General features: G+C 56.8%; 114 protein-coding genes, 1 other RNA gene and 2 pseudogenes (2 of these 117 running past the window's edge). 38 read left to right on the forward strand and 79 right to left on the reverse strand.

What is annotated here, in order from left to right:
- The 9 genes from ABEH87_RS11525 to ABEH87_RS11565 all read right to left on the reverse strand — a co-directional run.
- Positions 1-790, reverse strand: the 5' portion of a protein-coding gene (locus ABEH87_RS11525) for a contractile injection system protein, VgrG/Pvc8 family (protein WP_346576513.1). Its footprint begins 281 nt before the window's first position; the window shows 790 of its 1,071 coding nt (coding positions 1-790); it begins with the start codon at positions 788-790; the stop codon falls past the left edge of the window.
- A complete protein-coding gene (locus ABEH87_RS11530) occupies positions 787-1,260 on the reverse strand; it encodes a phage tail protein (protein ID WP_346576514.1) in 474 nt (157 codons plus the stop codon). The genes ABEH87_RS11525 and ABEH87_RS11530 overlap by 4 nt, the downstream gene beginning before the upstream one ends.
- Positions 1,261-1,266: 6 nt before the next feature.
- Positions 1,267-2,730, reverse strand: coding sequence for a phage tail tape measure protein (locus ABEH87_RS11535; protein WP_346576515.1), 1,464 nt, complete (start codon positions 2,728-2,730; stop codon positions 1,267-1,269).
- A 2-nt stretch (positions 2,731-2,732) separates the two neighbouring features.
- Positions 2,733-2,855 carry a GpE family phage tail protein gene (locus tag ABEH87_RS11540; protein ID WP_346576516.1) on the reverse strand — a complete coding sequence of 41 codons (123 nt, stop codon included), beginning with the start codon at positions 2,853-2,855 and terminating at the stop codon, positions 2,733-2,735.
- Positions 2,856-2,869: 14 nt separating this feature from the next.
- Positions 2,870-3,166 (reverse strand): phage tail assembly protein, encoded by a 297-nt coding sequence (locus ABEH87_RS11545; RefSeq protein ID WP_346576517.1) that lies wholly within the window; start codon positions 3,164-3,166, stop codon positions 2,870-2,872.
- 76 nt (positions 3,167-3,242) lie between these two features.
- Positions 3,243-3,752, reverse strand: a complete 510-nt coding sequence (locus tag ABEH87_RS11550; RefSeq protein ID WP_346576518.1) for a phage major tail tube protein — start codon at positions 3,750-3,752, stop codon at positions 3,243-3,245.
- A gap of 12 nt (positions 3,753-3,764) precedes the next feature.
- The gene (locus ABEH87_RS11555; RefSeq protein ID WP_346576696.1) at positions 3,765-4,934 is read right to left on the reverse strand and encodes a phage tail sheath protein; all 1,170 of its coding nucleotides are present in this window, start codon (positions 4,932-4,934) and stop codon (positions 3,765-3,767) included.
- A gap of 366 nt (positions 4,935-5,300) precedes the next feature.
- The gene (locus ABEH87_RS11560) at positions 5,301-5,759 is read right to left on the reverse strand and encodes a tail fiber assembly protein (protein ID WP_346576519.1); all 459 of its coding nucleotides are present in this window, start codon (positions 5,757-5,759) and stop codon (positions 5,301-5,303) included.
- 5 nt (positions 5,760-5,764) lie between these two features.
- A complete protein-coding gene (locus ABEH87_RS11565; RefSeq protein ID WP_346576520.1) occupies positions 5,765-6,346 on the reverse strand; it encodes a recombinase family protein in 582 nt (193 codons plus the stop codon).
- 50 nt (positions 6,347-6,396) lie between these two features.
- On the opposite strand from ABEH87_RS11565, the gene ABEH87_RS11570 reads away from it, so the two are divergent.
- Together ABEH87_RS11570 and ABEH87_RS11575 are read left to right on the forward strand one after the other, a co-directional pair.
- Complete coding sequence (locus ABEH87_RS11570; RefSeq protein WP_346576521.1) at positions 6,397-6,984, forward strand: hypothetical protein; 588 nt, start codon at positions 6,397-6,399, stop codon at positions 6,982-6,984.
- Positions 6,985-7,200, forward strand: coding sequence for a hypothetical protein (locus tag ABEH87_RS11575; RefSeq protein WP_346576522.1), 216 nt, complete (start codon positions 6,985-6,987; stop codon positions 7,198-7,200).
- Here ABEH87_RS11575 and ABEH87_RS11580 read toward each other — a convergent pair.
- From ABEH87_RS11580 to ABEH87_RS11630, 11 genes and pseudogenes are all read right to left on the reverse strand, one after another.
- Positions 7,172-7,615 (reverse strand): tail fiber assembly protein, encoded by a 444-nt coding sequence (locus tag ABEH87_RS11580; RefSeq protein WP_346576523.1) that lies wholly within the window; start codon positions 7,613-7,615, stop codon positions 7,172-7,174. The two genes, ABEH87_RS11575 and ABEH87_RS11580, sit on opposite strands and share 29 nt — an antisense overlap.
- 1 nt (position 7,616) lies before the next feature.
- Positions 7,617-8,753: a phage tail protein gene (locus tag ABEH87_RS11585; protein ID WP_346576524.1), complete on the reverse strand. Its 1,137-nt coding sequence runs from the start codon at positions 8,751-8,753 to the stop codon at positions 7,617-7,619.
- The gene (locus ABEH87_RS11590) at positions 8,750-9,358 is read right to left on the reverse strand and encodes a phage tail protein I (protein ID WP_346576525.1); all 609 of its coding nucleotides are present in this window, start codon (positions 9,356-9,358) and stop codon (positions 8,750-8,752) included. The genes ABEH87_RS11585 and ABEH87_RS11590 overlap by 4 nt, the downstream gene beginning before the upstream one ends.
- Entirely contained in the window at positions 9,351-10,259 is a 909-nt protein-coding gene (locus ABEH87_RS11595) for a baseplate J/gp47 family protein (RefSeq protein WP_346576526.1), read from the reverse strand. The genes ABEH87_RS11590 and ABEH87_RS11595 overlap by 8 nt, the downstream gene beginning before the upstream one ends.
- 2 nt (positions 10,260-10,261) lie before the next feature.
- Entirely contained in the window at positions 10,262-10,609 is a 348-nt protein-coding gene (locus ABEH87_RS11600) for a GPW/gp25 family protein (RefSeq protein WP_346576697.1), read from the reverse strand.
- Positions 10,609-11,199 (reverse strand): phage baseplate assembly protein V, encoded by a 591-nt coding sequence (locus ABEH87_RS11605; RefSeq protein WP_346576527.1) that lies wholly within the window; start codon positions 11,197-11,199, stop codon positions 10,609-10,611. Before ABEH87_RS11605 ends, ABEH87_RS11600 begins: the two co-directional genes overlap by 1 nt.
- A 13-nt stretch (positions 11,200-11,212) precedes the next feature.
- Positions 11,213-11,677, reverse strand: a complete 465-nt coding sequence (locus tag ABEH87_RS11610; RefSeq protein ID WP_346576528.1) for a phage tail protein — start codon at positions 11,675-11,677, stop codon at positions 11,213-11,215.
- A pseudogene (gene lysC, locus ABEH87_RS11615) lies at positions 11,661-11,924 on the reverse strand (Rz1-like lysis system protein LysC); the annotation flags it as partial. The gene ABEH87_RS11610 and the pseudogene lysC, both read right to left, overlap by 17 nt.
- A gap of 273 nt (positions 11,925-12,197) precedes the next feature.
- Positions 12,198-12,707, reverse strand: coding sequence for a lysozyme (locus ABEH87_RS11620; RefSeq protein ID WP_346576529.1), 510 nt, complete (start codon positions 12,705-12,707; stop codon positions 12,198-12,200).
- Positions 12,708-12,778: 71 nt separating this feature from the next.
- Positions 12,779-12,982, reverse strand: coding sequence for a tail protein X (locus ABEH87_RS11625; protein WP_346576530.1), 204 nt, complete (start codon positions 12,980-12,982; stop codon positions 12,779-12,781).
- 335 nt (positions 12,983-13,317) lie between these two features.
- Positions 13,318-13,494, reverse strand: a pseudogene (locus ABEH87_RS11630) (DinI family protein); the annotation flags it as partial.
- 473 nt (positions 13,495-13,967) lie between these two features.
- Between ABEH87_RS11630 and ABEH87_RS11635 the strand changes: the two are divergent.
- Positions 13,968-14,582 carry a phage repressor protein CI gene (locus ABEH87_RS11635; RefSeq protein ID WP_346576531.1) on the forward strand — a complete coding sequence of 205 codons (615 nt, stop codon included), beginning with the start codon at positions 13,968-13,970 and terminating at the stop codon, positions 14,580-14,582.
- Positions 14,583-14,631: 49 nt separating this feature from the next.
- Here ABEH87_RS11635 and ABEH87_RS11640 read toward each other — a convergent pair whose 3' ends face one another.
- The 6 genes from ABEH87_RS11640 to idnD form a co-directional block, all read right to left on the reverse strand.
- Complete coding sequence (locus tag ABEH87_RS11640; RefSeq protein ID WP_346576532.1) at positions 14,632-16,116, reverse strand: SulP family inorganic anion transporter; 1,485 nt, start codon at positions 16,114-16,116, stop codon at positions 14,632-14,634.
- Positions 16,113-16,739 (reverse strand): carbonic anhydrase, encoded by a 627-nt coding sequence (locus tag ABEH87_RS11645; RefSeq protein WP_346576533.1) that lies wholly within the window; start codon positions 16,737-16,739, stop codon positions 16,113-16,115. The genes ABEH87_RS11640 and ABEH87_RS11645 overlap by 4 nt, the downstream gene beginning before the upstream one ends.
- Before the next feature lie 445 nt (positions 16,740-17,184).
- Entirely contained in the window at positions 17,185-18,180 is a 996-nt protein-coding gene (locus tag ABEH87_RS11650; RefSeq protein ID WP_346576534.1) for a LacI family DNA-binding transcriptional regulator, read from the reverse strand.
- Positions 18,181-18,296: 116 nt separating this feature from the next.
- The gene (locus ABEH87_RS11655; RefSeq protein ID WP_346576535.1) at positions 18,297-19,616 is read right to left on the reverse strand and encodes a gluconate:H+ symporter; all 1,320 of its coding nucleotides are present in this window, start codon (positions 19,614-19,616) and stop codon (positions 18,297-18,299) included.
- A 56-nt stretch (positions 19,617-19,672) separates the two neighbouring features.
- Entirely contained in the window at positions 19,673-20,437 is a 765-nt protein-coding gene (idnO, locus tag ABEH87_RS11660) for a gluconate 5-dehydrogenase (protein ID WP_346576536.1), read from the reverse strand.
- 9 nt (positions 20,438-20,446) lie between these two features.
- Positions 20,447-21,478 carry an L-idonate 5-dehydrogenase gene (gene idnD, locus ABEH87_RS11665; protein ID WP_346576537.1) on the reverse strand — a complete coding sequence of 344 codons (1,032 nt, stop codon included), beginning with the start codon at positions 21,476-21,478 and terminating at the stop codon, positions 20,447-20,449.
- A gap of 243 nt (positions 21,479-21,721) precedes the next feature.
- Here idnD and ABEH87_RS11670 point away from each other — a divergent pair, with 243 nt between their 5' ends.
- A complete protein-coding gene (locus ABEH87_RS11670; RefSeq protein ID WP_346576538.1) occupies positions 21,722-23,719 on the forward strand; it encodes an NADPH-dependent 2,4-dienoyl-CoA reductase in 1,998 nt (665 codons plus the stop codon).
- A 36-nt stretch (positions 23,720-23,755) separates the two neighbouring features.
- On the opposite strand, the gene ABEH87_RS11675 is transcribed toward ABEH87_RS11670, so the two are convergent.
- The gene (locus tag ABEH87_RS11675) at positions 23,756-24,106 is read right to left on the reverse strand and encodes a winged helix-turn-helix transcriptional regulator (RefSeq protein ID WP_346576539.1); all 351 of its coding nucleotides are present in this window, start codon (positions 24,104-24,106) and stop codon (positions 23,756-23,758) included.
- A 4-nt stretch (positions 24,107-24,110) separates the two neighbouring features.
- Positions 24,111-24,392 carry a hypothetical protein gene (locus ABEH87_RS11680; protein WP_346576540.1) on the reverse strand — a complete coding sequence of 94 codons (282 nt, stop codon included), beginning with the start codon at positions 24,390-24,392 and terminating at the stop codon, positions 24,111-24,113.
- Between the two features lie 127 nt (positions 24,393-24,519).
- Between ABEH87_RS11680 and ABEH87_RS11685 the strand changes: the two genes are divergently transcribed.
- Complete coding sequence (locus ABEH87_RS11685) at positions 24,520-25,233, forward strand: polyphenol oxidase family protein (RefSeq protein ID WP_346576541.1); 714 nt, start codon at positions 24,520-24,522, stop codon at positions 25,231-25,233.
- 140 nt (positions 25,234-25,373) lie between these two features.
- On the opposite strand, the gene rlmG is transcribed toward ABEH87_RS11685, so the two are convergent.
- Positions 25,374-26,501 carry a 23S rRNA (guanine(1835)-N(2))-methyltransferase RlmG gene (rlmG, locus tag ABEH87_RS11690; protein WP_346576542.1) on the reverse strand — a complete coding sequence of 376 codons (1,128 nt, stop codon included), beginning with the start codon at positions 26,499-26,501 and terminating at the stop codon, positions 25,374-25,376.
- An 82-nt stretch (positions 26,502-26,583) separates the two neighbouring features.
- On the opposite strand from rlmG, the gene ABEH87_RS11695 reads away from it, so the two are divergent.
- Positions 26,584-27,087 (forward strand): M48 family metallopeptidase, encoded by a 504-nt coding sequence (locus ABEH87_RS11695; RefSeq protein WP_346576543.1) that lies wholly within the window; start codon positions 26,584-26,586, stop codon positions 27,085-27,087.
- Between the two features lie 16 nt (positions 27,088-27,103).
- Here ABEH87_RS11695 and ABEH87_RS11700 read toward each other — a convergent pair whose 3' ends face one another.
- The 7 genes from ABEH87_RS11700 to ABEH87_RS11730 all read right to left on the reverse strand — a co-directional run bounded on the left by ABEH87_RS11700 (position 27,104) and on the right by ABEH87_RS11730 (position 34,744).
- A complete protein-coding gene (locus ABEH87_RS11700; protein WP_346576544.1) occupies positions 27,104-28,045 on the reverse strand; it encodes a YgcG family protein in 942 nt (313 codons plus the stop codon).
- Between the two features lie 9 nt (positions 28,046-28,054).
- Entirely contained in the window at positions 28,055-28,669 is a 615-nt protein-coding gene (locus ABEH87_RS11705; protein ID WP_346576545.1) for a LemA family protein, read from the reverse strand.
- A 174-nt stretch (positions 28,670-28,843) separates the two neighbouring features.
- A complete protein-coding gene (locus ABEH87_RS11710; RefSeq protein ID WP_346576546.1) occupies positions 28,844-29,431 on the reverse strand; it encodes a hypothetical protein in 588 nt (195 codons plus the stop codon).
- A gap of 51 nt (positions 29,432-29,482) precedes the next feature.
- Positions 29,483-30,187 carry a fimbria/pilus chaperone family protein gene (locus ABEH87_RS11715; protein WP_346576547.1) on the reverse strand — a complete coding sequence of 235 codons (705 nt, stop codon included), beginning with the start codon at positions 30,185-30,187 and terminating at the stop codon, positions 29,483-29,485.
- Positions 30,188-30,495: 308 nt separating this feature from the next.
- Positions 30,496-31,185, reverse strand: a complete 690-nt coding sequence (locus ABEH87_RS11720; RefSeq protein WP_346576548.1) for a DUF1120 domain-containing protein — start codon at positions 31,183-31,185, stop codon at positions 30,496-30,498.
- Positions 31,186-31,378: 193 nt separating this feature from the next.
- Positions 31,379-33,781 carry a fimbria/pilus outer membrane usher protein gene (locus ABEH87_RS11725; RefSeq protein WP_346576549.1) on the reverse strand — a complete coding sequence of 801 codons (2,403 nt, stop codon included), beginning with the start codon at positions 33,779-33,781 and terminating at the stop codon, positions 31,379-31,381.
- A 258-nt stretch (positions 33,782-34,039) separates the two neighbouring features.
- Complete coding sequence (locus tag ABEH87_RS11730; protein ID WP_346576550.1) at positions 34,040-34,744, reverse strand: DUF1120 domain-containing protein; 705 nt, start codon at positions 34,742-34,744, stop codon at positions 34,040-34,042.
- Positions 34,745-34,803: 59 nt separating this feature from the next.
- Here ABEH87_RS11730 and ABEH87_RS11735 point away from each other — a divergent pair, with 59 nt between their 5' ends.
- Positions 34,804-34,932: a hypothetical protein gene (locus ABEH87_RS11735; protein WP_346576551.1), complete on the forward strand. Its 129-nt coding sequence runs from the start codon at positions 34,804-34,806 to the stop codon at positions 34,930-34,932.
- A 75-nt stretch (positions 34,933-35,007) separates the two neighbouring features.
- On the opposite strand, the gene ABEH87_RS11740 is transcribed toward ABEH87_RS11735, so the two are convergent.
- From ABEH87_RS11740 to ABEH87_RS11755, 4 genes are all read right to left on the reverse strand, one after another.
- The gene (locus tag ABEH87_RS11740) at positions 35,008-35,712 is read right to left on the reverse strand and encodes a DUF1120 domain-containing protein (protein ID WP_346576552.1); all 705 of its coding nucleotides are present in this window, start codon (positions 35,710-35,712) and stop codon (positions 35,008-35,010) included.
- 261 nt (positions 35,713-35,973) lie between these two features.
- Entirely contained in the window at positions 35,974-36,288 is a 315-nt protein-coding gene (locus tag ABEH87_RS11745; protein ID WP_346576553.1) for a hypothetical protein, read from the reverse strand.
- Positions 36,289-36,433: 145 nt separating this feature from the next.
- Positions 36,434-37,138, reverse strand: coding sequence for a DUF1120 domain-containing protein (locus tag ABEH87_RS11750; protein ID WP_346576554.1), 705 nt, complete (start codon positions 37,136-37,138; stop codon positions 36,434-36,436).
- Between the two features lie 148 nt (positions 37,139-37,286).
- On the reverse strand, positions 37,287-40,385 hold the full coding sequence (locus ABEH87_RS11755) for an autotransporter outer membrane beta-barrel domain-containing protein (protein ID WP_346576555.1): 3,099 nt from the start codon (positions 40,383-40,385) through the stop codon (positions 37,287-37,289).
- A gap of 376 nt (positions 40,386-40,761) precedes the next feature.
- On the opposite strand from ABEH87_RS11755, the gene ABEH87_RS11760 reads away from it, so the two are divergent.
- The 3 genes from ABEH87_RS11760 (at position 40,762) to ABEH87_RS11770 (ending at position 45,767) form a co-directional block, all read left to right on the forward strand.
- Positions 40,762-41,385, forward strand: a complete 624-nt coding sequence (locus ABEH87_RS11760; RefSeq protein ID WP_346576556.1) for a response regulator — start codon at positions 40,762-40,764, stop codon at positions 41,383-41,385.
- 4 nt (positions 41,386-41,389) lie between these two features.
- Positions 41,390-44,998 (forward strand): transporter substrate-binding domain-containing protein, encoded by a 3,609-nt coding sequence (locus tag ABEH87_RS11765; protein ID WP_346576557.1) that lies wholly within the window; start codon positions 41,390-41,392, stop codon positions 44,996-44,998.
- Positions 44,999-45,152: 154 nt separating this feature from the next.
- On the forward strand, positions 45,153-45,767 hold the full coding sequence (locus tag ABEH87_RS11770; protein WP_346576558.1) for a LuxR C-terminal-related transcriptional regulator: 615 nt from the start codon (positions 45,153-45,155) through the stop codon (positions 45,765-45,767).
- Between the two features lie 23 nt (positions 45,768-45,790).
- Here the strand turns inward: ABEH87_RS11770 and ABEH87_RS11775 are convergent, their stop codons facing one another.
- Entirely contained in the window at positions 45,791-47,491 is a 1,701-nt protein-coding gene (locus ABEH87_RS11775) for a chloride channel protein (protein ID WP_346576559.1), read from the reverse strand.
- A gap of 133 nt (positions 47,492-47,624) precedes the next feature.
- Here ABEH87_RS11775 and ABEH87_RS11780 point away from each other — a divergent pair, with 133 nt between their 5' ends.
- From ABEH87_RS11780 to sstT, 3 genes are all read left to right on the forward strand, one after another.
- Positions 47,625-48,611 carry a Gfo/Idh/MocA family oxidoreductase gene (locus tag ABEH87_RS11780; RefSeq protein ID WP_346576560.1) on the forward strand — a complete coding sequence of 329 codons (987 nt, stop codon included), beginning with the start codon at positions 47,625-47,627 and terminating at the stop codon, positions 48,609-48,611.
- 251 nt (positions 48,612-48,862) lie between these two features.
- The gene (locus tag ABEH87_RS11785) at positions 48,863-49,825 is read left to right on the forward strand and encodes a TerC family protein (RefSeq protein ID WP_346576561.1); all 963 of its coding nucleotides are present in this window, start codon (positions 48,863-48,865) and stop codon (positions 49,823-49,825) included.
- Between the two features lie 177 nt (positions 49,826-50,002).
- Complete coding sequence (gene sstT, locus ABEH87_RS11790; protein ID WP_346576562.1) at positions 50,003-51,241, forward strand: serine/threonine transporter SstT; 1,239 nt, start codon at positions 50,003-50,005, stop codon at positions 51,239-51,241.
- A gap of 68 nt (positions 51,242-51,309) precedes the next feature.
- Here the strand turns inward: sstT and ABEH87_RS11795 are convergent, their stop codons facing one another.
- The 3 genes from ABEH87_RS11795 to uxaC are packed head-to-tail and all read right to left on the reverse strand — an operon-like array spanning position 51,310 to position 55,691.
- Positions 51,310-52,800, reverse strand: a complete 1,491-nt coding sequence (locus tag ABEH87_RS11795; RefSeq protein WP_346576563.1) for an altronate dehydratase family protein — start codon at positions 52,798-52,800, stop codon at positions 51,310-51,312.
- Positions 52,784-54,259, reverse strand: coding sequence for a tagaturonate reductase (locus ABEH87_RS11800; RefSeq protein WP_346576564.1), 1,476 nt, complete (start codon positions 54,257-54,259; stop codon positions 52,784-52,786). Before ABEH87_RS11800 ends, ABEH87_RS11795 begins: the two co-directional genes overlap by 17 nt.
- Before the next feature lie 22 nt (positions 54,260-54,281).
- A complete protein-coding gene (gene uxaC, locus ABEH87_RS11805) occupies positions 54,282-55,691 on the reverse strand; it encodes a glucuronate isomerase (protein WP_346576565.1) in 1,410 nt (469 codons plus the stop codon).
- Between the two features lie 370 nt (positions 55,692-56,061).
- Here uxaC and ABEH87_RS11810 point away from each other — a divergent pair, with 370 nt between their 5' ends.
- The 11 genes from ABEH87_RS11810 (at position 56,062) to ABEH87_RS11860 (ending at position 63,446) form a co-directional block, all read left to right on the forward strand.
- On the forward strand, positions 56,062-57,375 hold the full coding sequence (locus ABEH87_RS11810) for an MFS transporter (protein WP_346576566.1): 1,314 nt from the start codon (positions 56,062-56,064) through the stop codon (positions 57,373-57,375).
- A gap of 170 nt (positions 57,376-57,545) precedes the next feature.
- The gene (gene exuR, locus ABEH87_RS11815; protein WP_346576567.1) at positions 57,546-58,322 is read left to right on the forward strand and encodes a transcriptional regulator ExuR; all 777 of its coding nucleotides are present in this window, start codon (positions 57,546-57,548) and stop codon (positions 58,320-58,322) included.
- Between the two features lie 316 nt (positions 58,323-58,638).
- Complete coding sequence (locus tag ABEH87_RS11820) at positions 58,639-59,313, forward strand: DedA family protein (protein WP_346576568.1); 675 nt, start codon at positions 58,639-58,641, stop codon at positions 59,311-59,313.
- Positions 59,313-59,702 (forward strand): EnvZ/OmpR regulon moderator MzrA, encoded by a 390-nt coding sequence (gene mzrA, locus ABEH87_RS11825; protein ID WP_346576698.1) that lies wholly within the window; start codon positions 59,313-59,315, stop codon positions 59,700-59,702. The genes ABEH87_RS11820 and mzrA overlap by 1 nt, the downstream gene beginning before the upstream one ends.
- Before the next feature lie 392 nt (positions 59,703-60,094).
- Positions 60,095-60,466, forward strand: a complete 372-nt coding sequence (locus ABEH87_RS11830; RefSeq protein WP_346576569.1) for a DUF1090 domain-containing protein — start codon at positions 60,095-60,097, stop codon at positions 60,464-60,466.
- A 45-nt stretch (positions 60,467-60,511) separates the two neighbouring features.
- Positions 60,512-60,817: a YqjD family protein gene (locus ABEH87_RS11835; protein WP_346576570.1), complete on the forward strand. Its 306-nt coding sequence runs from the start codon at positions 60,512-60,514 to the stop codon at positions 60,815-60,817.
- 1 nt (position 60,818) lies between these two features.
- Positions 60,819-61,211 carry a phage holin family protein gene (locus ABEH87_RS11840; protein WP_346576571.1) on the forward strand — a complete coding sequence of 131 codons (393 nt, stop codon included), beginning with the start codon at positions 60,819-60,821 and terminating at the stop codon, positions 61,209-61,211.
- Positions 61,212-61,493 (forward strand): YqjK-like family protein, encoded by a 282-nt coding sequence (locus ABEH87_RS11845; protein ID WP_346576572.1) that lies wholly within the window; start codon positions 61,212-61,214, stop codon positions 61,491-61,493. It begins immediately after the preceding gene.
- 224 nt (positions 61,494-61,717) lie between these two features.
- Positions 61,718-62,107 (forward strand): DoxX family protein, encoded by a 390-nt coding sequence (locus ABEH87_RS11850; protein ID WP_346576573.1) that lies wholly within the window; start codon positions 61,718-61,720, stop codon positions 62,105-62,107.
- 77 nt (positions 62,108-62,184) lie between these two features.
- Positions 62,185-63,171 (forward strand): glutathione S-transferase family protein, encoded by a 987-nt coding sequence (locus tag ABEH87_RS11855; RefSeq protein WP_346576574.1) that lies wholly within the window; start codon positions 62,185-62,187, stop codon positions 63,169-63,171.
- Positions 63,172-63,311: 140 nt separating this feature from the next.
- Positions 63,312-63,446: a hypothetical protein gene (locus ABEH87_RS11860; protein WP_346576575.1), complete on the forward strand. Its 135-nt coding sequence runs from the start codon at positions 63,312-63,314 to the stop codon at positions 63,444-63,446.
- A gap of 22 nt (positions 63,447-63,468) precedes the next feature.
- Here the strand turns inward: ABEH87_RS11860 and ABEH87_RS11865 are convergent, their stop codons facing one another.
- On the reverse strand, positions 63,469-64,371 hold the full coding sequence (locus ABEH87_RS11865; RefSeq protein ID WP_346576576.1) for a LysR family transcriptional regulator: 903 nt from the start codon (positions 64,369-64,371) through the stop codon (positions 63,469-63,471).
- Between the two features lie 126 nt (positions 64,372-64,497).
- Between ABEH87_RS11865 and ABEH87_RS11870 the strand changes: the two genes are divergently transcribed.
- The gene (locus ABEH87_RS11870; RefSeq protein WP_346576577.1) at positions 64,498-65,202 is read left to right on the forward strand and encodes a pirin family protein; all 705 of its coding nucleotides are present in this window, start codon (positions 64,498-64,500) and stop codon (positions 65,200-65,202) included.
- A 4-nt stretch (positions 65,203-65,206) separates the two neighbouring features.
- Here ABEH87_RS11870 and ABEH87_RS11875 read toward each other — a convergent pair whose 3' ends face one another.
- The 3 genes from ABEH87_RS11875 to rsmI form a co-directional block, all read right to left on the reverse strand.
- Entirely contained in the window at positions 65,207-66,328 is a 1,122-nt protein-coding gene (locus ABEH87_RS11875; RefSeq protein ID WP_346576578.1) for a cupin domain-containing protein, read from the reverse strand.
- A gap of 187 nt (positions 66,329-66,515) precedes the next feature.
- Positions 66,516-66,895, reverse strand: an RNA gene (gene rnpB, locus ABEH87_RS11880) — RNase P RNA component class A.
- 32 nt (positions 66,896-66,927) lie between these two features.
- Positions 66,928-67,791 carry a 16S rRNA (cytidine(1402)-2'-O)-methyltransferase gene (gene rsmI, locus ABEH87_RS11885; RefSeq protein WP_346576579.1) on the reverse strand — a complete coding sequence of 288 codons (864 nt, stop codon included), beginning with the start codon at positions 67,789-67,791 and terminating at the stop codon, positions 66,928-66,930.
- 62 nt (positions 67,792-67,853) lie between these two features.
- Between rsmI and ABEH87_RS11890 the strand changes: the two genes are divergently transcribed.
- Genes ABEH87_RS11890 through dolP form a run of 4 tightly spaced genes read left to right on the forward strand, consistent with a single transcriptional unit; the run spans position 67,854 to position 71,437 of the window.
- On the forward strand, positions 67,854-69,875 hold the full coding sequence (locus tag ABEH87_RS11890; protein WP_346576580.1) for a penicillin-binding protein activator: 2,022 nt from the start codon (positions 67,854-67,856) through the stop codon (positions 69,873-69,875).
- Positions 69,833-70,225, forward strand: coding sequence for a YraN family protein (locus ABEH87_RS11895; protein WP_346576581.1), 393 nt, complete (start codon positions 69,833-69,835; stop codon positions 70,223-70,225). Before ABEH87_RS11890 ends, ABEH87_RS11895 begins: the two co-directional genes overlap by 43 nt.
- 38 nt (positions 70,226-70,263) lie before the next feature.
- Complete coding sequence (gene diaA / locus ABEH87_RS11900; protein WP_346576582.1) at positions 70,264-70,854, forward strand: DnaA initiator-associating protein DiaA; 591 nt, start codon at positions 70,264-70,266, stop codon at positions 70,852-70,854.
- 10 nt (positions 70,855-70,864) lie between these two features.
- The gene (gene dolP / locus ABEH87_RS11905) at positions 70,865-71,437 is read left to right on the forward strand and encodes a division/outer membrane stress-associated lipid-binding lipoprotein (RefSeq protein WP_346576583.1); all 573 of its coding nucleotides are present in this window, start codon (positions 70,865-70,867) and stop codon (positions 71,435-71,437) included.
- Between the two features lie 119 nt (positions 71,438-71,556).
- On the opposite strand, the gene tssD is transcribed toward dolP, so the two are convergent.
- The 14 genes from tssD to pmbA all read right to left on the reverse strand — a co-directional run bounded on the left by tssD (position 71,557) and on the right by pmbA (position 82,899).
- Positions 71,557-72,039: a type VI secretion system tube protein TssD gene (gene tssD, locus ABEH87_RS11910; protein ID WP_346576584.1), complete on the reverse strand. Its 483-nt coding sequence runs from the start codon at positions 72,037-72,039 to the stop codon at positions 71,557-71,559.
- A 1-nt stretch (position 72,040) separates the two neighbouring features.
- Positions 72,041-72,574, reverse strand: a complete 534-nt coding sequence (locus ABEH87_RS11915; protein ID WP_346576585.1) for a hypothetical protein — start codon at positions 72,572-72,574, stop codon at positions 72,041-72,043.
- Entirely contained in the window at positions 72,571-72,936 is a 366-nt protein-coding gene (locus tag ABEH87_RS11920) for a tlde1 domain-containing protein (RefSeq protein ID WP_346576586.1), read from the reverse strand. The genes ABEH87_RS11915 and ABEH87_RS11920 overlap by 4 nt, the downstream gene beginning before the upstream one ends.
- Positions 72,937-73,211: 275 nt before the next feature.
- Positions 73,212-75,122 (reverse strand): PRD domain-containing protein, encoded by a 1,911-nt coding sequence (locus ABEH87_RS11925; RefSeq protein WP_346576587.1) that lies wholly within the window; start codon positions 75,120-75,122, stop codon positions 73,212-73,214.
- A gap of 99 nt (positions 75,123-75,221) precedes the next feature.
- On the reverse strand, positions 75,222-75,962 hold the full coding sequence (locus tag ABEH87_RS11930; protein WP_346576588.1) for a KDGP aldolase family protein: 741 nt from the start codon (positions 75,960-75,962) through the stop codon (positions 75,222-75,224).
- Positions 75,963-75,964: 2 nt separating this feature from the next.
- Positions 75,965-77,095, reverse strand: coding sequence for a DgaE family pyridoxal phosphate-dependent ammonia lyase (locus ABEH87_RS11935; protein WP_346576589.1), 1,131 nt, complete (start codon positions 77,093-77,095; stop codon positions 75,965-75,967).
- Positions 77,079-78,212 (reverse strand): amidohydrolase/deacetylase family metallohydrolase, encoded by a 1,134-nt coding sequence (locus ABEH87_RS11940; protein ID WP_346576590.1) that lies wholly within the window; start codon positions 78,210-78,212, stop codon positions 77,079-77,081. The genes ABEH87_RS11935 and ABEH87_RS11940 overlap by 17 nt, the downstream gene beginning before the upstream one ends.
- A gap of 45 nt (positions 78,213-78,257) precedes the next feature.
- Entirely contained in the window at positions 78,258-78,902 is a 645-nt protein-coding gene (locus ABEH87_RS11945; protein ID WP_346576591.1) for a DUF4310 family protein, read from the reverse strand.
- A gap of 13 nt (positions 78,903-78,915) precedes the next feature.
- The gene (locus tag ABEH87_RS11950) at positions 78,916-79,692 is read right to left on the reverse strand and encodes a DUF4311 domain-containing protein (RefSeq protein WP_346576592.1); all 777 of its coding nucleotides are present in this window, start codon (positions 79,690-79,692) and stop codon (positions 78,916-78,918) included.
- A gap of 36 nt (positions 79,693-79,728) precedes the next feature.
- Positions 79,729-80,025 carry a DUF4312 family protein gene (locus tag ABEH87_RS11955; protein ID WP_346576593.1) on the reverse strand — a complete coding sequence of 99 codons (297 nt, stop codon included), beginning with the start codon at positions 80,023-80,025 and terminating at the stop codon, positions 79,729-79,731.
- The gene (locus tag ABEH87_RS11960) at positions 80,025-80,384 is read right to left on the reverse strand and encodes an SFCGS family glycine-rich protein (RefSeq protein WP_346576594.1); all 360 of its coding nucleotides are present in this window, start codon (positions 80,382-80,384) and stop codon (positions 80,025-80,027) included. The genes ABEH87_RS11955 and ABEH87_RS11960 overlap by 1 nt, the downstream gene beginning before the upstream one ends.
- Positions 80,385-80,434: 50 nt before the next feature.
- Entirely contained in the window at positions 80,435-80,773 is a 339-nt protein-coding gene (locus tag ABEH87_RS11965) for a glycine dehydrogenase (RefSeq protein ID WP_346576595.1), read from the reverse strand.
- A gap of 303 nt (positions 80,774-81,076) precedes the next feature.
- Positions 81,077-81,463: a cytochrome b562 gene (gene cybC / locus ABEH87_RS11970; protein ID WP_346576596.1), complete on the reverse strand. Its 387-nt coding sequence runs from the start codon at positions 81,461-81,463 to the stop codon at positions 81,077-81,079.
- A gap of 95 nt (positions 81,464-81,558) precedes the next feature.
- Entirely contained in the window at positions 81,559-82,899 is a 1,341-nt protein-coding gene (pmbA, locus tag ABEH87_RS11975) for a metalloprotease PmbA (RefSeq protein WP_346576597.1), read from the reverse strand.
- A 275-nt stretch (positions 82,900-83,174) separates the two neighbouring features.
- Between pmbA and yjgA the strand changes: the two genes are divergently transcribed.
- Positions 83,175-83,720, forward strand: a complete 546-nt coding sequence (gene yjgA, locus ABEH87_RS11980) for a ribosome biogenesis factor YjgA (protein WP_346576598.1) — start codon at positions 83,175-83,177, stop codon at positions 83,718-83,720.
- Positions 83,721-83,805: 85 nt separating this feature from the next.
- On the opposite strand, the gene mpl is transcribed toward yjgA, so the two are convergent.
- Positions 83,806-85,158 (reverse strand): UDP-N-acetylmuramate:L-alanyl-gamma-D-glutamyl-meso-diaminopimelate ligase, encoded by a 1,353-nt coding sequence (mpl, locus tag ABEH87_RS11985; RefSeq protein ID WP_346576599.1) that lies wholly within the window; start codon positions 85,156-85,158, stop codon positions 83,806-83,808.
- 167 nt (positions 85,159-85,325) lie between these two features.
- Here mpl and fbp point away from each other — a divergent pair, with 167 nt between their 5' ends.
- Positions 85,326-86,324, forward strand: coding sequence for a class 1 fructose-bisphosphatase (gene fbp, locus ABEH87_RS11990; RefSeq protein ID WP_346576600.1), 999 nt, complete (start codon positions 85,326-85,328; stop codon positions 86,322-86,324).
- A gap of 102 nt (positions 86,325-86,426) precedes the next feature.
- Here the strand turns inward: fbp and ABEH87_RS11995 are convergent, their stop codons facing one another.
- On the reverse strand, positions 86,427-87,992 hold the full coding sequence (locus ABEH87_RS11995; RefSeq protein WP_346576601.1) for a methyl-accepting chemotaxis protein: 1,566 nt from the start codon (positions 87,990-87,992) through the stop codon (positions 86,427-86,429).
- Between the two features lie 411 nt (positions 87,993-88,403).
- On the opposite strand from ABEH87_RS11995, the gene ppa reads away from it, so the two are divergent.
- Positions 88,404-88,934 (forward strand): inorganic diphosphatase, encoded by a 531-nt coding sequence (ppa, locus tag ABEH87_RS12000; RefSeq protein WP_062745619.1) that lies wholly within the window; start codon positions 88,404-88,406, stop codon positions 88,932-88,934.
- 102 nt (positions 88,935-89,036) lie between these two features.
- Here the strand turns inward: ppa and ABEH87_RS12005 are convergent, their stop codons facing one another.
- Genes ABEH87_RS12005 through ABEH87_RS12015 form a run of 3 tightly spaced genes read right to left on the reverse strand, consistent with a single transcriptional unit; the run spans position 89,037 to position 94,869 of the window.
- A complete protein-coding gene (locus ABEH87_RS12005) occupies positions 89,037-89,381 on the reverse strand; it encodes a gamma-glutamylcyclotransferase (RefSeq protein ID WP_346576602.1) in 345 nt (114 codons plus the stop codon).
- A gap of 2 nt (positions 89,382-89,383) precedes the next feature.
- Complete coding sequence (locus tag ABEH87_RS12010; protein WP_346576603.1) at positions 89,384-93,157, reverse strand: translocation/assembly module TamB domain-containing protein; 3,774 nt, start codon at positions 93,155-93,157, stop codon at positions 89,384-89,386.
- A complete protein-coding gene (locus ABEH87_RS12015; protein ID WP_346576699.1) occupies positions 93,154-94,869 on the reverse strand; it encodes an autotransporter assembly complex family protein in 1,716 nt (571 codons plus the stop codon). Before ABEH87_RS12015 ends, ABEH87_RS12010 begins: the two co-directional genes overlap by 4 nt.
- Positions 94,870-95,451: 582 nt before the next feature.
- On the opposite strand from ABEH87_RS12015, the gene ABEH87_RS12020 reads away from it, so the two are divergent.
- Positions 95,452-96,786, forward strand: coding sequence for a hemolysin family protein (locus ABEH87_RS12020; RefSeq protein WP_346576604.1), 1,335 nt, complete (start codon positions 95,452-95,454; stop codon positions 96,784-96,786).
- A 70-nt stretch (positions 96,787-96,856) separates the two neighbouring features.
- On the opposite strand, the gene ABEH87_RS12025 is transcribed toward ABEH87_RS12020, so the two are convergent.
- Complete coding sequence (locus ABEH87_RS12025) at positions 96,857-97,063, reverse strand: DUF1107 domain-containing protein (protein WP_062745632.1); 207 nt, start codon at positions 97,061-97,063, stop codon at positions 96,857-96,859.
- A 317-nt stretch (positions 97,064-97,380) separates the two neighbouring features.
- Between ABEH87_RS12025 and ABEH87_RS12030 the strand changes: the two genes are divergently transcribed.
- Positions 97,381-97,938, forward strand: a complete 558-nt coding sequence (locus tag ABEH87_RS12030; RefSeq protein ID WP_346576605.1) for a YtfJ family protein — start codon at positions 97,381-97,383, stop codon at positions 97,936-97,938.
- 49 nt (positions 97,939-97,987) lie between these two features.
- Here ABEH87_RS12030 and cysQ read toward each other — a convergent pair whose 3' ends face one another.
- Positions 97,988-98,734 (reverse strand): 3'(2'),5'-bisphosphate nucleotidase CysQ, encoded by a 747-nt coding sequence (gene cysQ / locus ABEH87_RS12035; protein ID WP_346576606.1) that lies wholly within the window; start codon positions 98,732-98,734, stop codon positions 97,988-97,990.
- Between the two features lie 343 nt (positions 98,735-99,077).
- On the opposite strand from cysQ, the gene ABEH87_RS12040 reads away from it, so the two are divergent.
- Positions 99,078-101,012: a bifunctional 2',3'-cyclic-nucleotide 2'-phosphodiesterase/3'-nucleotidase gene (locus tag ABEH87_RS12040; RefSeq protein ID WP_346576607.1), complete on the forward strand. Its 1,935-nt coding sequence runs from the start codon at positions 99,078-99,080 to the stop codon at positions 101,010-101,012.
- Between the two features lie 46 nt (positions 101,013-101,058).
- Here ABEH87_RS12040 and fklB read toward each other — a convergent pair whose 3' ends face one another.
- Entirely contained in the window at positions 101,059-101,679 is a 621-nt protein-coding gene (gene fklB, locus ABEH87_RS12045) for an FKBP-type peptidyl-prolyl cis-trans isomerase (RefSeq protein ID WP_133842544.1), read from the reverse strand.
- Positions 101,680-102,028: 349 nt separating this feature from the next.
- Between fklB and ABEH87_RS12050 the strand changes: the two genes are divergently transcribed.
- The gene (locus ABEH87_RS12050; RefSeq protein WP_346576608.1) at positions 102,029-102,574 is read left to right on the forward strand and encodes a LysM-like peptidoglycan-binding domain-containing protein; all 546 of its coding nucleotides are present in this window, start codon (positions 102,029-102,031) and stop codon (positions 102,572-102,574) included.
- Positions 102,575-102,628: 54 nt separating this feature from the next.
- On the opposite strand, the gene rplI is transcribed toward ABEH87_RS12050, so the two are convergent.
- The 5 genes from rplI to yjfP form a co-directional block, all read right to left on the reverse strand.
- Positions 102,629-103,081 (reverse strand): 50S ribosomal protein L9, encoded by a 453-nt coding sequence (rplI, locus tag ABEH87_RS12055; protein WP_346576609.1) that lies wholly within the window; start codon positions 103,079-103,081, stop codon positions 102,629-102,631.
- Positions 103,082-103,120: 39 nt separating this feature from the next.
- Entirely contained in the window at positions 103,121-103,348 is a 228-nt protein-coding gene (gene rpsR / locus ABEH87_RS12060; protein WP_002210155.1) for a 30S ribosomal protein S18, read from the reverse strand.
- A 4-nt stretch (positions 103,349-103,352) separates the two neighbouring features.
- Positions 103,353-103,670 carry a primosomal replication protein N gene (gene priB / locus ABEH87_RS12065; RefSeq protein ID WP_346576700.1) on the reverse strand — a complete coding sequence of 106 codons (318 nt, stop codon included), beginning with the start codon at positions 103,668-103,670 and terminating at the stop codon, positions 103,353-103,355.
- A 6-nt stretch (positions 103,671-103,676) separates the two neighbouring features.
- The gene (gene rpsF, locus ABEH87_RS12070; RefSeq protein ID WP_034891402.1) at positions 103,677-104,072 is read right to left on the reverse strand and encodes a 30S ribosomal protein S6; all 396 of its coding nucleotides are present in this window, start codon (positions 104,070-104,072) and stop codon (positions 103,677-103,679) included.
- Positions 104,073-104,338: 266 nt separating this feature from the next.
- Positions 104,339-105,088 (reverse strand): esterase, encoded by a 750-nt coding sequence (gene yjfP, locus ABEH87_RS12075; protein ID WP_346576610.1) that lies wholly within the window; start codon positions 105,086-105,088, stop codon positions 104,339-104,341.
- A 199-nt stretch (positions 105,089-105,287) separates the two neighbouring features.
- Between yjfP and ABEH87_RS12080 the strand changes: the two genes are divergently transcribed.
- Both ABEH87_RS12080 and bsmA read left to right on the forward strand, forming a co-directional pair.
- On the forward strand, positions 105,288-107,225 hold the full coding sequence (locus tag ABEH87_RS12080; protein WP_346576611.1) for a Cache 3/Cache 2 fusion domain-containing protein: 1,938 nt from the start codon (positions 105,288-105,290) through the stop codon (positions 107,223-107,225).
- 43 nt (positions 107,226-107,268) lie between these two features.
- Entirely contained in the window at positions 107,269-107,577 is a 309-nt protein-coding gene (gene bsmA, locus ABEH87_RS12085) for a biofilm peroxide resistance protein BsmA (protein WP_346576612.1), read from the forward strand.
- A 58-nt stretch (positions 107,578-107,635) separates the two neighbouring features.
- On the opposite strand, the gene rlmB is transcribed toward bsmA, so the two are convergent.
- The 4 genes from rlmB to ABEH87_RS12105 all read right to left on the reverse strand — a co-directional run.
- Positions 107,636-108,373, reverse strand: a complete 738-nt coding sequence (gene rlmB, locus ABEH87_RS12090; RefSeq protein ID WP_062745656.1) for a 23S rRNA (guanosine(2251)-2'-O)-methyltransferase RlmB — start codon at positions 108,371-108,373, stop codon at positions 107,636-107,638.
- 302 nt (positions 108,374-108,675) lie between these two features.
- Positions 108,676-111,120, reverse strand: a complete 2,445-nt coding sequence (gene rnr, locus ABEH87_RS12095) for a ribonuclease R (protein WP_346576613.1) — start codon at positions 111,118-111,120, stop codon at positions 108,676-108,678.
- A gap of 16 nt (positions 111,121-111,136) precedes the next feature.
- Positions 111,137-111,580: a nitric oxide-sensing transcriptional repressor NsrR gene (gene nsrR, locus ABEH87_RS12100; RefSeq protein ID WP_346576614.1), complete on the reverse strand. Its 444-nt coding sequence runs from the start codon at positions 111,578-111,580 to the stop codon at positions 111,137-111,139.
- A 186-nt stretch (positions 111,581-111,766) separates the two neighbouring features.
- Positions 111,767-112,461 carry the 3' portion of an adenylosuccinate synthase gene (locus tag ABEH87_RS12105; RefSeq protein WP_346576615.1) on the reverse strand. The gene runs 604 nt beyond the window's last position, so 695 of the gene's 1,299 nt are visible here — the last part of the coding sequence; its start codon lies beyond the right edge, outside the window; its stop codon occupies positions 111,767-111,769.

Consider the following 112,461-nt stretch of genomic DNA (forward strand, 5'->3'; position numbering starts at 1 on the left):
TCGGCAGCACCAGATAACGCGTTTCTGCTGTCTCAAGCATCTCGCCGTGCCCGCCGCCGCCGGCCTTACAGGTCACCCATCCGCTGCTGGCTTTGTCCAGCCGCAGCCAGCGGGCGCGGGTGCCGCTGTAGATCGAATCCCGTTTGTAGTCGAATGCATGCGAGTCACCTTCCTGCCGCTGGATCAACAGTTCGGGCAGCGGCTCGCCGCTGGCGGTGGTGTTATTGCCCGGTTTAATCAGCATCAGTTTGCCAAATTTGACCTGTGCAACCTGGCCAGTGCGCTCTGCCAGCCGCGAGAAAAATTGCAGATCGCTTTCATTAGTCTGATCGATATGGTCGATAGCGATCGCCGCAATATCCTTCAGCAGTGCGGCTTCCAGCCCGTTGCGCCCGGCAATACGCTGCACAATCTCCCCCAGCGTGGTCTGGTCATAGGAGTCGGTACGGTTTTCTTTTAGTGAACCGCCCAGGTCAGCGCTGAACCCGCTCAGGGTCAGCTTATCCGTCGCTCCCTCATGCCTGATTCCGGTGATGGTGAATTCCCCTTTATGAAAAAGCACGGAACCCTGCCAGCCGATATACACCCGCAGGATATTGCCCCGCTGCGGCATAATGATTTTTCCATCACTGTCGTCAAGCGTCAGCGAAAAGGTATCCAGCTCCATACCGCGATTATCGGTCACCGTCAGACTCAGCAGGCGTGGTCGGAAATTACTGGTGATGTCGCGGTTATCCAGTTCAATCAGATAATCCGGCCCCATCTGTTTGCCGATATCCACGCCGCTCATGGCAGGTCCTCCATCAGCTGACCGGCCTGCTGCATGACTTTACCGGCTGTCTGCACGGCCTGCTGTTTCAGATCGCCAAACATCGCCACCAGCGACTCATCGACCCGCTTAAGCTTCAGCGTAAAGTTGATGGTCCGTGCCGTCCCACTGGCGAGGAAATCACTATGCACACCGTTAACACTTTCAATAACAAACATCCCGTAGGGCTGCCCTTCACCGCTGAGTAACGGCCAGGCCCTGCCCCCTGAGGCCATCTCTTTCAGCGCCGACAGCGCGGCGTTTCCGCCGGTGATTTCCGGGTGCAGCTCCCCCACCAGCGTGATGTTTTCATCGCCGATTCCCAGAAACTGCTGAGTCGGGCGCGCACCGACGCGACTGCCCGCCCCCCAGCGATAGGCGCTTTCCTGCGTCATGCTCTGGAACGGCAGGGTACGGCGTTTAAACACAAACATGCCCAAAATCATCATCATGACCGGTTAACTCCATACGCTGCTGCGTTGTTTAAGTTCAGCAGCGAGGCGCTCCTGCTGCCTGTTACGCTCAATCATCGCCAGCACGTCCGCATCGCTCATGCCGGAGTGGGTGTTGATCACGTAGCTGCTGTTAAAGGTGTTCTGCTGGCTGTTGGTGCTCCCCGAGGTCACGGGTTTATAGCTGCCGCCGGGGGCAGCAGTATACGGTGTGTCGAGCGAACGATAACCTGCCCCTCCCGGCACCGGCAACGATCGTTGTTCTGACCATTCACCCGGTAAGGACTCAGCCGCATCAGCGGATTTTTTGTCGATAAGTCCGAGCTTTTCCAGCAGCCCGCTGATCATGCCGCCCAAACTACGTAAAATCGTCATGGGCAAACTCAGTCCTTTCACCAGCGCCTGGCCAACAAAGTTGCCAAGGTTACCCAGTTGCTCCAGCTTCTCAGCGGTCATGGCAATTGGCGAAAAAAACGATTTAATCTTGTCAAATGCCAGGGCTATCAGGGCGCTAACTTCATCGAAAATAGGCTTTAAAGGTTTAAACGCTTCAAATAGCGGAGCAAGCGCGACTTTAACCCCGTCAATGACCCCGCTGAAAAATGCGCTGAGCGGCTCCCAGTACTGGTAAATCAGCGCGGCCGCTGCGACCACAGCCGCGACGGCAATACCGACCGGTAGCGTAATGGCACCCAGCGCCGCTGCTATCGCCCCCCCGGCAAAAGTAAAGACGCTGCTCAGGACCCCGGCTCCCGCCATCAGCAGATTGAGCCCGCTGAGCACCGGAACGACCACAGAACCGATGCCACCCAGTGCGGCAATCAGCAATCCACCGCAGGCCACCAGTTGGGTGATCCCCCCCGCCAGCGCAGGATTATCCTGTATCCAGCGGTCAATGCTGCTTATCAGCCCGGTGGCCGTCTGCGTCAGCGAACGCAACATGCCGTCCAGCTGCGAAAACACAGTGAGGCTGATGGCATCAATCGCCACGTTAAGCTGGCCGATATCACCGGCCAGATTGTCAGCCGCTGGTGCCAGCGAGTGCCCTTGCCGCGCGTAGCCTGGTTCGTCAGGAGCCGTGGCCGTGGCCTGCTTATAGCCAGGCCTCAGCAGTTTCGCGCCAGAAGTCACCACGCTCATCGCCTGGCTGCTGACGTTACTCACTTTCTCTGCCACCCCCTGCCCGGCCTGATAGCGCTGTGCGGTTCTACCCAGACGATTCTTCAGAGTCTGTCGACGCTCGCTGGCCTCGCTGCGGGCAATCTGTTGCATCCGCTCCTGACTCAGCTTCAGCCCCTCTTTACGCTTGCGCTGGCTGAGCTCACTGGTTTGCGTGGCCGCCTTCAGCGCAATGCGCTGCTGAACCATCGCGTCACCGAGATCGCGGGTCTTACCCGGTAGTTCATCAATAATCAGACTGGCCCGGATGACCGCCTTACGCAGACCGTCCAGACCGAGGTTAATACTCATCGCTACTCTCCACTCTGCGTGCCGCTGCGCACGATCGCCTTATGCCGCCAGTCGATCAGCTCTGTCAGCGACATCGGGTTCATTTCTGATGGCGGCCAGTGAAAAACGGTGGCGATGTCGGCCATCAGATCGTCAACCGTCAGGCCGTCGGGCCAGCGGACGTTTCCGGCTTCGCGGATAAAAAACCGATCACCCTGCCACCGAGTTCGATCAGATCGACCGGGTCCAGATTCAGGCACTCTGATTTCGTCAGGTTTGGCAGTGTGATACGTGGCAGTACGGTGATCAGCGCCTCCACATCCGATCCGGCCAGGTCCACCAGCCGCGTGCCGCGCAGCGCGCCGGCGTTCGGTTTGGTCACTTCAACGCTGTTGATGATGGTCTCGCCGCGCACGATTGGCGCGATCAGCTGAACCAGGTTTTCTTGCTGTTGCATGGACGTTCCTTATTGAAAACGGGAATGCGGGTCGGGCATGCCCGACCCCTTCGTGTTAACCGTGACCCATTACGGCTTACGCCAGGCCGATGTTTTTGCGGTGCTCAGCCAGCCGGTCAACGCCGCCGACGATCTCGACCATGTTGACGGTGTCGATCTCGATCAGCGCTTTACCGTTCCAGGTCAGCTTGTAGTAAGTGCATTTGGTGGTGATTTTGGTTTCACTCTCTTCACCCTGCTTGCTCTCACCGAAGTCGAACTGCTGATGCTTACCGCGTAGCTCGACTTCCACCGCGATGGTTTCATCGGTGTCGTCACGCTGGTACGAGCCCATAAAGCGCAGCGGTACGGTTGCCCCGCCCCACTGGCTGAAAATGCGATCGTCCAGCCCGGCAATGGTCCACTCCAGATCGAGCGCATCGTCTTCCAGACCGTTATCGATATGCGCCACGCCGTTCATGCCGCCGCCGCGATACGGGTCAAGCTTGCGCGCCAGTTTCGGCAGCGTTAGCGAAGTCACCACTCCCTGATAGCTGTTGGCATCGTTAAATAAATTCAGGTATTTCAGTTTCTTTGGCATTGCCATGAGTGTTTCTCCTTAGCTGTTCACAGAAGCGGCGAAGTTCGCCAGGTAGCTGTCAGTAATGCGCTGACGCAGAGTCATATCTTCCAGCGGCGGGACCGGCGTGTAGTCGTAGTCAATAAACAGCTTGCCCGCTTTGAGGGTTTCCTGAGTGTTGGCGCTTTCGTCGTACCAGCAGTTCGCCCCCAGCAGATACCCGGCGTTGATCAGCTCGCGGAACTTGGCGTTGATCCCGGCGATAATGTCGCGGACCAGCGTCGGAGACAGCGGCTTATCGTTAGCCCACATATGCGCATCGGCCATGGTATCGGCCAGTACCTGCGCCGAGCGGGTGTAGTTTTCAAAGGCAAACAGCGGATCATCGCTACAGGTGCGGTTGCCCCAGAAGCGGAAACCGTCTTTGCGAATCAGCGTGGTGACACAGGCCTCATTCAGCAGGTCGGCATCGGTCCCGGTCTGTTGCAGGTCCCAGAATACCGAGGCAGAGACGCCGGTTACGCCGTTAACGCCGACGTTAGACAGGGTTTTATGCCAGCCGCTGTCGTTGTCGATTTTGGCGCGCAGACCGAGCGCACGGGCGGTGGCGTAAGCGCTGTCCGCAGCGCTGGTGGTGGTGTTCCAGGCAACAAAGTCCGGCCAGATCACCATCAGTTCACGCTGGCTGAAGTTTTCACGGTACTTAATCGCATCACTCACGGTTTTGCAGCCGTAAGCCGAGATATAACCGAAGGCGCGCAGCTGCTGGCAGACCGTTGCCAGAGCGGTGGCGACCTCAAGCGAGTCCAGCCCCGGTACGCCGAGAATGCGCGGCTTCACGCCGAGGTCGGTCTGCGCGCTGAGCAGCGCTTTCATCCCGGTATAGCGGCCGTTTTCGTCGCTGCCGCCGATAATGTTGCTGGTGGTCTCCGCCGCGTCTTTGCCTTCCGCTACGCGCACCACTACCGTCACAGGCTTGCTCTGGTCGGCAATGGCACGCAGCGACTGCGCCAGCGTTCCTTTGGTACCGGCTTTACCCAGTGCGGCCAGCACATCGGTAATCAGTACCGCAGTATTCAGCGGGAAGGTGGTGGCATCGGCATCTTCTGCCGTACAGATCATGCCGACAATAGAAGTGGAAACCGTCGAAATGCTGCGGGTTCCGTCATTGACTTCAACGACGCGAACGCCGTGGTGATAATTAGCCATCATTAATACTCCGTGGTTGGGGTGAGGTAATGATGACAAGAATTTAATGGGAGAGCTTGCGATTGGCGTTGTGGGAATGAGGGTACAACCGCGACGGGGAAATAATGATAAAATCATTACGCTTTCTGTAGCAGTATTGAGTTAAATATCTTATACGCGGTGTAAAAAATAAAATCAGGAGAGAATAAAAAGGATTAAATAAAGTGCCGTAATTAATTTCGATGCAAAATCGACAGTTTACTCTGGAAAATGGCATTGCAACCTGCCGTTGCAATCAACAATAAAAAAGCCAGTCTGTTTCACAGACTGGCTTATATAAAATCATGAAAGCAATATCTTCGACTACCTCAGAAAATATTAACCGTTTTATACCTCCGGCTTTGCCGGCCAGTTAATATCAGGAACCGTCGAAACATCAACGGATTTAACCAAATTTTTATAACCCATCCATGCTGACAGTTTTGCTTTATTTTTTTCGCTGATATCGCTCAACATCAGTTCAACCCGCCAGTCAGAGGTTGTTTCATCCACCTCCGCAAGCAGACGTTGTCGCTTTTTCTCTGCATCTGCAATGTCAGACTTGCGCTTCACTGCTAAATCAGTCACCCATTTCTTACCATCCCATTTATCGTAGGGTGACGCAGGTGCTTCCAACGTTGTGCCTTCAGGATAATCACCCAATGCTGTTATTTTAAGTGGTTGCATTGTTTCTATACTAAATACCGTTTTATCTCTGTGATCGGTAATATACTTGATGCGCCGCGCGATAAATGCGCCCATGTCCGTGAGAGAAATGGCATCGCTGCGGCGTTTCAATATTTGCAAAAGAATTACAATCCTAGTGCGCGATCCTCTCTCTGACCATCCACCGGAAAGTATCGATAAAGCGTCGATAATCCCACACCGTAGATAATGGCCAACTGCTGGCGAGTATGCCCCTTAGCCAATAGTCGTCCAATCTGCTCTCGCTCATGCGCTTTTAATGCGTTGGGTCTTCCGCCTATACGCCCGTGTGCTCTGGCTGCTGCCAGACCGGCCAGCGTCCGCTCGACGATTAGCTCGCGTTCCATCTCCGCCAGTGCCGACATCACGTGGAAAAAGAAGCGCCCCATGGCAGTGCTGGTATCAATACTGTCTGTTAAGGAGCGGAAGTGGGCACCACGATCATGCAACTCTGATATCAGGGCTATCAGGTTCTTCACGCTGCGTCCCAGCCTGTCCAGTTTCCACACGACCAGGGTGTCTCCGCTATTAACGCACTTTAAAGCGCGTTTGAGTCCGGGACGGCTGGCAACTTTTCCGCTCATGCGGTCTTCAAAAATGCGGTCACAGTTTGCGCTTGTGAGCGCGTTACGCTGTAAATCGCTGTTCTGGTCGATTGTTGATACACGGATATAACCAAACACGGCCATCAATTTTCCTCCTCTACATCATGGATGGGAGGATTTTTGCAGATTTCGCTATGTGTAACTACTTTTCCAAAAACCTTGGTTTGGGAGAAGCAGCGAAACGGAATGTTACAACAACGGATACCCCGGACCCGGATGAAGTATTGGATGTCGCCCACGGCGATGGCAGATATTTATGGAAAGGTACGAATGGCTCTGATATCCCAAGCAAAACGATTTTCAGGCAAAATCTTGGGATCGGTTCAGCTGCGTCGCTCGATATTGGTACAGAATCGGGGAATGTTCCAAGTATTGCGATAGCTGATGCAAGGTACCTAAACAAAAACACAGCCGATTCGCTTTATCTGACACAATCAACAACTGACTCTTCAGGGTACTCTATTTTCAGGACACCACTGGCGAATGGTAAAATATTGATCAAGCAGAGCGGGATAATGAATATTACGCCTGGATTGCAGAATATCATCAACCTGCCATTGGCTTTATCGGAGGTAATCACTTCTGCGCATATCTCCATTGTTGATGCTGAACCTGCCCCTGACAGGCCAATCGGTATATCACCTCAGTCATTAAATCTTATTTATGTACGAAACTGGAGTTCAAATGCAATGAAGGTTCGCTGGACAGTGGAGGGTATTTAAATGACGACATATTCATTCAGTGCAGAAAAATGTTTTTTTCTATTGAACGCCAGTCGTGAAAACTACGAACGTAATGGAAACTGGCCTGCTGATGCAACAGAAATCAGTGATGATTTAGCACAAGAGTATCTGACGATACCACCTACAGATAAACAACTCTGTTCTGTAGATGGTATGCCAGCCTGGACTACGCCTCCGGGGGAACAGGCCAGTTAACATGCTCAGGGTCGGTTGTCACATCAGCCGACTTAACCTCATTTTTATAGGCTAGCCACGCCGACAGCTTACCTTTGTTGGTGTCGCTGATTTCCCCCAGCATCAACTCAGTTCGCCAGTCGGCCATGATTGCATCTGCATGTGCCAATAGGCGCTGTCGCCTCTGTTCTGCTGTGGCAATCAGTTCTTCCCGTGTAGGTGAAGGAATATCAACCCATGCAGGCCTGCCGGATATTAAACCGAGACATTTTCCTGTTGGTGGTGTTTGTTTCCAGTACCGGACCAGTTCATCACCCGTCAGGCCGATTAAATCTGCGGGCAACTCATTACCATAGCTGCCGTCGTCAATCATATTTTGCGGATAGAACGCCTGAACTGACGGACTAAACTGCACAATCTGTTGTTCTGCTTTCATTTTAGTTACCTATCGCAATGACCAGGCCTTTAGCGGCTTCTGGTAAAATTGATGACGTGTATACCCTACGGGCGTACGCGATTATTTGTGTCAGTGACGAATTTTCTAAATCAACACCCCAGGCGGAAATAGAATTAGCTCCCCAAACGTTCGCCCCCGCTTCAACTGCACCGGCAAATAACAGCTTATTTGGGAATGGAACTGGCAGTTGAGCGAAAAGAATTCCGTTTGCTGATGCAGTCCCTCTCACCCACTGAAAAATCAGGCCACCAGGAACATCGGGAATACGAATATAGTCATTCTCTGAGAGAGAACGCTTAGAGAAAATACTCATTATCGCCGCAACAGAAGGAGTCAGTGTTGCACTGGTGCCTGCGGCCATCTCGGCGTTAGTAGCCAGCTTGACAATACCTTTCGCCGCTGTCGTGGCATCAACAACACCAATCTCGTTAAGCGTCGGCTTGTTATTTGGACTCCATACGCGCTGAGGCGTGGTGCCTGGTGCAGTGTCCCAGACCCCCCCTTTAACGGTCAGATTACCTGATAGCTTTGCATCTTCCCCTAAACCAAGGTTTTTTAGAAAATCCGCCACATTCTGGATATCAGCCCCATTTTTGGCTTTATCCATTTTCCCACTGAGTTCCGTCAGCAGGCTGCTTTTCACTTCAATCACCTTATCATCAACGTACTTACGCGTGGCTAACACCACGGAAGGGTCAATTTTTAATGTCACCGCATCCGCGCTATTAACAATAAGGATCATTCTTACCGTTTGAGTCCGGCCGCTGCCTTCCTGTAGCTGGGGTTTATATGTCTCGGCGCAGTTGGCAACGGCAATCAATGCATCATCGGCATCAAAAAGACCTATTTCACGGATCCAGAACCCACCCTCACCTTCAGGAATAATTTGTTCCGCGATAATCTGGCTGCCATTTACCGCATCCACACTCAGCGAATTCAGTGCAGCACGCCGTTTTTCACCAATCAGACTGGTTTGCGTCGCCGTCGGGGACGGTAAAGTCCCGCCCCCGTCACCTACCGCCATCTGGGTTATTTGTAGCTTACTCCCCAATGCTGCGGCATTCGCCAACTTGGCAGCGCCTACGTGAGTTAAAATGGCATAATATTTAGTTGTCATATATTCACTCTCAGGTTGTCAATTACATGTATTGCTGCGCCGGTATAACCCAGACCGCGAGCGGTAATAATTTCCGGTGTATAGGGATAAACGGTCAGTTCATCTCCGCTGTAACAGGCCGCCGCTACCGGCAGCCTGCCGTTAACATCCAGTTGAATAGCCAGACCAATCAAATGACGGGAGCAGGGCTTCGCATCGCTGATTAATCGCTCTAACTCGTTATACATCTCCTCGGTAATACCGTTTTCCACCACGCCGATATCCAGACGGAAGGTGCCGGGCGGCTCGCCGGTCTGCCACCACTCATGAATGTTGATCAGATAGCCCAGCGGCTCGACCACGCGGCGAATGGCGGCGATGGTGCCTTTACGGCGATGAATAAACTGCGAAGAAGCGACCACCGAACGCCTGGTCTCCTCCGGCCAGGTCTGATCCCAGCGGTCAACGGACCAGGCCCAGGCAAGATAGGGCAACAGCTCAACCGGGCAGGTTTGCGGATCCCACAGGGTACGCAGCGGCACAGGCAGTTTTTGCAGGCTGGCACAGGCAGTGGCGGCAGCCACTTCCAGCACGGAGGAGCCGACGGGCAGCAGGCGATCACTCATCGGAGCCTCCGACCCGGATCTGCGTGCCGGTGCACCAGCCCGCCTGGGTTTTATCCAGCACCACATCCTGTGCCGGCTGAGCCAGCGTCACCCGCTGTACACCTTCCACATGCAGCGCGGCGAACAGCGCCGACTGGCGAATATCGCGCCCCAGGCGGGACTGCGCGGTCACAAAGGCCGCCAGCCGTGCCTCTGCTGCCGCGCGGATCGGTTCCGCCTCCGGGCCGGGATAGAGCCAGATCGTCGCATCGACGCTGTACTCAACAATACTGGCCGACTGTACCCTGACAAGGTCCGCCACCGGACGCACGTCCTCATCGTTCAGCGCCGCATTGACGATGGCCAGCAGGTCCGGAGCGGCCTCACCGTGCCCTTCGCGTGACAGGACGGTGATCACCACTTCTGCCGGAGCCGGACTGATCGCACTGACGTCCGCTACCCGCCCGTCGGCGCTGCGCGCATGATATTCGTAGGCGCCCGCCGGGCCTGCCACGCTCAGCCCTTCAAAAGCCTGAGCAATACGCAGGCGGAAGTCGTCATCGCTTTCCATCACTGCGGCGGTCGGCGGCAGCGCGCGGCGGTCTGCCGGAACCCGCACCAGACGGGTGACGCCGTTGTTCACCCCCAGTTGATCGAGGTCGCTGCCGCTGGCAAAGGCCACCATGGTGGCTTTTGCCGCTTCGTTAATGCGCTGGCGCAGGATCAGCTCACGGTAGGCGTTCTCCTGCAGCAGCTTGACGATCGGCTCTGACTCAAGTTCAAGGGTGCGGGTTATCGCCTCCTGCTGTTCAGCGGGATACAGCGATATCAGTCTGGTTTTGCGCTGCTGTAGCAGGGCTTCAAAATCCAGCGCCTCAACAACTTTCGGCGCCGGGAGCTGACTTAAATTAATCGTGGCCATAATCATTCACTCACTGGGATAGAAAGGGTAAAGGGCACCTGGCTAAGGCTGCCCTGGAGATCGATCACCATGCCGCCATCAAATCCGGGCTGATAGCGGATGCTGTCCAGCGCGATACGTGGCTCCCACTGCAGCAGCGCCAGATAGCAGGCCGACATAATTTGCAGGCGCAGCGTCTCGTTCTGCGGCCGGTCGATAAGCATCGACAGCAGCGAACCATAGGAGCGACGCATCACCCGGCTCCCCTGTGGGGTCAGCAAAATATCGCGTACCGACTGACGGATATGGGCCAGATCGCTCAGCGCGGTTCCCCCGTCGCGCTGCATGCCGAGCCAGGTTTCTGTCGTCATCATTGCGGCCCCGCTGTCTGGCTGTTGCCGCTGGAGACGCCCGCATGTACGTGGCTGTGCGCCACAATCCCGTTAGATGAAAAGCGGCCGCCGCTGTGACTGACATCCCCTTTCAGACTGCCGCCGTCGGTGAGCTCGAAGGTTTTAGCTTTCAACTGCCGGGTACACTCCACCAGCGGCGCATCAAGGGTGATTTTTACCGCAGCCTGAATGCTGGCCGACTGGATACCGCTGGCCGTCAGCGCCCCGTTTTCCGGTTCATAGCTCAGCTGCGCACCGTCGGGAAATGCCCAGTGCACCGCATGCTGAGAGGCGGAAGGTGCCGGGAAGGCATCCGAAAAAATCCCCGGCAGCACAAAGGCGGTGTTCAGCTCGCCGCTCAGCGCCAGCAGCAGTACCTGCTCGCCCTTTGACGGCGCATGCCAGCTGCGCACCTGGCCCGCGCTTCCGCTCAGCCACGGTAACCAGGCAGTGAGGTTCCCCTCGCTCTGTACCCGGCACAGCCCGCGCGCGGTATCCACATCGCTGACCGTGCCGATACGCAGCAGGTTGTGCAGCTGGCGTCGGGTCTCGACAACAAATTCATTCATAACGCTCTCCTCTTTATCCTGAGATGGCGGGCCATTCACTGACCAGCTGTTGGTTGATGTAGAGCCGCCACGGGCGGGAAACGGCCTCCGGCTCAGGGGGTTCCGGCAGATGGGTGACGTGAAGTGCGCCGTCGTCTTCACTGACCAGCACGCGTTCGGTCAGCGCGATGGCAACGGTAAAATCGCCGTTCGCGCTGTGGCTGAACACTATGCCGCTCTCGCGTTTCTGCGCGGTGGTCATCAGGTCTGGCTGGTTTTCCCGCAGCCACAGCAGCAGAGAGACCACCAGCACATCACTGTCATCTCCGGCCTCGCTGAGGGTAATGCGCAGCGGATACTGATACTCAAAACTCAGAGACGTGGCCGGGGTGCAGACCACCCTTCCCTGTTCCAGCGCGATCGTCAGCCGTTCCGGGCGATCCCGGAGTTGCGGAACGCGGGCCAGCAACATCTCGCGCAGCTGTGTGGGTTTTAACATCGTGTTGCTCCTGACACTGTTTAATGGTTTCGACTTGCAGGCCGCACGTCAGCAGCGCCTGCTCCAGCTGGCGGATCGCGGTCAGCAGATCCCCCTGCGTCACCGGCTGGCTTGCCGGTATCCTGCAGCTGCTGACGACGGGACAGCCACGCCAGATAATCGTCGGGGCTGGCGAAGGCGGGGTGCTGCTGCAGGCGGATAATCCCGTCAGGCAGAGCAGCATCGCTCCAGTTCTGTAAAGTCTCATCGCTGTGTATAACCCTCTGATCGTTAAGCTGCTGGTTCATGGTCAGTTCACCGGCCCTGAGCAGTGACTGCCGCAGTGCCCGTTCGGCTTCGGCCTGTCGGCCCTGCTCTGCCTGTAGCTGGCCGATCGTCTCTTCACGCTGTTCCACCCCGGCACTGAGTAGCGCATTCGCCCGCTGCAGCGCGGTGCGTTCACCCTCAAGGTGCGCCAGATAACGACTCTCTGCGACCAGCGCCATCAGCAGCGTCAGCAGCAGAGTGATCAGCAGGCGGTTCATGGCACCCCCTTCAGGCACAGAGCGCGTTCGGCGGCTCTGCGCGTCTCAAGCCCTTTAGTGCGAACGCCTGCCACATACACCCAGCGCATCAGCTGATCGCAGGCGTCATGCCACTGCTGCTGATTAATCAGCCGGGCATAGCTGGAACCACAGACCGCACCGACGCCGACGTTAAAGGCGAAGGAAACCGTGGCGTCATACACCCCCTGCGGCATCGTCACCGGCATACAGCGGGCAATGCCGCTCTCCACCCGCTGCACGTCATCAATCAGGTTGATCGCCACCTGGCGTTCATTCACCTCCGTGTCTGGCTTCACGCCGCGGGTATGCCCGATACCGCTGGTCCAGACGCCGGCGCTGCACTGATACGGCGAGGTGCGGCAGCCTTCGGCATTGGCCAGCAGCAACAGCCCTTCGCTGGAGATACGCAGTCTGGAAAAGGATGGAAGTGAAATAGCCATGGCCAGCACCACCAGCACCGCACACTGCTTAACCGGTATATTCATGAGAATTCCTGTTTATTTTCAGTCAATTAAAACCACTACCATCCGCATATCGTGATCAGGCACTGTTCCGGTTAGCTCCACAGGTTGAGCGTTTCATGGGTGGCTGACAGCGACAGCACCGGCAGCTCTACCGGATAGCCATGAGGCAGTCGCGCTCCCTGCTCTGCCAGCCCGTTATTGGCGGCATAAACCTGTTCCAGCACCTGCTGCGTGCGGCCGTAGTGGCGAAAGCAGATCTCATCGACGCTGTCGTCCTGCAGGGCATAAATTTTCATGTTTCACTCTCCCGTTACGGATATTGCGATAATCGAAAAGGCCCAGAGAGTTGTGGTGACGTCGCCGCAATCTCGCTCTGCCGGGTAACCACAGTCAGTGTGCGTTTTCGCTCCAGCGGTCTCAATTTGCGGCTGTTGTAGGGGAAATGTGACAACGTGAACCCATCAGACAGGGTGAATGGCGGGCAGAGAGGGCAAAAAAAAACCCCCAGGAGGGGGCTTTCGCAGAACTTTGCACAGAGGGGGTTTAGAATCCTTTCCGGGTGCACAAAGGCCTGGATAGATGGCGACGTCAGGCGACCAGCAGAGCCGGTAAAACCTTATCGCTCGGGGTTAGGGGGGGAAAAGACCACCGAGAACTGAGCGTTTTTAAGCTCCATTCCGCTGGCAATATCCGCGATCAAGTGCAGTGCTATCTCACGGTCCCTCTCCCGGCAAACCCCTTCAGAGGTTAATCTTGCTATCAGTTCCACGCGTTCCAGAATCACTTTTTCGGCTAATTCTTTGTCCACAACTCCCCCTCCATTTTACTGTACGCATATACAGTACCATAGCATTTACCAATAAGAAAAGTATTTTAACCCTATCAGTAACAATGCTTATCACCATGATAAATATCATATTAATCCATAAAGCAGATAAGTCCTTCCCGTTACCATTAGCGGGATCAGTACCCGGCATACGGGGCAGAACGCAGGGGCTGACCGTGTAACGAGTCGGGGCTACACATTGAATTCGTTAATGTGACTGACGGTCGCAGGCGGGTGGCTGATGTGTCAGAAGACGGCAAAATACGCTCACTGACTTATTCACTAAAGATGAATAACCCCGGATGCATGATGAGATATGCAGGTATACTGGTTGTAATAGCCCCCATCATCGGGCAAAATCTTAGGTCTTCGTCCCGGCCACCGCCCTGATATTCCCAAAAAACTACAATGAAAATTGTACATTCACTAAAAGTGAAATAGCAAGGAGTTTTAGATTGAGCCTACAAATCGACTTCCAGAGTGGGGCAAAAGAGGTACTGGATCGGGTTCTCCAGGCTTACGGATTTACCACTAAACTGGCGCTGGCTGAACACCTTGGTATTGCCAGCAGTAGCCTTGCTAACCGCTACTCGCGCGGCTATTTTCCTTCCGATATTGTGATTCGCTGCATGGCAGATACGCAGGTCTCGCTGCAGTGGCTGGCAACCGGCGAGGGCGCAGGCCCCGCAGACGCCCCGCAGGAAAACCCGTCAGCGCTGTCACAAAATGTGAATTTACTCTCGCTTGCGCGTCAGCGGCTTGATGGTGGAAAACTGACCGTGCTGGCTGACATTGCGCTGGAGGCGGCCTTTTTTGACACCCTGCCCGTCCCCCTTATTCAGCCACTGATGGTGATTGACGGCAGCCAGCAGTTTATTGCCGAGCAGACCTTCGGTGAGATCCTCGACGGTGACTGGCTGGTATCGCTGGAAGGACAGGTCAGTATCCGCAGTCTGACGCGCATTCCGCCCGGACGCGTGCGGGTAGCCAACGCTCAGCAGCAGTTTGAGTGCGGGCTGAATGAGATCACTCCGCTGGCTCACATTGTGCTTGCCTGCCGCCCGGTGTAGCAGACGCAACGCAGAACCAGGCCACATCCAGTGGCCTGGTCAATACTTTTCAGGTCGGAGCCAGCTTGACCGGCCACTGATTCAGCTTGATCCCTCGTTTCTTTGCGCCCTCTCCGAAGTCCTGAAGCAGGGCTTTGACGTCCGGATCGATATATTCCGCATTATCATGATCGACGATCACCACGCTGTTCTCCGGGATCTCTGCCAGCAGTCCCTTCAGACGCGGATTATGCATAAAGGTCAGATTCTGCTGGAAGCGCAGAACATAGTGGTCGTCATAGCGCGTCAGCAGCATGGCGTTGCGGTGGCTTTTATAGATGCTGAACAGGATCTGGGTCGCCAGACCAATGCCGATCCCGGCCAGCATGCCGAAAATCAGAATGCCGCCAACCGTTGCGAGGAACGGCACCGACTGCGGAACGCCCTGGCGGATCTGCGAGACAAACAGAGCCGGCGTGGCCAGTTTGTAGCCGGTGTACAGCAGCACCGCTGCCAGACTGGCCAGCGGAATGGCGTTCAGCACCCCGCTAAACCACAGCCCGCATACCAGCAGCAGTACCCCGTGGATCAGGATCGACAGTTTGCTCTGCGCACCCGCACTGACGTTCACCGAACTGCGCACAATCACCGCGGTGATCGGCAGGCCCCCAAGAAAGCCGGAGAGCGCATTCCCGATCCCCTGCGCCCGCATCTCTTTATCCGGGGAAGGTGCCGGATGCTGCGGGCGCAGTTTTTTCAGCGCTTCCTGGCTGAGCAGCGTTTCCAGGCTGGCCACAATCGCCAGCGTCACGGCAACCACGTAAACCGCCGGGTTCTGCCACGCCAGCCAGTCCGGCCGCTCCAGTTCACCGGTCAGGGCGGTAATGCTGTCAAATGAAGGCAGCGAAATTCGCGGCAGGTTCGCCGCGATATCAGGAAAATAGCGCCCGCCGAGTACCGTCGCCAGACAGCCCAGCAGGACCGCCATCAGCGGGCCTGGCATCCAGCCCAGCCAGCGGTTACGTTTCACCGCCGGAGTGGTCCATAGCCACAGTACCAGCAGTCCGGCACAGGCCACGCTGACGGCCGGCAGAGAGATATTGATCGACCCGCCGCTAAGCAGTGACGCCAGATCGCTTTCGCCCGCTGCGCCGAGAGCGACCGGGATTTGCTGAATAATCAGCAGGATGCCGATCGCTGCCAGCATGCCTTTGATCACGCTTCCCGGCACCAGAGAGATAAAACGCCCGGCCCGCAGCGCCCCCATCAGGAACTGCAGCACACCGGCGATCATCAGCGCCAGCAGCAGCGCAGAAAACGATCCAAGGGTTTCAATCGCGCCGGTGACGATAGTCACCAGCCCGGCCGCCGGACCGCTGACGGCAAACTTCGACGGGCTGAAGGTGGTGACCACCAGCCCCCCCACCACGCCGGTGAGCAGCCCGACGAAAGGCGGCAGCCCGCTGGCCTGGGCAATCCCCAGACAAAGCGGCAGCGCCACCAGAAACACCACCAGCCCGGCGGGAATATCCTGACGCAACGTGTTCAGATTCATACGCAGCCCTCTTCGTTCTGTTGCTGGATCAACTCCTTCAGATGCCCGCTGTGCAGATCGTACACGCAGCCGAAGAGATCCAGCGCCACCCCTTCACGCCAGGCTTTGACTACCGGTCCGGTATTGACCAGCTGGCTGAACTGCGCCAGCACGTTGGCCTCTACCAGGCGGTTCAGATGCGCGCCCTGTTCTTCTTCAGCGCTGAGCGGAGCAAGCGCAGGCGACAGCGCGTGACGCAGCTGGGTGATACGCCGTGCCAGCGCGGAGTTTTCATCCCCCAGAGGAATGTCCGGCAGCGTCAGTGCCGCCTGAACGCCGCCGCAGCCGTAGTGGCCGCAGAGAACGATGCGGGAAACCTTCAGATATTCAATCGCATACTGCAATACGCTCATAAAGTTGTCGTCATCGCTGACCACCATATTGGCAATATTCCGATGGACAAACAGCTCACCGGGGTGTGCGCCGGTCAGCACCTCGGCCGGGACGCGGCTGTCAGAACAGCCAATCCATAAAGAGTGGGGCTGCTGCCCGTCCACATTTTGCCGGAAATAGTGCGGATCACGTTGGCGTCGCTGTAATGCCCAACTGCGGTTTTTCGCTAACAGGGGTTTTAGGGTCGTCAAAATAGACTCTCTCTTCCGGGAAAACTAAGAAATAAGTTCTAACATCTTAGTTAACCCAAAGTGATTAAGATTAATCTTAACTGACAGTAAATAATCTATTTGTAAGGTTAATTAAATTTACTTTATTTACGGCGAATATTTGGGCACGAGGAAAGGGATAAGAAAAACTTATTACCCCTAAAGATACAGTGAATAAATTTATCGTAAAATCCTTTAAAATCATATATTTAAATTAAATAAATTAATTATAAAAGCAGCGCGGTAATTAAAGATTCGCGTCTCCATTTGGTATCGATATCTCATTAAACAGGCACTCACAAAGACACGTTAATTATCGCCACACCGACAATTTCATTATCTCACTGCTGCCACTGGATTAATTATATCGTTTCCGGAGTTATCAGTTAATGTCAGCAGACAATACAATATTTAAACTAATTTACATTCAGATGGTTTCACCCATAAAGATTTGATAACTGAGATCCACTGAATCAGCGGAGAACCGGCTGTCACCAATTTTTTTCAGCAGCAGCTCCGCCGCCGTGTAACCGATGGCGTAGCGCGGGGTAATGACGCTGGCCATCGTCGGGTACATCTCACGGCTGATATCCAGCCCGTGAAACCCGGCAATGGCAATCCGACCCGGTACGGCAATGCCGTGGCGCTGACAGTGCAGCAGTGCGCCCAGCGACAGATCGTCATTGGTACAGAATATCGCATCCAGATCGGGGAACTGCTCCAGCGCGCTGGCCAGCATCGCCGCCCCCAGCTTCTGCGAAGAGATCGCTTTCGGATTAACGCGCTGGCCCACGCCGCCGCGCTCCTCCATCGCCTGACAGTAGCCGCGATAGCGGAATTCATCGCGCCGGTCATCCTGTGAACCAAAGTAGATCACCCGCCTGCGGCCCTGATCGAGCAGCGTGCGCGTCATATCGTACCCGGCGCTGAAGTTGTTAAACCCCACCTGCATATCCAGGCAGGTGCCCTGGGTGTCCATGACTTCGACAATCGGGATCTGCGCCGCCCGCAGGTACTTCACCGCACGCAGGGTGTGATCCTTTTCGCTGAGGATAATGCCGTCAATATTGTAGGAGAGCAGATTGATGATCTGCTCCTCCTCCGTCTGTTTGTCATAGTTATAGTTGGCGATCAGCGTCTGATAGCGCCCTTCCTGAGTGGCCGCCTCAATCCCGCTGAGGAGATCGGCAAAGATCTGGTTTTTGAACGAGGGGATCAGCACGCCCAGGGTGTAGCTCTTCGAATTGAGCAGCATCTCCGGGGCACGGTTAGGAATGTAGTTAATTTCTTCAATAATCTGCGCGATCTTCGCCCCGGTTTCCGGCGACACGCGGTCAGGCGTACGCAGATAGCGACTGACGGTCATTTTGGTCACGCCCGCCAGCGTGGCGATGTCCTGCAGGGAGATTCGGTGCGCGCGCATCAGGATTCCGTTATTCAATGTGAAAAGGGGCGACCAGAAAAGCGGTCGCCCCTACAGAAGAATTTGCATAATAGGTAGGGGCGGACCCTCTTTTTCGGTCCGCCCGCAGCGTTAGATTAATGAATAATCGCGTTCAGAATCAATACGCCAGCCAGGCCGAGGAAGGAAATCAGCGTTTCCATAACCGTCCAGGTTTTCAGCGTCTCAATGACGCTCAGGTTAAAGTAACCTTTAAACAGCCAGAAGCCCGGATCGTTCACGTGGGAAGCAATTACGCTGCCGGAACCGACCGCCAGTACCATCAGTGCCGGGTCGGCGTGAGTGATGGCGATAATCGGCGTCACAATCCCCGCCGTGGTAATCGCCGCCACAGTCGCCGAGCCGAGAGCGATACGCAGCATCGCGGCGACCGTCCAGCACATCAGTAGTGGAGAGAGCGAAGAGCCTTTCATCATGTTGGCGATGTAGTCACCCACGCCGCTGTCCACCAGCACCTGCTTAAAGGCACCGCCGCCGGCAATGATAAAGACGATCATGGCGATAGCCGCGATGGAGGAACCGCACATCTCCATCACTTCTTCCATTTTACGGCCGTTGCGCAGGCCGAGAGTAAACACCGCAATCACCACCGAGATAAACAGGGCGACCGCCGGGTTACCGACAAACTCGAAGAACTGGCGCAGCACGTTCTCTTTCGGCGTGGTCAGCTCAAACACCGCTGCCACCGCCATCAGGATCACCGGGATCACCGCAGCGAAGATGCTGGTCCAGAAGCCCGGCATTTCGTGGTCTTCAAAGATTTTCGGGTTATACAGCCCTTCCGGCGGCGATTTTTCAAAACCTTTGAGGAATTTTGAGAAGATCGGACCGGCGATAATCACCGTCGGAATGGTGATGATCATGCCGTACAGCAGCGTGGTGCCGAGGTTGGCTCCGAAGATGGTGGCAATGGCGGTCGGGCCTGGATGCGGCGGCAGGAAGCAGTGCGTCACAGACAGCGCGGCCACCATCGGCAGGCCGACGTACAGCATCGGCATGCCGGAGGCCGCCACAACGGTAAATACCAGCGGCAGCAGCAGCACAAAGCCAATTTCGTAGAACATCGCCAGACCAACAATCAGTCCGGTGACCATCAGCGCCCACTGCACGCGCTGTTTACCAAAGGAGGCAATCAGCGTGGTCGCGACGCGCTGCGCGGCCCCGGTATCTGACACCAGCTTACCGAGCATCGCCCCGAAGCCTAATATCAGCGCGAGGCTGCCGAGCGTACCGCCCACCCCTTTCTGAATCGAGGCGATGACCGCCAGCGGCGTCATCCCTTCCGCCATGCCGACCACGGCAGAGACAAATATCAATGCGATAAAGCCGTTGACCTTGAAAACGATCATCAGCACCAGCAGCAGGATTACGCCAATAGCTATTATTGTAATGGGCATAAAGCACTTCCTATAAAAGTAGAGGTACAGGTGAATTCAGTAATAAGTTGTAGCCGCTATACTGCGACGCGCATGCCACCATCCACGAAAAGTAAGTGGCCGTTCACAAAATCAGAGGCTTTCGACGCCAGGAATACCGCCGCCCCGATCAACTCCTCCGGGTTACCCCAGCGCGCCGCCGGGGTGCGCTTGCACAGCCATGAGGTGAAGGCTTCGTCATCCGCCAGTGCCTGGGTCATTTCCGTTTTGAAATAGCCCGGCGCAATGCCGTTGACCTGAATATTGTGGCGCGCCAGCTCAACGCACATTCCGCGCGTTAGCATGGTCACCGCCCCTTTCGACGCGGCGTAAGGGGTAATGGTGTCGCGGCCCAGTTCGCTCTGCATCGAACCGATATTGATGATTTTTCCTTTCTGGCGCGTCACCATCTGGCGGGCTACGGCCTGCGAGACAAGGAACACCGCCGTCTGGTTGACCGCAATGACATCGTTCCAGTCCTGCTCCGGGAATTCGAGGAACGGACGGCGGCGCTGAATACCGGCGTTATTGACCAGCACGTCAATCGGGCCGATTTCGCTCTCGATTTTAGCTACTGCGGCATTCACTTCAGCAGACTGAGTGACGTTAAAGGCCACCGCGTGCGCCTTAAAGCCCTGCGCTGTCAGTTCAGCGGCGGCTTTATCCGCGCCCTGCTGCGTGGTGGCATTGATAATCACTTCTGCCCCGGCTTCGGCCAGGCCTTTCGCCATCAGAAAACCGATGCCGCGCCCGGAGCCGGTGATCAGTACACGTTTATTGTCGAGCGAGAAAAGCGTCGTCATGAATATCCCTTAAAAAGTCAGCTGCACTTTGGCGGCTCTGGTCTTATCACCGGCAAACTGCAGTGCCGCATCAATATTCTGGTAGTCGTATTCCCCGCTGAACAGCGGCAGCGGGTTGACGGTGCCGTTACCCAGCCACTCCACGGCGGTGTTAAATTCGCGGGTGAAGCGGAAAGAACCGACCAGGTTGATCTCTTTGGCAATCAGCATCATGATCGGGAAGCCGGGCACGTCGCCCCCCATTCCCACCTGCACCAGCGTCCCTCTGGCGCGCGTTACTTCCAGGCAGCGCGTCAGTGAAGACGGATGGCCGGAAGCTTCAAACGCCACGTCGAAATAACCTTTCTCCGCCAGGTACGGGGTGAAATCGCCGTGAGCGGCGTGGAGGGTGTGGGTGGCGCCCATCGCCACGGCCATCTCCAGCGAGCGCTCGCTGACGTCGGCACAGACCACTTCTGCCGCCCCTTTCGCCTTCGCGGCGGCGGCGATCAGGCAGCCAATCGGACCGACGCCGGAGATAAACACTTTTTTGCCCTGCAAATCCCCGCCCTGATTGGCGGCATGAATACACACCGCCAGCGGCTCTGCAAACACCATCACTTTGTCGTCGGCGGCGTTGTCGTAAGGAATGCACTGGCTGCTGTCGACCACTTTGTACTGCGTGAAGCCACCGTCCACGTGCGGGGTGTACATGGCGCTGCCAAAGAAACGCATGGTGGTGCACTGGTTATCTTCGTCGGCCAGACAGTATTTGCAGGTTCCACACGGCTTCGACGGGTTAACCGCCACTTTCTGGCCCTCTTTTAGCGCCGGGTTATCGCTTTTAACTACCTGTCCGATCACTTCATGACCGAGGATCATCGGCATTTTCACCGCAAAACTGCCGACTTTGCCGTGCTGGTAGTAGTGCAGATCGGAACCGCAGATACCGCCGCGCGTAATGCGCACCAGCGTGCCTTCGCCCTGATAGTTAACCTGCTGGCTGATGACTTCAACCTGTTCTTTACCGTTAATCATGCAGGATTGCGTGATAGTGCTCATGACGTACCTCTAAATGCGTATCAGTTCAGGTGCCTATCAAATCGATATTTAACTTGCAAAACTGTGAATCAGATCACCAAAATTCATGTTACTAAACCAATGTTACGCATAACGTGAAGCAGGTAGCTCTTTCCGGGGCACCTGAATCAGTGGCACGCATCACAAAGCGAATAACTGTACTTTCATCGCGGTCATTTGGCCGCTACAGTTAAACTCATCCGACCACTTCAGGAATCGCTGACGATGAGCGTGTCACTGTTTACCCCCCTGGACCTGGGTTTCACCCAGCTTAAAAACCGTTTTCTGATGGGATCGATGCACACCGGGCTGGAAGAACACCCGGATGGCCCAGCCCGCCTCGCCGCCTTCTACGCGGAACGCGCCCGCGCCGGAGTGGCGCTGATTGTCACCGGTGGGATTGCGCCCTCCCCGGAAGGCGTGGTCAGCAAGGGGGCATCAGTGCTGAATGATGAAGCGCAGCTACCGCACCATCGCCAGGTCACCGACGCGGTGCATCAGGCGGGCGGCAAAATCGCCCTGCAAATTCTGCACGCCGGGCGCTACAGCTATCAGCCTGCGCTGGTCGCGCCTTCCGCTCTCCAGGCCCCGATTAACCCGTTTACTCCGCGTGCGTTAAGCCATGATGACATTGAGCAGCTGATTGCCGATTACGCCCGCTGTGCTCATCTTGCGCAGCAGGCGGGGTATGACGGCGTGGAGATTATGGCGTCGGAAGGCTATCTGATTAACCAGTTCCTGGTGGCGCACACCAACCAGCGCGACGACGAATGGGGCGGCGATGAACCCCGCCGCCAGCGGTTTGCGCTGGCGATCCTGCGGGCGGTGCGCGCCGCCGTTGGCGCGGAGTTTATTATTATCTTCCGCCTGTCGATGCTTGACCTGGTGGAACAGGGCAGCACGCACGAACAGACCATCCGCCTCGCCCAGGCGGTGGAACAGGCAGGTGCAACGCTGATCAATACCGGCATCGGCTGGCATGAGGCGCGTATTCCCACTATCGCCACCGCCGTGCCGCGTGCCGCTTTCGCCTGGGTCACCCGGGCGTTAAAGCAGCATGTCAGCATTCCGCTGATCGCCACCAACCGCATTAACGATTCCGACGTGGCCCAGCGCGTGCTGGACGAAGGCTGCGCCGACATGGTGTCGATGGCGCGCCCGTTCCTCGCCGATGCGGAGTTCGTGCTGAAAGCGCAGCAGGGGCGCAGCGATGAGATCAATACCTGCATCGGCTGTAATCAGGCCTGCCTCGATCAGATCTTCGTCGGCAAGCTGACCTCCTGCCTGGTCAACCCGCGCGCCTGCCATGAGACCAAGCTGGTGATGACGCCCGCGCAGCAGATTAAAAACATTGCGGTGGTCGGTGCCGGGCCAGCCGGGCTGGCGTTTGCTGTTAACGCCGCCCAGCGCGGCCATAAGGTGACGCTGTTTGATGCCCGGCCGGAGACGGGGGGCCAGTTCAACATCGCCCGTCAGATCCCCGGTAAAGAGGAGTTCAGTGAAACGCTGCGCTATTACCGCCGTCAGCTGGAGCTGCATCAGGTGACGCTGCGGCTGAACCACCGTGCCGACGCGGAGGATTTAATTCATTTTGATGAAGTAGTGCTGGCCACCGGCATTGTGCCGCGCACGCCGTCGATTCCCGGTATCGATCATCCTTCGGTGCTGAGTTATTTACAGGTGATCCGCGATAAACATCCCGTCGGTCAGCGCGTGGCGATTATCGGGGCGGGCGGCATTGGTTTTGATACCGCGGAATATCTGGTGGCCGCCCGTCAGGATATCAGTACGTTCTGCCGGGAATGGGGCATCGATCGCACCCTCGCCCAGCCGGGCGGTCTGCTGAAGCCTGAAAGACCGCACGGTGCGCGCCAGCTGTGGCTGTTACAGCGCAGGCCCGGTAAACCCGGTGCCGGGCTGGCAAAAACCACCGGCTGGATCCATCGCGCCAGCCTGCAGATGCACGGCGTACAGATGTGGGGCAGCGTTGAGTATCTGCGAATTGATGATGAGGGGCTGCATATTCTGCGCGACGGCGAACCGCAGCTGCTGGCGGTAGATAACGTGGTGATCTGCGCCGGACAGGAACCGGATCGCCGTCTGGCTGACGCCCTGGCAGCGCACGGGATAAGGGCGCATATTATCGGCGGCGCAGACAGGGCAGAAGAGCTGGATGCCAGACGGGCAATTGCCCAGGGCACAAAGCTGGCGCTGGGGATTTGATGAAAACCGACGGATGGACCGGAGAAAAGGTCCGTCCTACGCGACGGCCCGCCGCAGTGAGAAATCAAAACGTATTTCATCAAACGGAAACTGGATCCCGTCGGGGCCATGTTCAATCACGCCGTGGCTAAGCAGCTTCTTCACGTCAGTATGTACGCCTTTAATATCTCTGCCGACGCGTCGTGCGACTTCTCTGACCGACAGATTACCAGCCCCCGTCATGGCGTTAAGGATGTTCATGCATTTTGGCGTCAGCACTTTATGCAGTAGATCCCAACTGGTGAAAGAGAGGAAATCACCGCGCGCCTTCCCATCGCCGCTGATTGCTGCCAGCGTCTGGCGCTGCGTCTCTTCAACAGTACAAACATCGATAATTAGTGTTTTCATGGCATTACCTCTTGAAGTTATTCACATCATTCCAGAAAGCAGAGAGCAGGACGCACTGCCCATCGACAACACAGGCCAGACGATATTTGTAACCATGCTGGCTAGCTGGAACAGGAGGAGCGACCTCCCAGACAACAATTTCAACAACCGCGTTATCATCAATAAATTGACGTATTCTGATTAGCTGCTTTGCGACCATCGGGATATCCTTTCCGCTTTCAGGCGTTGTAAACAATACCAACACACCTGTTCGTTGTAAAACATTCCAACGCATATTTGTGAGCATTTCACATCTTGCGGGCGGACCGAAAAAGAGGGTCCGCCCCTACAACAGTCTGCTGTCATCTTGTCGCCATGGTTTCCGCCCGCGTTTCTGGTAGCATCGAAGCCTTTCCCGCTTCGAGGAATTCACTATGTCTTGCGCTTATTACTCTCCGCAGCTCTCGCGTCTCGACTGGCTGGATCACGCGTTTATGCCCGCAGGCGAACGCCCCCCCGCCGGGACGCTTTATAATCAGCAGCGCCACAGCGCAAGAGTGATCGCCGACGTTGATGCCCTGCCGATCAAAAGCCAGGAGGCCGACGGTCTGATTGGCACCGGCAGCAGCGCGGTAGCCGTGTATACCGCAGACTGCCTGCCGATCCTGATTGCCGATACGCGCCAGCATCTGGTGGCGGCCGTTCACGGGGGATTAAAGGGGGTGCTGGGCGGCGTGCTGATCAATGCGATCGGGGCGCTGTGCGCGCGCGGCGCCACGCCGGACAGCCTGATTATCGCCATTGGCCCGGCCATCGGTCCGTGCTGCTACGAGCTGGGTAACGAGACGATCGCGCAGGCGAGACAGGACGATCCGCATCAGCTGGCGGCGCTGATGTCATGGTCTGAACAGCAGGATAGTCATCCGCTGGCGCAGCGCGCGCAGGCAAAGGGCACCACGGGTGGCGTATGGTTTGATTTGCCGCTGCTGGCAGCGCGGATTGCACAGCGTGAGGGGGTACCGGAAGCGCAGATTGAACAGGCGAATATCTGTACCTACTGCATGGCGGAGGAGCAGGCGAGCTATCGCCGTAACAGCCATTTTCAGCAGGGTTATCAACAGCGCTTTTCGTGGATTACCAGGCGATGACGCCAGCAATATAGGCAGGGGTCGCCCCGGCTGTAGGGGCCGATCTTTTTTTTTCGATCGGCCAGGCTGTAGGGGCCGATCTTTTTTTCCGATCGGCCAGGCTGTAGGGGCCGATCTTTTTTTCCGATCGGCCCTGTGGGTTAAGGCATTTTCACCGAACGCAGCACCACGAACTTCTGGTTGCTGGCTACGGTGGTGCAGTTACCGAACAGCTTCTTCATTTTGTGGTAGTTGTCGAGATGACGGTTACCCACGATACGCAGCTCTCCACCGTCCTGCAGGCAGCGGCGCGCATCGCGCAGCATTTGCCACGCGATATGGTCTGTCACCGCGCTCTGCTGGTGGAACGGCGGGTTACACAGCACCGCGTGCAGGCGGTCCGACGGGTAACCGGCCAGCGCATTGTTAACGCGGAACTCGCAGCGCGCCATATCCTGCGGACGGTTGGCTTCAATGTTCATGCGGCTGGAGGCAACGGCCATATACGACTCATCGAGGAAGTGGACCTGTGCCAGCGGGTTCTGCTGCAACGCCGTCAGGCCAATCACACCGTTACCGCAGCCGAGGTCAACAATCTCCCCTTCCAGGTCGGACGGCAGATGCTGTAAAAAGAAGCGAGCCCCGACGTCCAGCCCGGTGCGGGAAAAGACGTTGGCATGGTTCTGGATCTGATAGTCGGTGCCGTCCAGCGTCCAGGTAGCAATCACTTCGCTCTCTGCCAGCGGCGGCGCGGTGAAGGTGCCGTAAATCAGGCGCGCTTTCTTCCAGGCCAGCGAGGTGGTGGTCGGGCCGAGGATTTTTTCAAACAGCTGCAACGTCGAGGTGTGAATATCTTTGGCTTTACCACAGGCGATAATCTGGGTTTGTGGCGTGACGACAGCGCGCAGCGCGCGCAGCTGCTGCTCCAGCAGGGCGAGAGTTTTAGGAACTTTAATCAGCACCCGCGCCGGGGAAGCCGGTAACGGTGCCAGGCTGTCGAGCAGCTTAACGTCAGCTTCATCCATCCCGTTGTGCGCCAGGTTCTGCCGCGTTGCCTGCTGATTCAGCCAGGAGTCGCTGATGCTCCAGACATCCTCACCCGCCAGCGCACAGCCCAGCGCGCCGAAGGTGTCGTTAAAAATCAGGGTCGGGCCGTTAACCGGTGCGTCATCAAGATGCCGCAGAAGATATTCATCGGCTGCATCCCAAGCCTGCAACGGGCTTTCTTCGCGCATTTGTGGAAATCGATGCAGCGTCAGCGTGCGGTTGCTCAGTTCGAGTTGGCTCATGGGATCACCTTAGTGGTAAAATTTCCGCGTTTTATCCCCTAAAACGGGCGCGCAGTAAACGTTTTTCTTATCCGGAGTTCAAATGTCGTCGCTGATTTACCTGCAAGGTTACCCCGAATCGCTGCTGTCACAGGTGCGCACGCTGATTGAACAGCAGCGCCTGACGGAGGTGATTAATAAGCGTTATCCCTCCACGCACAGCATCACCAGCGATAAAGCGCTGTATGACTATGCGCTTGATTTAAAGAATCAGGCGCTGCGCAACGCGCCGCCGCTGAACAAGGTGATTTACGACAGCAAAATTAAAGTCATGAAGCATGCGCTGGGGCTGCATACCGCCATTTCCCGCGTGCAGGGCGGCAAGCTAAAAGCCAAAGCAGAAATCCGCGTGGCGACCATTTTCAAACAGGCACCGGAAGCGTTCCTGCGTATGATTGTGGTACACGAGCTGGCGCATATCAAAGAGAAGGACCACAACAAGGCGTTTTACCAGCTCTGCTGCCATATGGAGCCGCAGTATCACCAGCTGGAGTTCGATACGCGCCTGTGGCTGACCGCACAGGCGCTGGAGGGGCGTGAAGGGTAAGCCGGTTACCGCCGGGTTACCATTTACCGGAAGCCCCGCCGCCGCCGCTGCGGCCGCCGCCCCCGCTGAACCCGCCGCCGCTGCTGTCAGAATCAGAATCACGACTGCTGTAGGAGCGGTCATCTGAGCTGTCGTCAGAGCGTTCGCGCGTGCCGCCCCCGCCGCCGAACAGCGAACCGATGATGGAGGCAATCACTAACTGCATCATCAGACTGCCGCCAAACAGCAGGCCGATGTTATCGCTGCTCACGCCCGCAATGCCTGAAGAGAGCAGCGTATTCACCAGCGACACCACGGTAACGATAGCGCTGACAATCAGCGCTCTCAGGAACGCGTTGCGGCGCAGGAAGAAGAACGGCAGAACCATCATGCCCAGCAGCCAGAGGCCGATGCTGCCCGCAGAAAGCGAAATGGAGTCAGCGGATGATGACCGCACCGGCGCGGCGGCCGGGCGCGGCGCGACGGCCGGAGCATCCCCTTCCACCGCCACGCCAAGCTGGCGGGAGATGGCCTGCACGCCGGCCACCAGCCCTTCACCATACGCGCCCTGCTTAAAATGCGGAATGATGCTGCCGTTGATCGCCTGGCTGGCCTGCACGTCGGTAAAATCGCCCTCCAGCCCGTAACCGACCTCAATTCGCACGGTGCGATCGGTCTTTGCCATCACCAGCAGCAGGCCATCGTCGCGGGCTTTGTCACCGAGTTTCCAGGCGTCAAACACGCGGGTGGCGTACTGCTCAATGCTGTCATCGCCGGTGGTTTCCACCGCCAGCACCGCCAGCTGATGGCCGGTTTTTTTCTCCAGCGCCATAATCTGCCGGGTCATTTGCTGCACTTCGCTGGCGCTCAGCACGCCCGCATTATCGGTCACGCGCTGCTGCAGCGTCGGTACAGCGACCGTCGCGGCCACGCTGGTAAAGGACAGACAAAACAGCAGGACAGGAGTGAAATATCGCATGGCGGTCCCTTATTTCGCGCTGGCAGGCTGAGAGAAATCAACCTGAGGCGCGGTTGAGATCTGCTTCACGTTCTCCGGCTGGAAATTTTCTTTACGCTGATAGCCCATCACTCTGGCGGTCAGCGAACCGGGGAACTGGCGGATCAGCAGGTTGTAGTCCTGCACGGCGCGCACATAGCGCTGGCGGGCAACGGTGATGCGGTTCTCCGTCCCTTCCAGCTGCACCATCAGATTGTTGAACATCCTGTCGGCTTTCAAATCCGGGTAGCGTTCGCTGATCACCAGCAGGCGCGACATGGCGCTGCTCAGCTCCGACTGCGACTGCTGAAACGCCTGCATTGTCTGCGCATCCTGCGGGGCATTTTGTACCTGAGTCAGGCTGCCGATTTTGGCGCGGGCATCCGCAATACTCTTAAAGACTTCAGCTTCATGGCTGGCACTTGCCTTCGCGGTCGAGACCAGGTTGGGGATCAGATCGGCACGGCGTTGATACTGGTTCAGCACCTCAGACCATTCAGCGGAGACGGCTTCGTCGCGCTGCTGGATAGCGTTATAGTCACAGCCGGAAAGCCAGAACATCACCGGCAGCAGCAGCAGCCAGCGAAAACGCGCAGGGAATGACATTATTTCGTCCTTAAAACAGTGAGTTTGCGAAACGCTATTATACCGATCCCCGGTGTCAGCCAAAGTGTTATCCCAACGCAGCGCGGATGCGCGGCCACAAAAAAAAGAGAAAAAAAACCCCGCACGTCGCGGGGAAAGGTCGGTTATCGCGCTCGATAACACAGTTCAAGTACTTCAATCGGACAGGTTTATGGAAAATCTACTTTCAAGATTCTGTCTTTGCGCCACGCGGGCATCGGTTTCGCGCAGCACCGGTTCCGTTTCCAGCTGCAGGGTCAGGCTTTTGCCTTTGATTGCTGCGCCCCCCTGGCTGACCACGCTCAGCGTTGCATTGGCTTTCAGCGCCAGTTCGCCCGGCTGTTCAGCGCGGCCCGTGGTCTGCATTTTAATCTGCACTGGCTGGCCATCTAACCGGGCCTCTTTCACCACCACCCGCAGCTCGCCGTTCTGACCATAACGAAAACCGCCGCTGATGGTGCTGTCGCCGCTGACCATCAGCGTCATCGTCCGGGAAAAGGGACAGGTTACGCTGACGTTGACGGTGCGCTTGCCGAGGGAGATACGATCGCCGCCTTCTGCGGCGGGCTGCAGCTGCCAGCGCGACAGGGAACCAAAATCAGCCTGGCTCCCTCCGGCACTCACGGTGCAGCGGCTATCGGTGGGGATCGACAGCGGCATATCAGACAGGTTGCCGGGCATCGATGGGGGCGCCGCATAAACAGCAGCATTGATTAGAAGCAGTAACAGGATAAATTTTTTCATCGCGGTATCCTGCTGCCGCCAGCGTTTGCAGGCGGCAGCGTCAGGAGAGGATTAGTTCAGGGCTGCGTCGTAACTCTGCACCGTAAAGCCCCAGGTGGTGGCCGGAGAAATACGCACCTGCTTGCTACCGCTAACGGACTTATTCTTGTCATTGCTCAGCGTGATGGTCTGCCCCGGCAGCACATAGCTGTTGGCCATGTTCCACTGACCGTTATCCGGCAACGTCTGCACGCTGGAGCCCATGCGCACCACGTAAGGCGATGGATTGGTGACCACCAGCTTACCGCCCTGCGTTGACCACTTCAGCTGCTTCCACGGCGCTTCATCGCGTGCCAGGCCCGCAGGACGGATCAGCACCGGCAGGTTCTGGCGCACGGTCATGCGCACTTCGTTTTTGCCTTTCTCTTTCGGCGGTACGCCTTCGAAAATCACCCGCTTCAGGCGTTCGGTCTTCAGCGGCGTTTTGCTGGTCAGGATAAAACGCACGCGCTGCGATTTCCCGGCTTCGACACGGGCGGCTGGCGGCGTAATCGTCAGCAGGGATTCGTTATCTTCTTTGATATTTTCCAGCGACGTCATCAGCAGCACCGGAAAGCCATCGCTGTTTTTTACGTTGATGGCACCTTCGCCATCGGACTCTTCCACGATAACCACCGAGGTTTCCGGGATCATGCCGGTCGCCAGCGCCAGGGAAGAAAACAGGGACAGAGAGAGCGCGCCTGCGGCCAGTAAAGAGGGGGTTTTGTTCAGTTTCATGTTAGGTTCTCGACGTGTTTATGAATCAATTAAGGTTTCGGGTGCCTGGGTCTTTCTGCCCGGCTTATCCTCCGCTTTGGAGGTGACAGCGTCCTTGCTGTCAGGTGTTGAACTATTCCCTTTCGACCCATCCCTGTGCCGATGAAGAGAGTTTGACAGGTTGAGAGCGTCGGCAATATGAGAGCGGCGGCTTACAGCTGAAGGCCTGGGATGGGAATTTGTAGGCTGAGGACTACGCATAATTTTCAGGCGATGGAAATGCAAAAAGCGCCCGAATTTGGGCGCTATATTGAGGCAGGGCTTCAGGATTACAGGTAATACATTTCCAGCGTGCTTAAGCCGTCAAGGTGTACCGGCTGAGTCAGATCCAGCGCGGAGCCTTTATTGATGTAAGCCTGTACCGACAGCTGGCCGGAGAACACGGTGAAGGCTACCGGGACTTTGCTGCCCGCGGCCCCCCAGCTCACTACACGGCTCCAGGTTGCGTCATACAGCATGCCGCCAGCAGCGGAGATTGCCCAGCTGGTGCCAGTCACAGGTTTCACCAGCGTGCTGACCGGCACGCCATCGGCGGTCGCGGTGGCGCCAATAATGCGAATACCATAGCCGCCCACTTTGCTGGCTCCCTGCTTACCCAGGCCCACGGCTACGGTGCCGGCACTGCCAAACAGTGCCACCGGTGAAACAGCCCCACCCTCGGCATTTTCGGTTACGCCTGCCAGCGAGCCTTTACGCCCGTTAATCGCACGTATCGCCACCTTCGCCGGTGCATCACACTGGATGGTGAAGTCGATCATTTTTTCCGGCAGCACGGTATAAGCCGTTTTGCTGATGGAGTCGGCTTTGATGGTGCCGTAATCCACCACGGTGCCGCCTGGCAGCGTTGGAACACAGGCCGCAGGGACAATCGTGCCAATAACCCTGACGTCTACGCTGTCAGCGGCAAAGGCAGATGTAGCAGAAGCGGCCAGCAACAGAGCGATAACTGTTTTTTTCATGTTATAACAATTCCTTAGAGCATTTTTTACCACCACCCCTCAACGTGAGGCGGTGAATATTCTGGCGCGAGCCGCACTATGGCTGACACTACCTGAGCTGATTATTATCCAGTGGGGCGCGCAGGGATATCAGAGTCCCTGCCCAGAAGTGCAGGCCTCACCTCTGATTTTGTCAGCATTGGCCCACAGCCGATTAGCGGCACACTGCGCTGGCCTCTTCATACAGGCCCGGGTTGGCGGGTTTTTCCGCCAGCTTAAGGGTAAAGCGGCAGTCGCTCTGCCCCTGGCGTTCGATGCTGAACGGCTGGCCGTCGGCGGCGTCGTTAATAAACACCGCGCTTTTATCCGTCACCACGGAGACAAAACTGTTATCTGCGCCGAACACGCTGGCGCCCTGCTGCAGAGGTTTCCCTGCCGCGTCCTTCACGTCGATCAGCACGCGGCGGGTACGCACCACGCTAAAGTCGATATAGCTGACGGAGCCGCGCGCCGCTTCGGTTTCATACAGGGCGTTATTGATATCAACGTTTTTCCCCAGGCTGCGGGTATCCACCTGCACCGAGGATTTGCTGTAGCTGGTGATGCGTGGGATCACCGCGTAGCCGCGCCCGTCGGTCCAGGTGGGTCCGGCCGGGGTTTCAACCCGCACGCCCTTCTCTTCGCCGATTTTGGCAATGCCGAATGTATCGCCGACCTTATACGGCGACAGCGTTACGCCGTGGTTGTGCACCACCGCCGCACCGCTGGCGCGCCCTGACCAGCTGGTATAGCCGTCGCTGTCGCGGCTGACGCCGGCGCTCAGCTGGCTGACCGGCGTCACCATGTCGAAGTTGCCGGTGGTCGAAGTCCGCTTGCTGCCGTTGTCATGCTCAGTAGAGAGACTGTAATTGCGATCCTGACTCAGACGCTCGCTGTAGCGCACCCCGGCGCGGTTGCCATTCTTACTGCCGTTGACCCAGCTGCTGATGCTGCGATCGCCCAGCGGCACGCTCAGGGTGAGGTAGAAACGGTCTTCCGAGCCGTAATATCCCCCGCTGCTGCGCTCCAGGCTGGCACCCACATAGGTGCGGCCAAAGGCTTTGCTCCAGCCACCGCGCACGTAGCTGATATTACCGCTGCCGAAAGTCTGCGCCTGCGAGTATGAGAAGTTAAAACTGCCGACGTTCTGCCCGGACCATCCCAGGCCGAGGCCATACTGGCTGCTGCTGCGATTGATATCCTGCGGCTCGCGCGAGACGGCATCGCTCAGTTCGCGGTAGCCGCTGCTCTGTTTCGAGACGTTAAAGCTGGTGCTGAGGCGCTCGGTCAGGTTATGGCTCAGGCTGGAGGAGAGCGACACCCCCTGATTACCGTGCTCGCTGTCACGAGCTGCCGTCGCCTGCACATTCAGCAGGGTGTCATTAAACGGCTGAATATCGGTGCCGATTGCGCCAGCCTGATACGGTGACGACGCCAGGATGCCGCTGTTAAGCATCCAGCCCGGCGTCAGCTGCCAGCCCTTTGCTGCCGTGGCCAGCAGCGGCGACTGCGCGCTGCCCTGCTGGTCAAGCTGCCCGGCACCAAAAGTGAACCCCGGCGCGATGCGGTTGCCGTTCAGCAGGAAGGCCGCAGCCGGCACGGTAAACTGGCGTTTCTCACCGCCGGTGCCGGTGACCGTGACTTCCAGGTCGCTACGGGTATTCAGCAGCTGAAAGCCCTGTAAGGAAAAGGGGCCGGAAGGCACGGTGGTGCTGTGTACCAGCACGCCGGACTGGCGCACTTCCACCACCGACTGGCTGTCGGCAATGCCTTCCACCAGGCCAATACCGCGCCCGCCGCCCTGCAATGCCTGCTCCGGGAACATCTGGAAACCCAGCACCTGGCCTGCACCAAACAGCGAGTTACCGAGGCCAATCTGCCCGACCTGCAATACGCGCTTTGACTCCTTAAAGGTGCGCTGCGCGTAGGCGTTCTGATGTTGCAGGGTGTCGCTATTGTTGAAGTGCGTCAGCGACTGGCGGCTGCGGAAGATCCAGTCACCGGCGTTAAAGCCCGCTTCGCTGTTGACCTGGTAGAAATTCAGGCTGCTGCCGCTGCCGGTTGAGGTCAGATACTGCGCATCGTAATTGAGCAGCCCGGCAACGCCGCCGTGGCTCCACTCGGTGTTCTGGCTGGCGTCCATATTGATGGCTTCGGCCGGGAGCACCAGCGTGATGCTCTCATCTTCCGGGCTAAGCTGCAGTTCGGTCTGCGGCCACAGCGCCTTCAGGTCATAGCAGTCGGCGGCCTTGCCCGGTGTATTCAGCCCGGCGGCGCGCATAAAGGCCGCATCCGCACACAGTTGCCCCTGCTGGTCGAACTGCACTTTCACCTTACCGCGCCCCTTGCCGTTGACCGTCAGCGCGACCGTGGTTTCGCCAGTATTAAAGCGCGGTGCCTTTTTAAAGGTTTCCGCAATGCGCGGGTCAATCCCGCGGGACTTCAACGCTTCAAGGTCAAACTCGGTCTCTTCGGCCGCCATCAAAGGTGGCAGTGCACCGAGATGTCCCAGCACCAGCAGGCTGATAAGCGAAAAGCGGAACAGCGTGTGCTTAGGCAGTGAACGTGACAGTTTCATTATTTCGACTCGACGTGTAAGTGCAATTAAATTAATGGGTTAAGCCTGAATCTGTTGTTCAGGTTTTGAGCCAGAGCAGGCCAAATGCCTTGCGCTGTCCGATGAAATAAGTCTGACAGGACTACGGAATATTCTGAATGAGAGGGGGGGCGGTCTGCTGAAGGCCAGGGATGAAGATCTGTAGGGTGCGGACTACAGCAAGGTTCAAGACAAAAAAAACCGCTCCCGAAGGAGCGGCTGTTCAGTCACGGGCGGCAATTACATGTAGTACAGGGTGATGGTGGTCAGGCCATCGAGGTGAACCGGCTTGCTCAGGTCCAGCTCGGAACCTTTGTTGATATAAGCCTGCACGCCCAGCTGACCGCTCAGTGCGGTAAAGGCTACTGGCGTGGTGGTACCGGTTGCAGCCCAGGAGGTCATGCGCTGGTTGGCCGGTGAGTAAACGATACCTGCGTAAGCATCTTTGGTCCAGATGATGGCAGTATTTTGCGCATTGGTATCAGCACGCAGACTATCCACTGCCGAACCGTCTGCGGTTACAGTAGAACTGTCAATACGCACGCCGTAGCCACCAATTTTCGCCGCACCGTCCATCCCCAGACCTGCAGCAGCCACATAGTCCAAACCAAACAGCTGAACAGGTGCAGTGCCTGCGCTGTAGGCGGATTCAACCGCGCCAGCTAATGAGCCCGCACGGCCATTGGCCACGGTCAGCCCCACTTTTGCCGGTGCATCACAGGTGATTGAGAAGGCAATCTGCTTCTCTGGCAGCACGGTGTAGTCGGTCGCGCTGATGGTGTCGGCTTTAATGGTGCCGTAATCCACCACGCCGCCGCCGGTCAGGGCCGGAGTACAGGCCGCAGGCACGATAGTGCCGATAACGCGCACATCAACGCTGTCGGCAGCAAAAGCAGACGCGGTAGTGGCCAGCAGGGCCAGGGCAACAACAGTTTTCTTCATCATGTCAGGTATTCCAATAGTTAAGTTTGAGTTCATGCTGACGGCCAGTCGAGGAACAATCGTTGCCGCTGGTGTTAACCCTTCCGGCATTTTCTGTCTCGCTGCTCAGTGAAATCATTGTGGCAGGACGACGGAATATTCTGAATGAGAGCGCAGCCGGTCTGATGAAGGCCAGGGATGAAGATCTGTAGGGCGCGGACTACAGCCCTATTCCAGGCAAAAAAAACCGCTCCCGAAGGAGCGGCTGATTCTGTAATACCGGGAAATTACATGTAGTACAGGGTGATGGTAGTCAGGCCATCGAGATGCACCGGCTTGCTCAAGTCCAGCTCGGAACCTTTGTTGATATAAGCCTGCACGCCCAGCTGGCCACTCAGTGTGGTAAAGGCTACTGGCGTGGTAGTACCGGTTGCAGCCCAGGTAGTCAGGCGCTGATAGTTTGGAGAATAAACGATCCCTGAGTAGCTATCTTTAACCCATGGTGAGTCAGCATAGCCTGCGTTGCGGTCGGCGCGCAGACTGTCAACCGCCACTCCGTCAGCAGTCACCGTGCTGCTGTCAATACGCACGCCGTAGCCACCAACTTGCGATGTACCTTCCATACCCAAACCCACAGCGCCAACGGCTGACAGACCAAACAGGTTAACCGGGCTACGACCCGCTCCGTTAGCTGTCTCAGGGACGCCTGCCAGTGAGCCTGTGCGGCCATTGCTGGCGATCAGCGCCACTTTGGCCGGTGCATCACAGGTAATCGCAAAGCTGACCTGCTTCTCTGGCAGCACGGTGTAGTCGGTCGCGCTGATGGTGTCGGCTTTAATGGTGCCGTAATCCACCACGCCGCCGCCGGTCAGGGCCGGAGTACAGGCCGCAGGCACGATAGTGCCGATAACGCGCACATCAACGCTGTCGGCAGCAAAAGCAGACGCGGTAGTGGCCAGCAGGGCCAGGGCAACAACAGTTTTCTTCATCATGTCAGGTATTCCAATAGTTAAGTTTGAGTTCATGCTGACGGCCAGTCGAGGAACAATCGTTGCCGCTGGTGTTAACCCTTCCGGCATTTTCTGTCTCGCTGCTCAGTGAAATCATTGTGGCAGGACGACGGAATGTTCTGAATGAGAGCGGGGCTATGGGGATGAAGGCCGGGGATGTGTATTTGTAGGCGTCAGCCTACAGGTCAGGAGTGAGGGCAGGCCCAGAGGCTGCCCCTCTTTTTCGGTCAGCCCGACAGGCTATCAGAGATAGTAAATTTCCAGCTCGCTTGCACCGCCCGATGCGATGCTGCGCTTCAGGGTGGCATTTGGGGAATGGTGCAGCTGCGGGGTAGCGATCGGCCTGGTGCTACCGGTTTCCATCCAGCGGATATTGACCGCGCGCGGCTTCATACAGTTTATCGCCAGATCCGGCATTTGCGGCTGCCCGGTGACCTCTGGCGAACAGGCGACCGGCATAATGACCCCGGTGACGCGCAGCGCAACGCTATCCGCTGCGATGGCAGAATGAGCACACAGCAGCGTCGCGGCCAGCAGTGAAAAATGGGACAGTTTCATGGCGTTCTCCTGAGGGAAGCAAAAAGTTGCTCTCAGGATCTATCGACCATTTTTTGCCATAACTAAAGGACTACAGGCAAAAAAAATCCCGCCGGAGCGGGAAAAATGACACCTACAGACACTCTTTTTCTTTTAAAGGCATTGCTTACAGATAGTTAACTTCCAGCGTGGTCAGGCCGTCGAGGTGAATCGGTTTTGAGACATCCATTTCTGAAACCTTATTCAGGAAGCCCTGCACGCGCAGCTGGCCGCTTAAGGCGGTAAAAGCGACGGGGGTCAGTTGTCCGGACAGCGCCCAGCTAATTGGCGGGGCCTGATTAACCGTGATAGGGAACAGCGTACCGTCAGAGACCGACCAAACGCTTGGGTTATTAGTAAACGTCTGACGGATAGGCGATATCGCCACGCCGTCTGCTTTAAAGCTGCTGTTGTCCAGCGCCATCGCATAGCCACCAATCGCTTTGCTGCCGTCCAGCCCGAGACCCGCAACCCCCAATGGGAACGATTTGCCCAGCAGAGAGATACCCATCGGTGCAACGGCAAATCCGTAGCTGCCATCCTGGCTGTCCGGCGCGGTATTCGGGCGGCCATTAATGGCACGCAGGGACACTTTGGTTGGCGCTTCGCAGGTGATCGCAAATGCCACCGCTTTCTCGTTCAACACGGTATAGCTGGTTTGATTGAGCGAGCTGGCTTTGATCGTGCCATAGTCGACGACGGCGCCAGACGGGAAGGAGGGAGTGCAGGCGGCCGGAACGATGGTGCCGACAACGCGGACATCGACACTGTCTGCGGCCAGAGCCCCGTGGCTCAATGCCAGCAGGGTAACAGCGGTGATTGAAGTTTTCATTACAGATTCCAGAAGTTAAGGGTTAAGCAAATAAGCGGGAAATTCAGCTGCGGCCATTATCTGCCGCAGCGCCTTTACCCTCCATCGGATTAGCAGGCCATACCTGTAGTCCACGTCCCGCATTTTGTAGGACGCAGCGGGTAATGGCTTACCAGCTCCAGCGCACGCCGAGGCTGCCCCCCCAAGGCTGCTCGCTGTTAGCGCCTTTTGCATGGGTCGCTTCGCTGTAAACCTGCACATCACGGTGTATCTGCGCGGCGATACCCGCCCCCACCTCACCACGCAGGCCGGAGCGGTTGTTGCGGAACGCATGGCCGTTGAGATTGACATCATCCCCTGAGGCAAATTCGTTAATGACCGCCAGCTGTAACCAGGGTTGCAGTGTGACGCCGTTTGCCAGCGTCAGGGAACGCCCGGCTACCGTCTTCAGCTCGCCCTGTTTTGACGACATCTGACCATTTTTCACCTGCATGCCGTTATCCATCTGCCAGTTCTGGCCTTTGATCCAGGTTGTCGCAACCAGCGCCGAGGGCTCGATAAACCAGCCGTCGTTCAGCGCGATGTGGCGGCCTGCTTCCAGCGACAGCGTGAAGCCCGGCGTACTGAAACCGCCTTTGCTCTGCTCGCCGCCGCTCATGGTCACACGGTTGCTGACGTTAAAATTGTTGGCTTTCGCCACGGCATCCACAAACCAGCCATCGTTCAGCAGCCAGGTGTTATAGGCACCGATAAAGTAACTGTCGATTTTGCCGCTGCCGCTGACGCTGTACTGCACGTTGTGATGGCTGACGCCGGTGAACAGGCCGAACAGCGAGGTGCTCTCCCCCACTTCGCGCGCGCTATCCACGCCAATCATTACGCCGCTCTGTTGCAGCCTGGCATCTGTTCCCCGGCTGCCGTCCTGATGTGTCTGGCCGCCCAGCGTGCGCAGCCAGACGCCGCCCTGCTGCTGCCCGCTGCGGATTTCACCAGCGCGGGTTCGCTGAGTGCTCAATTCGGCGTCTGCCGCCACCGGCAACACATTCGACAGCGCCAGCACGCTGCGGGATGACGCCGTCAGTGCAGGGTTAACCGGGACGGCCGTCACTGGCGCGACGACGGGCACCACTCCCGGACCGGTCCCTGGCGCCGGCGGTGGAAGCGGACCGCTGATATCCGGGCTTGAGATATCCGGGTCAGCACCAGCTGATTTCGCCGCCAGCACCCAGTCATCGCCGCGCTGCTGCATTTCATACTGGTAGACGCCCGCATCCACGACACCGCTGGTCAGGGAGAAAGATGCGCTGCCGCCTGCGGTATGCACCAGCGGCAGAATGCCGCTGCTGTCAGCCGGTTCGCGCCCGCTGTCGCGCACGCTTATCTGATGCGCACCGCTGGCATCACCGGAAATAGCGATCAGATCGCCCTGCAGGCCGGCAATATCCGTGTTCATCACGAAGAGCCCACTGCCGTTCAGGGCGCTGAGGTTAAGGGTGTGGAAACCTGCGCCGTCGCGGACAAAGTTGACCGTGCCGCTGTGGCTTAATGTCCCGGTAACCGAATTCCCGGTCAGGTTCCAGACGCTGTCGTCCAGCGTCAGAGTTTGCAGATTCTGTACCGCACCGGTCAGCGTCGATCCCTCACTCATGGCCAGCGTCACCTGGTCGCCGGCCGCAATAGTGATATCACCGTTGAGCGTGACCTGGCGATCGGCCGTGACGGCCAACTGGCTGCCGCCGGACGATTGCAGGACCGTCCCGCTGCCGCCCGTCACCACAGTGCCGTTACTCAACGCCAGCTGCCCCTGCGCCCCCGCGACCTGGATGCCGCTGGCACGCTGGCTGATAAGTGCCGTATTGTCGAGGCTGACTGAACTGGCATCACCGGCGCTGTTGCCGTTGATGTACAACCCTGCCGCGTTGCCCTGAGTCGTCAGCGTGCTGTTGCTGATGGCCAGCTCGCCGGAACGTGCCCAGAGGGCAAAACCATTGTCACCGGTGGTGGTCACGGTCAGCCGATCGCCAGTAATGGTCGAAGCCGGATAGGCCAGCAGCCCCGCCGCCAGTTCTCCTGCGGTTGTGATAGTGCTGTTGCTGATATTGACCCGTCCCCCCATCGCGGCAAATACGCCCATGCCGGAGCTGCCGGAGGTGGTGACGGTGACGCCATCGGCATCCACCTGGCTCTGGGTGTAGATGCCGTAGCTGCCGCTGCCGCTGGTCTCCAGCTCGCTGTGGGTGATAGTCGCAGGACCGTACTGCGCATTCAGCGCCGTGGCCGCACTGCCGCTGGTGACCAGCTGCGAATCGGCGATCTGTGCGTGCGAATGGGCCTCCGCGATCCATACTGCGTCCGCAGCGTATCCGCTGGTGGTCACGCTGCTCTGGTTCAGGATGGCGCTGGCATTTTTATTGACGTTGACGCCGATACCGGTCTGCGTCGTCAGCTGACTGTTGTTCAGCGTGATATCCCCGTTCAGCAGGTAGACGGCATCACCGCTTTCCGTAGCAAGGGTGCTGTTGCTGAGCGTCACCACGCCACGGCTGTTTTCCGGGTTGTAGATCTCCACGCCACGGTGCTGGTCCAGCGCATTCAGCGTCACGCGGTCACCGTTCAGCTGCGCATTGCCCACTTCAATCGCCGCCTGCGTTCCGGTGCCCTGCATCAGCACGCTGACATCATTAAGCGCCGCGTCTACGTGCGTTGCAAAGACACCGCTGCCAAGGGCGATGCCGCTGGCACTGCTACCGTTAGTGACCAGGCTGATGTTATCTGCCTGCAACGTGCCGCCGCGCATATCAATCCCCACGCTCTGGCTGCCGTTAGTGACCAGCGCCAGATCGGCCAGGGTCAGATGGCTGTCACCGCGCACGGCGACAGCGCTGCTGTTAACCCCGTTGGTGGCGATCAGCCCGCCGCGCAGCGTGGCCAGGCCTGCGGTGATATCCAACCCGCTGGCCTGTAAGCCACTGGTACTAAGCGTGGCGCCAGCCAGCACCATTTCGCCGCCGTCAAGGATGCGCGCGGCGAACAGGTTATTCCCTGAGGTACGGAAAGTAAGGGGGACGCTGGTCTGTAACAGGCTGCCTGCGCCGCTGGCCAGCAGCGGATAATCCCCTGCAAGGCTGGAGGTATAGCCACTGGTCACCAGCAGGGTCGAGCCGTCGGTCACGCTGTTACCGGCCCGTGCAGCGGGAGAAAGCGCAGCGGATGCCAGCGCCAGCAGGCAGCATTGAGATAATAGCGAAGGTCTGAATATTTGATTCATTGCGTGTTCCTGAGCAGACGCGTTATAGCAAATAAAATGAATTGCCCCCCTGACGCAAAGAATAGAAAGACCTTTGCTGAAGGCGGAAATTAATAACGCCAAACCTGAAAATCTGAAATTGAATAATTAAAAAACAACCAGTTAAATCCATAACCAATTGATTAAAAACACATAGATTCCAGATATTAGGACCAAAGAAAAACAATTAACATCAGACATGAACAGCAATTAAGCAGGCCTTTTTACTTATTTTGTCATCCTTTTCTTCACGGACTACAGCGGATAAGATAATTCTGTGATTTCTTATTAATTCACTTTTACAGTCTGTAATTATTATGACAATATCCGGGAAAGCATTTATTCAAGAGGCGTTGTCATGGCTAACATTTTGATGATTGACGATCATCCCGTCGCACGTCTGGCGATCAGGATGCTGTTAGAAAAAGATCAGCACACCGTGGTGGGCGAAGCGGATGACGGCCTGAAGGCACTGCAAATGGTGCGGCAGCTGGAACCCGATATGGTGATTGTCGATCTGGATATTCCTTCGCTCAGCGGGATTGAAGTGATTGAAAAGCTGCGCGCTACCGGTTTCAAAGGCGGCCTGCTGGTGCTGACCTCGCGCGATGACGAGCATTACCTCAGCCGCTGTATGAGCATTGGTGCCGACGGTTTTGTCAGCAAGCGTAATAATCTTGAAGAGCTGAGCGATGCCGTCAAAGCGGTGATGCGCGGCTACGGCTACTTCCCGCTGAAACGTAAAAATGGCGACAATATCCCCCACCCGGAGCAGGAAACCGAATCGCTAAAATCGCTTTCCAGTCGTGAACTCCAGGTCCTGCGCTATCTGGCTCAGGGGATGAAGGTGATCGATATTGCGCTACGCATGCATATCAGTAATAAAACGGTGAGTACCTATAAAACCAGGGTGATGACTAAACTGGAGCTGGAATCTAATCTGGCACTGATTGATTTTGCCCGGCGCAACCACCTGGACTGACTCTGTGAAAAAACGTGTCCTGCTACTGCTTGTGTTGCTCTGTCCACTGCTGATGGCGCGGGCAGAAGACGCGCCTGAAGTGCTGTCCATTATCAGCCGCGAAAATTATAACCCACGCAGCTTCAACATCAGCGATGAGGACTGGCGCTGGCTGGGGGAAAAACGCGAAGTGAAAATCGGGGTCTGGGATCCCGAAACGCCACCGTTTGATATGTTTACCGAAAACGGTAAGTTTGAAGGGATCACCGCCGACTACAGTCTGCTGGTGGCGCAATATCTGGGAATACGCTCGCAGGTTTTACGTTTCTCCAGCCGCGAGCAGGCATTGCAGGCACTGAAAGATCACGAGGTCGATCTGGTGACCGACCCCACCGGGAACCCGCTGCCCAGCCATACCACTCTGGTAGGCAGCCAGAGTTTTCTGGCGGATAACCCTACGCTGATGCGGCGGATTAACGATCGTCGTTATGACTGGAAGCAGGTGAAGAACCTGCACCTGGCCGTGTCACACCACTACCTTGATATCGACTGGCTTAGCCAGCACTTTCCCGATGCCAATATCCAGCGTTTTGATAACGATGAAGATGCGCTGGCATCACTGGCTTTCGGCAACAGTGATTATTACCTCGGCAATCTGACCACTGCCAGTTATCTGGTGGGGCGCAACTATAATAACCTGCTGGCGATACAGGAGATTTTCCCGGTGCGTCAGCCGGGTACCCGTTTTCTGATGCGCGCCTCGGACACCCAACTGGTGAATGCCGTCAATAGCGTGCTGAGAGCGATCCCGCCCACGCAAAATCAGGTTATCTATCAGCAGTGGAGTGAAGGCTCTGACATGCTGCCCATCGTCAACCGGCTGAGCTTTAATGAGCGCGAAAAGCGCTGGCTGAAGGAAAACCCGACGATTCCGGTGGTGGTAAATTCACTGTATGCCCCGTTTACCATGGTCGATCAGCAGGGTAATTTTTACGGTATCAGCGCGGATTTACTGCGCCTTATTCGTCTGCGGACCGGCATCAATTTCACCCCGGTGATGGCGGAGTCCGTCAATGAGATGTTCAGCGACGTGCAGGAAGGCAAAGGCCAGTTTATTGCCGCCATCAGCTACAGCGAGGTGCGCGATAACGCGCTGCGCTTTACCCGCTCGTACTTCTCCTCTCCGTTTGTGCTGGTGGTCCGGCAGTCTCAGAGCCTGCCAATGGCGCTGAACAAAAGTACGCGCATAGCGATTACCGAAAACAATATGCTGATCCCCGAACTGAGAAAAGAGTATCCGGGCATCAACCTCGTCACCGTGGCCAATGCCAGCATCGCGATGCAGCTGGTGAATGAAGGGAAAGTGGACGGTGCCGTGCATACGCTGGTGGGCGGTGGATATATGATCGACCGCTATTTCCGCAATGGCTTAAAAATTGCGAGGACGCTGGGCAGTGAATCATCGCAGATTTCCTTTGCCGTACGCCCCGACCAGCCGGAGCTGCTCAGCATCCTGAATAAAGCCCTGGCCGATATTTCCCCACGGTCGATGACCCGCGTGATCAATAAATGGCAGACCACACCGGATGTGCAGCTGGATACCTGGGCGGTTTACCGCACCCAGTTCTGGCTGCTGGGCGGCCTGACGCTGGCGATTGGCATGACCTCTCTCATCTGGATCTACTATCTGCGCCGCCAGATTTCCGCGCGTCGCCGGGCACAGCTGAGCCTGCAATCCCAGCTGCAGTTCAGCGATACGCTGCTGAACAGCGTGCAGGTCCCGGTGTATGTCGTCGATCGCGAAGGCGGTCTGGTGTTGTTTAACCAGTCATGGCAGGAATTTTTCACAGGTGATGAAGTCAGCAGTGCGCGCGGCACCGTGGCGGATGATAACAATCCGCTGAATGTCATCTGGCGTGAGATTAAAGATGAAGTACAGCGAAGCAACACGGATCCGCAGCCACAGCCCAGAGCTTTCCAGCTGTTTAACGGTGAAAGCCAGCGCAGCGTTATCCACAACGCCGTTCGCTACCTCGACGATTCCCAGCAAACAGCGGGACTGATTTGCAGCTGGATCGACGTCACGGAACATCAGCGTCTGACCACCGATCTGTCGCTGGCTCGCGAGCGCGCGGAGCAGGCAAACCGGGCGAAGAGTACCTTCCTTGCCACCATGAGCCATGAAATTCGTACCCCAGTCAGCGCCATCATCGGTCTGCTGGAGCTGGCGGTCAGTGCCCCAGGACGTAAAACCGAAGACGACGAACCGGTCAAAGTAGCGTGGGAATCGGCCCGCTCATTAATGGGCCTGATTGGCGATATTCTGGATATGGCGCGCATTGAGTCCGGCCGCCTTGAGCTGGCCCCGGAATGGGTACGCACGACGGAGCTGGCACCGCCGGTGGTGCGCGTGTTTGAAGGGCTGGCGCGGCAAAAGAGCCTGCGCCTGAGCTGTACGCTGCCGCCGGTGATGCCTTTTGAAGTGTTTATCGATGCCCTGCGTTTCCGCCAGATCCTGTCTAACCTGGTCAGCAACGCGATTAAATTTACCGAAAAAGGCCAGGTGGCCGTCGATATTGATATCACCCAGTTGAACAACGATGAAGTCAGGCTGAGCGTCTCGGTGAAAGACAGTGGCAAAGGCATTGCCCCTGACGAACAGGGGAATATCTTCAGTCCATGGGTGCAGGCAGAGGATGGAAAGCGCCAGAGTGGCTCAGGCCTCGGCTTAGCCATCTGTTCACAGCTGGTGCAGATGATGAGCGGCAATATCTCCCTGCAAAGCGAAGCGGGCAGAGGCACGGAAGTGACCTTTACTCTGGCGGTGGCGACCCGCAGTTCACGGCCGGAAGAGGTCGCCGCGAAAGCCCTGCCTGCGGCGGCAGATGTACCGCCGCTGCGCATCCTGGCGGTGGATGACCACCCGGCAAACCGCATGCTGCTGCGCCGCCAGCTGGCCCGACTAGGCCACCAGGTCACCGAAGCCAGCGACGGCGAAGAGGCCTGGGAAATCTGGCAGAAACAGTCGTTCGATCTGCTCATCACCGACTGCAGTATGCCGGGGATGGACGGTCTGGAGCTGACCCAGCTGATCCGCAGCCATCAGACCCAGCCGCTGATGATCGTCGGTCTGACGGCCAACGCCTGGCCGGAAGAACGTGCCCGCTGCCAGCAGGCAGGCATGGATGACTGCCTGTTCAAACCGCTGCATCTGCCGCAGTTACAGGCGATGCTCGGTGAGGTCGCCCTGCGGCTGGCAAAAGATAAACCCGCGCCCAGCGAGCTGGAGCAGATGCTCAGCTTCAGCGGGCTGAATAATCTGACCCATGGCGATGAAGAGCTACTACACTCCCTGCTCAGCGTTACGCTGACCACCCAGCGCCAGGATATGCTTGAAGCGGCCGAGCTGCTGGAGCTGGAAGACTGGCCGGAGATGGCGAAGTGTATTCACCGTATGTCGGGTGCCTGCCAGATTATCAGCGCGAATAAAGCTGAAGCACTGTGCCGCAGGCTGGAGGATGTCTGCCGTCAGGAAGAGGTCTCTGCGGAAGAGGCCGACGCGCTGTGGCAGGAGACGGAAAGCGAGCTGAAGATCCTTAACAACGCTATTGAGCGCTTCCTCAGCAAAGAATAATGAAGGGCAGCGTCAGGCTGCCCTTTTACCGAAAGAAAAATACTGCTTTGTCATCCTGTCAGAAAATTCCCACACAACTATGGAATTAGGCTGATAGACAATAAACCGGGCTGAGAGTGTAATAAGATTAATCTAATCACACGGTCAACTCATTATGTTTCATATCGCCATGCTCGATAGCAATGCCTTTTGCATTAAAGGACTTGAGGAATATTATTCTGCTCGCAATATCCGTACGATTGGCTGCACCTCATTAGTTCAGCTGGAAGAAGCGTTAAGAAATCACCGTATTAATGTGCTGATGTGTGAGCTGTCAACCGATGAAGATAATCTGTTTTCCTGCATTGATTATTTTAAAGCGCTTAAACGCCGCCGCCCCATGCTGCAAATGGTCATCTACACCCATCTGCGCGACCCGGCGCTGATCGCCTATGTGCGTAAGACCTTACCTTACTGTACCGTGCTGTTCAAAAATGAAAGCATGGTCAATCTTGCACTGTGTATGATCCCACCCGGATTTAATTACGAAGCAAAGCAACCGGAAATCAATGACGACCAGCGCGATATTTTAACCCCACGGGAATTTTATTTACTGCGTTTTCTGTCAGAAGGGAAATGTCATAAGGATATTTCGCAAAAACTTCCGCTCAGTATTAAAACCATCAGTTATTATAAATTGAAAATCATGGAAAAGCTCAAATGCAGAACGGTAGCCGATTTTCAAAGGAAAATGCAAAGTTTCGGCGTCTATTATCACTCCCAGGGCTGACCCTGTTTCTGTCAGCCCCGGGCTCAGATAAAATCTTTCGCCTGCTGGATTAAGCTGGTTTTCGTCAGCGCCCCAAGGTATTTACGTTCCCGTGGGTTATTCAGTACCGGCAGGCGCTCCAGCGTCACGCGTGCGAACGCCTCCCAGCCCTGTTTAATCGTCTGATTCTCGTACACCGTCGGGAAGTCAGCGTCCATCACGCAGCTGACCGGTGAGGTCAGCGTGATCTCTTTATCCAGCACTTTGTGCGAGATATCGTGAATCGACACGGCTCCGAGGAACGCCCCCTGCTCGCTGATAACGTAAACAAACCGTTCGCGCTTCAGGGAGCTGACCGCCAGCGCTTTACCTACCGAGTCCTGCGGCGTCAGGGCGGCCCCGGAGACAATAAACTGCGAGATGATACCGTTATCAAAATCAAATTTAGCATCTGAGCGGCTGAAGTGGCTGGTCATGACCGAATAGGTGCTGCTGGAGTGCAGGCGGTAGACGGTCATGGAGGCCAGCACGCAGGCGATCATCGCCGGAAACAGCAGGCTGCTGTTCAGCGTCATCTCCAGCACCATCAACATCGCCATCAGCGGAGCCTGACTGACCGAAGCCAGCACCGCGCCCATGCCGACGGCGGCAAAAACCTCCGCATCGCCAACCGGCAGCCCGACGGCGGATGCCAGCAGCGCCGCCATCTCCCCCATCAGAGCCCCTATCAGCAGCGCCGGGGTAAACAGCCCGCCCACCGCGCTGGAGCCGACGGAAATCGCCGTCGCCAGCATTTTCAGCAGCAGTAAGGCCAGCAGCGCCCACAGCAGGAAATCCCCCGCCATAATGCGCACAATCACTTCATAGCCGTTGCCGAGGATCTGGGTGCTGCCCGTCGCCAGCGTGCCTACCAGCAGCCCGCCCAGGCCGAGGCGCAGCGGCAGGCTGCTGATAACGGCAAAGCAGCGCTTGCTCTGACCAATCAGCCAGATCATGCCCCAGCCCAGCAGCCCCGCCAGCAGGCCAATGACGACAGTCAGCGCGATGCTGCCCGGCGTCAGGTCAAACTGACTTTGAGAAAACGGGTACATGGCGGAGCGGTGGCCGAGCGACCACATGGTTAACACCGCCACGCCGGAAGCAATAATCAGCGGGATCAGACGCTGCATGGCCGAGATGCCAAAGGCAATTTCCGCGACAAAAATCGCCGACGCCAGCGGCGCGTGATACACCGATGACAGCCCTGCGGCGGCGGCCATCGCCACCACGTCGCTGTTTTTGAGCGGCAGCGAGGTAAACCACCAGCGCCCCATCAGGCTGCCCGCTAAAGCCGACAGCTGCACCATCGGCCCCTCGCGCCCGATGGACGCCCCGCTGCTGATGCTGGCCAGCGACGACAGGCTGCGAAACAGCGACGTGCGGGTAGGAACGGCGTCCAGCTGCGCGTTAATCACTTCCAGATAATCCGTGCGTACCGTCTGTTTCTGCTCAATAGCCGTGGCATAGCGCAGCAGAAAACCGGCGATCAGCCCGCCTGCACCCACAATCAGCGGCCAGCAGTACCAGGGGTAAACCTGCATCGCGCGGGTGATATCGGTCTGCCCGCTGAACAGCAGGCCATCAATCAGATTAATGGCCTCGCGAAAGCCCAGCGTCACCAGTGACGCCACCAGCCCGACCGGAATAGCGACCAGAATGCTGGTCCAGTTAAGTGCATGTTTACTCTGCGGGCTGCGAACGCTCATCAGCTTCCCTCGGGATGATTTTCTGTATGGTGCGAGAGGATAAACGAAAAATCAAATCACACCTTTTTGTCATTGCCACACTTCACACAGATGGTAATCTGCTTTTTCGTCCACTCAGCCACACAGGAACGCTATGATTCGCTTCGCCGTCGTTGGAACCAACTGGATCACCCGTCAGTTTGTCGATGCTGCCCATGAAACCGGAAAAATGAAGCTGAGCGCCGTGTATTCGCGTTCGCTGGAGCAGGCAAAGACCTTTGCCAGTGATTATCCGGTGGATCTGCTGTTTGACTCTCTGGAGCAGATGGCCCAGTCAGACGCCATTGATGCGGTGTACATTGCCAGTCCCAACGCCCTGCACTGCCCGCAGTCACTGCTGTTCCTGCGCCACCGCAAGCATGTGATCTGTGAAAAACCGCTGGCCTCTAACCTGCGCGAAGTTGAAGCGATGATCGCCTGTGCCGCCGAGCATCAGGTGGTGCTGTTTGAAGCATTCAAAACCGCCAGCCTGCCGAACTTCCTGGCGCTGCAACAGGCGTTACCCAAAGTCGGCCCGCTGCGTAAAGCCTTTATTAACTACTGCCAGTACTCTTCACGCTATCAGCGCTACCTCGACGGTGAGAACCCTAACACCTTCAATCCCGCCTGGTCTAACGGCTCGATTATGGATATTGGCTACTACTGCCTGGGGACGGCCGTGAATCTGTGGGGTGAACCGGCAAGTATCACCGCCAGCGCCAGCCTGCTGGCAAGCGGCGTGGACGGCCACGGCACGGTGATCCTCAACTACGGTGATTTCGACGTCACCTTACAGCACTCAAAAGTCAGCCAGTCGACGCTGCCGAGTGAGATTCAGGGGGAGGACGGTTCGCTGGTGGTTGAGCACGTCTCCGAATGCCAGCGCGTCAGCTTTGTGCCGCGCGGCGGTAAGGCGCAGGACCTCACCCAGCCGCAGCACATCAATACCATGCTGTATGAAGCCGAGGTGTTCGTCCGTTTGATTGAAAATCATCAGATTGATCATCCGGGGCTGGAGACGTCACGCATTACCGCGAAAGTGCTGACCGAGATCCGCCGTCAGACCGGAGTAGTGTTCCCGGCCGACAGCGTGGCTGTGTAAATATTTCTAAATATTACTGAAGAAGATTGACCTTCGGCGGCTGCCCGCCTATCTTTTGCCTCAGCAAAGGGGAGTAACTTCTTCGTCAGTTAATCGTCAATACGACATCCACATGATGTCCGGTTACTGAGCAACCAAATCCTGGTTGTAAGTGAGACCTTGCCGGGAGGCGAGGTTTGCTTACAGCGACAATAATAATGTGGCTGGCGTCTTCCGACGTTGGCCATTTTTTATTTGCACGGGATACTCTTATGAACACTGTCGGCACACCGTTACTCTGGGGCAGCTTCGCTGTCGTCGTCGTGATTATGCTGGCGATTGACCTGCTGTTGCAGGGCCGTCGCGGCTCGCACACCATGACCATGAAGCAGGCGGCAGCCTGGTCGCTGGTCTGGGTCACGCTCTCTCTGTTATTTAACGCGGCCTTCTGGTGGTATCTCAACGACACCGTGGGGCGCGAAGTCGCGGATACCCAGGCGCTGGCGTTCCTCACCGGTTACCTGATTGAAAAAGCGCTGGCAGTCGATAACGTCTTCGTCTGGCTGATGCTGTTCAGCTACTTTGCCGTCCCGGCTGCGTTGCAGCGCCGGGTGCTGATTTACGGCGTGCTGGGCGCGATTGTGCTGCGTACCATCATGATCTTTGCCGGAAGCTGGCTGGTGACCCAGTTTAGCTGGCTGCTGTACATCTTCGGCGCCTTCCTGCTGTTTACCGGTATCAAGATGGCGCTGGCGAAGGAAGATGACAGTGCCATCGGTGATAAGCCGCTGGTGCGCTGGCTGCGCAGCCATATGCGTATGACGGACAAAATCGAAGGCGAGAAGTTCTTTGTACGCAAAAACGGCGTGCTGTTTGCCACGCCGCTGCTGCTGGTGCTGATTATGGTCGAACTGAGCGACGTGATTTTCGCTGTCGACAGTATTCCGGCGATCTTCGCGGTCACCACCGACCCGTTTATCGTGCTGACCTCTAACCTGTTCGCCATCCTCGGCCTGCGTGCCATGTACTTCCTGCTGGCGAATGTGGCGGAACGTTTCACCATGCTGAAATATGGCCTGTCGGTGATCCTGGTGTTTATCGGGGTGAAAATGTTGATTGTCGACTTCTTCCATATCCCGATTGCCATTTCCCTGGGCATCGTCGGCGGTATTCTGGCGCTGACGCTGATTATCAATGCGGTGGTCAATTACCGCAACGACCGTAAGGTTTCTTAACGGCGCAGACCAGCCATTTCTGTCAGGGCCGATCCTCTTTTTCGATCGGCCCTCTGGCACGGGGTGACCGGAAAAAAAGGTCGCCCCCTACTTTTTCCCTTCCCCTGCCCGAACATTTCCTTATACTCCCCCTCGCAAACACCCCAGACACATCGATAACCATAGCGACTTTAATATATGCGTACAGAAAACAGTGGTCGCGGGCTGATTCAACGCCTGCTGCAGGGTAGCCTGGTCACCCAAATTATGATCGGACTGGTGGCAGGTATTGCCCTGGCCTGGTTCTCAAAAAGCAATGCCCTCGCCGTCGGCCTGCTCGGAGAGCTGTTCGTCAGCGCGCTGAAAGCCGTGGCACCGCTGCTGGTTCTGGTGCTGGTGATCGCCTCGATTGCCAACCATCAGCAGGGGCAGAAAACCAATATCCGCCCGATCATCATGCTTTACCTGCTCAGCACCTTCTGCGCCGCCATCGTTGCCGTGGTGGCCAGCCATCTGCTGCCGCAGAATCTGACCTTGCAGAGCGCCAGCACTGACATTGTGCCACCGTCCGGGATTCTGGAAGTGCTGCGCGGCCTGCTGATGAGCATGGTGACCAACCCGGTTGAAGCGGTGATGAAAGCCAACTATATCGGTATTCTGGTGTGGGCCATCGGCCTTGGTTTTGCCTTCCGCCACAGCAGCGACAGCACCCGCACCTTCCTCAATGATGCCTCCGACGCCGTCACGCATCTGGTGCGTATGGTCATCCGCTTCGCGCCGATCGGCATTTTTGGCCTGGTCGGGTCGATTCTGGCCTCTACCGGCTTTGATGCATTGTGGGACTATGCCAGCCTGCTGGTGCTGCTGATCGGCTGTATGCTCCTGATGGCGCTGGTGTTTAACCCGCTGCTGGTGTGGTGGCAGATCCGCCGTAATCCGTATCCGCTGGTGTTTACCTGCCTGCGCGAAAGCGGCGTCACCGCCTTCTTTACCCGCAGCTCTGCCGCCAATATTCCGGTGAATATGGCGCTGGCTAAAAAACTCGGTCTGGATGAAGACACCTATTCGGTTTCCATTCCGATTGGGGCCAATATCAGCATGGCAGGGGCGTCTATCACCATTACCGTCCTGACGCTGGCGGCGGTCAACACCCTGGGGATCCACGTTGATATCCCGACCGCTATTCTGCTGAGCCTGGTCGCTTCAATCTGCGCCTGCGGCGCTTCCGGTGTGGCAGGGGGGTCCCTGCTGCTGATCCCGGTAGCCTGCAATATGTTCGGTATTCCGAATGAGGTCGCAATGCAGGTAGTCGCGGTGGGCTTTATTATTGGCGTCCTGCAGGATTCGGCAGAAACCGCGCTGAACTCGTCGGCGGATATCCTGTTTACCGCCGCAGCCTGTATGGCGGAAGATCGCCGCACCGTGCAAAAGGCGTAACCCGCAGCGGGCTGACCGAAAAAGAAGGTCAGCCCCTGCGCCCCTGGCGATGATTTCCGCCAACAGAATTACAATGTAACCCCGCTTTTAAATATCGCCAGCTCCCTGAAATCATTCACTTCGTTACGCGTCTGTCGCCCGTTGGCAATCGCCACAATGGTATCGACAAACTGCGCCAGCAGCACAAGCATCTCCACGCCGTGGATCAGCTGACCGGCATCAAAATCAATCCAGTGCGGTTTTTTCGCCGCCAGCTCGCTGTTGGTGGCGATTTTTACCGTCGGCACAAAACCGCCGTAGGGAGTGCCGCGTCCGGTGCTGAACAGCACCATATGGCAGCCCGCCCCCGCCAGTGCGCTGGTCGCCACCGCATCATTACCCGGTGCGCTCAGCAGATTTAACCCCGGCTGCACCAGCCGCTGCCCGTACTTCAGCACATCCACCACCTGGCTCTGTCCGGCCTTCTGGGTGCAGCCCAGCGACTTCTCCTCCAGCGTGGTAATCCCCCCCGCTTTGTTGCCCGGCGACGGGTTTTCATAAATCGGCTGGTTGTGGGCAATGAAATACTGTTTGAAGTCGTTGACCATGCTGACCGTTTTAGCAAACGTCGCCTCATCCCGGCAGCGGCTCATCAGAATGCGCTCCGCGCCGAACATTTCCGGCACTTCCGTCAGCACCGTGGTGCCGCCGTTGGCGATCGTCTGGTCGGAGAAACGCCCCAGCAGTGGATTGGCGGTAATCCCCGACAGGCCGTCCGAGCCGCCGCACTCCAGGCCGAACTTCAGCTCGCTGAGCCGCCCCGGCTGGCGACGGTCGTGGCGCATCACGTCATACAGCTGATGCAGTAAAGCCAGACCGGCTTCCACTTCATCATCCTGCTGCTGGCACACCATAAACTTAACCCGTGCGTCGTCAACCTCGCCCAGCGTTGCGCGGAACACGTCCACCTGGTTGTTTTCGCACCCCAGCCCAATCACCAGCACCGCGCCGGCGTTGGGATGGCGCACCATATTTTGCAGCATGGTGCGGGTGTTGACGTGATCCTGCCCCAGCTGCGAACAGCCGAAGGGGTGGCTGAACAGATGGACGCCGTCAATATCGGGCGCGTCTGCCGTCTCCTTGAGGAAACGTTGCAGGATCTGGCGGGCAATGCCGTTGACACAGCCCACGGTCGGCAGGATCCACAGCTCATTACGGATGCCCACGTCGCCGTTACTGCGGCGGTAAATCTCTACCTCGCGGTCGGCCGCCTGCGGCGGCAGCGTGGCAAAATCCGGCTGATACTGGTACTCATCCAGGTCGCTGAGGTTGGTGCGCGCATTGTTGGAATGAATAATTTCTCCGGCGGCAACCGGCTGGGTAGCATGACCAATCGGCAGGCCGTATTTCATCACCTGCGCATTAACCGCCAGAGGTTGCAGGGCAAATTTGTGCCCGCGCCCCACCGCCTGCGTCAGCACCAGGGAGTGCCCCGCCACGCTGACGTGCTCCCCCTCTTCCAGGTCACGCAGGGCCACCGCCACGTTGTCCAGGCTGTGAATTTTAATGATACTTTGCATGGTTACCGTCCGGGTTCAACTGCGCCAGCGCGGCACGCATGCCGAGCGTTATCATCTGTTGTAGCTGCGCCGTAACGCACTCTGCCAGCCCGCTAAGCTGCGTCAGGTCCTGTCCCCAGTGCGCCGTGTCGCTCAGCACCTCATCCACCAGATGGCGCAGAGTAATGGCGTGAGCGTCAGCCTGCGGCCACAGCGTGGCAAAGCGTGAAAGCCAGTGCGCATCGTCCTGGAGCGGATAGCGCTTACCGCCCCATTCGCCCCGGTAGTAAGCCAGCAGCGCCGCCAGGGCAAAACTCAGCTGAGACGGCGGCGTTCCGCGTCGGGAATGCTGCCACAGCAGCGCAGGCAGCAGGCGGGTGCGGAACTTCGTCATGCCGTTGAGGGCGATACTGCTCAGCTGGTGGCGGATAAACGGGTTGCGAAAACGGGTAAGCACCGCATCCGCAAAGGCGTTCAGCTCCTCCTGCGGCTGGGCCAGCGTCGGGATAATCTCGCCACGCAGCGTGCTGTCGATATATCCGGCAATCGCCGGATCGCCCATCGCGTCCCCTACCGACTCCAGTCCGGCGAGAAACGCCACCGGCACCATGGCGGTGTGCGCGCCGTTGAGGATCGCCACTTTGCGCTCTTTATAGGGTTTGATGTCATCCACCAGGGTGATATTCAGATCCAGCTGGTCAAGCCGCAGCGCCTGCTTTAACGATTCCGGCCCTTGGATCACCAACTGGTAATACACTTCTCCGGCCACGAGGTAGTCATCGCGGTAGCCCAGTTCGGCTTGCAGCGCGTCGGCGTCATCGGGATAACCGGTCACAATGCGGTCCACCAGCGTGGAACAGAAGGTGTTGTGCTGCTCCACCCACTGCATAAAGGCGGCGGGCAGCTGCCAGTGCTGCGCGGTTTGCTGCACCCGCGCACGCAGCGCGTCGCCGTTATCGTCGATCAGCTCACAGGGCAGCATCACCCAGCCTTTGTCTGCCGCACCGTTAAAATGCTGCCAGCGCGCCAGCAGCAGGCGGGTCAGTTTGGCCGGGAAGCTGACCGGGGGCGCAGATTCCAGCGTATCCGCCGGATCACAGTAGATGCCCGCTTCGGTGGTGTTAGACACCACAAAACGCAGCTGCGGGTCAGTCGCCAGCGCCATAAACGCCTGAAAATCCTCAGCGGGCTGAATTTCGCGGTTCACCGCGCGGATCAGTCGGGGCTCACTGACCACCTCGCCCTGCGGATTGATCCCGCGAATGACGGTGGTATACAGCCCGTCCTGACTGTTCAGGCTGCGGCTGTTGCGGCTGCTGCGCGGCCTCACCACCACCACCCCTGCCGCCAGGTCGGTGTGCTGATTAAGCAGGTCGACCTGCCAGTCGATAAAGGCGCGCAGAAAATTGCCCTCACCAAACTGGATGATGCGTTCCGGGTAGTGTGGCCCGGGAAATTCGTTTCTGTTCAGCTTGCGCATGCCTTCTCCTCTGCGACGGGGACTACAGCTCAATGGCAAAGTAGTCGCGCGCATTGTTAAAGCAGATGTTCTGCACCATCCCCCCCAGCAGAGCGATATCGCCGGGGGCTTCGCCTTTTTCCACCCAGCGGCCAATCATCTGGCACAGCAGGCGGCGGAAGTATTCGTGGCGGGTGTAAGAGAGGAAGCTGCGGCTGTCGGTCAGCATGCCGACAAAGCGGCTCAGCAGCCCCATCTGCGCCAGCTGGGTCATCTGCCGCTCCATGCCATCTTTCTGGTCGTTAAACCACCAGGCCGAGCCAAACTGCATCTTGCCCGGCTCGCCTTCCCCCTGGAAGTTCCCGGCCATTGTCGCCAGCACTTCGTTATCGCGCGGGTTCAGGCAGTAGAGGATAGTTTTTGGCAGCGCATTGTCGCGGTTCTGCGCATCCAGCAGTTTCGACAGCGGTTCGGCCAGCGGGCGGTCGTTTATCGAGTCAAACCCGACGTCCGGCCCCAGCAGCTGTAGCTGACGGCGGTTGTTATTGCGCAGCGCACCGATGTGGTACTGCTGCACCCAGCCGCGACGGGCATATTCCGCCCCAAGCCACACCAGCACGGCGGTTTTGAACTGCGCGATTTCGTTTTCCTGCGGGATCTGGCCGGCCAGGCGACGCGCCAGAATAGCGTCCAGCGTGGCGTCGTCTGCTTCGCCGTACAGCACCACGTCCAGCGCATGATCGGAGACTTTGCAACCGTGGGCAGCAAAGTGGTCCAGCCGCACGTTGAGCGCACGGCGCAGGTCATCAAAGCGGGTGATAGCCACATCTGCCACCGCCGACAGCGTTTGCAGGTAGTCGGTAAACCCTTCCGCTTCAATGTTGAAGGCTTTGTCCGGTCGCCAGCTTGGCAGCACTCTGGTGGTAAAGCTGCGGTCCTCAGCCAGCGCACGGTGATGGCGCAAATCGTCTACCGGGTCGTCGGTAGTGCCGACCATTTTCACCTTCATCTGCTGCATGATGCCGCGCGCGCTGAACGCGTCCTCTGCCAGCAGCGCGTTGCACTGGTTCCAGATGGTATCGGCGGTGGCGGGCGACAGCAGCGTGTCGGTGATGCCAAACGGGCGACGCAGCTCAAGATGCGTCCAGTGATACAGCGGATTACCGATGGTGTCCGGCACCGTGCGCGCCCAGGCGTCGAACTTCGCCCGGTCGCTGGCATCCCCGGTACACAGCGCTTCCGGCACGCCGTTCGCACGCATCGCCCGCCACTTGTAGTGGTCGCCCTTCAGCCAGATGTCATACAGATTATTGAAACGGTAGTTTTCCGCGATTTGCTGCGGCGGCAAATGGCAGTGATAGTCGAAGATCGGCTGGTCGGCGGCGTAATCGTGGTAAAGCCGACGGGCAAACTCACTGTCCAGTAAAAAGTCTTCACTCATAAAGCGTGACATACGATGTCTCCTGCTGGGTCTGATGCCAGTAAAGTTATCATACCAATTATGGCTAGCGCTGAATTAATAGTGAGAATACGATCACAAAAACACCACTATTTATCCGTGATTAAATCTTCCAGCCGTTGCATCAGGTGCTATCCGCCTGTCTTTTAAGCCCTTTTATTATCCCCTGTCAAAAAAATGGTTTTTGTGATGGCTCTCAACTTTTAAATCTGTATGACAAGTTATCGTGACGGCGTTCGAGAATGAGCAGGCAAGGTTGTCGTCAACAGACAGTGCGGGTGCTGAAATGCAGCAGGCCGTCCCGCCCCATACAGGTGCGCGTTAATCACGTGACATCAATAATAATTACGGGAAGAGGTTTTAGATGCGTAAAATTAAAGGGTTACGCTGGTATATGATCGGCCTGGTGACCATCGGTACGATTCTCGGTTACCTGACGCGTAACGCCATCGCCGTAGCGGCTCCTACGCTGGAAACAGAGCTGCATATCACCACGCAACAGTATTCCTATATTGTGGCGGCCTACTCGGCCTGCTACACCATTATGCAGCCGGTGGCGGGCTATATTCTGGACGTGCTGGGCACCAAAATCGGCTATGCCCTGTTCGCCATATTGTGGGCGGTGTTCTGCGCCGCTACCGCGCTGGCCGGAAGCTGGGGCGGGCTGGCAATTGCCCGCGGCGCGGTGGGCGCAGCCGAAGCGGCGATGATCCCGGCCGGGTTGAAAGCCAGCAGCGAATGGTTCCCGGCGAAAGAACGCTCGATTGCCGTGGGCTATTTTAACGTCGGTTCCTCTATCGGCGCGATGCTGGCCCCGCCGCTGGTGGTGTGGGCTATCGTCGCCCACAGCTGGCAGCTGGCCTTCATCATCACCGGCGTCCTGAGCCTGGTCTGGGCCCTGTGCTGGCTGGTATTCTATAAGCATCCGAAGGATCAGAAAAAACTCGATCCTGAAGAGCGCGAATACATCCTTTCCGGTCAGGAGGCTCAGCATCAGACGCACAATGGCAGGAAGATGTCTGCCTGGCAGATTGTGCGCAACCGTCAGTTCTGGGGGATTGCCCTGCCGCGCTTTCTGGCCGAACCCGCCTGGGGCACCTTTAACGCCTGGATCCCGCTGTTTATGTTCAAGGCTTACGGTTTTAATCTGAAAGAGATTGCGATGTTCGCCTGGATGCCGATGCTGTTTGCCGACCTCGGCTGCATTGTCGGTGGCTATCTGCCGCCGTTCTTCCAGCGCGTGTTTGGCGTTAACCTGATTGTCTCGCGCAAGCTGGTGGTGACCATGGGCGCGCTGCTGATGATTGGTCCCGGCACTATTGGGCTGTTTACCAGCCCGTATGCGGCAATTGCCCTGCTGTGTGTCGGTGGTTTTGCCCACCAGGCGCTGTCCGGGTCGCTGATCACGCTCTCTTCTGACGTCTTCGGTCGCAATGAAGTGGCTACCGCGAACGGACTGACCGGAATGGCCGCCTGGACTGCCAGCACCATGTTTGCTCTGGTGGTCGGCGCGCTGGCGGATACTATGGGCTTCAGCCCGCTGTTCGCGGCGCTGGCGGTGTTTGATCTGCTAGGCGCGGTCGCCATCTGGACGCTGTTGAAAAACAAACCGATTTCAGAGCTTGAGCAGGAGAAAAAGGCGAAGCGAGTGGGGGGGATGACGCAGCACTCAGCGTAATTCCGCCTGCGCCCCTGACGTATTCTCACCGTACTGGCCGACCTTTTGTTTCGGTCGGCCAGTACAGCTATCACCACAAGTACAGTTTTGCGGGAGGGTCGACCCGCCACAGTGAAAAGTGGTATAACAAATTCCATTCTCAGTGTGACCTTTTGGGGAGAGTCTGGAGTATGGAATTAACCGAGTCGCGCCGTCTGTATCAACAGCTGGCTGCCGGGCTGAAGCGACGCCTTGAGCAGGGAGTTTATCAGGTGGGCGAAAAACTGCCCGCAGAGCGTTTCATCGCCGAAGAGATGGGGGTCAGCCGCACCGTCGTCCGTGAAGCGATTATCATGCTGGAAGTCGAAGGCTATGTTGAAGTGCGCAAAGGTTCTGGCATCCACGTCATCTCCCAGGTTCAGCAAAATCGGGTCACCACCAGCAGCCAGCTGGAATTTGCCAATTTCGGCCCCTTTGAGCTGCTTCAGGCGCGCCAGCTGATTGAAAGTAATGTGGCAGAATTTGCCGCCACGCAGGTTACACGCCAGGATATCGTGCAACTGATCGACATTCAGGCACAGGCACGTAAAGAAGATCGCTTCCGCGATTCCGAATGGGATATGAAGTTCCACGTGCAGATCGCCCTGGCGACGCAAAACAGCGCGCTGGCCGCGATTGTCGAAAAAATGTGGTTACACCGCCTGCACAACCCCTACTGGCTGAAACTGCATGAACACATTGACGACAAGTCGATTGAAAGCTGGTGTGAAGACCACGACAACATCCTTAAAGCCCTGATGCGTAAAGACCCGGCAGCCAGTAAAATGGCCATGTGGCAGCACCTGGAGAACACCCGGCTGATGCTGTTTAATGCCACGACGGATGACTTCGAACTGAACGTTGACCGCTACATGTTTGCTGAAAATCCGGTCGTCATGCCAGATACGGTGGCTAACGGCGAAAAATAGCATTCTTCATTCAGGCTGCGCTATCCTGTTGAGTCAAAATACCTTCAGTAATGTCAGCCTGTGTAAAACTCCTTCCAGACAGCGTCTTCCAACGGTAAAACATCGTTGGGCCGGTGTTTCTTCCTGTCCAGGCTTGCATAATTTTGTTACAGTTAACTGCCCTTTTTACCCTTTTCTCTGCGGGTAGAAATGAGTGGACATATTCACCAGCCATGCTGTTCCGCCGCCCGTTTTCTGGCAATTAGCACCGATATAACGATGAATTAAGTGTGCAAATCATCATGAAACGAGCCAACTACGACGTTCAGGATTACTAATGGATATTTTTAAGTCTCTGGTGCACGCACTCTGGCAACAGGATTATGCCACCCTCTCTGACCCGACGCTGGTATGGGCGATCTATTTTGTTCTGTTTATGATTTTGTTTCTGGAAAACGGTCTGCTTCCGGCGGCCTTTTTGCCCGGAGACAGCCTGCTGATTCTGGTTGGCGTGTTAATCGCTAAAGGTACGATGAATTTCGCCCTGACGGTTTGCGTGCTGACCACCGCTGCCAGCCTCGGCTGCTGGGTCAGCTATATCCAGGGACGATGGCTGGGAAATACCGCCACGGTGCAGAAATGGCTGTCCCACTTACCCGCACAGTATCATCAGCGTGCTCATCAGATGTTTCACCGTCACGGGCTATCAGCGCTGCTGGTGGGCCGTTTTATCGCCTTTGTCCGTACGCTGCTGCCCACTATCGCCGGGCTTTCCGGTCTGAGTAACGCGCGTTTTCAGTTCTTTAACTGGATGAGCGCTCTGCTCTGGGTGCTGATTTTAACGGTGATGGGATACGCGCTCGGCAAAACGCCGATATTCCTCAAATATGAAGACCAGCTGATGTTCTGCCTGATGCTATTGCCACTGTTTTTACTGGTATTTGGTCTGTGCGGGTCGCTGTACGTTCTGTGGCGCAAGAAACAATCAACCAGTGAGAAAGGAAACTCATGATGTTAGCTTTTAGGAAACTACCGACGCGGGTACTGCGGCTGCTGCCGCTGATGTCGATGATCGCCCTCGCCCTGCTGGCTGCGGTGCTGATACCCACGCTGTTTCGCAGTGAAAACGCGTTGCAGATCCGGGCATCGCGCCAGGGGATCAGCCTGCCGGATGGCTTTTATGTCTATCAGAATCTGAATGCCCAGGGGATTCAGATTAAAAGCATCACCCCGGAACAGAATGCACTGGTTATCAGATTTGACTCAGTGGAACAGAGCGACGCCGCCGAGAAAGTGCTGCGCAAGCTGCTGCCCTACGGGTTTGATATTGCGCGCCAGGATAACCATGCTTCCGGCAGTTGGATCAATCGCATCAGCCTGCGCCCACAGTCCGTTGGCTGATTACCGCCCCCTTTCACGGGCATGGGGGCAACCCCTGAGGTATCGCCACAAAAATCGACTGGAATGTTATCGCGGGACAATCATCCCGGCCCGACCGGAACAGAAGGTCGGGCCCTACAATAGGATCGTATCGGGGATTACATAAGGGTCGACCTTTTTTTGCGGTCGGCCCGACCGGAACAGAAGGCCGGGCCCTACAATCGAATGTTATCGGACGTTTAACGATGGAAAATTTCTTAGACACCTCAGGGGCTACCCCATAAGAATGCTCTCTGTTTTTGAGGTTTTGCGATTTTCTGTCTATGCTTCATAAGCACTAAAACGCGGTCCCCCTGTTTCAGGACAACGATATCTTTATTTCTGATATCTCGCAAAGGAAGGTCACAATCACGATGAAATATCACATTATTCTGGGCGTCAGCCTGCTTACCCTGGCAACCTTTGCTCAGGCAGATACCCTCTGCCGGCAGAAAGAGCAGTCTATTCAGCACGAAATCGATATGGCACGCCAGCACGACAATCAACGTCGCGTGAACGGGCTGGAGCGGGCATTAACGGAAACCCGCGCCAGCTGTAGCGATGCCGCGCTGAAACAGGCTCATCAGGAAAAAATTAAGCAGCACGAGAAAAAAGTGGCCGAGCGTGAACAGGAACTGAAGCAGGAAAAAGCGGAAGGCGACGACCGCGAAAAGATTGCAAAACGCGAAAAGAAACTGGCTGAAGCCCAACATGAGCTGAAGGAAGTGCAGGCTGCGCCTTATTAAGGTCAGACTGCCAACGTCATTAAAACTAAATTTAAGGAGTTTTCAATGTCTAAAGATACTACATCAGAGCATCTGCGCGCCGAACTGAAAAACCTGGCGGATACGCTGGAAGAAGTGTTAACCACCTCCGGTGAGAAGTCGAAATCCGAGCTGGATAAACTGCGCAGCAAAGCCCAGAGCGCACTGAAAGATACCCGTGCCCGCCTGGGAGATTCTGGCGACCGTATCGCTCAGACCACTCGCGAAGCAGCAGAACGTACCGATGTGTATGTGCGCGATAATCCGTGGACCAGCGTAGGTATTGGCGCCGCAGTTGGCGTAGTCCTGGGCGTGCTGCTGACCCGTCGTTAATATGGCAGACCATCAGCAAGGCCACGGCCCCGGCAAAGGGGTCATAAATATCGGGCAGCGTATTGTTACCACCCTCGTTGGCATGGTGGAGACACGTGTGCGCCTGGCGGTGGTGGAGCTGGAAGCTGAAAAAGCCAATCTGATTCAGATGCTGATGATGGTTGGCCTGACCATGCTGTTTACTGCCTTTGGTTTGATGAGCCTGATGGTGATGATCGTCTGGGCGGTCGATGCACAATACCGGCTGATGGCTATCGCCATTACCACCGGTGTGCTTTTCGGACTGGCGCTGATCTTCGGACTGTGGACACTGGCTAAATCGCGCCGCTCAACGCTTCTCAGCGCCACCCGCAAGGAGCTGTCGGAAGACCGCAAGCTGCTGGAGGATGACTGAATGAGCCGCGAACGCGATGCACGTAAAGCCGAACTGTTACGCGAAATCCAGCAGCAGCGGCTGGATTTAAGCGCCGGGCGTAAAGCCTGGTTAGACAGTACGGCACGCTACGATCACGGCTGGCTGACGCTGTTGAGCGCGAAGCGCTGGCTGGCCGTCGGTAGCGGAGTGATGGCTATCTGGTCTGTCCGTAATCCGCGTTTCCTCAGCCGCTGGGCCCGCCGTGGTCTGGGTGCATGGAGCACCTGGCGTATGGTGCGTAACTACCTGCCGCGCCGCTGATCTCCTGCCCTGTACGGCCATACCTCTGGTATGGCCGTTCTTTTGTGCCAGTCACTTCCCCAGTTTTCTTGAATAAGTGCGACAGATTATCTCGCTTACAATCCTTTCCTTCCCCGACTATTATCTCCAGCAACGAACGGCACTGAGCGGATAACACGCGTCAGGCCTGAGTAAAATCCGGTCCGGCCGCTTGCCCGACCACTCATTCTTGTTAGGGGTAAATCATGAAAAAATTAGAAGATACCGGTATTGTTCTGGCACGTATCCTGATGGCCGTTCTTTTTGTTGTTGCCGGATGGGGTAAGTTGACCAACTATGAAGGCACCCAGCAGTTTATGGCTTCAATGGGCATTCCGGCGCTCTTCGTCCCCCTGACCGTGCTGCTGGAGTTCGGCGGCGGTCTGGCCATTATGTTCGGCTTCCTGACCCGTACTACCGCACTGATTACCGCTATCTTTACCGTGCTGACCGCCATTCTGGCGCACAGTAACTTTGCTGTAGATGGTTCAACCATGTTCCTGAAAAACATCAGCATTGCCGGTGGTTTCCTGCTGCTGGCCATTACTGGACCGGGCGCACTGAGCATTGACCGCCTGCTGGGTAAGAAGTGGTAACTCTTCTATACTGATACCAGTGAGGGGGCGGGGATCATATCCTCGCCCCTTTTTACTTTAAGCAAAGGAGAAGCATTATGGGACAACTGATTGAAGGCGTCTGGCACGATCAGTGGTATGACACCAAAGCCACAGGCGGCCGTTTTAAACGTTCTGAGTCTGCTTTTCGCAACTGGGTGACCGCCGATGGCGAAGCGGGTCTGAGCGGCAAAGCCGGTTTTCGCGCTGAGGCTGACCGTTACCATCTGTATGTTTCTCTCGCCTGTCCGTGGGCACACCGCACGCTGATTATGCGCCAGCTAAAAGGGCTGGAAGATCTGATCTCCGTATCGGTAGTCCACCCGCTGATGCTGGAAAACGGCTGGACCTTTGATGAAGATTTCCCTGCTGCTACCGGCGACAGCCTGTATCAGAACGAATATCTTTACCAACTCTATCTGCATGCAGACCCGCACTACACCGGCCGCGTGACGGTTCCGGTACTGTGGGACAAACAGCAGCACACTATCGTCAGTAATGAGTCTGCCGATATTATTCGTATGCTGAACAGCGCCTTTGACGGCGTGGGCGCGCGGGCCGGGGATTACTACCCGCAGGATTTGCACGCGGAGATCGATGAGCTGAACGGCTGGATCTACGATACGGTGAATAACGGCGTGTATAAGTCAGGCTTTGCCACCAGCCAGCCCGCTTATGATGAGGCGGTGAACGCGCTGTTCACCTCCCTGGACCGCCTGGAGACCCTGCTGGGACAGCATCGCTATCTGGCGGGAGAACGGATGACGGAAGCAGACATCCGTCTGTGGACCACGCTGGTACGCTTCGATCCGGTCTATGTGACCCACTTCAAGTGCGATCGTCACCGCATCAGTGACTATCTGAACCTGAACGGTTTTCTGCGCGATCTCTGGCAGACACCGGGTCTGGCTTCTACGGTCAACCTCGACCATATTCGCCATCACTACTACTGTAGCCATAAGACCATCAATCCCAGCGGCGTGATCTCTCTCGGCCCCGCTTATGACTGGGATGAACCGCACGGGCGCGATCGCCACTTCGGATAGCGCTAAGCATTCCGGGCGATTTTCCTGCCGCCCGGCATGTTCTTCACCCTTTCTTGATCTGGCACAAATTCCCCCCTCTGGCGCTTACGTATCTTTACTGACGTAAACACCTAAAACGAAATCAATACGGGAATGGAGCCATGATCAAACCTATCGCTATCTGCCTTGCCGTCGTTCTGCTCTGCTATGTGGCTTTTGTCGGCCATTACTACTATCAGACTTTTTCAACCTTCAACAGCATTGAACATTCTCAGGAAATGAACAGCGTTCAGTAGCCTGTTGCTGATGCTGCGGGGGTTAGCTCTGGCGTTTTGCCAGCAGTTTAGGGATCTCCCGCAGGCACCAGGCTTTAGCCTCCCCCATACTGTCGCGCCGCCAGGCCATGATAATGTCCACCTCCCTGGTGTATTCCGGGCTGACAACGCGCAGTCTTCCCTCGGTGATATCCTTCTCGACCATTGAATAAGGCATCGTTCCGATCCCCAGACCCGCCAGCAGAGCACGGTGCTTATCCTCAATGGTACTGACCGTCAGGCGCTGCTGTTTGTCGAGCAGGGTCACCGTCAGAACCGGCCGTTCACGCGCGGTATCGGCAACGGCAATACCGCGATACTTCACACGCGTGGTTTCCGACAGCGGCTCCGGCTCCTGATGGATAGGATGCTCCGGGCTGGCCACATAGACGCTCATCAGCGTGTAGAGCTTGCGGGTATTAATTTCCGACGAAGCGCGGAAATGCAGATCCGGGGCAATGACAATATCCGCGCGCCCCTGTTCCAGACGCTCCCAGGCCCCGGCCAGCACTTCCGTCATCAGCGAGACCTGAGTGTTGGCTTTATCTGCCAGCTTTTCAACCAGCGGGAACAGCAGCTCGGTGGATACCAGCGCTTCAGTGGCAATCGTCAGGTGCGTTTCCCACCCGCGCGCCAGCGCTTCCGCGTCGGTGGTCAGCTTATCAGCCGCTTCCAGCAGCACTCGCCCACGCTCCAGCAGCATCCGGCCGACGTTAGTGAATTTGGTGCGGTGGCCGGAACGGTCAAACAGCACGACATCCAACTCTTCTTCCAGCTTCTGCATTGTATAACTCAGAGCGGAGGGCACTCTGCCTAACTCATCCGCTGCGGCGGCAAAGCTTCCGCGACGATCGATAGCATCCATTACCCGCAGCGCTTCCAGCGTCAGAGCGCGATCTTTAGCCATAGTAATTCTCTGTCAGGAAATTTGAATATTGCCAGCAGATTAACTGGCTAACAATCCGGCGTCCAGAAACTTACCATATCAGGATAATAAACGGTCGGGAGAAGTCCGGCCGATAAGGAGGAAAGTATGATTACCAGTCGAACCGCAGAGCAGTGTGGCAAAGCCGATTATGGCTGGCTGCAGGCGCGCTATACCTTCTCCTTTGGTCACTATTTTGATCCTGAACTGCTGGGCTACGCGTCATTGCGCGTGCTGAATCAGGAGGTGCTGGCACCGGGGGCTTCATTCCAGCCCAGAACCTATCCCAAGGTCGATGTACTGAACCTGATTTTGAAGGGCGTGGCGGAGTATCGCGACAGCGAAGGTCACCACGTCACGGCGCATGCCGGAGAAGCGTTGCTGCTGGCGACGCAGGCGGGCGTCAGCTATTCCGAGCATAACATGAGTAAAGAGAGCAGCCTGACGCGTATGCAGCTCTGGCTGGATGCCTGCCCGCAGCGGGAAAACAGCGCGGTGCAGCGTATGCCGGTATCCGACTGTCAGCGTCACACGCTGCTCGCCTCTCCGGACGGCAGCGACGGCAGTCTGCAACTGCGTCAGCAGGTCTGGGTGCATCAGGTGGTGCTGGCGCCGGGTGAAAGTTTCAGCCTGCCTCTGCACGGCTCGCGCGCTTACTTACAGTCGATCCACGGCTCGCTGAAGGCGGCGACCCATTCGCAGCAGCAGGAGGCCCTGACCTGCGGCGACGGGGCCTTCCTGCGCGAGGAAGAGAGCGTGACGCTGACGGCGGATACCCCGCTGCGCGCGCTGGTCATTGATTTGCCGGTGTAGCCGGTCAGTCGTCGAAGAACCAGTAACCCTGATTGATCAGCGCGGTTAGCTCCGCGACAAAAGCCGGGTTGTGCAGCGCCGCGCCCAGCTGGTTTTTCCCGATAAGGGTGTAACGACAGAGTACCTCAGCGGCGCTGGCATCGACCGTGTCCAGCCGTTCGCTGTTGATAAAGAAACTGTCGCCAACCTGCAGCATCCGCAACCCGCTCAGCCGGGTCAGCACTTCCCCACCCGTCAGGGCTTCGGCCACCTCACCGGCTGTATAAGGCGGCTCTGCGGGAGCAATATCCAGCTCGTGGCGTGGCGTGGTGGCGAAACGCCCGAACCACTGCTTAAAATCTTCCGGCTGGCTGATGACGTCGATCATCATCGTGCGCAGGCGATCCAACTCATATTCTTCCACCCGCCCCGGGTGTTCCCGGCAGGTTAAATCCGCATCGCTGTAGTGCTCACCACCGAGATCGTTTTCCAGCGCGTAGTCGGCAAAGCTGCTGATAAGATCGCGGCCGTTGGGTCCACGGAAGCCGACAGAGTAGTTGAGCGCGCTTTCAAAGGTGAAGCCATCGTGCGGGAATCCCGGCGGGATATAGAGAATATCCCCAGGCGCCAGCTCCTGATCGACGATCGGCGTGAAAGGTTCCACATGCAGCAGCGCGGGATGCGGACAAAACTGCTTCAGCGGGAGCTTATCGCCCACGCGCCAGCGGCGGCGGCCCATCCCCTGGATAATGAAGACATCGTACTGATCGATATGCGGGCCGACACCGCCGCCGGGGACGGAATAGGAGATCATCAGATCGTCCAGACGCCAGTCCGGCAGCGCGCGGAACGGGCGTACCAGTTCGGCGGAGGGCGCGTGCCAGTGGTTAACCGCCTGTGCCAGCAGCGACCAGCCGGTTTCCCCCAGGTCGTCAAAATGTTCAAAGGGCCCGTTGCTGGCCTGCCACTGGCCGTTGTGGTGGCTGACAAGGCGGCTGTCTACCTCCGGCTCCATCGCCAGCCCTGCCAGCTCATCCGGCGTAATAGGGTCGATGAAGTCCGGCAGCGCATTTTTTAAAACGACAGGGTGTTTTTGCCAGTATTTTTCTAAAAATTCGGGCCAGTTAAGATTGAGTTGATAAGCCATGGGTTCGCACCAGTGAGAAGACAAACGGCCCTGATTATAAAGAGGCGGGTCACCGGGCGGCTTTGTCATGCATCAAGGGTGGGGCGGTATCATGAAAAGTGTCGTGGACAGTCATTCATCCTGCCTTCAGGCAACATAACAAAACGGCCCACACAGTTTTTGCTGTGTGGGCCGTTCTATTGAATGAGTTCGAAGCTGACCGGTAAGCCGGGTTCTGTCGTGGACAGTCATTCATCTAGGCCAGCAATCGCTCACTGGCTCAAGCAGCCTACCCGGGTTCAGTACGGGCCGTACCTGGTGAACCCCTATTTGGCCTTGCTCCGGGTGGAGTTTACCGTGCCACGAACTGTTGCCAGCCGCGCGGTGCGCTCTTACCGCACCCTTTCACCCTTACCTGATCCCACTTGCGTGGGCCATCGGCGGTTTGCTCTCTGTTGCACTAGTCGTGGGCTTGCGCCCCCCAGGCGTTACCTGGCACCCTGCCCTATGGAGCCCGGACTTTCCTCCCCTCTGTCTGTCTCCCCCGAAGGAGGACGGCAACAAAGCGGCGACTGTCTGGTCAGCTTCGGCGCGCAGTGTATAGGGTTTTCATCTGGATGTCACTCACCCTGCTGCTCAAGCGCGTACTTATACAGCGCATTTTTTTTCACCCCGTGGATCTCCGCCGTCAGCGCCGCAGCTTTCTTCAGCGGCAGCTCGGCCTGCAACAGCGCCAGCGTGCGCAGCGCTTCCGGCGGCAGCGCCTCTTCTTCCGCGTGATAGCCCTCAACAATCAGCACCATCTCACCTTTACGGCGGTTGTCTTCTTCCTGCACCCAGGCCAGCAGCTCCCCCACCGGCGCACCGTGAATCGACTCCCAGGTTTTGGTGATTTCACGCGCCAGTACCACATAACGCTCAGGACCGAGCACCGTGACCATGTCCTGCAGGCTGTCGAGCAGGCGGTGGGTGGATTCATAGAAGATAATGGTGCGCGGTTCCTGCTCCAGTTCACGCAGGGTGTCGCAGCGGCCTTTGCTTTTGGCAGGCAAAAAACCCTCGTAGCAGAAACGATCGGACGGCAGCCCGGCGGCACTGAGGGCGGTAATCGCGGCACAGGCTCCCGGCAGCGGCACCACGCGGATGCCCGCCTCACGGCAGAGACGCACCAGATGATAGCCGGGATCGTTGATTAGCGGCGTGCCAGCATCGGAAACTAAGGCTATGCTTTGACCTTCGCGCAGCTTCGCCAGCAACACCTCCGCTTTCTGCTGTTCATTATGATCATGCAATGCGAAGAGGCGCGCATTGATGGCGAAATGTTGTAGCAACAGCCCGGTATGACGTGTATCTTCCGCAGCGATCAGATCGACGCTCGCAAGCACCACGAGTGCCCGCTGGGTGATATCGCCCAGGTTACCAATCGGTGTTGGAACGATATAGAGCGTGCTGGCAGAAATATCTGCCCGATCGTGTTGTTTCATTGTTTGATCCGAATTGCCGATTTAATATTGAGCATCTTGAAAAAAACATCACTGGATACAGTATGCTTCCTTCGAAAGTAGTTCAGCGCAAAGCGCTACGCACCGTACCGCTTCTGCTGGCCGCCCTGATTTTTGCCGGTTGTACCGGTCAGACTCCACAAACGCCTGCGGTGAATGTCCAGGGCGCCGCAACAGGCACCTCTGACTATTATCTGCAGCAGATGCAGCAAAGTGCAGATGATAACAAGGTTGACTGGCAATTACTCGCAATCAGAGCATTGCTCAACGAAGGAAAGGTGCCTCAGGCCAGCGATCGGCTCTCACAGCTGCCGCAGGATCTGAACGCCACCCGTCGCCAGGAACAGCTGCTGCTGCTGGCGCAGTTGAATGTGGCGCAGCAGAAGCTGCCGGATGCAGCCAGCCAGTTGAAACAGATTGATACCAGCGCCCTGTCGCAGGAGCAGCAGGTGCGTTACTTCCAGCTGCAGATTGCCACCAGCGAGGGTCGCCCGTCGCTGGATGTCCTGCGCGCCTGGATTGCTCAGGAACCGCTGCTGACCAACCCGGCCGATAAGCAAAAAAATATTGATGCCACCTGGCAGACGCTGACGCAGATGACCCCGGACCAGATGAACAATCTGACCATCAACGCCAATGAAAATGTGTTGCAGGGCTGGTTAGATCTGCTGGGCGTCTACCGCGCGAATGCCAGCGACCCGGATATGCTGAAAGCGGGCATCAGCGACTGGCAGACGCGTTACCCTTACAACCCGGCCGCTAAGATGCTGCCGACCGCGCTGTCGCAGGTGCAGAATTTCCAGCCTGCCTCTACGGGGAAAATTGCCCTGCTGCTGCCTCTGAGCGGTCAGGCACAGGTCTTTGCTAACGCCATTCAGAAGGGTTTCAACGACGCGAAGAACGGCGTACTGGCTCAGGGCAGCGCGCCAGCGGCCCCTGCCCCGGTGCAGGCACCGCAGGCAGCCCAGGCAAGCCCGGACGCCGTGGTCAGCCCCTCCGCGACCCCGGATGCAGCGGCAGCCCAGCCAGATGACGTGCAGCCCCAGTCTGTCCCGGCGAACAGCGTGGAGACGGCCGCGCCGTCCAGCGGTACTCAGGTGCAGGTTTATGACACCAGCACCCAGCCAATTGATCAGATCCTCGCCCAGGCGAAAAATGACGGCGCAACGCTGGTTGTCGGCCCGCTGCTGAAAAGCCACGTTGAACAGCTGGCTAACAGCCAGTCACCGCTCAACGTTCTCGCCCTGAATGAACCTGAAAATGTCCAGAACCGTCCGAATCTTTGCTATTTTGCGCTTTCTCCTGAAGACGAAGCGCGTGATGCCGCGCATCATATGTGGGACCAGGGCAAACGCACCCCGCTGCTGCTGGTGCCGCGTTCCTCACTCGGTGACCGCGTGAACAAGGCCTTCGCGGCCGAGTGGCAAAAGCTGGGCGGCAATACCGTACTGCAGCAGCAGTTTGGTTCGAAAGCGGAGTTGAAGCAGGGTATTAACAGCGGAGCCGGTATTCGTCTGAGCGGTACGCCGATCAATGTACAGCCTGCGGCGGCGTCTGCGGGTGTCACCATCGGCGGCCTGACCATTCCGGCCCCGGTGACCGACGCCCAGGTCAGCAGCAGCACCGGCAGCGTTGATTCGGTGTATATTGTCGCCACACAGGATGAGCTGTCGCTAATTAAGCCAATGATCGCCATGCGCGTCAGCAGCCGTGATAACGTGGGTCTGTATGCCAGCTCGCGCAGCTACCAGGCCGGTGCCGGCCCGGACTTCCGTCTGGAGCTGGATGGCTTACAGTTCAGCGATATTCCGCTGCTGTCCGGCGCGAATCCGGCGCTGATGCAGCAGGCGGCGAAGTCGTTTAACAATGATTATTCACTGGTTCGCCTGTATGCCATGGGCATTGATGCCTGGACGCTGGCAAACCACTTTAACGAGATGCGCTCTCTGCCTGGTTTCCAGATCAAAGGGGATACCGGTAATCTGAGCGCCACCCAGGACTGCGTAATTAACAGGAAGTTAGTGTGGAGTCAGTATCGTCAGGGGCAGATCGTTCCGGCATCCTGAGCCGACAGCAGCAGGGGGCGAAGCGTGAACGTCAGGCGCGCCAGCTGCTGCAAACCTCAGGTCTGCGCTTCGTTGCCGCCAACGTGCGCTATCGTACAGGTGAAATCGACCTGATTATGCGCGACAGGCAGGTCTGGGTGTTTGTTGAGGTGCGCTACCGACGGGATGCCCGTTTCGGGGGCGCCGCCGCCAGCGTCACCCGCAGTAAGCAGCAGAAGCTGTTGCGTGCAGCGGCGCTGTGGCTGAGCAGCCGTGGGCAAAGTTTTGACACGGCTGACTGCCGTTTTGATGTGGTAGCGATCACCGGCGAACAGGTGGAATGGTTACCCAATGCTTTTACAGCAGAATAAGAGCCTGTTTTAAAGGCTAAACTCACCAGGTGAATGTCGTGCTGGAAAGAATTAAAGTCTGTTTTACCGAAAGTATTCAAACACAGATCGCGGCGGCAGAAGCGCTACCGGACGCGATATCACGGGCGGCGATGACCATGGTTCAGTCGCTGCTTAATGGCAACAAAATCCTGAGCTGTGGCAACGGAACCTCCAGTGCCAATGCCCAGCATTTTGCTGCCAGCATGATTAACCGTTTTGAAACCGAGCGCCCAAGCCTGCCAGCCATTGCGCTCAGCGCGGACAATGTGCTGCTTACCGCCATCGGCAATGACCGCCTGCATGAAGAGATTTACGCCAAGCAGGTGCGGGCATTAGGGCATACCGGTGATATTTTGCTGGCGATATCAACCCGTGGCAACAGCCGTGATATTGTCAAAGCGGTAGAAGCTGCGGTGACGCGTGATATGACGATTATTGCGCTGACCGGATACGACGGCGGTGAACTGGCCGGGCTGCTGGGCCCGCAGGATGTGGAGATTCGTATTCCTTCACATCGCAGCGCGAGAATTCAGGAAATGCATATGTTAACCGTGAATTGTCTGTGCGATTTAATAGATAACACTTTGTTTCCCCACCAGGATATTTAAAGGAGCTTAAATGAAGGCATTATCTGCATGTGCAGTTATCCTTACCGCGTTGATGTTGCAGGGCTGTGTGGCGGCCGTTGTTGGCAGTGCCGCGGTCGCAACCAAGAGCGCGACAGACCCGCGTTCTGTCGGCACTCAGGTTGATGACGGTACTTTAGAGCTGCGGGTGACGAACGCGTTATCTAAAGACGAACAAATTAAACAAAACACCCATATCGTCGCCACGGCCTATCAGGGCAAAGTGCTGCTGACCGGTCAGTCACCGAGCAGCGATCTTGCCCTGCGAGCCAAGCAGATTGCCGTTGGCGTTGACGGAGCGACCGAGGTGTATAACGAGATCCGTACCGGCAGCAAAGTGAGCTTTGGTACCGCGTCTTCAGATACCTGGATCACCACCAAAGTTCGCTCCCAGCTGTTGGGCAGCGACCAGGTGAAATCGTCGAACGTTAAAGTGACCACCGAGAATGGCGAAGTGTTCCTGCTGGGTCTGGTGACCGACTCGGAAGCCAAAGCGGCGGCCGATATCGCCAGCCGGGTGAGCGGCGTGACGCACGTCACCACCGCGTTTACCATTTTGAAATAAGGTTAACGGACGACGACCTTCACGGGCCGACCGGAAAAAAGGGTCGGCCCCTACAACAGGATGACCGGAAAAAAGGTCGATATCTACAGACGTTGAAAAGAGAAAAAGCTGAAAGGGAACTATCGACGGTTCCATTCATCCGTGTGAATAATATTTCCGTCAACAAATTTCCAGCTAATTTTCTCGTAACGAAACTCAACCAACTCCATATGATTAAATTTCTCTTTACTGACATCTTTAATATCAAACATAACCGGAGAGATGCTGACTACCCGGACATTTTCCATTAATGTATTGAAATATTCGATTTCCTGTCCGTTATAGTTAATGCCAAACCATTTCGCTTCTACTTTCTTCAGGGTTCTCCCTGTGGTTAATGTCCTGTACAATAATGGAGATGAGCAGTCTATTTCTTTCTCGACCATAAATGGCAGATGCTGGCGACTACCCGTAATTTTTCCCGTTAGATCATCAGTAGGCAGAGTAATACTATGATGAACTCCCAGCACCTCAATACTACCTTCGCGTCCATTAATGTCGACACCGCCTTCGATAAGGCGATCGCTATCATCAGTCAAAAACAAATATACAGGAATAGCCATGTTAATTTACCTTATAAAAGTCTTCTGCTGTTGACTGACCAATTACACTTACAATATGTGACAGGCAATACTTGCCGTTTGTAACTTTATAAAGAGCTTCTATAATATTGACCACATACTGATTTCGCTCTTCTCTTGTACCGCCATAGAAGGGCAGTGAACATATCTCTCTTTCATTCAAAACCTGACTTCGGTTATCAATTAAATCTAATACTCTTGTTGGGTTAGTTTGTAACGCAACAGATAGCACCAAACCTAAATCCTCCGCCGTTCCAGCATCAGTAAAGGGTGCCAAAGTCGGCACCAGATCAAGCCACTCGGGTAAACCATTCGTGATATTATCCATCACACACTCCCACTCACCATATTGCGCTTCAGGCTGGCTGTAGTCGATGTATCCTTTAACACCTAATTCTTTTATTTTATTTTTCACTTCGTTTACTGTTATCTTGTGACAAACCGGTGATGGCAGCGGCCCAAAGGCAAACGATGAGAATGTTGAAATTGATAAAGTCAAAGCGATTAATTTCTTCATGGCACCACTCGCAAAATAGAATCACCAGAATTGAGTATCGACTGGCGAATTCCAGAACCATTGATCACTATGCAACCTTCTGAAGATGAATTTGGCGGTTTACTTGCATTATCACCATGTATTCTGAATGCAGATCGGCCAAAAGTGTTCGTTCCTGCTATCGGGTCTAAAATTACCGTGTAAGGTCCACGATGATTGTTATAGCCATTAATACGATAAAATCCTTCCGGAATTGGCCCAACACGTTCTACTTGCTGCATTGAAGGTGCATTGAGTCCACTTCCTACACCACTATATCCATGCGCAACAATGCTGCCGTTATGCCTGAGCACACCCGTTGCTTGCGAATATTCCCACGTCATATCACTCTCCCTGAGCGAGTCCCTTTATTTTTCGCAGGAGTAATCTAACCAGAAAAATATTGGTTTTTTGTGATCTACGTCGAGTATAAATTAATTTAAGAAATAGCTTTAGTGGATGCGGTAATAGCGAATTTAACGGGAAGGATCATGCCTATAACGTGTAGCGTTTAGCCAGGTTCAATATCTCTCGAACCTTTAACCAACCTATCCGTTTTAGGTTTATCATCCGCGGCGAGGCGACTGGAAAAAAGGTCAGCCCGTGTGATTAACACCCGTTACAACCGGCTTAAACAATCCATTGCTACCGCCTTGAAACTGGCGAAATCCCCGCTGTCGCGCAACCTTGTCATCGCCCTTTCCCGCATAAACGTGACAAACAGATCGTAAATCGCCATCGCCTCTTCGTATTCGGTTTTACTGATCGCCAGCAGGAAAATAACGTATGCGGTTTCATCCCCCCAGGCGATGCCCTTCGGCGCCAGCACCGTGTAAACACAGGTTTTTTTTGCCAGCAGCCCCAGCGAGTGCGGCAGGGCTATCCCTTCGCCCAGCATGGTGCTGACAATCGCTTCACGCTCCTCCACCGAGGGGTAAAACGTCTCATCAACCATGCCTTCCTGCTCCAGTTCGTCGCACAGCTGGCGGAACAGATCGCTGCGGTCCATCGGCTGGTCGAGGATCAGGAAGTGGCTGGCATCGAAGAATTTCTCCAGCATATACGGACGGGTGCGGTCGAGCAGCACCAGCTTACCAATCTGCTCCAGCTGGTATTCGGTGGGGAACGGCGACATCACCACCACCGGTTTATCTTTGTCGCTCAGGCGCACGGTGGAGATCACAAAGTCCTCCTCCACGCTCTCCTTCAGCTCATACTCGCGCAGCGAAATGGTGTTGCTCACCACGATCTGCGGGTATTTACGCAGCAGCATGGCTTCGATCATGCGCACGGTCGAGTTGCCGGTATCGCACACCAGCAGGATCTGTGGATGACGCTGGTAGCCCACGTTGTAGTGGCGCTCCAGACCGACGCCAATATGCAGTACCAGGAAACCAACCTCATTTTCACTGATGGTATAGGGCGTATATTTGCCCCAGCTGGAGACCGCCGCCAGCGTCACATCCCAGGCCATCGGATAGTGCTGTTTGATGTTGGACAGCAGCGGATTGGGAATATGGATCTGGTAGCGCACGCGGGTGATCATGGTTTTGATATGCGTCAGCAGGTCAGCGCGCAGCTGCGGGTCATTTTGCAGGTTGAAATTATAGTGGGTGTTGATATAGCTGAGGATGTAGTCCACCAGCGAGTCACCGTCGTCCGGGCTGATGGCGCTGGCCGCACCATCCTCGACCCGGCGAGCCGCAATATGTACACACAGCCAGGCTTCCTCCGCCGGAGAGATGGCCTTACCGGTTATCGGCCTCATCAGACTGACGATATGCCGTGCGGCGTGGCGCACCTCGTCATCGACGTCTTCAGCGGCAAAATCCGTCAGCGGATAGCCTTCCCCAATGCGCCGCACCGCAACGGCGCAGTAAAGGCGCAGATAGAACTCGCCCTCATCCGTCAGGCGGATATTAAAGCGCGACAGGCACTGTTGCAGCAGCGGTTGCAGCGTATCGAGCATCCCGCTGTTCAGGGCTTCCAGCCTGAGCAGCGGACTGTCACTGTCCTCCTGAGCCACCTGATACAGCAGGTCGGTCAGGCAGGTGCGCATCGCCTCTTCGCGGCCAAACAGCTTCATGCCGTAGCGCGGCCTGGTTTCAATCGTTAACTGATAGCGCGACAGCCATTCTCTGACTTCGGCCATGTCACTTTGCAGCGTATTACGGCTGACAAACCACTCATCGGCCAGGTCTTCCAGCTTGAGGGAAAAAGCTGAAGTAAGAAAACGGGTCAGCAGGTAGTGCACGCGTTCCGGGGAGGTGCGCGGCACGCGTAAATGAGAGGGGGACTGCTGTAGCAGCTGCGTATAACGCAGGGCATCGTTAATCTTTAACTGATAACCTGCGCCGCGATTCAGCACCAGGCAGGCGCCGTGATCCGCCAGCAGTTCATTGAGCACGTTAATATCGGTGCGTACCGTGCGCGTGGAAACGTCAAAACGACGCGCCAGTTCGTCCTGCGGCAGCGTTTCGTTTTGCAGTAAATCAAACAACTGGGCCAGTCGCTGGTTGGGAAATCTCACGGAGCACCACTTTTACACTATGAACCAGAAGGAAACGTAACTTATTTCTCGCAGAAAAAATAGTACACCCCAGAATCATCCTGGGGTGCCGGGCCGACCTTAACCCACGAGTTTTTTGGTTATCGCCAGCAGCGTGGCCACGTCCTGCGGACGGGTCAGTCCTGAAGGGCCATCAATAATCGAACTGTAGACGTGCGGAATGATTTTGCTCACGCCCGCGTCCAGGGCGATCTGCAGGATCGCCGCAAAGTTGTCCAGATCGATGCCGCCGGTCGGTTCCAGCCAGAAATCCTGCTGTGCGCAGGCTTCCGCCACCGCTTTAAATTCATCGATGGCTTTTAATCCGCCCATCGGGAAGTATTTGACCGAGCTGCCGCCCATATCTTTCAGCAGCGCCACTGCGGTCGCCACCGGCACAATGCCGTCTGCCTGCTGCGAGCTGAGTGGCCCGGTGGAGATCTTCACCATGCCCACGCGCCCGGTTGGCGAGATCAGCCCGTTAACCACGGTGTCTGACTGACCGAGCAGCGCGCGCGACGTCGCCACACCGGTGAAGACCTGATTGACGTGCTGCGGCTGCACTTCAGCGGCAATCGCGCTGACCATCGCTGACTGGTTCGGATCGCCCGCCCCCAGCCCGACGGACAGCGCGTTGTCGATAAGCTGAGCATACTCACGCATATCCGCGACGGCACGGGTCACATCGGGATAGTTTTTTGACAGTACCCCCACCAGCACATGGCCTTCCGCCGCCAGCCAGATATCGCGGGCATTCTGCTTCGAACCCGCCAGAACGTTGAGGCATACCCGGTCACGGTAAAATTTTGGTGTCAGCGTCATGCTCATGAATCCTTGTTTAACAGGGTCTGGATAGAGACAAAAATGGTGTGCAGCTGGTCGGCAGTGACGCTGCGCACGTCAACTTCGACAATGCCCTCGTTGGCTTTATAGCCGCGGAAATAGATCGCAATCTCGCCGGTTTTCAGCGCCTGCACCACGTCACCGGTGGTGCGCCCAATCGCCGCTTCATCGAAGTGGATTTCCGCACGGGCGATATCGCGCCCGGCGGCGTCCCACACGGTGCGCGCCTGAATGCCTGTCAGCTGATTCAGGCTGTCGATAAACGGCGTCATTTTTTCCACCATCTGCGCGCCGGTCACCTTCTCCACGCGCAGGTAGTTTTCAATCGCCTGGGTCAGGCCGAGGATGCCCTCTTTGCCGACTTTCATCGCCCGGCCAATACCGTTCGACTGGCGTTTGACCCACTCAACGTACTGCGTTTTACCGATCACCAGTCCGCTGGTCGGGCCTTCAATGGCTTTCGCACCGCTGTAGATAACCAGGTCGGCACCAGCAGCGTAGTACGTCTGCAAATCCTCTTCGGCGGCAGCATCAACAATCAGCGGCACGCCATGTTTACACGCCACTACGGCGGCCTGCTCAACGCTCAGGTGGCTTTTCTGCACGCTGTGGTGGGACTTGATATACAGGATCGCAGCAGTCTGCGGCGTTATCGCCGCCGCAAGCTGGGCCGGGGAGCATTCATTGGCATAGCCCGCTTCCACCAGCTTACCGCCGCCCAGCGCCACCATGGTGCCGACAGGCGCGCCATAGTTAACGTTGTGGCCCTTCGGCAGTACGATGTCGTGCGCCACCGTCAGCGGAGCGACGTGCAGGTTTTCCAGCAGCCAGTCGTTATCCCTGACGATCACCGCCGCCACCGCCTGGGCGATCCCGGCGGAGGCGCAGGAAACTACCACGGCGGCCTCACAGCCCAGCAGCCCGGCAATATACGCCCCGGTTTTATCCACCAGGTCTTTCATTTCAAAGTAGTGATTCAGGCCGTAGCTCACCGTCCCGACCACGTCTGCGCTCGGGGTCGAGACGCCGAGGATGGTCATACGTCCGGAGGCGTTGATCACCTGCTTTAAGCCGTATTTCTCATAAACAGAACGTTCATAAACAGAAGTCATTGCGTTTCTTCCCTTCGTTAGTCACGAATCCCTGGCCGCCGACCACTGCGGCCAGCGGCACCAGCTGTGTTTCGCCGGACAGCGAGTGTCCGTCAGAGTCGGTGAACAGGGCTTTTTCCTGCTGCACATCGAAGATGGTCAGGTCAGCATCGTAGCCCACTGCAAGGCGGCCTTTACTGCCGAGGCGCAGACCGTCTGCGGCGTGGGACGTCACGCAGTCAATAACCTGCGGCAGCGTCATACCGATGCAGAAGAACTTCGACATCACGTGCGCCAGGGTATAGACCGGGCCGTTAAGGCGGTTACGGCAGTAGATATCCGAGCTGATGGTGTGCGGCAGAATACCCTGCGCAATTGCCACGCGTGCCACGTCAAAGCTGAAGCTGGCGCTGCCGTGGCCGACGTCGAGCCGCACGCCGCGCTGAAGCGCACGGCTGACCGAGGCGCGCAGTTGGCCCTCAGGGGTCAGGATGCGGTTCGGCTTACCGTTGTAGCAGTGGGTAATGATGTCGCCGCTGCTCAGCAGATCGGCGATCTCATCAAGGTTCGGCGGGTTATTGCCGATGTGTACCATCAGCGGCAGGCCGCCGTTCTCCTGCTGCATCGCTTTGGCGCGCGCCAGCGGTTTAATACCGTTTTGCTCCACCACGCTGCTGCTGATGCGGGCCTTCAGGCCGAGGATAAACTGCGGCAGGCGCGCCAGCGCGGCTTTCACCGCCGGGGCGTCAATACGGGCCATATCCGCCAGTTCGTTCTGCGTCAGAATACCGCTGCGCGCGATGTTCAGCAGGGCATAAACGCGGGTGCTGGCACTGCGCGTCAGCCGGTAAAAATCATCGATATCGTCGGCACCGGTACTGCCGGCATCCACCACGGTGGTCACGCCGGTTTCGACGCCGATGCGGTCGGCTTCATCATGGTAAATCGGTGATTTTGGGTAACAGTGAACGTGCGAGTCAATCCAGCCGGCGCTCAGCCAGTAACGCCCGCCCAGGTCCCACTCGCGCACTGCCGTGCCTTCTATGGTTCCCACGGCGGCAATTTTACCCGCGCTTATTGCCACATCGCTGAAGCCGCCGTCGCTGAGGCGCGCCCGACGGATTATCAGATCAAACATTGCAGACTCCTCAGCGTGGCGACACCCTGCCGCCGCGCTCGTTAGTTACAGCGCAACCGGGAAGATCGCTCCCAGCGCCATCGCGCCGAGAATGGCACCACCGGTAATCGGCTTGTTCCACAGATAGAACAGCAGCGACCCCGCCAGCGAACCGAGGCCAATCGGGATCGACGCCGCCATTGCAGACAGGATAATCAGCGGCCCCAGGAAGCGGCCGGAGGTATTCCCCGCCCCCATCATTACGTCGGCGCCGTAGGTGGAGTCGCTGTTGCTGATGGTGAATTTACGCGCCAGGATGATCAGATAACCCACCGCCAGACCCAGCGCCAGGCCAGTCACCAGCGAGGCGGCAAAGTTGGCCACCGGGAAGATAATGCCCGCCCCCAGCAGCAGCGCCGGAACGCCCAGGCCGATCCCGGTCTGGATCGCTCCGCCGATATCGAGGATGCCCACCAGCGAACCTTCAATGATGCGCGCAAACAGGAAGCTGGCGCCGAAGGCAGCGACAGCACCATACACGCCGGTTTCCATGCCGGAGCGCAGCATTGAGACAAAGGCCACCTCGTTAAACGCGCCCAGCCCGTAGACGTAATACATATGTGTCCCGGCGAACACCCCGGAAGACAGCAGGCCTACGAAGATCGGGAACGACCAGTCGGCATACCAGAAACCGCTTTTTGACTCTTCCATTACGCTCATCCTCTTATTTGCCGCTCATAGCGTTGTGGATCATCTCCAGCCAGCCGGGAACGCCGAGCTGGAAGGACTGCAACAGCTTCATATCGAAGCCACGGAAGAAGCCGCTCAGCACGAACAGCAGGACGATGGCCACCATCATCACTTTCGTCACGCGGTTCCAGCCCGCTTCTTCCACCCCTTTACCGATCAGGATGCCGAGTACCAGGCCCGGAACGGCGTTACCCATAATCAGCTGCGCCAGGCCGCCGAAAATGGTGGCCCAGAAGCCCGATTTTTTACCGGCATCGATCGCGGCCAGCCAGAAGATCACCGGCATCACGGTGTTCACCAGCAGGTTGGCCGCCGGTACCAGCACTTTGACCGCCGTCACCTGCAATGCAGCAGGCACCGCAGACGCGGTAGAGTTGAGGAACGCCACCACGATCATGCCGATGATGCCGCAGGCAATCGCCATCTTCTTCGGATTGTGCAGGGTGTCGGCTACGTTACGGTTTTTCACCATCAGTGCCGCCGCGCCCCAGTTCGGGATAATGCGATGGTCAACGTCCTGGGTGAAGGAACCGGCCGCCACCGAGGAAGCCCAGGCGTTAAAGAAGAAGCCGAGACCGAAAGAGAAGTGAGAGGCCGGATCGCCCTCACAGGAATTCAGTTCACCCAGTGTGCGAAATGCGCCCATGCCCTGTGTGGTCGGGGCGTGGAACATACGTGCGGCTCCGGCACCGACCCCAACGCCGACCAGGCCGCCAATAATCAACGACTTAAATAAAATGATTAAAAACATTAGTTTTTCCTTTGGATTTATATCCCAACGTTTTTATTAGAGAGTGGTGAAATCCACCTTGTCGGTATCGACCACTGCAACGTTCACCGTGATCTCCAGCTCCACGCTGTACAGCCGCCGTTCACGTGCCAGAAAGAAAAAGAGAAACTTTTCCGTTTTGACGCGCAGTTCAGCGCGCAGCACCTTTACGTCCACCGGCTCAATACGCAGGAGGATGCTGCTGGTAGACTTGAGCACCGTGTTCTGCACCCGGCTCAGGGCGTCGGCAAAGGCTTTCGCCTTGCTGTCGCCCCTGCCGCTGACGTTCACCGTGGTGGTGAATTGCTCTTTCATCAGCCGTGCTTCTTCTGCCACGCCTGCACCAGGCGCTCGCCCAGCTCTTCTTTATCCATAAAGCCGAAGCCGAGAACTTTGGCCCCTTCATTGATGGCGGTGACGCCTTCGTCAATCGAACGCATCCCGTGTTTGGCTTTATAGCCATACTTGTTCTGGGCAGTAATCGCCCCCGCACCGCCGCTGCCGCAGAAAGAGATGCCGAAGCTGGCATTTTCTGCGTTCATCACATCACCCAGCTTCATATCCGCTGCGACGCCGGGTACGACGATCGCCTTACCACCGGCTTTTTCGATGCCTGCTGCGACTTTCTGGCCTTTGCCCAGGCGGTCGCCGATTACTACGATGATTTGAGACATGGTGTATTCCTTTTTTGTGTTCGCAGGGGTCGGGTATGCCCGACCCGGTTTTATGAGTTCTCTTTCGCCACTTCGAAATGGACGGATAACAGCCAGGCCTCTTCTTCCGGCAGATTGCCAAATAAGTCGACCACCTGCTGTGCCAGCGCCATCGACTGTGGCGATATATCTTCAAACAGATCGGCTTCGACTTCCGGCAGCGCTTCACCGGTCAGCGAACGCAGCGCCATTGCCCGCACGTGGGACGTTAACATTTGCTGCTGAACTGAATCAGGCTGAATATTTCTGGCGGCAAACAGCCCGGTAATTTCCCCCATCACCCGCGCGGCCAGCGTCTGAATCTTGTCATCCTGCTCTGTTGCCGCACCCGGCCCCGTTCCATTACTCACGTTCGTCCCCCCTATATTGGCAATAGCCATAAGCTATCCCCGCCGGGGTGTGCTGTGGAGAACGACTTTTTCCGCCAGCAAGCGGAAATAAACGGATGGCGCGTGGGCGAGGTCGCAAAAAACATCAGACCGTGCAGCTATCACTCTAAAATGAGAGATAAATCACGAATCAGGGATTATTTTGCGCAACTGACGCATTGAGGAAAAAAAAAGAGAGCAGGGGAACGTGGTAATAAAAGGAAAACAGAGGGAAAACTTATGAAGGTCGTAATAAGGGCCGGTAGCCAAACCGGCCCGCAGCAATTAGCGGAACTTTTTATGATTGGCGTCGCGAGTTTCAGCAAATTTCTTCGCTTCCTCCTGCGCACCTTTCAGGTCTCCGGCGTTCGCCAGCTTCAGGCTGGTGTCAATCTGACCAATCAGCGTATCCAGCCCGGCGTGATAATCCTTCACCTGTGCGCTGTCTGCCGCCTGGCCTTTCAGTTTGTCCGGCGTCTGGGTTTTGGCGTTTTCTGCCGCGGCCCGCATATCGGTTAAAGCTTTGACCATCTCCGCTTTATCGTCGGTCTTCTGAACCGTGCGATAAGCGCCTTTCAGGATGTCCATATCGCCTTCCAGGTCCTGCGCCAGCAGCGAGAAGCTGGAACACAGCAGGGTCGTGCTCAACATTGCAATCAGTAATTTACGCATCTCAGATCCTATTTTTATAAATGGGTATCATTAGGGCATGAAAAAAGGCGAAGGTTTTCACCTCCGCCTTTTCAGCATACGCGTAAATCAGTAAATTACTGCCCGGCGATTTTCATTTCTGGTAACAAAACGGATCCGCACTGAATATTGCTGCGAGTTTCGATATCGCTACCCACGCTGACCATATTGCGCCACATCTCTTTCAGGTTACCGGCAATGGTAATTTCACTGACCGGATACTGGATCACGCCATTCTCTACCCAGAAACCGGAGGCGCCACGCGAGTAGTCACCGGTGATGCCGCTGACGCCCTGCCCCATCAGCTCGGTGACCAGCAGCCCGGTACCCAGCTGTTTCAACATCGCCTCGAAGCTGTGACCCTGACCGGCAATGCGCCAGTTATGGATGCCGCCAGCATGACCGGTGCTCTGCAGGCCCAGCTTGCGGGCGGAGTAGCTGGTCAGCAGCCAGTTCTGCAATACGCCATCTTTAATGATGTCGCGGCGCTGGGTGCGAACCCCTTCGCTGTCGAAAGGCGTGGACGCCAGGCCTTTCAGCAGGTGCGGATGTTCTTCAATCGTCAGCCACTCTGGCAGAATTTGCTGCCCCAGTGAGTCGAGCAGGAAGGTGGATTTGCGGTACACGCTGCCACCGCTGATCGCGCCGACCAGATGGCCAAACAGGCCGGTCGCCACTTCAGCCGCAAACATCACCGGCGCTTTCATCGTTGACAGCTTACGCGGCGACAGGCGCGACAGCGTGCGGCGCGCGCACTCTTCACCGACCGCCTCCGGGGATTTAAGATCGTCAATGGCGCGGCCAATGGTGTAGGCATAATCGCGCTCCATATCGCCATTCTCTTCAGCAATCACACAGCTGGAGAGCGAGTGGCGGCTGGAACAGTAGCCCTGAAGCATGCCGTGGCTGTTGCCGAAGACCTTAATGCCGACGTGGCTGTTAAAGCTGCCGCCTTCGGTATTGGTGATGCGTTTGTCGGCCTTCAGTGAAGCCTGCTCGGCACGGGCGGCCAGCTCAATCGCGCGATCGGCGTCGATCTCCGCCGGGTGAAACAGATCGAGATCCGGCGCGTCAAACGCCAGCAGCTCGCGATCGGCGACGCCGGCGTAAGGATCCGGCGAGGTGTAACGGGCAATATCCACCGCTGCCTGCACGGTACGCTTAATCGCATCCGGGCTGAGGTCGGTTGAGGAGGCGCTGCCCTTGCGGTTCTGGTAATAGACGGTGATGCCCAGGGCACCATCGGAGTTGAATTCTACGTTCTCCACTTCACCATAGCGCGTACTGACGCTGATGCCGGTGGTTTTGCTGACCGCGACTTCTGCTCCGTCGCTGCTGGCGCTTGCCAGTTCGAGTGCCGTCGCTATCGCCTGTTCCAGGGTTTTACGTTGTTCTGCAACTTGGGAGAGTAATTTCATCGACCTGCCATATAATAAGTTGAGATGTTTTTGCTGTTATACCCTCAATAATTCGGGCTGCGGGAAGGCGGCAAATGAGCGAATCCCGAGACGCTTACTCACGTTAGTGATTCGGGTGAACGCATGCGGCCAACGCACCTGAAGCCTGAAGTATGACCGGTAGAAAACAGCTCTCAAGGTGATAAGGAGTGATTTGAGTCTAACAGACTCAGAGAACAATTTCGCAGTAGCCTCGTAACCTGATAGCATTAGCCTCTTTTTCAGGAGCCGTACCAATGACCAAGCAGCCCGACGACTGGCTCGATGATGTACCCGATAACGAAGAAGAAGAAGACGAAGAGATTATCTGGGTCAGTAAAAGTGAGATTAAACGTGACGCCGAAGAGCTGAAACGCCTCGGTGGTGAACTGGTGGAGCTGGGGAAAAACTCCCTGGACAAAATTCCACTGGATGAAGATCTGCGTGCCGCGATTGAACTGGCGCAGAAGATTAAGAAAGAAGGCCGCCGCCGCCAGATGCAGCTGATCGGTAAAATGCTGCGCTCGCGTGATGAAGAACCAATTCGTACCGCGCTGGACAAGCTGAAGAACCGCCACAACCAGCAGGTTGCGTTGTTCCATAAGCTGGAAGTGCTGCGTGACCGCCTGGTTGAACAGGGTGATGACGTCATCCCTGAGGTGCTGAATCTCTATCCGAATGCCGACCGTCAGCAGCTGCGTGCAATGATCCGTAACGCACAGAAAGAGAAAGCCGCCAACAAACCGCCGAAAGCCTATCGCCAGATTTTCCAGTATCTGCGCGAGTTAGCCCAGGCCTCTTGATCGGGCAGGATTAAGGGCGGACTGAAAAACAGGGTCCGCCCCTACGCAGGGGCCGACCATTTTTTCGATCGGCCCGCCCTACCTGCTACGCCAGGCGATCTAACAACTTCTGATGTATCCCACCAAATCCGCCGTTGCTCATCACCAGGATGGAATCTCCCGGCTGGGCTTTTTTGGCGATCATCTCGACCAGCGTATCAATATCGGCACTCCACTGTGCCGGCTGGATACAGGCATCGGCCACTTCGGCAACCTGCCACGGAATGTGGTGCGGCTGGAACAGGAATACTTCATCCGCGCGCGCCAGTGCCGGAGCAAGATCGTCCTTGCTGATCCCCATTTTCATGGTGTTTGAACGGGGTTCCAGCACGGCCAGAATACGCGCCGTACCGCCAACTTTACCGCGCAGTGCGGAAAGTGTCGCGAGGATGGCGGTCGGGTGATGGGCAAAGTCATCATAAACTTTGATGCCGTTGCTTTCACCGCGCAGCTCCAGACGGCGGCGGGCATTGATAAAGTCATTCAGCGCACGCCCGGCATCTTCCGGTTTCACGCCCACATGACGCGCAGCAGCAATCGCCATCATGCCGTTATGCATGTTGTGTTCGCCCACCAGCGCCCAGTTAACCTCCGCCACGCGTTCACCGTCCAGCCACACTTCCCAGTGGGAGGCATCCGCTGACAGCTTCTTCGCCTGCCAGTGGCCGTTCTCGCCAATGCTTTCCTGCTCGCTCCAGCAGCCCATCGCCATCACCTGCTTAATATTGGCGTCGTGCTCCGGCAGGATAATTTTGCCCTGCCCCGGCACGATGCGCACCAGATGATGGAACTGCTTCTGCACCGCGCGCAGATCGTCAAAAATATCGGCGTGATCAAATTCCAGATTGTTCAGGATCAGCGTACGCGGGCAGTAATGCACAAACTTGGAACGCTTGTCGAAGAATGCACAGTCATACTCGTCCGCTTCAATCACAAAGAATGAGCTTTTTCCTAAAGTTGCCGAGACGTCGAAATTGCCCGGTACGCCACCGATCACATAGCCAGGTTCATAGCCGCAGGCCTGTAAAATCCATGCTGCCATGCCCGCCGTGGTGGTTTTGCCGTGCGTTCCGGCGACGGCAATCACCCAGCGGTCACGCAGCACGAAATCGTGCAGCCACTGTGGGCCAGAGAGGTAAGGAATATTGCGTTCCAGCACCGCTTCCACACACGGGTTGCCGCGCGTCATGGCGTTGCCGATGATCACCAGGTCCGGGGCAGGATCGAGCTGTGAGGCGTCATAACCCTGAATTAAATCAATGCCCTGCTTCTCCAGCAGCGTGCTCATTGGCGGGTAGACGTTAGCGTCTGAGCCGGTAACTTCATGGCCAAGCTCGCGGGCCAGCATCGCCAGACCGCCCATGAAAGTGCCACAGATACCGAGGATATGAATACGCATAAAGGGTCCGTTGCTTAAAAAGTTCCCGCACAGTGTACCGTCCCCATCGTGCGGAAGAAACGGATTTGCCCTATGTTCTTTAGCGTTCAATCGGCTAAACTGCGTACGCATACGTTGGCAGTTTGTTAACCGGGCTGCTACTCAACCGCAGATTCAGGGATTGTGTTATGAAAACGTTAGGCGAATTTATCGTCGAGAAGCAACACGACTTTCCGCACGCAACGGGTGAACTCACCGCTTTGATCTCCGCGATCAAGCTGGGTGCCAAGATCATCCACCGCGATATCAATAAAGCTGGCCTGGTCGATATTCTGGGTGCCAGCGGCGCTGAAAATATTCAGGGCGAAGAACAGATGAAGCTCGATCTGTTTGCCAATGAAAAGCTGAAAGCGGCACTGAAAGCCCGTGGCATCGTGGCGGGTATCGCGTCTGAAGAAGAGGATGAAATTGTCATCTTTGAAGGCGTGGAAAACGGCAAGTACGTGGTGCTGATGGATCCCCTCGACGGCTCCTCCAACATTGATGTCAACGTTTCTGTCGGCACCATCTTCTCTATTTACCGCCGTATTACGCCACCAGGTACGCCGGTTACAGAAGAAGATTTCCTCCAGCCGGGCAGCCAGCAGGTCGCAGCGGGTTACGTGGTTTACGGTTCATCTACCATGCTGGTGTACACCACCGGCTGTGGCGTGCATGCCTTTACCTATGACCCGTCTCTCGGGGTGTTCTGCCTGAGCGCGGAGCGTATGACCTTCCCGGAGAAGGGTTACACCTACTCCATCAACGAAGGCAACTATATCCGCTTCCCGCAGGGTGTGAAAAAGTATCTTAAATTCTGTCAGGAAGAGGATAAAGAGACGCACCGTCCTTACACCTCCCGCTACATCGGTTCGCTGGTGGCAGACTTCCACCGCAACCTGCTGAAAGGCGGTATTTACCTCTATCCAAGCACCGCCAGCCACCCGAAAGGCAAGCTGCGCCTGCTGTATGAGTGCAATCCGATGGCGTTCCTGGCTGAACAGGCCGGCGGTAAAGCCTCGGATGGTAAAAACCGTATTCTCGACCTGGTGCCGCAAAGCCTGCACGAGCGTTCACCGTTCTTCGTCGGTAACGACCACATGGTCGATGATACCGAACGTTTCCTGCGTGAATACCCGGACAACTGATCATCACTGCATGGGGCCGCTCTTTTTTCGATCGGCCTTTTAGCGGGGCGGGCATGCCCGCCCCCTGTTGATGACGGCGACTAACGGCGCAGCCCCTGCATGTTATGCCGCGTGATGAACCTTAAACACCGCCATGGTCTGTACCAGCTGCTGGGACTGTTCTTCCAGCGACTGGGTTGCTGCTGCTGCCTGTTCGACCAGTGCCGCATTCTGCTGTGCCACTTCATCCATCTGGGCCACGGCCTGATTCACCTGTTCGATACCGCGACTCTGCTCCTGCGAGGCGCTGGAAATCTCTTTCATCAGCGTGGTTACACGCATCACTTCCATCGAAATTTCATCCATGGTTTCACCGGCTTTGGTCGCCATATCGGAGCCTTCGTTCACGCGGATCTGCGATTCACCAATCAGCGTCCGGATCTCCTTCGCCGCCGTTGCGCTGCGCTGGGCCAGGTTACGCACTTCGGTGGCAACCACCGCAAAGCCACGCCCCTGTTCACCGGCGCGCGCCGCTTCCACGGAGGCGTTCAGGGCCAGGATATTGGTCTGGAAAGCAATGCCGTCGATGACGCCGAGAATATCGCCGATGCGCTGCGAGCTGTTGGAGATCTCTGACATCTTCTCCATCACGTAGCACACCACTTCCGCCCCACGATCGGCCGTATCCGATACCGCGCTGGCCAGCAGATGCGCCTGCTGGGCGTTGTCGGCATTCTGCTTCACGGTCGCGGTGAGCTGTTCCATACTGGCCGCGGTCTGCTCCAGTGAAGCCGCAGACTCTTCGGTGCGCTGCGAAAGGTTGAGATTGCCCGAAGCCAGTTCACGGCTGCCGATGTCGATTTGCAGACTGGCATCGCGCACCCGTCCCACCGAGAGCTGAAGTGACTGCTGCATCGAACCCAGGGCCGCATTTAAACGCCCAAGCTCGTTCTCTCCGCTTTCCGGTACCGGTTGGGTCAGGTCGCCTCCGGCAACGTACTCCAGATGACGGATGGCGCTATCCAGCGGTTTCAGCAGCATCACACGCAGGATCATCCATGCCAGGGCCACCAGCAGCAGCGTCAGTAATCCGCTCACCACAATCAGTATGGTCATCAGGGTCTGGTTATGGGCAGCCTGAGCCATCTGCTGTTCGCTGACGTCATCGGCATACTGACCAAACGCGTCCACTGCTGACGAGAATTTCCCGGCAAGATTGGAGAGGTGTCCTTCCAGAACGGTATAGTAATCATCAGCCTGCTGTTTTTGCAGGGCGTCCATCATCGGCCGGATACCGTTCGCCAGATAGTCCTGATGGGTTTTTACAACGGCTTCCGCCAGGATTCTGCCGTGCTCGGTGACGGTTCCGGCATCAACGAATCGTTTCAGCTCACTTTCGGATAAAACCACGTAACTGGCTGAACGCGTGGCAATTTTTGCGGCCTCATCGGGCAGCCCAACCTCCAGTTTGCGTATTGCCAGCGCAGCCGTGGCGCGCGCGCGCAACAGATTGCCGTTGCTCATATACAGCGCATTCAACTCAATGCCCTGGATGCGGTTAATCACATCCAGAGATCGATTTCCTTTCTGTATAGCGATAATGCCCATCACGCTGACCACCAGCAACAGCATGGTCATCAGGGCGAGTAACGCCAGTAAACCCGAACGTATTGAGATTCTTTTCAGCATGATCATTTCCCGATAGTGTGATGTCTGGCCATTCCTGGTATCTAAAACGACAAAGTTATCGGCAATATCATTCTGTAACTTTAACCATAACGTGGCTTAAATTGATCCAGAGCAGAAAACCATTAAGCGGCTGTTAAGGACTTTGCCATCGGAAAACCGTGGATGAAGCCCCGCAGAGGCAAGACGCTGAAGACAGCGTAACCGGCGGAAAATCAGGGCCGCTCAAAAACAGAAACCGGGCTAATCACCAGAGATAAATCAAATCATCCGGTTAACCCTGCCAGTACGGGCAATCCCCTGGTGTATCCCCCGGCACGGAGCAATCTGAAAGGCGGAAAAAGGGAGGGTACTTTGAAGATGACCCGGCTATAATACCCGACACTCAACCTAAGATGATTGAAGGAATTCATAATGAGCTTGAACCTGGTACCAGCGGGTAAAGACCTGCCAGACGATATCTATGTCGTTATCGAGATCCCGGCAAACGCCTCTCCGATCAAATACGAAGTCGACAAAGACACTGGCGCACTGTTCGTTGACCGCTTTATGGCGACAGCGATGTTCTATCCGTGCAACTACGGCTACATCAACCACACCCTGTCCCTGGATGGCGACCCGGTTGACGTACTGGTGCCAACCCCATATCCGTTACAGCCGGGTTCAGTGATCCGCTGCCGTCCGGTTGGCGTGCTGAAAATGACCGACGAATCGGGCGAAGATGCCAAAGTTGTTGCGGTTCCACACAGCAAACTGAGCAAAGAGTACGAGCACATCCAGGATGTGAACGACCTGCCAGAACTGCTGCGCGGCCAGATCACCCACTTCTTCGAGCAGTATAAAGCGCTGGAAAAAGGCAAATGGGTTAAGGTTGACGGCTGGGAAGGTGTTGAAGCGGCGAAAGCAGAAATCGTCTCTTCCTTCGAGCGTGCTGCGAAGAAATAAACCGGTTTAACGGTGCCACGGCGGCCGGTTGAAGAACAGAATCGGCCCCTGTGAAAGCCCGAAAAAAAACACCGCTCACTGAGCGGTGTTTTTTATTGGGGGTTATTGCGCATTGCGCAGCAGCCAGTCGCCGCTGTCGATGCGCTCCCGGTTCGCCACTGAACGCTGATACACGTACAGCCAGGCGCTACCGTAAGGGGTCTGTACCAGCTCGCGCTTGTACTCGCCGCCTTTGGTTCTGAGCGCATCCAGTTCGCCCAGCGTTGAAGCATCGATTCGGTACACCTCGCAGTGCACCCGGCCCTCACCCGCAACCACTCCCGGATAATGACCCAGACTGTACAGCGCGTAACCGTCGATCTGATGATCGCCCAGCCACTGACCGTTGGTCATCCAGTGGCTGTTACCTTGTTTACGACGCAGGCTACCATAGACAATTATTCGCATTGCTAGAACTCAAACTGATAGAGCACATCCAGTGCCTGGTCGATACCAGACACGGCTTCCAAATAGAGTTTGGGCATCAGGCGGTAACGTAGCGTTAACGTCGCCAGTGAATCAAATATGCCAACACCGTATTTTACCTGTAGACCCGGCAGTACATAGCCGCTGACCTGCACCTGCTGGCTTTCGCCAACCCCTGCAGTATCCAGCGCCAGGTTACTGACACCAAAAGTCTCCCCGATTTTACCCACAACCTGACCACTTTGTGCAACCCCCAATCCTACCAGGGCTGAAGTTAATGCATCACTGTCGCTGCCGGTGGCCCCTAATCCCTGCCCGCGCAGCAGATAAGAGAGCGCCTCCTGCTGGGATTTGGCCGGGTCAGAGAATATCTCCACCTTCGGTTCATCGGCCAGCCCGGTCACGCGCACCCCGGCGGTCACGTCATCTTCGGTTGCCTCCGGGTTACGAATCGCTTCGATATTCACATAAGGCTGGTCTGGCGGGCCGGAGAATTGCAGCTCGCCTTTGCGCACAATCAGGTCCTGGCCGTAGGCATGGAAACGCCCGGACGGGATGTTGATCTGACCATTCAGCCCCAGACCGCGTTTATCCTGCACCAGTTTCAGATCGCCATTCAGTTTGGCTTTCAGACCGAAAGCGCTCAGGCGCACGTTGTCACCGACGTGGATAATCAGGTTGCTGTTGATCGGAATACCACTGGTTTTTGGTGCAATCGGCTTCAGGTCTTTATCCAGCAGAACTTCGTCAGAAGAGACGCCGACCGCGCTTTCCGGCACTTCCTGCACCGTAATACGTGCCCACGGAATATCGACTCGTCCGTCAAGATTGAACAGCTCAGGCGTGGCTTCGAACACCAGGTCCGGCGAGACGTCCATGCGCACCATCGGCGGCACCGTCACGCGGACCTTGTCGCCCTTCGCGGCAATGCGCGCACGCCAGGCATCAAGCTGGTTCCAGTCGGCATCCCCGTTCAGGGCAATCTGGCCCTGTGAGGTCTTGATGACCCCCTCCAGGGTTGAGCTCATCCCGTTGAAGACCATGCTCAGATCGGCAGCGGTAAGGTCAACCGGCATAAAGCTGCCGTCCACGTCCACGTTACGTAACCCAAGCTGGCCGAAGACCTGCGGTTTCTGCAGATCGCCGCCCAGACGCAGACTGCTGTTCAGCATTCCGGTGATTTTCTCGCCTTTCATCAGCGCCGGATTCAGCATCGCCAGCGACAGGCTGGTAATATTGACATTACCGGACAGCGTGCGCCGCCCCTCAGGGTCGGCAATCTGCACATTGCCATCGAGCTGGCCGTTACCCGCAATACGGATCAGCCAGTCGAGCTGCGCCCGGCCGTTCTTCAGCGCGGCGTTCAGGTTTAGCGTGCTGAAAGCAACAGGCAGCGTGTTGCCCTGTACATCCTGCTCCACCTTCACGCCGTTACCTTTCAGCGCAACGCGTCCCGTCGGCAGCGCCCCGTCGGCAGTCCAGGTAACATCGGCATCGCCGCTGAATATGCCGCTAAGCTTTGTGGCCTCCGGCATAAACGGCTTAATCATTGCCAGATTGAAGCGGCTGAGCACCACGCGCGCATGGCCGGCTGGCCCGGCGTCAATCGTCTGCGGTACGCACAGTTCAGCATTCGGGTTCTGCCAGCAGTGCGGCCCGATGCTCACTGTCTGCTTCGCATTGAGGTAATCCAGCGCGATGGCACGGGTGAGGCGCCACTCGCCCACAGGCGTATCAAAGCGGGTATTGTTCAGGTTGCCCTGCCAGCGCTGCGCGGCGCGGTCAAAGCTGCCATTGAGCGCCAGCTGACCGGAAACCGGCTCGCCCTGGATATTCAGCTTCATCTGATGCTGTTTTTCCGTGCCGCTGGCATCCAGCGTCAGCAGGTTAACCGCCAGCGCATCCTGCTTCAGCTGCTCTACGCGCAGATTGAGTTTGCCCTGAATCTGTTCGCCCGAGCTGACGTCGCCATCCAGTTTAATGCGGCCAATGCGCATCGCCTGCCAGCGCAGACCGGTGGCCGTCAGGTCGGCCAGCAGCTGCGGCGTGGTCAGGTCGCCACGGGCGCGGAGGGTGCCTTTTGCCACGCCACCGAGGCCCGGCAGGGCGTTGTCCAGATAGCGGGCATCGATATCCGCATCCAGATTCAACTTATCGCCCAGTGAACCTTTCACATCAACGTTGTTGCGCCCCAGCACCAGCCTGATGCCGGGAATATTCCACTGGTTATAGCTGTTGCCGTACAGCGAACCATCGGCGCTGACCGCGTTATTACGCACGTTACCTTTGAGCTTCAGCTCCGGTACGCGCATCTGCCAGCTACCGCCGTACAGGCTGCCGCGCGTGGTGATTTTCCCCTCCAGCTTCGCCGGCCAGTCCGGGTACTGTTTCGCGGTGTTGATACCGGACAGCGTCAGTTCGCTACGCCAGCTTATCGCCTTGCTCCAGTCCACCAGCGCCGTCAGGTCGGCGTTGCCCTGCAGGGCCGCCAGCCGCAGTTTATCCAGCGCGAACTGTTCAACATTGCCTTTACCGTCCAGCGTCAGAGTGGCCGGCGGCACCTCCTGCCCTTTCAGCGCCGTCTTCAGCGACATCACATAGTCGGTCGCTTTGCCTTTAAAGCTGAAGTTGAGGTTATCGGCCTGATACTGTGCCTGGCCATCCAGCGGCCAGCGCAGCTGCGGGCTGGTCAGCGTCATATTGAGCGGCAGGCCAGCCTCGGCCAGCTGCGTGTCGGCATCCAGCTGTGCGCGCACCGGGCCGGAGAGATTCAGGCCCAGGGTCAGCGAGTCGCGCAGGCCACCGCCCAGCGTCATTTTGATCTTCTCACCTTTGATCGGATCAACATTGATCTGGCTGTAGAGCGTAAAGCTGACCGGCCAGTTACCGCTGAGTGTCGCCTGCCCCTGAGCGTTGAGCTGCCCCTGGGGCGAGTCGACCTCCAGCGTCTGCAGCTGGAGCTGGTTATTTTCCGTTTTCGCTTTCACCAGCAGGCGCTGCACGGCGATATCGGTATCGCCCGTGATGCGCAGCTGTTCACCGAGGATCTGCTGCACGTCAACGTCCAGCGGCAGGGTGAAGGCCGGCAGGTCCGGCAGCAGCGGTTTCGCAAACATTGCCTTCAGCGTCTCGCCCAGCGGCGGTTCTGCGGCAGCAGGCTGCTGAATTTTCGGCTGGACGATCTGCTCATCGGCGACTTTCGCCGCCTTCGGCAGCGCAATCAGCAGACCCTGAATGTGGGTCGGGGTCAGCGTCATCGCGCGCCCCTGCCAGTGCATCCCACTGGTGAAATCCGCCAGGGAAATGGCGGTATCATCGATTTTCACATTGATGTTGTGCAGCGCCAGCTTGCTCAGGGTGAGCGGATACGGCGTGCTGATGTCACCGCCGCTGCTCTCTTCCTCTACCGGCGGGTTAGCCGGTGGCGGCATCTTTTTACTGTCCACCACCACGTTAACGTCTTTCAGCGAGAGGTCGTTAACGCAGAAGGCGCTCTGCTTCAGGCAGCCGAGCCGCACTGCCAGGTGGAACTCTCCGGCATTCACCGTCACACCCGGCATCTCATACTTCACCCCGCTCAGGGTCAGGTCACGCCAGCCGCCCTTCACTTCGCGGATATCCAGCCCCGGCACCCAGCGCGCTGCGCCATTCAGCACCAGATGCAGGCCGGTGGTGGTACCAATAAGAAAGGCGATGCCGCCCAGCAGCAGCACGACAAAAATCAGAATGCCCGTCAGGCCCTTTTTCCACCACTTCATAGTTCAGGCCCTAGTCCAATGTAAAACTGAATATCGCGATGATCCTGATCGCCAATCGCCCTGGCAATATCGACTTTGATCGGCCCGACCGGCGACTGCCAGCGCACGCCGAAGCCGGCACCAGTCTTAACGTTGCTCTGTTTAATGTCGTTGACCGCTTCACCCGAATCAATGAACGCCGCCCCCCACCATTTGCCGGTGACGTTGTACTGATACTCCAGCGAGCCGGTCGCCAGCTTGGAGGCCCCGGTCAGTTTGCCTTCGTCATCACGCGGTGAGATACCTTTGTATTTGTAGCCGCGAATACTGCGATCGCCCCCGGCGAAGAAGCGCAGGTCCGGCGGGACTTTTTGGAAGTCATTGGTTTCGATCCACCCCAGGTTGCCGCGCACCACAAAGCGGTGTTTATCCGCCAGCGTACGGATCCAGACGTTCTGTGCCTGGATCACGGCGAAGTCGATATCAGACCCCCAGGTGGTGTCAGAGACATCCAGCGAGTAGCGCTGCGAGTCGCCCCAGGTCGGCATCAGCCCGCCGCGTGAACGGGTGCGGTTAACGCTGACGCCGGGATAAATCAGCATCGTGGTATTGGTCACCGTCCCCTGAGTAAAGTGGTCGAGGCTCCAGCGTAGATTGATCGCCCGCTGCCAGCCGCTGGAACTGTCCCAGTAGCGCGAAGCCGCCAGCGTCGTGGAATCGGCCTTGGTATCGTTGAGGTCGGTGCGTTTCAGCCCGCCCTGCAGCAGGTAATATTGCTCCAGCGGACTTTTAAGCAGCGGCATTTTATAGCTGAAATCTAACTGCTGTTCCGGGGCAGAGATATTGGCGCTGGTGCTGAAGCTGTGGCCGCGATCGTTGACCCACGGTTTTTTCCACGTGGCTTTGACGCGCGGGCCGACGTCCGTCGAGTAACCGACGCCGGTTTCAATGGTGTTCTCGGTGCGCGGCGAAACAACGCCGTGCAGCGGCAGCACCTTGCTGTCACGTGCTTTATCAAATTCCGGCGCGACCACCACCGAATTAAACCAGCCGGTGGCTGACAGGCGGCGGTTCAGCTCTGCCAGGTCACGCGAGTCGTACTCGTCGCCTTTTTTAAACGGCACCAGGTTTTGCAGATAATCCTCGCGGATCTGCGAACCTGAAAAGCTGACATCGCCAAAGCGATAACGCTGGCCGCTGTCATAGTCGAGGTCCCAGAAGGCTTCACGCCGCTCTACCGACACGCCAAGCTGGCTTTTGCGATAGTCACCGTCAAAGTAGCCTTTGCGCAGCGCCATATTGCTCAGGGAGCTTTTGAATTTATCGTAGTCGCTGTGGTTAAGCACGGTCCCCAGTTTGGGTTTCCCGTTGCGCACCAGTGCCTGGTAATCTTTATCGGTGCGGGCACCGCCGCGCAGGATCACGGTTTCACCGGCGATTTTCACCGGCTGACCAGGGGTCACCTTCGCCAGCAGAACCTGACGCTTTCCGCCCGCAGGCGGCGGCTGCAGTTCGAACTCGATTTGCGGTTCGTAATAGCCCAGCGCCTTCAGCCCCTCTTTCACCGCATCGCTGACGCGCGAGCGAAAGCGGCCGTCGGCGGTCACTTCATCACTGGTGATAGTGGATAAACGCGCCCTGACGTTCTTCTGTAACTCCCCCGATAAACCCGTTACCTGCAAACGAACGTTCGCAGCCTGAGCGACAGGCGCGACGATCAGCAGACAAGACATGCAGTACACATGAATTCGTGGCACGCTTACTCCCGTTTTTATTGCCAGCCCGCAATCCAACGGGCTTAATTTCATCATTTTTATCGCAATGCGTTCAGCGGCGGATCCCTGTAGCCTGCCATAAGGCTCTTCTCATGACCCGATCATTCTGAACATAAGGCAAATCTGGCGATTATTCTGTGCAAAGTCACCGTACGTTACAACACGGGAATGAGATTCACCGTAAAAGGAGTGTAACGTGCTATCAGTATCAGACAAGTCTCACCGGCTTTGATCTTGCGATCCGCAGGCAGAATAGATAAGTGTTTGCTGCCGCAATTGTAAGCGCTCGACGCCACAGCTATAATCCACGGCACAGGACGCTCCGCGACCTGATACCCTTTCTGCTCCGGCACACGGCCGAACCGCAGACATTTTTGGCACGGATAGCCCTGAATCGCTGCACTACCTGATGTGATGACCGCAGAATCACCATGTTGCGCGCTGCCCAGGCCAAAAATGACAAGTGATTAACCCGGCCTTCTCTTATCGCGCGATTGTTTTCCTGATTGCCCACTGAGCGAGCCAAAAAATGGATGTTCTATGTTAGACAGCTTCCTTGTCATCGTAATGCTGATCGCTATCAGCTCATTTTTTTCCCTTTCAGAGATATCGCTGGCGGCTGCCCGCAAAATTAAACTGAAACTGCTGGCCGACGAAGGCAATATCAACGCGCAGCGCGTGATGAAGATGCAGGAAACCCCCGGCATGTTCTTTACCGTGGTGCAGATTGGCCTGAATGCCGTGGCGATCCTCGGCGGTATCGTCGGTGATGCCGCGTTCTCGCCCGCTTTCCGTTCGCTGTTTGAACGCTTCGTCGATGCAGAAATGGCCGAGCGCATCAGCTTTATCTGCTCCTTCACCGTGGTGACCAGCCTGTTTATCCTTTTTGCCGACCTGTTCCCCAAACGCCTGGGGATGATCGCGCCGGAAACCGTCGCGCTGAAAATCATCAACCCGATGCGTTTCTGCCTGTTCCTGTTCCGTCCGCTGGTGTGGTTCTTTAACGGCGGCGCCAATATTATTTTCCGCCTGTTTAAAATCCCGCTGGTGCGTAAAGACGATATCACCTCTGACGATATCTATGCGGTGGTGGAAGCCGGGGCGCTGGCCGGGGTGCTGCGCAAGCAGGAGCACGAGCTGATTGAAAACGTCTTCGAACTGGAGTCGCGTACCGTACCGTCATCTATGACTTCGCGTGAAAACGTGGTGTGGTTTGATCTGCATGAAGACGAAAGCAGCCTGAAAGAGAAGATTGCCCGCCATCCACACTCGAAGTTTCTGGTATGTAATGAAGATATTGACCATATCGTAGGCTATGTGGATTCGAAAGAGCTGCTGCTGCGCGTGCTGGGCAATCAGAGTATGACGCTGAACAGCGGGTTGCAGATCCGTTCAGCGCTGATCGTGCCGGATACGCTGACGCTGTCGGAAGCGCTGGAGAGCTTTAAAGCCGCCGGAGAAGACTTCGCGGTGATCATGAACGAATATGCGCTGGTGGTGGGGATTATCACCCTGAATGACGTCATGACCACGCTGATGGGCGATCTGGTCGGTCAGGGGATGGAAGAACAGATTGTCGCGCGTGACGAGAACTCATGGCTGGTAGAGGGCGGTACGCCGATTGATGACGTGATGCGCGTACTGCATATCGATGAGTTCCCGCAGTCGGGTAACTATGAAACCATCGGCGGCTTTATGATGTTTATGCTGCGTAAGATCCCGAAACGCACTGACTTCGTGAAATTCCACGGCTTTAAGTTTGAAGTGGTGGATATTGACAGCTACCGCATCGACCAGCTGCTGGTGACACGTATTGATGCGCGGCCGACGGCGCCGGTGTTGCCAAAAGACCCTGAAGACACGGCGGCTTCGTAGCACGTCGTGCTGGGCACGGACAGTAGCAGGAAAGCAGGAACAAAAAAGGCGCTCTCAGCGCCTTTTTTTATCAGTTAAACTCGGTCTGTAATCTCAGGACCTGCCGGTTAACTTCCGACATCACACTGTAATGCTGCTTATCTTTAACGCGCGGAATAAGGATCTTCCCCTTATCAAACTCAAACGCGCCGACATCCTTGATATACAACCGCCCACGAAACAACGTCTTAACGTATTTCGCAACCTGTAATGGGTTATATTTCTGGAAGATTTTCATTCTAATTCAACTCCTGAACCAATCAATACGCCTCGTCGTGGCCAATCCGGGCACGAACCGGTGAAACGCAAACTGCCTGTACTATAGAACATCGTTTGCTTCCAATGTTCCTAAAATTGAATTTTTTTACTGTTTTTACACATCATGACAGAACTCTCTGTTACCTGACTGTCTGCGCGCAGTATAAACCTTCAATATGCCGGGATTTGTGCGGCGTGTTGCAAAGGTGTTATTCCGATGCGACAGCAGCATCATCTGCGCTTATTATTTCAGTAGAATGACTAACTGATCTGACCACTCAATAATCTGGAGCAACCATGACACTTGTCCGTGATCTTGCGGTAATCGTTTCCCTGCTGCTGCCCTTCACCGTCGCCGCTCACAACATCAGGGTTGACCAGCGCGTTGCCCCTGTCGGGGTCGCAGATAAAGGCGAACTGATCTATCAGAAAGATCAGTTTAGCTACAAAGCCTGGAACAGCGCGCAGTTAAGTGGAAAAGTGCGGGTCATCCAGCACATTGCCGGGCGTTCATCAGCAAAAGAGCAAAATGCCGCGCTGGTCGAAGTGATAAAAGCGGCGAAGCTGCCGCACGATCGTTATCAGACCACCACCATCGTCAATACCGACGATGCCATTCCGGGCACCGGGATGTTTGTGCGCAGCAGTATCGAAAGTAACAAGCAGCAGTTCCCGTGGTCGCAGTTTATCGTCGACAGCACCGGTGCAGTGCATCAGGCCTGGCAGCTAAAGGACGGCGGGTCGGCAATTATTGTGCTGGATAAAGAGGGGCGGGTGCGCTTTGTCAAAGAGGGGGCGCTGACGCAGGATGAAGTGAAAAAGGTGATGGCGCTGTTAACAGAATTACTGCATTAACGCGTCACTGCAGGGGCCGCTCCTGACGCCCGACCGGCCCCTGCGGATATCAGAAGATCGACACGCGGAACCCCGGATTGAGGAACGACTCACGCGGCGTATAATCCAGCGTTTTCCCCTGCCAGTCGTGCACATGTGCACCCGCCGCCAGCGCCACGGCGTGGCCCGCACCGGTGTCCCAGATATTCGTCGGCCCGAAACGCGGGTAGAGCTGCGCTTTCCCCTCGGCCACCAGGCAGAATTTTAACGACGATCCGATCGCCGTCGTCTGGTGTTCGCCCATCTGCGCCAGATACTCTTTCAGCTCTTCATCAGAGCTGGCGTGAGAACGGCTGATCACTACCAGCGGTGGGCGTGCATCCTGCACCTGAATCTGTACTTTATGACCGCCCTCTTCCTTCCAGGCTTTACCGTCGGCAGCCGAATACATCACCTTAAGCACTGGCGCATACACCACGCCCAGCACCGGCTTTCCATGCTGGATCAGCGCAATGTTAACGGTGAACTCACCGTTACGTTTGATAAATTCTTTGGTGCCGTCCAGCGGATCCACCAGCCAGTATTGCTGCCAGTGCTGACGTACATCCCAGCCAGCCGGATCCTCTTCTGACAGAACCGGAATATCCGGTGTCAGTGCGGCTAACCCGGCCACAATAACCCGGTGTGCGGCAATATCCGCCGCCGTAACCGGTGAGTCATCGGCTTTGCGCACCACATCCAGCGGGGCCCGATCGTCATAGACCTGCATAATGGCATCGCCTGCTTCACGGGCCATCTGACAAATTTGTTCTAACACTGTCCACCTCCTGATCGTCTGGCGTGATGACGGCTGGCGCGGCGCAAACCGCTGCGCTCCTGAGAAAAGGATAGCAGTTTGCCTCGCCGGCCGTTTCACTGCGGGTAACCACACCCGGTTAGCGATTGAATTTCAACAGCATAACGTACCCATCGCTGCGGAACACGGTTTCCCGTTATTTTCAGCTATTTTCTCTCTGCCCCCCTCGCCCTGTCAGTGGCTGACGCCGTGCTAAGGGTTAAATTCGCGAGCGATATCACAGTTCATTGTAATGACATGACACAATTTCACATTATTCTGAGAGGGTGACGAACGTTTAAACCGGAACATTAAGGGAGCATACATGTTCAAATCCTGCCTCACGCTGACCGCACTGCTGGTCAGTCATTCACTGTCCGCCGCCACGGTGGATTTCCGCCTGCTGGAAACCACCGACCTGCACAGTAATATGATGGATTTCGATTACTACAAAGATAAGCCTACCGATAAGTACGGGCTGGTGCGCACCGCCTCACTGATCGCCAGCGCGCGTCAGCAGGCGACGAACAGCGTCCTGGTCGACAACGGCGATGTGATCCAGGGCAGTCCGCTGGGTGACTATATGGCGGCGAAAGGGCTGAAGGATGGCGATGTGCATCCGGTTTATAAGGCCATGAACACCCTGGATTACACCGTCGGCAACCTCGGCAATCACGAATTTAACTACGGCCTCGACTACCTGAAAAAAGCCATTCACGGTGCCCGCTTCCCCTATATCAATGCCAACGTTATCGATGTCAGCACCGGTAAACCGCTGTTTACGCCCTATCTGATTAAAGCGGTCGAGGTGCGTGACCGTGACGGGAAAACACATAGCCTGAAAGTGGGCTACATCGGTTTTGTGCCGCCGCAGATCATGACCTGGGACAGAACTAACCTGACGGGGAAAGTCACCGTCGATGATATTACCGCCACCGCGAAAAAGTGGGTGCCGCAGATGCGTCAGGAAGGTGCCGACCTGATTGTGGCCATCCCGCACTCTGGCCTTTCCAGCGAGCCTTATCACGCGCTGGCTGAGAATTCCGTTTACTACTTGAGCCAGGTACCGGGCATTGACGCCATTCTTTTCGGCCACGCGCACGCCGTCTTCCCCAGCGCAGACTTCGCTAATATCAAAGGGGCGGATATTCAGCAGGGGACGCTGAACGGTATTCCGGCGGTGATGCCGGGGATGTGGGGCGACCATCTGGGGGTGGTGGATCTGGTGCTGAACAATGATGCGGGTCACTGGCAGGTCAGCAGCGCCCGTGCAGAAGCCCGCCCGGTGTATGACAAGGTGGCGAAAAAGTCACTGGCGGCTGAGGATCCCGCGCTGACGAAAGTGCTGGCGGCCGATCATGCCGCGACGAAGGCGTTTGTCAGCCAGCCTGTCGGTAAATCAGCGGACGTGATGGCCAGTTATCTGTCGCTGGTACAGGACGACCCGACGGTGCAAATCGTCAATAACGCCCAGCGCGCCTATACCGAACACTTTATTCAGGGCGACCCGGACCTGGCCCACCTGCCGGTACTGGCGGCGGCCGCACCGTTCAAAACCGGTGGCCGCAGGAACGATCCCGCCAGCTATGTTGAAGTGGATAAAGGGCCGCTGACCTTGCGCAATGCCGCCGATCTCTACCTCTATCCCAATACGCTGGTGGTGGTGAAAGTCAGCGGTGAGCAGGTGAAGCAGTGGCTGGAGTGTTCCGCCGGGCAGTTTAATCAGATTGATATTCACAGCAGCAAACCGCAGTCGCTGATCAACTGGGACTTCCGTACCTATAACTTTGATGTCATTGACGGGGTGGACTATCAGATCGACGTGACGCAGCCCGCGCGCTATGACGCGGAATGCGGTCTGATCAATGAAAAAGCGTCGCGCATTCGTCATCTGACCTTTAACGGCAAGCCTGTTGACCCGCAAGCGACGTTCCTGGTCGCTACCAATAACTATCGTGCGTACGGCGGTAAGTTTGCCGGGACCGGCGAGAAACAGATTGCCTTTGCCTCACCGGATGAAAACCGATCGGTGCTGGCGGCCTGGATTGGCGCGCAAACAAAGGAAAAAGGTGAGGTAACGCCTCAGGCGGATAATAACTGGCGCCTGGCACCGATTCACAGCGCGACACCGCTGGATATTCGTTTTGAAACGGCACCGGGAGAAAAAGCCGCCGCATTTATTCGCAGCCACGCGCAGTATCCGATGAAACAGGTAGGAACGGATGAGATTGGATTTGCGATATATCAGGTGAAACCGTAACGGAAAACACGCCCGGCGGCGTACAGCGCCGGGCGTGTCGCTGGAATTACAGGATTTCCAGCAGTTCCACTTCAAACACCAGGGTGCTGAATGGCGGAATGGAAGCACCGGCACCGCGCTCGCCGTAAGCCAGGTTGTGTGGGATCACCAGTTCCCACTTGGAGCCAACCGGCATCAGGGTCAGCGCTTCAATCCAGCCTGGGATCACACCGCTTACCGGGAATTCAGCTGGCTCACCGCGCTGAACGGAGCTGTCAAACACGCTGCCGTCAATCAGTTTACCGGTGTAATGCACGCGTACGCGATCCTGACGGGATGGGATAGCACCCTCACCCTGAGTCAGTACGCTGAACTGCAGGCCAGTCTCAGTGCTGCTGACGCCTTCACGCTGTGCGTTGTCTTCCAGGAATTTCTGACCTTCTACTGCCATGGCCTTCTGACGCTCCTGACGGACCGCTTCAGCACGCTCGTGAACTTCACGCAGAGCGCGATGAACCACATCAACAGGAACAGATGGGGCATTCCCTTCCAGCGCATCGCGCAGACCTGCCAGCAGTGCTTCCGGCAGCAGACCCTGCAAACCAGATTCCTGCAACTGTTGACCGACCTGTAAACCGATTCCGTAACTTGCTTGCGCTTCAACGCTGTCAAAAGAAGGGGTTGTCATGGATTTTCCTTTCATCATTGATAAAAACAGAAGACGAAGCATAACAGCGCAGGCAACGGGCGTAAAATCCCATCTTCTCCAGGTGACTTTTCGGCAGGAAACAGAAACAATATCGCCTCACACTTATCAGCACCCCATGGGGCGGTTAAGCCTATACCTGATATCATTCGGGTTGCAGAAAGACAGCCACAGCACAAACCATTACCGGTGCAGCGACATCTATTCAGAGGTTTAAATGGGCCAGATTGGCCGCAGGCGAAGGAAAAGGCCGCTTTTTGTTGCCAGAGTAAAGCAGTGGTTCAAGAAAAGCTTACCGACCGCGCGAGTCTCGCGCAAGGAGGAGGACGCTATGCCAAACGCATCGCTCACATCACGTCTGTCACCGTGGTTTAGCCGCCTCTGGCATCTGCCAGATGGGGTTAGCTGGATGGATCCTTTACCCGCCACGCACCGCCGGGGGATTATTGCCGCCGTGCTGGTTATCCTGCTGGCTTTTCTGTGGCCCACGCCACAGCGTACGGTCGCCCCGGTGACGCCGATCCAGAGCGGGTCGGGGACTGAGGTGCCTTTACAGGCAGAAATCACCGACACACCGCCGCAAACGGCGTCGACTACGCCGCAGCCGGACGCCGAAGGCACCTGGCGTAATTTCACTATTGCTTCCGGCCAGACGCTGGCGCAGCTGTTCCGTGACAATAATCTGGCGGTGAATGATGTCTTCGCCATGGCGCAGGTCGAGGGCAACGACAAGCCCCTCAGTTCCTTACATGCCGGGCAGACGGTGAAGATTCGCCTGAATGCAGAGGGCGTGGTGACAGGCTTAACGCTGGACGGAGCTAACGGTGAAATTCTGTTTATCCGGCAGGCGGATGGGACGTTTATCAAGGCGCAGTAGAAACAAAAACGCCGCCCCTGGGGGCGGCGTTTTTTACATGCGATACGTCAGCGATTAAGCTTCAGCAACGATGTTTACAGTCAGTTTAGCGAAGACTTCGCTGTGAACCTGGAAGTCCACTTCGTGCTCACCGGTAGTACGCAGAACGCCGTTCGGCAGACGAACTTCGCTCTTAGACACTTCAACGCCAGCTGCAGTTACTGCATCAGCGATGTCGCGGGTACCGATAGAACCGAACAGTTTACCTTCGTCGCCTGATTTAGACGCGATGGTAACGCTACCCAGTGCATTGATTTTCTCAGCGCGTGCATTAGCTGCAGACAGAACGTCAGCCAGTTTGGCTTCCAGTTCTGCACGACGTGCTTCGAAGAACTCAACGTTTTTCTTGGTAGCAGGAACAGCTTTGCCCTGTGGTACCAGGAAGTTACGAGCGTAGCCCGCTTTAACGTTAACCTGATCACCCAGGCTACCCAGGTTTGCTACTTTATCAAGCAGAATAACTTGCATTACCTTATCCTCTTTAAGTCGTTAATAGACGGCGGCCAATTACTGATGACGATCAGTGTATGGCAGCAGGGACAGGTAGCGAGCGCGCTTGATGCAGCGAGCCAGCTGACGCTGGTATTTTGCACGAGTACCGGTAATACGGCTCGGGACAATTTTACCACTTTCAGTGATATAGTTTTTCAGCGTAGCGATGTCTTTGTAATCAATCTCTACAACGCCTTCCGCGGTGAAACGGCAGAACTTGCGACGACGGAAATAACGTGCCATTAGGCTAGTCTCCAGAATCTATCAATTCAATCTGCTCGGCATGCAGTACGATTTTGTTCAGGCCATTGCGCCCTTGATGGCAGCTAATAAAACCCTGAACCGTAACCTGCGTACCGACCGTTATACTTTGAGTAATGGCCTGATGGGCTTTGCCGCTGATAATCACCGGCATCCGACACCAGGCCTGCCGGGTATAACCGGCTTCCACCTGCTCTGAACGATGCTCAAGCACGAACTGGCAGTGTGGAATTCCTGACGGGCTCACTTTTCTTATCGGCGTCTTGCACACAGTGCCAGACAGCTTCAGACAATTGGCCGTCACGGACAATTACTCTTCAGAATCCCCAGCATCTGCATCATCAGAGGTTTCGTTAGCAAAATCTTCACGGCGATCGCGACGCTCGTCTTTCGCTTTAACCATCGGAGATGCTTCAGTTACCGCGTGCTTAACGCGCATAACCATGCTGCGGATAACGGCGTCGTTGAAGCGGAAGTTAGTTTCCAGCTCATCGATCGCTTCCTGCGGAGCTTCCACGTTCAGCAGAACGTAGTGAGCTTTGTGCAGTTTGTTGATCGGGTAAGCCAGCTGACGGCGGCCCCAGTCTTCCAGGCGGTGGATCGTACCTTCTGCACCAGTGATGGTTGCAGAGTAACGCTCGATCATGCCAGGAACCTGTTCGCTTTGGTCAGGATGAACCATAAATACGATTTCGTAATGACGCATCGAATTTGCTCCTTACGGATTATTCAGCCTCCTGTCAGGGTCAGCCGCGGCCCATGGAAGCAAGGAACGTTATAAGCCATGACCGGATAGTGCGGGGTCACAACCTGAGAATGCGGCTGAAAAATTGACGCGTAATCATACTTGCGAGGGGGGGCGAACACAAGGTAAATATCGGTATTTCGCGTGGCCCGAGAAATCCCTCGCAGGACCGACCTTTTTCGATCGGCCCTTTGTCACTACCGTTTTCCGGTCGAGCTTCAGGCCGGTTACAAATGATGCGTGAAGAACGCCGTCATAGCCGTTAACGCCGGAGGCGTAATGCGGTGGCCAATGCCTTTTTCCGTCAGAAACGTCAGATGACTGTCCTGCCCGCTTTCACGCAGGGCTTTTTCCAGCCTGATGCTCTCATCCGCCGGTACCACGTCGTCCGCCTCACCGTGCCACACCAGCAGCGGCCGGTTGGCGATGTTCTCTAACTGATGGCTGACGTCATATTCCCTCAGCGGTGCCAGCCGCGCGGCCAGGGCAGCGTGTTCCTCCGGTGAACGCGCCACCAGCGGCGGGAACAGCGTCTGCGACAGCTGACTGAAATAGCCTGAGCCCATCATACAGGCCGCACTGCGCAGTTGAGGATAACGCGCCAGCGCGCCCAGCGTAGTCATACCGCCCATTGAGGCTCCGGCGACCGCCAGCCTTTCACCGTCGATCAGGTTCTGCTGGCGCAGTGCCCCTTCAAGCGCCGGCAGCTCGTCGATATTGCGGCGCAGGATCTCCCAGAAATGGGTGGCGCGCCGTTCGCTGTCCCCGTCATAACGGGCACCGTGCATATCGGCGTCCGGCAGAATGGCGCGCAACCCGGCCTGAGCCAGCGCTACCGCAAAATAGGCGTAGACCTCTTTCGATGACGTGTAGCCATGATAAAACAGCACCGTCGGCAGCGGTGCCCCGCGCAGCCCCGCCGGGCAGGCGTGTAAACATTCAATACCGGCGAAACGCTCTGTGCTCACTTCAATCATTTCATCCCCTTATCAAATTTCGCGCAGTTTCACGCTGTTTCAGAGACCTGCATACGCGCTGCCCGTTAATCGTTCAGGCCCATTAATGTGACACAGCTCACAAAAAGCCGTTTAGCATACCCACTTAATTTATGGGGTAAATTTTCCGGCTACGCTGCCGTTAACCCGTGTAAGATCCTCACCATTTAAGGCTATAACAATGAAACGTCTCTCTCTCAAGACATGGAGTCTGGGCGTAAAGCTGTCGGTACTGACCTCGCTAAGCGTCGCCGTACTGTTTATTATTCTGACTCTCACTCTCAGCCACAATGCCGCAAAACAGGTGCATAAGCTGACGCTGGGCGATATGGAAAACCAGGTAAACGGTATTGGCGATATGGCCAGTATGTTTAATACCACGCTCAGCGAAGAAGTCGGTAACTACACCGGGTTATTTCAGAGCTTCCTGCCAAAGCGCTTCTCACTGGATGAATCCCAGCTGATTACGGTTGGCGACCAGCAGACGCCAACCCTGCGCGCCGGGCTGCGAACCCTGAATCTCGATCAGGTCCTGGTCGATGATTTTAAGGACCGCACCGGCGCCATCGCCACCATTTTTGTCCGCACTCAGGGGGATGAATTTGTTCGCGTCTCCACCTCGCTGCGCAAAGAGGATGGTCAACGGGCGATCGGCACACGGCTTGACCACAGCAGCCCTGCATGGCAACCGGTACAGAAAGGCGATATTTTTCGCGGCGTCGCACTGCTGTTCGGCAAACGCTATATCACCCAGTATCAGCCGGTTCGCGATGACAGCGGCCGGGTGATTGCCATTCTGTTTGTTGGCGTGGATATCAGCAAGCAGTACGCCGTTATCCGGCAGAAAGTGCTGGCGAAACATCTGGGCGACAGCGGCACGTTCTACGTGCTGAACCGCGCTCCGGGTAAGCTACACGGCCACTATCTGTTCCACAGCACGCTGGAGGGCAAGCAGCCCGACCTGCCGCAGGCGGCACAGCAGCAGCTGTTGAGCCAGCCTCAGGGCACGCTGGAAATCACCGACAGTAAAGGCACAGAGAAGATCCTCTCCTGGCAGTATCTGCCGGAGTGGAACTGGGTGGTAGTCGGTGACGTCGATAAAGTCAGCCTGCTGGCCCCGGTACAGCAGACGCGCAACCTGTTCCTGCTGATGGGAACGGCGCTGGTGCTGGTCTTCGCCGTGCTGTTCGTCTGGGTGACGCGCCGCTGGCTGAGCCAGCCACTGCAGCAGGTCATTACTCTGGCACGTCAGTATGCCGCTGGGAATTTGCTGGCGACGCTGGAGACCCAGCGTAAGGATGAGGTCGGGCAGCTGATTGTGGCGATTAACGGCATCGGTGACGGGCTGGAGCGCGTCGTCGCTCAGGTGCGGCACGCGGCGGATGAGATTGCCAGCGGCACCGAGGCGATCGTCACCAGCAGCAGCAATATCAGCGAGCAGATCACGCGGCAGGCCAGCAGCGTGGAGGAGACGTCAGCCAGCATGGAGCAGCTCGGAGCCACGGTCGAGCAGAACGCCGGAAATGTCACTCAGGCTCTGCGCCTGGTGGGTGAAGCCGCCGAGGCCGTCAGCCACGGCGCCACCACGGTCGGCCAGTCAGTGCTGACCATGTCCGATATCAAGACCGCGTCGCAGGGTATTGCTGACATCACCCAGGTGATCGAATCGATTGCCTTCCAGACCAATATCCTGGCGCTGAATGCGGCAGTGGAAGCCGCGCGCGCCGGGGAAAACGGGAAAGGCTTTGCGGTCGTCGCCGCTGAAGTGCGGGCGCTTGCCCAGCGCAGCGCACATGCGGCCAAAGAGATTGACCACCTGATTGCCGACTCGCTGCAAAAAGTGGTGCAGGGACACGATCTGTCCGAGCAAACCCGCCAGGCGATGGACAACATTACCGGACGCATTGACCAGGTGAAAGCGCTGATGAGCGAGATTAACGTGGCGTCTCACGAACAGTCGACCGGCATCGGACACGTTAACATTGCCATGGCGCAAATCGGCCAGGCCACCCATCAGAACAGTGAACTGGTGATGCATTCAGAGCAGACCGCGCAGGAACTGAGCCGCAAGGGACATCACCTCAGCGAGCTGGTGCAGGTGTTTAACGTCAAGTCATAAACTGGCGTACACTGAATGTCAGACTCCCGTTGAGAAGATGACGATGCGCCCGAGTGTTGCCCTGTTGACCATTCTGCTGTTGAGCGGCTGTAGCGTACTGAAGAGTACGCCACAGCCGCCGCCTGCCCCCGCCTCTCACGCAGTGGAGATCAACCGTGCCCAGAGCACTGGCCTGCCGCGTCTTGGTAGCGTCAGTGTTTCCGTGCGCGGTTCCCCGGACGATGCACAGCGCGCGCTGGCAGCGAAAGCCAATGCAGCGGGCGCGCGTTACTATCAAATCCTGCTGGTTGACGAAACGACCGTACCCGGCATGTGGTATGGCACGGCGATCCTTTATGGCACGGCGGAATAGATAAAAGGGCGGGATAAGCAGAAAGAAATGCCGGGGCGCAGAACAGGCCCCGGTAATTTTACTTCGCGCTGCGCTGACGCACCGCTTCAAACAGACAGACACCGGTCGCGACCGAGACGTTAAGCGATGAGACGCTTCCCGCCATCGGGATGCTGATCAGCTCGTCACAGTGTTCACGCGTCAGGCGACGCATCCCTTCCCCTTCCGCCCCCATCACCAGCGCCATCGGGCCGGTCATCTTGCTCTGGTACAGCGTATGGTCAGCTTCACCGGCGGTGCCGACGATCCACACGTTGGCTTCCTGCAATACGCGCATGGTGCGCGCCAGGTTAGTCACGCGGATCAGCGGGATGTGCTCTGCCGCGCCGCTGGCCACTTTCTTCGCCGTGGCATTCAGCTGCGCGGAACGGTCTTTCGGCAGAATAATGGCGTGAACACCGGCCGCATCCGCGCTGCGCATGCAGGCACCGAGGTTGTGCGGGTCGGTTACGCCATCCAGGATCAGCAGGAACGGGCTGTCGAGGCTGGCCAGCAGGTCCGGCAGGTCACCTTCCTGATACTGACGCCCGGGCTTGACGCGGGCAATAATCCCCTGATGCACCGCCCCTTCTGATTTGCTATCCAGCACCTGCTTGCTCGCCACCTGAATGACGATACCCTGCGCTTCCAGCGCTTTGACCAGCGTTTGCAGACGACGGTCGTCACGCCCTTTCAGGATAAATACTTCCTGGAAACGCTGGGGATCGCTGTCAAGCAGCGCCTGCACGGCGTGGATACCAAAAACAATTTCACTCATGGTTCAGATACTCAACTTTCATATTCAGTGAGCGGGCTGACCGGAAAAGAAGGTCAGCCCCTACGATAATGATAACGAATATTACAGGCTGACCGGAAAAGAAGGTCAGCCCCTACGATAATGATGACGAATATTACAGGCTGACCAGAAAATGAAGGTCAGCCCCTACGATAATGATAACGAACATTACAGGCTGACCGGAAAAGAAGGTCAGCCCCTACGGGTAAGAGGATTCACGGTGGTACTGTAGGGGTCGACCCTTTTTTCCGGTCGACCCGTGCCGAAATGTATACCTGCCGTTATCACGCGCCGTCGGTTTTTTTCGCCCGCTTCGCGCGGGTGGCAGCCCCGATTTTACGGGTCTTATCCGACGGTTTGCGTGGTTTTTTCTCTTTCGCGGCGGCTGGCGCTGCGTCGTCAGCGGCTTTCGCCGGGCGGAAGGCACTGTCCGGCTCAAAGTTGGCGCCTTTGCGCGGCGCACGGCGGCGGCTGCCGCTGTTCTTCGGCGCGGCACGTTTTTCACGTTCGCGTTCGGTTTTACCTTCACCACGTGGCTTACGGCTGCTTGAAATCAACGCGAAGTCGATCTTACGCTCGTCCATATGCACCGCTTCAACGCGGACTTCTACCGTATCGCCCAGGCGATAGGTGCGGCCGCCGGATTCACCAATCAGACGCTGACCGATGGCATCAAAGCGGTAGTAGTCATTGTCGAGAGTGGAGACATGCACCAGCCCATCGATAAACAGATCCGTCAGACGCACAAAGAAACCAAATCCGGTGACGCTGGAGATCACACCGGTAAAGGTTTCGCCTACCTGATCCTGCATAAAGTCACACTTCAGCCAGTCGGCGACATCGCGGGTGGCTTCGTCCGCACGACGCTCCGTCAGGGAGCAGTGCTGCCCGAGTTGCAGCATTTGCGGCATCTCGTAGTGGTAACCTCCGGTCGGCGTGGTGTTGCCCTGCAACGTCCCTGCCTCTTTCGCCAGCAGGTACTTAATGGCACGGTGCAGCAACAGGTCCGGGTAACGACGGATCGGTGAGGTGAAGTGCGCGTAGGACGCCAGCGCCAGGCCGAAGTGACCGCGGTTTTCCGGGTCGTAAACCGCCTGTTTCATCGAACGCAGCAGCATGGTTTGCAGCATTTCGTGATCCTGACGACCGGCAATCTGGCTCAGCAGCGCGGAATAATCCACCGGCTGCGGCTTATCACCACCCGGCAGCGTCAGGCCCAGCTCATTCAGCACCGAGCGGAAGCTCTTAATGCTTTCATCGCCAGGGCGATCATGGTCACGGAACAGCGCTGGCTCGTTATTTTTCTCAACGTAACGCGCCGAAGCGATGTTCGCGAGGATCATGCACTCTTCAATCAGCTTGTGCGCGTCGTTACGGGAAACCTGCTCCACGCGTTCGATACGGCGATCGGCGTTGAAGATGAATTTCGCTTCGTCGGTTTCGAACGAGATACCGCCGCGCTGTTCGCGCGATTTTTCCAGCGCCAGATACATGCGGTGCAGCTCTTCAAGGTCTTTCACCAGCGGCTCATACTGCTGACGCAGTTCCTGATGCCCCTGCAGAATGTTCCACACCTTGTTATAGGTCAGACGCGCGAAGGAGTTCATCACCGCTTCGTAATGCTTATAGCCTGTCAGCTTACCGGTAGAGGAGATGGTCATCTCGCACACCATACACAGACGGTCAACTTCCGGGTTCAGTGAACACAGGCCGTTAGACAGCACTTCCGGCAGCATCGGGATCACCTGGGACGGGAAGTAAACCGAAGTACCCCGGTTTACCGCTTCGTCGTCCAGCGGCGTACCGGGGCGAACGTAATAGCTTACGTCGGCAATGGCTACCCACAGGCGCCAGCCGCCGCCGCGTTTACGCTCACAGAATACGGCATCATCGAAGTCGCGGGCGTCTTCGCCGTCGATTGTCACCAGCGGCAGGTCGCGCAGATCAACGCGGCCCTGTTTGGCCTCTTCCGGCACTTCTTCGCTCAGATGGGCTATCTGTTTTTCCAGCGCTTCCGGCCACTCGTGCGGAATATCATGAGTGCGCAGCGCCATATCCACGGCCATGCTGGTGCCCATGTTATCGCCCAGCACTTCGACAACTTTACCGACGGCTTTGCTGCGGCGGGTCGGACGCTGAGTCAGCTCCACCACCACCACAAAGCCCATGCGCGCACCCATCAGCTCTTCAGCCGGGATCAGGATGTCAAAGCTCAGGCGGCTGTCATCCGGCACCACAAAGCCCACGCCGGAGTCGGTGAAGTAGCGACCAACAATCTGGGCATTGCGCGGTTCTACCACGCGCACGACGCGTGCTTCGCGGCGGCCTTTACGGTCGGCACCCATCGCCTGCGCGAGGATCATGTCCCCGTGCATGCACATTTTCATCTGTTCAGCAGAGAGATAAAGATCGTCTTTGCTGCCTTCGATGCGCAGGAAACCAAAGCCATCGCGATGGCCAATGACTTTACCTTTCAGCAGGTCCAGACGCTCCGGCAGCGCGTAGCACTGGCGGCGGGTAAAGACTAACTGCCCGTCACGCTCCATGGCGCGCAGGCGGCGACGCAGCGCTTCGATCTGCTCTTCACCGCTGATGTCTAATTCTTCTGCCAGCTCTTCACGGCTGGCCGGTTTTTCACGTTTATCCAGGTGCGCCAGAATGAACTCGCGGCTTGGAATAGGGTTTTCGTACTTTTCAGCTTCTCGTTCCTGAAAGGGATCGTGTGACATCGAGGTTCCTCCGTTGTCAGCTGCTCAGTGAAGGTCGTTCACTCAGCAAAATTTGGTAGAGCGGATTGTTGTCTTCAACCAGATCGGCCAGGGTGTATTGGTCAAGCTCGCGCAGAAAACTCTGAACGGCATCGTGCAGCACTTGTTTCAGGCGGCAGGCTGAGGTGATGTGACAAAAGTCACTGTGGCAGTTCACCAGCTGCAGTGGCTCCAGCGTGCGCACCACCTGACCAATCACAATGTCTCTGGCGGGTCTGCCCAGACGGATACCGCCATTTTTGCCGCGTACAGCAGCAATGTATCCGGCACGACTAAGGTGATTGATAATTTTGACCATATGATTACGTGACACGCCATACGTGTCGGTAACCTCACTGATGCTGGTCATCTTACCTGCGGGTAACGCAGCAAGATAGATGAGCGCACGTAAGCCGTAATCGGTAAAGCTGGTTAGCTGCACGGTAACCTCAGAGATACAACCGCAGTTGAAGTTGTGATCCACTCAAAAAATTGTATGGTTAACAATGATAATAAACCAGCCGGGGCTAGCCGGGCCATTTTATTTAAGGTGAGGGCTGCAGAAGGGAACGGCAGGAAACCGGGACTGATTAAGAACTGGCCGGGCAATGCCCGGCCTGAAACGGAATTATGCGTCAAACGGGTCGCGCAGAATCATGGTTTCACTACGGTCCGGGCCGGTAGAGATAATATCAATCGGTACTCCGGTAACGTCTTCAACGCGCTTGATGTAATCACGCGCTGCCTGCGGCAGGCCATCCAGTGTTTTCACACCAAAGGTGGTCTCAGACCAGCCTGGCATGGTTTCATAGATTGGCTCAATGCCTTCCCAGCCTTCTGCTGCCAGCGGGGTGGTGGTGACTTCGCGGCCATCTGGCATACGGTATGCCACACAAATTTTCACTTCTTTCAGGCCATCCAGCACGTCCAGTTTGGTCATGCAGAAGCCAGAGAGGGAGTTGATCTGTACGGCACGACGCACGGCAACCGCATCCAGCCAGCCGGTACGACGACGGCGGCCAGTAGTGGCACCGAACTCGTTACCCTGCTTACACAGGAATTCACCGGTTTCGTCAAACAGTTCAGTCGGGAACGGGCCCGCACCCACGCGAGTGGAGTAAGCCTTCACGATGCCCAGCACGTAATCAACGTAGCGCGGGCCAATACCTGAACCGGTAGCAACGCCACCAGCGGTGGTGTTAGACGAGGTGACATACGGATAAGTCCCGTGGTCGATATCCAGCAGGGTGCCCTGTGCGCCTTCGAACATAATCAGGTCGCCACGCTTGCGCGCGCCGTCCAGCAGTTCAGACACATCCACTA

It is taken from the genome of Erwinia sp. Eh17-17 (genome assembly GCF_039675725.1).
Classification (GTDB): Bacteria; Pseudomonadota; Gammaproteobacteria; order Enterobacterales; family Enterobacteriaceae; genus Erwinia.

Excerpts from the sequence above, each read along its gene's own strand:
- bsmA (WP_346576612.1), top strand. The coding sequence starts at position 107,269 with ATGCGCCCGAGTGTTGCCCTGTTGACCATTCTGCTGTTGAGCGGCTGT.
- uxaC (WP_346576565.1), bottom strand. The coding sequence starts at position 55,691 with ATGTCACGCTTTATGAGTGAAGACTTTTTACTGGACAGTGAGTTTGCC.
- ABEH87_RS11600 (WP_346576697.1), bottom strand. The coding sequence starts at position 10,609 with ATGACGACAGAAACCTGGCTCGGCATGCAGCGCGACGGGGGAACCGCG.
- ABEH87_RS11670 (WP_346576538.1), top strand. The coding sequence starts at position 21,722 with ATGAGCGTGTCACTGTTTACCCCCCTGGACCTGGGTTTCACCCAGCTT.
- ABEH87_RS11840 (WP_346576571.1), top strand. The coding sequence starts at position 60,819 with ATGGCAGACCATCAGCAAGGCCACGGCCCCGGCAAAGGGGTCATAAAT.
- ABEH87_RS11555 (WP_346576696.1), bottom strand. The coding sequence starts at position 4,934 with ATGGCTAATTATCACCACGGCGTTCGCGTCGTTGAAGTCAATGACGGA.
- ABEH87_RS11545 (WP_346576517.1), bottom strand. The coding sequence starts at position 3,166 with ATGCAACAGCAAGAAAACCTGGTTCAGCTGATCGCGCCAATCGTGCGC.
- ABEH87_RS11810 (WP_346576566.1), top strand. The coding sequence starts at position 56,062 with ATGCGTAAAATTAAAGGGTTACGCTGGTATATGATCGGCCTGGTGACC.
- sstT (WP_346576562.1), top strand. The coding sequence starts at position 50,003 with ATGCGTACAGAAAACAGTGGTCGCGGGCTGATTCAACGCCTGCTGCAG.
- ABEH87_RS11860 (WP_346576575.1), top strand. The coding sequence starts at position 63,312 with ATGATCAAACCTATCGCTATCTGCCTTGCCGTCGTTCTGCTCTGCTAT.
- ABEH87_RS11800 (WP_346576564.1), bottom strand. The coding sequence starts at position 54,259 with ATGCGCAAGCTGAACAGAAACGAATTTCCCGGGCCACACTACCCGGAA.
- ABEH87_RS11875 (WP_346576578.1), bottom strand. The coding sequence starts at position 66,328 with ATGGCTTATCAACTCAATCTTAACTGGCCCGAATTTTTAGAAAAATAC.
- ABEH87_RS11680 (WP_346576540.1), bottom strand. The coding sequence starts at position 24,392 with ATGCTCACAAATATGCGTTGGAATGTTTTACAACGAACAGGTGTGTTG.
- yjfP (WP_346576610.1), bottom strand. The coding sequence starts at position 105,088 with ATGATTGAAGTGAGCACAGAGCGTTTCGCCGGTATTGAATGTTTACAC.
- ABEH87_RS12020 (WP_346576604.1), top strand. The coding sequence starts at position 95,452 with ATGTTAGACAGCTTCCTTGTCATCGTAATGCTGATCGCTATCAGCTCA.
- ABEH87_RS11695 (WP_346576543.1), top strand. The coding sequence starts at position 26,584 with ATGTCGTCGCTGATTTACCTGCAAGGTTACCCCGAATCGCTGCTGTCA.
- ABEH87_RS11935 (WP_346576589.1), bottom strand. The coding sequence starts at position 77,095 with ATGACTTCTGTTTATGAACGTTCTGTTTATGAGAAATACGGCTTAAAG.
- fklB (WP_133842544.1), bottom strand. The coding sequence starts at position 101,679 with ATGACAACCCCTTCTTTTGACAGCGTTGAAGCGCAAGCAAGTTACGGA.
- ABEH87_RS11915 (WP_346576585.1), bottom strand. The coding sequence starts at position 72,574 with ATGAAGAAATTAATCGCTTTGACTTTATCAATTTCAACATTCTCATCG.
- idnD (WP_346576537.1), bottom strand. The coding sequence starts at position 21,478 with ATGAGCACTATCACGCAATCCTGCATGATTAACGGTAAAGAACAGGTT.
- rlmB (WP_062745656.1), bottom strand. The coding sequence starts at position 108,373 with ATGAGTGAAATTGTTTTTGGTATCCACGCCGTGCAGGCGCTGCTTGAC.
- ABEH87_RS11770 (WP_346576558.1), top strand. The coding sequence starts at position 45,153 with ATGTTTCATATCGCCATGCTCGATAGCAATGCCTTTTGCATTAAAGGA.
- ABEH87_RS11585 (WP_346576524.1), bottom strand. The coding sequence starts at position 8,753 with ATGACAACTAAATATTATGCCATTTTAACTCACGTAGGCGCTGCCAAG.
- ABEH87_RS11945 (WP_346576591.1), bottom strand. The coding sequence starts at position 78,902 with ATGGAAGAGTCAAAAAGCGGTTTCTGGTATGCCGACTGGTCGTTCCCG.
- ABEH87_RS11930 (WP_346576588.1), bottom strand. The coding sequence starts at position 75,962 with ATGACGCTGACACCAAAATTTTACCGTGACCGGGTATGCCTCAACGTT.
- ABEH87_RS11605 (WP_346576527.1), bottom strand. The coding sequence starts at position 11,199 with ATGAATGAATTTGTTGTCGAGACCCGACGCCAGCTGCACAACCTGCTG.
- ABEH87_RS11960 (WP_346576594.1), bottom strand. The coding sequence starts at position 80,384 with ATGTCTCAAATCATCGTAGTAATCGGCGACCGCCTGGGCAAAGGCCAG.
- ABEH87_RS11850 (WP_346576573.1), top strand. The coding sequence starts at position 61,718 with ATGAAAAAATTAGAAGATACCGGTATTGTTCTGGCACGTATCCTGATG.
- ABEH87_RS12050 (WP_346576608.1), top strand. The coding sequence starts at position 102,029 with ATGCCAAACGCATCGCTCACATCACGTCTGTCACCGTGGTTTAGCCGC.
- cybC (WP_346576596.1), bottom strand. The coding sequence starts at position 81,463 with ATGCGTAAATTACTGATTGCAATGTTGAGCACGACCCTGCTGTGTTCC.
- ABEH87_RS12005 (WP_346576602.1), bottom strand. The coding sequence starts at position 89,381 with ATGCGAATAATTGTCTATGGTAGCCTGCGTCGTAAACAAGGTAACAGC.
- ABEH87_RS11820 (WP_346576568.1), top strand. The coding sequence starts at position 58,639 with ATGGATATTTTTAAGTCTCTGGTGCACGCACTCTGGCAACAGGATTAT.
- ABEH87_RS11620 (WP_346576529.1), bottom strand. The coding sequence starts at position 12,707 with ATGAATATACCGGTTAAGCAGTGTGCGGTGCTGGTGGTGCTGGCCATG.
- ABEH87_RS11870 (WP_346576577.1), top strand. The coding sequence starts at position 64,498 with ATGATTACCAGTCGAACCGCAGAGCAGTGTGGCAAAGCCGATTATGGC.
- exuR (WP_346576567.1), top strand. The coding sequence starts at position 57,546 with ATGGAATTAACCGAGTCGCGCCGTCTGTATCAACAGCTGGCTGCCGGG.
- ABEH87_RS11845 (WP_346576572.1), top strand. The coding sequence starts at position 61,212 with ATGAGCCGCGAACGCGATGCACGTAAAGCCGAACTGTTACGCGAAATC.
- ABEH87_RS12080 (WP_346576611.1), top strand. The coding sequence starts at position 105,288 with ATGAAACGTCTCTCTCTCAAGACATGGAGTCTGGGCGTAAAGCTGTCG.
- ABEH87_RS11700 (WP_346576544.1), bottom strand. The coding sequence starts at position 28,045 with ATGCGATATTTCACTCCTGTCCTGCTGTTTTGTCTGTCCTTTACCAGC.
- ABEH87_RS11940 (WP_346576590.1), bottom strand. The coding sequence starts at position 78,212 with ATGTTTGATCTGATAATCCGTCGGGCGCGCCTCAGCGACGGCGGCTTC.
- ABEH87_RS11640 (WP_346576532.1), bottom strand. The coding sequence starts at position 16,116 with ATGAATCTGAACACGTTGCGTCAGGATATTCCCGCCGGGCTGGTGGTG.
- rsmI (WP_346576579.1), bottom strand. The coding sequence starts at position 67,791 with ATGAAACAACACGATCGGGCAGATATTTCTGCCAGCACGCTCTATATC.
- idnO (WP_346576536.1), bottom strand. The coding sequence starts at position 20,437 with ATGACGACGCTTTTCTCGCTCGACAATAAACGTGTACTGATCACCGGC.
- ABEH87_RS12040 (WP_346576607.1), top strand. The coding sequence starts at position 99,078 with ATGTTCAAATCCTGCCTCACGCTGACCGCACTGCTGGTCAGTCATTCA.
- dolP (WP_346576583.1), top strand. The coding sequence starts at position 70,865 with ATGAAGGCATTATCTGCATGTGCAGTTATCCTTACCGCGTTGATGTTG.
- ABEH87_RS12015 (WP_346576699.1), bottom strand. The coding sequence starts at position 94,869 with ATGTCTTGTCTGCTGATCGTCGCGCCTGTCGCTCAGGCTGCGAACGTT.
- mzrA (WP_346576698.1), top strand. The coding sequence starts at position 59,313 with ATGTTAGCTTTTAGGAAACTACCGACGCGGGTACTGCGGCTGCTGCCG.
- tssD (WP_346576584.1), bottom strand. The coding sequence starts at position 72,039 with ATGGCTATTCCTGTATATTTGTTTTTGACTGATGATAGCGATCGCCTT.
- pmbA (WP_346576597.1), bottom strand. The coding sequence starts at position 82,899 with ATGAAATTACTCTCCCAAGTTGCAGAACAACGTAAAACCCTGGAACAG.
- ABEH87_RS11610 (WP_346576528.1), bottom strand. The coding sequence starts at position 11,677 with ATGTTAAAACCCACACAGCTGCGCGAGATGTTGCTGGCCCGCGTTCCG.
- ABEH87_RS11855 (WP_346576574.1), top strand. The coding sequence starts at position 62,185 with ATGGGACAACTGATTGAAGGCGTCTGGCACGATCAGTGGTATGACACC.
- rplI (WP_346576609.1), bottom strand. The coding sequence starts at position 103,081 with ATGCAAGTTATTCTGCTTGATAAAGTAGCAAACCTGGGTAGCCTGGGT.
- rlmG (WP_346576542.1), bottom strand. The coding sequence starts at position 26,501 with ATGAGCCAACTCGAACTGAGCAACCGCACGCTGACGCTGCATCGATTT.
- ABEH87_RS11745 (WP_346576553.1), bottom strand. The coding sequence starts at position 36,288 with ATGAAACTGTCCCATTTTTCACTGCTGGCCGCGACGCTGCTGTGTGCT.
- ABEH87_RS11655 (WP_346576535.1), bottom strand. The coding sequence starts at position 19,616 with ATGCCCATTACAATAATAGCTATTGGCGTAATCCTGCTGCTGGTGCTG.
- ABEH87_RS12030 (WP_346576605.1), top strand. The coding sequence starts at position 97,381 with ATGACACTTGTCCGTGATCTTGCGGTAATCGTTTCCCTGCTGCTGCCC.
- ABEH87_RS11580 (WP_346576523.1), bottom strand. The coding sequence starts at position 7,615 with ATGAAAGCAGAACAACAGATTGTGCAGTTTAGTCCGTCAGTTCAGGCG.
- ABEH87_RS11950 (WP_346576592.1), bottom strand. The coding sequence starts at position 79,692 with ATGTTTTTAATCATTTTATTTAAGTCGTTGATTATTGGCGGCCTGGTC.
- ABEH87_RS11865 (WP_346576576.1), bottom strand. The coding sequence starts at position 64,371 with ATGGCTAAAGATCGCGCTCTGACGCTGGAAGCGCTGCGGGTAATGGAT.
- rnr (WP_346576613.1), bottom strand. The coding sequence starts at position 111,120 with ATGTCACACGATCCCTTTCAGGAACGAGAAGCTGAAAAGTACGAAAAC.
- ppa (WP_062745619.1), top strand. The coding sequence starts at position 88,404 with ATGAGCTTGAACCTGGTACCAGCGGGTAAAGACCTGCCAGACGATATC.
- ABEH87_RS12025 (WP_062745632.1), bottom strand. The coding sequence starts at position 97,063 with ATGAAAATCTTCCAGAAATATAACCCATTACAGGTTGCGAAATACGTT.
- ABEH87_RS11625 (WP_346576530.1), bottom strand. The coding sequence starts at position 12,982 with ATGAAAATTTATGCCCTGCAGGACGACAGCGTCGATGAGATCTGCTTT.
- ABEH87_RS11575 (WP_346576522.1), top strand. The coding sequence starts at position 6,985 with ATGACGACATATTCATTCAGTGCAGAAAAATGTTTTTTTCTATTGAAC.
- ABEH87_RS11540 (WP_346576516.1), bottom strand. The coding sequence starts at position 2,855 with ATGGCCGACATCGCCACCGTTTTTCACTGGCCGCCATCAGAAATGAAC.
- ABEH87_RS11785 (WP_346576561.1), top strand. The coding sequence starts at position 48,863 with ATGAACACTGTCGGCACACCGTTACTCTGGGGCAGCTTCGCTGTCGTC.
- ABEH87_RS11565 (WP_346576520.1), bottom strand. The coding sequence starts at position 6,346 with ATGGCCGTGTTTGGTTATATCCGTGTATCAACAATCGACCAGAACAGC.
- rpsF (WP_034891402.1), bottom strand. The coding sequence starts at position 104,072 with ATGCGTCATTACGAAATCGTATTTATGGTTCATCCTGACCAAAGCGAA.
- rpsR (WP_002210155.1), bottom strand. The coding sequence starts at position 103,348 with ATGGCACGTTATTTCCGTCGTCGCAAGTTCTGCCGTTTCACCGCGGAA.
- fbp (WP_346576600.1), top strand. The coding sequence starts at position 85,326 with ATGAAAACGTTAGGCGAATTTATCGTCGAGAAGCAACACGACTTTCCG.
- ABEH87_RS11760 (WP_346576556.1), top strand. The coding sequence starts at position 40,762 with ATGGCTAACATTTTGATGATTGACGATCATCCCGTCGCACGTCTGGCG.
- ABEH87_RS11535 (WP_346576515.1), bottom strand. The coding sequence starts at position 2,730 with ATGAGTATTAACCTCGGTCTGGACGGTCTGCGTAAGGCGGTCATCCGG.
- ABEH87_RS11795 (WP_346576563.1), bottom strand. The coding sequence starts at position 52,800 with ATGCAAAGTATCATTAAAATTCACAGCCTGGACAACGTGGCGGTGGCC.
- ABEH87_RS11775 (WP_346576559.1), bottom strand. The coding sequence starts at position 47,491 with ATGAGCGTTCGCAGCCCGCAGAGTAAACATGCACTTAACTGGACCAGC.
- mpl (WP_346576599.1), bottom strand. The coding sequence starts at position 85,158 with ATGCGTATTCATATCCTCGGTATCTGTGGCACTTTCATGGGCGGTCTG.
- ABEH87_RS11835 (WP_346576570.1), top strand. The coding sequence starts at position 60,512 with ATGTCTAAAGATACTACATCAGAGCATCTGCGCGCCGAACTGAAAAAC.
- ABEH87_RS11755 (WP_346576555.1), bottom strand. The coding sequence starts at position 40,385 with ATGAATCAAATATTCAGACCTTCGCTATTATCTCAATGCTGCCTGCTG.
- ABEH87_RS11995 (WP_346576601.1), bottom strand. The coding sequence starts at position 87,992 with ATGCTGAAAAGAATCTCAATACGTTCGGGTTTACTGGCGTTACTCGCC.
- ABEH87_RS11720 (WP_346576548.1), bottom strand. The coding sequence starts at position 31,185 with ATGAAAAAAACAGTTATCGCTCTGTTGCTGGCCGCTTCTGCTACATCT.
- ABEH87_RS11955 (WP_346576593.1), bottom strand. The coding sequence starts at position 80,025 with ATGAAAGAGCAATTCACCACCACGGTGAACGTCAGCGGCAGGGGCGAC.
- yjgA (WP_346576598.1), top strand. The coding sequence starts at position 83,175 with ATGACCAAGCAGCCCGACGACTGGCTCGATGATGTACCCGATAACGAA.
- ABEH87_RS11650 (WP_346576534.1), bottom strand. The coding sequence starts at position 18,180 with ATGCGCGCGCACCGAATCTCCCTGCAGGACATCGCCACGCTGGCGGGC.
- ABEH87_RS12010 (WP_346576603.1), bottom strand. The coding sequence starts at position 93,157 with ATGAAGTGGTGGAAAAAGGGCCTGACGGGCATTCTGATTTTTGTCGTG.
- ABEH87_RS11705 (WP_346576545.1), bottom strand. The coding sequence starts at position 28,669 with ATGTCATTCCCTGCGCGTTTTCGCTGGCTGCTGCTGCTGCCGGTGATG.
- ABEH87_RS11830 (WP_346576569.1), top strand. The coding sequence starts at position 60,095 with ATGAAATATCACATTATTCTGGGCGTCAGCCTGCTTACCCTGGCAACC.
- ABEH87_RS11780 (WP_346576560.1), top strand. The coding sequence starts at position 47,625 with ATGATTCGCTTCGCCGTCGTTGGAACCAACTGGATCACCCGTCAGTTT.
- ABEH87_RS11685 (WP_346576541.1), top strand. The coding sequence starts at position 24,520 with ATGTCTTGCGCTTATTACTCTCCGCAGCTCTCGCGTCTCGACTGGCTG.
- ABEH87_RS11675 (WP_346576539.1), bottom strand. The coding sequence starts at position 24,106 with ATGAAAACACTAATTATCGATGTTTGTACTGTTGAAGAGACGCAGCGC.
- ABEH87_RS11570 (WP_346576521.1), top strand. The coding sequence starts at position 6,397 with ATGTGTAACTACTTTTCCAAAAACCTTGGTTTGGGAGAAGCAGCGAAA.
- ABEH87_RS11740 (WP_346576552.1), bottom strand. The coding sequence starts at position 35,712 with ATGATGAAGAAAACTGTTGTTGCCCTGGCCCTGCTGGCCACTACCGCG.
- ABEH87_RS11725 (WP_346576549.1), bottom strand. The coding sequence starts at position 33,781 with ATGAAACTGTCACGTTCACTGCCTAAGCACACGCTGTTCCGCTTTTCG.
- ABEH87_RS11920 (WP_346576586.1), bottom strand. The coding sequence starts at position 72,936 with ATGACGTGGGAATATTCGCAAGCAACGGGTGTGCTCAGGCATAACGGC.
- ABEH87_RS11550 (WP_346576518.1), bottom strand. The coding sequence starts at position 3,752 with ATGGCAATGCCAAAGAAACTGAAATACCTGAATTTATTTAACGATGCC.
- ABEH87_RS11710 (WP_346576546.1), bottom strand. The coding sequence starts at position 29,431 with ATGAAAAAATTTATCCTGTTACTGCTTCTAATCAATGCTGCTGTTTAT.
- ABEH87_RS11730 (WP_346576550.1), bottom strand. The coding sequence starts at position 34,744 with ATGATGAAGAAAACTGTTGTTGCCCTGGCCCTGCTGGCCACTACCGCG.
- ABEH87_RS11750 (WP_346576554.1), bottom strand. The coding sequence starts at position 37,138 with ATGAAAACTTCAATCACCGCTGTTACCCTGCTGGCATTGAGCCACGGG.
- ABEH87_RS11590 (WP_346576525.1), bottom strand. The coding sequence starts at position 9,358 with ATGAGTGATCGCCTGCTGCCCGTCGGCTCCTCCGTGCTGGAAGTGGCT.
- ABEH87_RS11595 (WP_346576526.1), bottom strand. The coding sequence starts at position 10,259 with ATGGCCACGATTAATTTAAGTCAGCTCCCGGCGCCGAAAGTTGTTGAG.
- ABEH87_RS11890 (WP_346576580.1), top strand. The coding sequence starts at position 67,854 with ATGCTTCCTTCGAAAGTAGTTCAGCGCAAAGCGCTACGCACCGTACCG.
- ABEH87_RS11715 (WP_346576547.1), bottom strand. The coding sequence starts at position 30,187 with ATGAAACTGAACAAAACCCCCTCTTTACTGGCCGCAGGCGCGCTCTCT.
- ABEH87_RS11530 (WP_346576514.1), bottom strand. The coding sequence starts at position 1,260 with ATGATGATGATTTTGGGCATGTTTGTGTTTAAACGCCGTACCCTGCCG.